Genomic DNA, 107,533 nt, shown 5'->3' with positions numbered 1-107,533 from the left:
GAGGGAGCTTGCCCGCGATCTGGCGCGACGCGGTAGCAGAGTTGTGAGCGGGACATGAAAGGGCTACCGGTACACCTCCCGACGATTGCCCAGTTCGATGACCAAAATGGTTAGCTCGCCGTTTTGGATATCGCAGATCACTCGTAGATCCCCAATTCGATAGCGCCACAGCCCGCCCTTGGGACTTGTTAGCGCTTTGCCCACGCTGCAAGGGTCGTCTCTGACAGCCACCCGTTCGTCCATGAAGTCAAGCACGCGCCGGGCGGTTTGCTTGTCGAGCTTCTTGAGCTGTTTCTTTGCCGTCTCGGTGTACTTAATCGTCCAGGCCAAGCTCTTTCCTTACATCGCTGGATGAATAAGTGGCTTCCTTGCCCTTTCGGACGCGTTCGAGTACGTCCGCTGCCAGGTAATACTCTTCAAGCTCAGGTAAACCTTGCTCGATAATTTCACGCAAATAAAAGGCTTTGGTCCGGCCGGTGCTAGCCGCGAGAACGTCGAGACGTGCTTCAGTCTCGGGGGTGAGGCGAATTGAGGTAGGCATGCGACTTCTCCGCAATACATGTATTCACTGTATCGCGCGGATGCTACTCGGGTCGCCGGAACCTTTCAATCGGCCTGTCACCGCTCCGTCGGCCGCTCAAAGTTCTTCGCCGCTTCTTTCGCCAGATCCGGCGGCAGGAAGTCTTTGTCGGGGTTGTAATCGGCTTTCAGGAAGCGCGACAGATCCTGCAAATCCCCCGGGCTCAGCGTCCCGGCAGCTTGTTTCAGGCGCAGGTTGTCGAGGATGTAGTCGTAGCGGGTGTTGTTGTAATCGCGCACCGATGCGTACAGCTGGCGCTGTGCATCGAGCACGTCGACGATGTTGCGCGTACCCACCTGATAGCCGATTTCCGTGGCCTCCAGCGCGCTCTGGTTGGAGATGATCGACTGTTTGCGCGCCTGCACCTGCTCGACATCGGTGTTCACCGCGCGGTGCAGGTTTCGGGTGTTTTCTACCACTTGCCGACGCAGGCCTTCACGCTGTTGTTCGCTCTGACCAAGACGGGCATACGCTTCGCGCACCTGGGAACTGGTCAGCCCGCCGCTGTAGATCGGGATGTTCACCTGCAGGCCGATGGTGCGTTGCTCGACGCTGCCGTGAAAACTCTGGCCGGTGTAGTTGGGGTTGGTGAAGCCCAGAGGGTCGTTGTCGCCTTTCTCGTACTGCGCCACCGCATCGACGGTGGGCGCGTGGCCCGCCTTGCGCTGCCGCAGGGTTTCTTCAGCGGCGCTGACGGCGTAGTTGCTGGCCAGCAGATTCAGGTTCTGCTGCGTCGCGGTGTCGACCCAGGCTTTCGCGTCGTTGGGCGTTGGCGCAAGCACCGGCAAGGTGTGCACGATACCTTCGATGGAATTGTAATCGCGGTTGGTCAGGGTGATCAGCGCCTGAAAGGCATCGTCCACCTGGCGCTTGGCGACGATCCGCGCAGCGCGGGCAGTGTCGTAACTGGCTTGCGCCTGGAGCACATCGGTCTTGTCCGACAGGCCGACATCGAAGCGTTCATTGGCCTGATCGAGCTGCCGCTTGAACGCTGCTTCCTCCGCCTTCGTCGAGGCGAGATTGTCCTGTGCGCGTAGCACCGCAAAGTAGTCTTCGGCGCTTTGCAGAATCAGGTTTTGCTCGGTGGCCGAGAGCTGCAGGATGGCCTGCTCGTTGACGTCCTTCGCCGCCTTAAGCTGGAACCAGCGGTCAGCGCGGAAGATCGGCTGACTCAAGGTCGCGCGATAGACCGTACCGCTGCGGCTGATGACTGCGGAGGGCTGGTCAATTGAGGTGCGGGTGTCATTGATGTCGGCGCCACCAGAGATGTTCGGCAGCAGGCCGGCGCGTGCCTGAGGCACGATTTCCTTCTGGGCGTCATAGCTGGCGCGTGCCGCCGCGAGATCGGCGTTGTTGTTGACCGCTTCCTGATACACGCTGACCAAACCGGTCCTGGTTGGCAGCGGCATGTCTGCTGCCCCGGCCATCGCACTCGAAGCACACGACACGGCAATGGCCAGTGAAAGTTTGCGCAGCATAGACATTCCCTAGTAATTCAAGCGGTATGAAGACGTTGACGTTGCGTCCGGTCCAGATGGCTTTGGCGACGCGTAGCGAGTGTAGTTCCAGAGGCTAGGGACAACAATCGGGCAAATCAGCCATTTAACGCGCGTTTGAATTCCGCGCTTGGCGTTTGGCCTGCGCCACGACTAGACTGACGCCGTTCTTGTCGGGGTGCCTTGATATGAGGCTGAGATCGGATAATCCGGATCCCGTTGAACCTGATCAGGTTAGCGCCTGCGTAGGGAACAAGATTTCTCGTCTCCCGGCGGGTCCTCTTGAGTGTCGTCCGGGGTCGTCTTTGTTCATTTTCTGAACAGTCCGCGCCTTTCGATTCTCAGCATCCATGCCGTCTCAGGGTGCATCCGTCCGTGTCCATCAGGCTCAAGCTCCGACAATTCATTCCGCTGCTGGATGATGTCTGGAGAGCCCGTGATGAGTACAACACTAAAAAACGCCAATCTGAGTGAATCCGCCCAAGTCGATTCGGGGTCGGTTCAACCGTTTACCCGCTCGCAGAAAATCTACGTTCAGGGCTCGCGTCCGGACATCCGTGTGCCCATGCGCGAGATCAGCCTGGACGTCACGCCGACTGGCTTCTCTGGAACAAACGGCGGGGGTGAGATCAACGCGCCGGTCTGCGTGTACGACACCTCCGGCCCCTACACCGACCCCAACGTCATCATCGACGTGCGCAAAGGCTTGGCCGACGTGCGTTCGCCGTGGATCGAGTCCCGTGCCGACACCGAGCGCCTTGCAGGTCTGACGTCGAATTTCGGCCAGCAACGCCTGGCCGATGCCGAACTGACCAGGCTGCGTTTCGCCCATGTGCGCAATCCGCGTCGGGCAAAGTCGGGGGCTAACGTCAGCCAGATGCACTACGCGCGTCAGGGCATCATCACCGCCGAGATGGAATACGTCGCCATCCGCGAGAACATGAAGCTGCAGGAGGCCCGCGCCGCCGGCCTGCTCACGCAGCAGCACGCCGGCCACAGCTTCGGCGCGAGCATTCCGAAAGAGATCACCCCAGAGTTTGTCCGCGAAGAAATCGCCCGCGGTCGCGCGATCATTCCCGCCAACATCAACCACGTTGAGCTCGAGCCGATGATCATCGGGCGCAACTTTCTGGTGAAGATCAACGGCAATATCGGCAACAGCGCGCTGGGCTCGTCCATCGAAGAAGAAGTGGCGAAACTGACCTGGGGCATTCGCTGGGGCTCGGACACGGTCATGGACCTGTCCACCGGCAAGCACATTCATGAAACCCGCGAGTGGATCATCCGCAATTCGCCGGTGCCCATCGGCACCGTGCCGATTTATCAGGCCCTGGAAAAAGTCGGGGGCGCCGCCGAAGACCTGACCTGGGAGCTGTTCCGCGACACGCTGATCGAACAGGCGGAGCAGGGCGTCGACTATTTCACGATTCACGCCGGTGTACTGCTGCGTTACGTGCCGCTGACCGCCAAGCGCGTGACCGGGATCGTCAGCCGTGGCGGTTCGATCATGGCCAAATGGTGCCTGGCCCATCACAAGGAAAACTTCCTCTACACCCACTTCGACGACATCTGCGAAATCATGAAGGCCTATGACGTCAGCTTCTCCCTGGGCGACGGCCTGCGTCCGGGGTCGATTGCCGACGCCAACGACGAAGCGCAGTTCGGTGAGCTGGAGACCCTCGGCGAGCTGACCAAGATCGCTTGGAAACACGACGTGCAATGCATGATCGAAGGCCCGGGCCACGTGCCGATGCAGTTGATCAAGGAGAACATGGACAAACAGCTGGAGTGCTGCGATGAGGCACCGTTCTACACTCTTGGCCCACTGACCACTGATATCGCACCGGGTTACGACCACATCACGTCGGGCATTGGCGCGGCCATGATCGGCTGGTTCGGCTGCGCGATGCTCTGCTATGTCACGCCCAAGGAACACTTGGGATTGCCGAACAAGGACGACGTGAAGACCGGGATCATTACGTACAAGATAGCCGCCCATGCAGCGGACCTCGCGAAAGGACATCCCGGTGCGCAGATTCGTGACAACGCGCTGAGCAAGGCGCGGTTTGAATTCCGCTGGGAAGACCAGTTCAACCTCGGGCTGGACCCTGACACCGCGCGCGCCTACCACGACGAGACGCTGCCGAAAGACTCGGCCAAGGTCGCGCATTTCTGCTCCATGTGCGGGCCGAAGTTCTGCTCGATGAAGATCACCCAGGAAGTGCGCGAGTACGCCGCCAACCAGAAGATCAACGCGGTGGACGTGTTGGTGGACGAAGGCATGCGCGAGCAGGCCGAGCGGTTCAGGAAGGAAGGCAGTCAGCTTTATACAAAGGTTTGATCTGCATGCGCTTATTTAGCGCCAAGTGATCGTGCCCACGCATAGCGTGGGAACGATCGACTATTAGTTTCTTCGGGACAACAAACGTGAACACACCCGGCACCTATTCACCCGACGCTCCCGTGCCCGCTGCCAAGCGGGTCTTTGGCGGGCGCGATCTGTTTTCTCTGTGGTTTTCCCTCGGCATCGGCCTCATGGTCCTGCAGACCGGCGCGTTGCTTGCGCCGGGGCTGGGCATGTCCGGTTCGATGCTGGCGATCCTGCTCGGCACACTGGTGGGCGTTTTGCTGCTCGCCGCTGTTGGCGTCATTGGCAGTGACACGGGCCTGTCGTCGATGGCTGCCCTCAAGCTCAGCCTCGGCAGCAAAGGCGCGGGCGTTCCGGCGATTCTCAATCTGCTGCAACTGGTGGGTTGGGGTTCGTTCGAAATCATCGTCATGCGCGACGCCGCCAGCCTGTTGGGCGCGGGCGCTTTTTCCGAAGCCAGCCTCTGGGCCAGTCCGATGCTCTGGACAATCGTCTTCGGCGCCCTCGCGACCTTGCTGGCGGTGAGTGGGCCGCTGGCGTTCGTCCGGCAAATCCTGCGCAAATGGGGCATCTGGCTGCTCTTGGCGGCGTGCGCCTGGCTGACGTTCAACCTGTTCAGCAAGGCCGATTTGACGGCCTTATGGTCACGAGCGGGAGATGGTTCGATGCCATTTGCCGTGGGCTTCGACATTGCCATCGCCATGCCGCTGTCGTGGCTGCCGCTGATCGCGGATTATTCCCGATTCGGCAAGCGCGCCACCGGGGTATTCGGCGGCACAGCGCTGGGCTTCTTTATTGGCAACTTCTGGCTGATGTCCCTTGGCGTGGCATACACCCTGGCCTTCGCGCCGAGTGGTGAAGCCAATGCGCTGCTGCTGGCGCTGGCTGGGGCGGGGATGGGTATTCCGCTGCTGCTGATCCTGCTGGACGAGTCGGAAAACGCGTTCGCTGACATTCACTCCGCTGCAGTGTCGAGCGGGATTTTGCTAAAGGCCAAAGTCGAACACCTGGCGCTGGCCATTGGCGTTATCTGCACGCTGATCGCCTGCTTCGCGCCGCTGGCGCAATACCAGAACTTCCTGCTGATGATCGCTTCCGTGTTCGCGCCGCTGTTCGGCGTGGTGCTGGTGGATCACTTCATCCTGCGTCGCCGCCGTCACGGCGTTGCGACAACGGGCTTGCGCTGGATGACGCTACTGGCGTGGATCGGCGGAATCTGCACCTACCATCTGCTGGCGAACCTGTATCCGGACATCGGCGCGACGCTGCCCTCGCTTATTGTGGCTGGCGTCTTGCAGCTGGTACTCAGTAAAACGATCAGCTCCGGCCGGGAAACAGCTCAGGCTTAATGATGCCGTTCAACTGCGGATACGGGATCTTCAGCTCGATGTGGCCCATCGCATAGGGGGCGATGGTTGTAACCGGGTACTTGAGGATCACTGCACCGTACGTCAGGGCGATGTTTGAAGTTTGCTTGAATGGCCACATGTTCTGGAACTCGGCATCCTTGTCCAGTTTGCTGCCGATCAGCCAGGCCTGATGAGCCAGCCGGGCCTTGTCCCAGAATGCAGCTTCCTGACCCGGGATCAGCATGTCGGCCAGTGTCAGCACGCGCTGCTGCTGGCGGGAATAGTTGATGAACGCGCGGCCCGGATTACCCTGGCCAGTGCCGGAATCAACGTAGCTGGACAGCTCGACGACCACGATTCCGTCATGCTGCTCACGTACTTTGGCCTGCAGGTAGCTGCTGTTGCGCGCTGGCGCGCGGCTCAGGTACTGCTCCTGATACGCCTTCAACGTCGGCGGCACCGGACCATCGCTGTCGCTGCGGGTCAGTTGCAGCAGTGTGCGCTGGACGATCTCGTCGAGTTTCGGCTCGTCGGGGAAATGCACGGTGTCGATGTTTACCAGCGGGCAATCATCGGTGGTGCAGCCGGGCTTGATCAGCTCGGAGGCGTCACGCTGAACGGTCAGCGGACTGCGCAGATTGGGTTGGAACAGGCTTTGGCAGGCGCCCAAAATCAGGGCCACGCAGGCCAGCGAAATGATCTTCAGGAAAGACATGTTGATCCTTGGCATCGGCATAAAAGGGGCGTCACGTCGCAGGTAACGGCAACGTCCTTCGACTGTGTGGGGCGCAATCAGTTCGCCATCGGGCGGATTAGAGTGCTTTCCCCGGCAGCCGTCTACCCCGGTGGCTATTTTTGCGAACTCAAAGGGCTGCATCCCGCACCACAGCGCGTTAGGATGGGCCCGGACACAGTGCTCAAGCAGTGAGAAATTTATGACGGATAGCAACAGATCGGCGCCGACGAATTACGAAATTACACACCGTGAGACCTGCTTCAAGGGGTTTTACCAGCTCGACCGTCTTCAGTTGCGCCATGAATTGTTCGCGGGCGGCATGGGCCCGGAAATCAAACGTGAGTTGTTCGTTCGCCACGATGCGGTTTGCGTGCTGCCCTACGATGCCAAACGCGATGAAGTCGTGCTCATCGAACAGTTCCGCGTCGGCGTCATCGGCAAGCATGAGAACCCTTGGCTGATTGAAATGGTCGCCGGCCTGATCGATAAAAAAGAGGAGCCCGAAGAGGTTGCTCACCGCGAGGGACAAGAGGAAGCTGGGCTGACGTTCAACGCCCTTTGGCCGATCACCAAATACTTTCCATCGCCGGGCGGCAGCAACGAGTTCGTGCATCTGTACTTGGGCAAGTGCGACAGCGAGGGGGCAGGTGGGCTGCACGGACTGGTAGAAGAGGCCGAGGACATTCGGGTTTCGGTCTGGTCATTCGACGACGCGATGCAAGCCGTCAAGGACGGGCGCATCGTCAACGCCGCAACTATTATTGCAATGCAATGGCTGGCGCTCAATCGCGCCGAAGTAAGGGGGCTATGGTCGTGAATCTTCTGCGCGAGCGCTATCGTGTCGACCTCGCCGGGCTGCAAGCCGCCTGCGAGGCGAACTACGCGCGCTTGATGCGTTTGCTGCCCGATATGCGCAATCAACAACGCTCACGCCGGGTCGCCGTGACTCAGGGCGACCAGATGCTGGGCGTGCTGGCGGTCGAGGTCATCCTCGATTGCCCGTACACCACCACGCTGCAGGTGCGTCAGGAGCACAGCCTGCCCTGGCTGCCGGTGCCCGTGCTCGAAGTGCAGGTCTACCACGACGCGCGAATGGCCGAGGTCATCGGCGCCGAACATGCACGTCGTTTCCAGGGTATCTATCCCTATCCCAACGCCGACATGCACCAGCCCGACGAAAAGGCTCAGCTCAACGTGTTTCTGGGTGAGTGGCTGAGCCATTGCCTGGCCTGCGGGCATGAGTTTGAGGCAGTCCGCTGATATTTGAAATACAGGTCACTGTTGCATAGGTCACGGTTATGTAGGACATGTCTGTAAGTGCTTTCTGAAAATTAACAGCCGCGGGAATTTCTGGTTTTATTGAGCGCATTCCGCCTATATGTTTCATCGCGTTTTTCTTCGGAAGCGCGTTATGAATTTTGTTGGGCATCATATGAATTCCTGCAAGGCCGTGTCTTTTAGCTGGCATTGCACATGGCTGGTAGTGGTAAGTGGGGATGGTCCTAATGTGTGTGGCCATGCACTACTCAAAGCGGGATTTTTCTATTTTCATGTTGATGGTTGGGCGAACCGTCCTTACTGCCTTACAGAGGACGACTATCAACGATACATGAGGGAAGCGGGTAAGTCGGAGCTGTTCAGGCGCCAAGTGTACATTCGTGATTCGGAGGGTGCCCAGCGCAAGCTGGAAGAGCTCAGTGTCAAACGGTGGCATTGGGGCGTCGTACCCAATAACTGCGTCAGTTATGTTGAAGAAGTTCTTGACGCTGGTGGGGCCGATGATTGGAGTCTTATGAATTGTCCTTCGTTATGGCGATGAATTGGATGAAGGCCATGCTAATCGGGCTCTTGTCAGGCGTAGGCGCGCCACCGCTAGTAAGGTTGTTTTTATATCAAGGCGAGCCATTGCAGTCGATTGCGTACGGGCTGCTGACGGCCATGGGATTTGGAGCAGGCGCATATGCAGCGCGCTACATTTCATGGGGGTGGGCGGTCGGCGGCTTCGCGGGTTTAGTATTGGGGCTATTTGGGCCGATGCCCCTTATGTTCGTTTTCCCTACTACGCGCTACGAGAAAGTGCTTCCCTGGCTTGTGTGCAGTGCGGTAGTCGGCATGCTCGTTGTAGGCTACTTCACTGACAAAGTGCTCAGCTCGCGGCGCCAGTAGAGCAGGATCGCAACGTAATCGTTGTAACCGCGAAACGGTGCGCATTTCTTGGTTTGATATGCCATCTCGCAACCACCATAATCCGGCCACATCCGCTCAAGGAGACGGCCATTGTCGAGCGCATCCTCTCAGTCCTCATCCGTGTTGGTCGTTCAACTGACCGACAGTCATCTGTTCGCCGAAGCGGACGGCGCGCTGCTGGGCATGCCCACGCGCGCCAGTCTGGATGCGGTGGTCGAGCGTGTGCTCATCGAACAGCCGGCGATCGATCTGGTGCTGGCAACGGGCGACTTGTCTCAGGACGGTTCGGTTGAGTCGTATCAGGCGTTCCGCGACGCGAGTAATCGCCTGAATGCGCCCGCGCGCTGGATTCCGGGGAATCACGACGAGCTGAGGGAGATGGCGATTGCCGCGCAGAACAGCGACTTTCTCGAGCCTGTCGTCGACGTCGGCAATTGGCGGATCACAATGCTTGATTCGGCTGTTTCCGGTTCCGTCCCCGGTTTTCTGCAAGACGGCCAGCTTCAGTTGCTCGCCCAGGCCTTGAGCGAAGCGCCGGAGCGCCATCATCTGGTGTGTCTGCATCATCATCCGGTGCCAATCGGGGCGGCGTGGATGGCGCCCATCGGTTTGCGCAATCCCGAAGCGCTGTTCGCCGTGCTGGAGCGTTTTCCCCAGGTGCGCGCGGTGCTCTGGGGCCATGTGCATCAGGAATTCGATCAGCTTCGCGACGGCGTGCGGCTAATGGCTTCGCCTTCAACCTGCATACAGTTCGCGCCAAACAGCGCTGATTTCGGTCTCGATGACCTTGCGCCCGGCTATCGCTGGCTGCGTCTGCACGATGACGGCCGGATCGACACCGGCGTTTCGCGCATCGACCCCGACCTGTTCGACGTCGACATCAACGGCGCGGGCTACTGAAAGACATTTCCTCAATTTGCCGCGATTTATCAACAGCCGAGTCTTCGCGCAGTTGACCCTGTAAACTGCGTGGCTTTGCCCTGATGAGCGCCAGCAGGCCAGCCCGTCCGGGATGTATCGATTGCCGTTTGGGAGGCAACTGCGTGAACCAGGATCAATCGACGCTTCTTTATATTCACGGCCTGAACAGCTCGGCCAAGTCGCAGAAAGCCACACAGCTGACGGCGCTGATGGCGCGTCTGGGTTTGAGCGAATACTTGCGCGTGCCTGAGCTGCATCATCATCCGCGTCAGGCGCTGGTTCAGTTGGAGGGCGCAATCGAGGAACTCGGTCGGCCGCTGCTGGCCGGCAGCTCGCTCGGCGGCTACTATGCGACTCACTTGGCTGAGCGCCACGGCCTCAAGGCTGTGCTGATCAACCCGGCGGTCAATCCGCATCAGCTCTTCGATGGTTTTCTCGGCACCCAACAAAACCTTTATACCGGCGAGAGCTGGGAGCTGACGCACGACCACGTGGCGGCGCTGGCCGGGCTGGAAGTGCCTGCCCCACAGGACCCGCAGCGTATTCAGGTGTGGCTGCAAACGGGCGACGAGACGCTGGATTACCGCCGTGCCCAGAGCTTCTATCGGGCCTGTGCATTGCGCATCGAAGCGGGCGGCGATCACGGGTTTCAGGGTTTCGCTGCAAAAATCCCAGCGCTGTTGAGCTTCGCCGGATTCGCTCCCGCATTGCTCCAGGGCGTCGATCTGACAGGGCTCTGACCTGAGCCATTGCTGCAATAAATATGTAGAACATTCTTCTACAACAGTAGCACTCCGAAATTTCATGAACGACTTGATGACGAGACCCCATGGCCAATCCCAGCGCTAGCTCTTATAACGCAGACGCCATCGAAGTCCTCTCGGGCCTCGACCCGGTCCGCAAACGGCCGGGCATGTACACCGACACCTCGCGCCCCAACCACCTGGCGCAGGAAGTTATCGACAACAGCGTCGACGAAGCGCTGGCAGGCCACGCCCGCTCCGTGCAAGTCATTCTGCACGCCGACAATACGCTGGAAGTCTCCGACGATGGTCGCGGCATGCCCGTGGACATCCACCCGGAAGAGGGCGTGTCGGGCGTCGAGCTGATCCTCACCAAGCTCCACGCCGGCGGCAAGTTTTCCAACAAGAACTACCAGTTCTCCGGCGGCCTGCACGGCGTCGGGATTTCCGTGGTCAACGCGCTCTCGACCCAGGTACGGGTACGAGTCAAGCGTGATGGCAACGAATACGAAATGACCTTTGCCGATGGCTACAAGGCCAGTGAGCTCGCGGTGATTGGCACCGTTGGCAAACGCAATACCGGCACCAGCGTGTATTTCGCGCCGGACCCCAAATACTTCGACACCCCGAAATTTTCTGTCAGCCGCCTCAAGCACGTACTTAAGGCCAAGGCGGTTCTGTGCCCGGGCCTGCTGGTCAGCTTCGAGGACAAAGGCACCGGCGAGAAGGTCGAGTGGCATTACGAGGACGGCCTGCGCTCGTACCTGCAGGATTCGGTGGCCGACTTTCTGCGCCTGCCGGACGAGCCGTTCTGCGGCGTTTTCGCAGGCAACAAAGAAGCCGTCGACTGGGCGCTGCTGTGGTTGCCCGAGGGCGGCGACAGCGTTCAGGAAAGCTACGTCAACCTGATTCCGACCGCCCAGGGCGGCACCCACGTCAACGGCCTGCGTCAGGGCCTGCTTGACGCGATGCGTGACTTCTGTGAGTTCCGTAATCTGCTGCCCCGCGGCGTTAAGCTGGCGCCCGAAGACGTCTGGGAGCGCATCGCTTTCGTGCTGTCGATGAAGATGCAGGAGCCACAATTCTCCGGCCAGACCAAAGAGCGACTGTCGTCCCGTGAGGCGGCAGCGTTTGTCTCCGGTGTGGTCAAGGATGCCTTCAGCCTGTGGCTCAATGCGCACCCGGAAATGGGCATGCAGCTGGCCGAGCTGGCGATCAGCAACGCCGGTCGTCGTCTCAAGGCGAGCAAGAAGGTCGAGCGCAAACGTATTACGTCAGGCCCGGCACTGCCGGGCAAGCTGGCGGATTGCGCGGGTCAGGACCCGATGCGCTCCGAGCTGTTTCTGGTCGAGGGTGACTCCGCTGGCGGCTCCGCCAAACAGGCCCGGGACAAGGAATTCCAGGCCATCCTGCCGTTGCGCGGGAAGATCCTGAACACGTGGGAAGTCGACGGCGGCGAAGTACTCGCCAGCCAGGAAGTGCACAACATCGCCGTGGCGATCGGGGTTGATCCGGGCGCTGCGGACATGAGCCAGCTGCGCTACGGCAAAATCTGCATCCTCGCCGACGCCGACTCCGACGGCCTGCACATCGCCACGCTGTTGTGCGCCTTGTTCGTCCAGCATTTCCGCCCGCTGGTGGATGCCGGTCACGTCTACGTCGCCATGCCGCCGCTGTACCGCATCGACCTGGGCAAAGACATTTATTACGCACTGGACGAAGCCGAGCGCGACGGCATTCTCGACCGACTCGTGGCCGAGAAGAAGCGCGGCAAGCCGCAGGTCACCCGATTCAAAGGCCTGGGTGAAATGAACCCGCCGCAACTGCGCGAAACTACCATGGACCCGAACACCCGTCGCCTGGTGCAGCTGACTCTGGACGACTTCGAAGCCACGTCGGAAATGATGGACATGCTGCTGGCCAAGAAACGCGCAGGCGACCGCAAGAGCTGGCTCGAATCCAAAGGCAATCTGGCCGAGGTGCTGGTCTGATGCGGGGCTGGTTTGCAGCGCTGTTATTGATCTCTACGCCCGTTTTCGCAGCGCCATTGCCAGAGCTCAAGCTGCTGTCGGAGCATCCGGTCGACGACATGATCGGCGGCAACCTGTCCGGGCTTGCGTCCTGCAACGGCGTACTGTGGACCGTTTCGGACCGCGACGACACCCTGCTTTACAGCCTCGACACGTCGGCAACGGTCTGGAAAGCCAAGGCGCAGACGCTGGAAATCCCGCCGATCCCGGACAGCGGCCTGTCCGCGACCCTGCGCAGCATGGCCAAGGCCTCGGCGATGATTCGGGGCGGCGATCTGGATTTTGAAGGCGTGAGTTGCGACGCGGCGGGCAACCGTTACCTCGTCAGCGAAGCCTATGCCGCTGTGCTCCAAGTGCCGGTTGAAGGCGCGCCAGTCTGGCTGGATCTGCCCAGAAAGGTCGTTGAGGAAGCGCAGTCGGCCGGGATGCTGCAGCATTTCAACGCCATCTTCGAAGGCATCGCGGTCAACCCGGCAGGCGATCAGCTATGGCTCGCCGCCGAACGTGACAAGCGCGGCCTGCTGACCGCGAAGCTTGGCAAGGACGGCTGGGCCTGTGATGCCAGTTGCATCCTGCGAGTCGACTCGGGCAATGACATTTTGCCGCCCGAGTTGGGTGGCAAGGCGGTCTCCAAGGACTTTTCCGACATCTCGCTGTACAAGGGCAAGCTGTTCACTCTGGAGCGCGCGGCTTACCGAATCTGCCGCCGGGCTCTGGCGACAGGTCAGCTGGAAACCTGCTGGTCGTTCGCCAAAGAGGCGCTTCAGCCCAACCGACTGTATGACCAGAAATACGGCCTGACCGAAGCGCTGATCGTCGATGACAAAGGCGCATGGGTCGGCACGGACAATAACTTCGGTGTCCGCGCCGATGGCGAAAAACGTCCCATCGTCTGGCGCTTCGCCGCGCCCGAGGGTGGCTGGAGCGGCAAGCCTTGACCCAGGCACCTCCCGGCAAGCGCGCCGGGCGGCTGATGCTGATCATCGCCTGGGCGGCGGCGCTGTTTCTGGCGACGCGGTTTTTTGGCGAGTGGGAGCAGCGTCAGGAAAATCCGAATACCATCGTCGCCTCCGAACATGGAGACGGCTATGTCGAGGTGAAACTGGCGAGCAATCGTGACGGGCATTTCGTCATGACCGGGCAGATAAATACCCGCCCCGTGCAGTTCATGCTCGACACCGGCGCGACGAATGTCGCCGTGCCGGAGAGCGTTGCGCAGACGCTGCGCCTTGAGCGCGGCGAGCGTGTTCAGGTGAGTACGGCCAACGGACGCACCGACGCGTTCCGGACCACGCTGCAACGGTTGCAGATTGGCGACATTGTCCTGAACAACGTGCGCGCCCTAGTGGTGCCCGGTCTGGACGGTGAGCAGGTGCTGCTGGGCATGAGCGCCGTGAAACAACTCGAATTCACACAGCGCGGCGGCACCTTGCTGCTGCGCCAGACGACAAAATGATGAGGCCCGCATGAGCGACTCCCTTGACCTCAGCCTGGATGGCGTAGAACGCCGATCGCTGGCTGACTTCACCGAACAGGCCTATCTCAACTATTCCATGTACGTAATCATGGACCGGGCGTTGCCGCACATCGGCGACGGCCTGAAGCCCGTGCAGCGCCGCATCGTCTACGCGATGAGCGAGCTGGGCCTGGACGCCGACGCCAAGCACAAGAAGTCGGCGCGCACCGTCGGTGACGTGCTCGGCAAGTTTCACCCCCACGGCGACTCGGCCTGCTACGAAGCCATGGTGCTGATGGCGCAGCCCTTCAGCTATCGCTACACGCTGGTCGACGGCCAGGGCAACTGGGGTGCGCCGGACGATCCCAAGTCATTCGCGGCCATGCGCTACACCGAAGCGCGTCTGTCGCGTTACTCCGAAGTGCTGCTCACCGAACTGGGTCAGGGCACGGCGGACTGGGTGCCGAACTTCGACGGCACGCTGGACGAGCCCGCTGTTTTGCCGGCGCGCCTGCCGAACATCCTGCTCAACGGCACCACCGGCATCGCTGTCGGCATGGCCACCGACGTGCCGCCGCACAACCTGCGTGAAGTCGCGACAGCCTGCGTGCGTTTGCTCGATGAGCCCAAAGCAACGGTCGAACAGCTCTGTGAGCATATCCAGGGCCCGGACTACCCGACCGAAGCGGAAATTATCACGCCCCGCGCCGACCTGCTGAAAATGTACGAAACCGGCAAGGGCTCGGTGCGTATGCGCGCCGTGTACCACATCGAAGACGGCGACATCATCGTCACAGCGCTGCCGCATCAGGTGTCCGGTGCCAAGGTGCTGGAGCAGATCGCGGCGATGATGCAGGCCAAGCCGTCCAAGGCTCCGCAGATCGCTGACCTGCGTGACGAATCCGACCACGAAAACCCGTGCCGGATCGTGATCATCCCGGGCGCCCGCAAGAATTTCGACCACGATGCGCTGATGCAGCACCTGTTCGCCAGCACTGAGCTGGAGTCGAGCTACAGGGTCAACATCAACATCATTGGCCTGGACGGCAAGCCGCAGCTGAAAAACCTGCGCGCATTGCTGGTCGAGTGGTTGGAGTTCCGGGTACAGACCGTGCGTCGTCGCCTGCAATTCCGCCTCGACAAGGTTGAGCGTCGCTTGCACCTGTTGGATGGTTTGTTGATCGCTTACCTCAACCTGGATGAAGTGATTCACATCATCCGCACCGAGGAGCACCCGAAAGCCGCGCTGATCGCGCGTTTCGCCCTGAGCGAAATCCAGGCTGATTACATTCTCGACACCCGTTTGCGTCAGTTGGCGCGACTGGAAGAAATGAAGTTGCGTGCCGAACAGGATGAATTGCTCAAGGAACAAGCCAAGCTGCAAGCCCTGTTGGGCAGCGAGGCCAAGCTGAAGAAACTGGTACGCACCGAGCTGATCAAGGATGCCGAAACTTATGGCGACGACCGTCGTTCGCCTATCGTCGAGCGTATCGAAGCCAAAGCCCTGACCGAACACGATCTGCTGCCGAACGAGAAAGTGACGGTCGTGCTGTCGGAAAAAGGCTGGGTTCGCTCCGCCAAAGGTCACGAAATCGACGCCACCGGGCTCTCTTATAAGGCCGGGGATGGCTTCAAGGCTTTGGCGCCGGGTCGTTCCAACCAGTTTGCGGTGTTTATCGACTCCACCGGTCGCAGTTATTCGGTGCCGTCGCACACCTTGCCATCGGCCCGTGGCCAAGGCGAACCGCTGACCGGTCGTCTGACGCCGCCGCCCGGTGCGACTTTCGAATGCGTGCTGTTGCCCGAAGATGACGCGCTGTACGTGGTTGCTTCCGACGCCGGCTACGGTTTCGTGGTCAAGGGTGAAGACTTGCAGGCCAAGAACAAGGCGGGCAAGGCGCTGTTGAGCTTACCGGCCGGGGCCAAGGTGATCCTGCCGCGTCCGGTACCGGATCGTGAACACAACTGGCTCGCCGCCGTGACCACCGAAGGCCGTTTGCTGGTGTTCAAAATCAGCGATCTGCCGCAGCTGGGCAAAGGCAAAGGCAACAAGATCATCGGCATTCCGGGCGAGCGCGTTGCCAGTCGGGAAGAGTACGTGACCGACCTGGCCGTGGTCCCTGACGGCGCCACACTGGTGCTGCAGGCGGGCAAGCGCAATCTGTCGCTCAAGCCCGACGATCTGGAGCACTACAAAGGTGAACGCGGACGACGGGGCAACAAACTGCCGCGTGGATTCCAGCGCGTGGATGCGCTGTTAGTGGAAACCGCTGGCTAAAGCGGTTGGTTCGGCGGTCGCTCTTCGTTTCGTCACGAGAGCGACGCAGAATCGCTGGAGTCAACGCGCATATTCACGGATGATATGACGTCCTCTGGCGCCGCCATGGCGGAATGCCTTCATGTTTTCAAAGTATTTAACAGCGTGGACGCAATACACGGCGTTCACTTGGACGGGATGATGAATTTTCTACGTGTTCCCTGTGTTCTGTTGTTGACCGGCGTTCTGGGTTTGGCCGGGTGCAGCGTTCATCAGCCCACGTCGCTCTATCAGCTGGACAGCGGCGACCCCGGGCAACCGAAACACACCGGCGGGGTCGCAGTTCTGCTGGGCCCTGTGGCGATTGCTGACTATCTGCAACGCGAAACATTATTGCAGCGTCAGCCGGACGGCAGTCTCAAGGCGTCCACCGACGGTCGCTGGGCCGGCAGTCTGTCCTCTGATATCGATCAGCTGCTTCTGCGCCAACTGGCCTGGAAGCTTGACAGTCAACGCGTGGTCATGGCCCCTGCCGCGGCCAACTTCACGCCGGATGTCCAAGTGGTGCTGTCCATCACCCGCCTGGATTCAGGCGAGAAGCAGCCGGCGGTACTGGATGCCCAGTGGCGCTTGCTCGACCGCCGCGGCAATGTGCGCGACAGCAAGCTGATTCACCTGGAAGAACCGCATGCAGGTTCTTCAGCTGCGCAGGTCAAGGCGCAGGGAATTCTGCTGCAACGCCTGGCTGACAAGCTGAGCGTCGCGGTCAAGCCCATCGCCAGTCAGCCGTATGTGGCGGACGTTCCCAAGAAGGCCGCGGCGCCGGCGAAAACCCGCACTGATCAAGACAAGCCGAAGATTCCGATGGCATCACCGATCCGCACTGATCTGGAAGTGTTCCGCTTCTAGGATGAGCGCCCACAAAAAAGCCCGCAGCGATGCGGGCTTTTTTGTGGGTGACGGCTAGACCCTGCGCGCCTCGTGCATACGCGCCAGTTGGCGCTCCAGCATCGACGGATACGGCTCCATCAGACGCTCCACACAGCTGGCACCTTCAGGGCTCGCAATCGGGCGAATGCGCGCACGCTGGCGGATGGTCGGGTCTTCGCTGATCTTGCGCTCTACCAGCAACAGATTACGGCTGTGTTGCGACAGGGCCAGGGCGTCCTGCGCGGTTTCGGTCAGCAGCAGATCGATCTGGTTCATGCCGTGCAAGCCTTCGCCCAGTGTCAGGCCCAACTGCAGTTGCAGGGTAATGCCGCTGTCGGCGACTTCGATCTGCAACGCATGGCTCAATGCACGCAGCAACTCGCCGCAGCAGATGGCGTTGGTGAGGTAGTCATCGCCGCTGTCCTGGGTGCTGAACACCATCAGCGAACTGCCGTCGTTCAGGGTATGCAGCTCGCTGTCGTAGAGCGAAGCGGCCTGATCGATGCAGTCACGGTAGCGCTCGAGCAGCTCGGTCAGGCGCGTGCGCGGAAGCCGACGCAGTTGCTCCTGAGAACCCAGCTGCACCGCCAGCACCGCGCTGTATTGCGGTTGCGTTGGCACGACCGGAAGGATCGGACGCGGCGCAGGTTTCGGCGCAGCGGGGGAGTGGTCGCGAAGGTCCGCAAACGGATCCTCTTCGTCTTCTTCATCTTCCTCGGCGGCAATGCGTCGTGCCGGGATCACCGTGGCGCGCGGTTTGGGCGCATCGTCGAAGTCAGGGTCGCTCAGGTCGCTGCTGTCGAACTCCGGCGAAGCGTCTTCCTCGTCCTCGACCTGTGCAGGCTCGGGAATGGGCGCCGGTTCCGGTTCTGGCGGCGCGTAGGAAGTCTTCAGCTGACGCGCCAGATCGCCGATCTCGTCCTGACGATCAGTGGCTGGCGTGTACGGGTCGATGTAGCGCAGCCACATGCGCAGTTGCAGCATCGGCGTGGAGATATGGCGCCCAAGGCGCAGGCTCAAGGCCAACGCCAGTGCCAGCAGGATACCGGCCAGAATCGCCATGCTCTGCAAGCTGATGGTCAGCGGTTGCTGGAACTGGGCCATGTCCAGGCTGATGCGCAGCGTGCCGGCGACCACGTCCTGGAAGGTGATCTTGATCTCGTACAGACCTTCCGCCTCACCCAGCAAGCCGTTTTTCGGACGCTGACCGGCTTCGGCAAGAATGCGGTTGTCGGGGCTATAGATAGCCGCGTGGGCCACCAGCGGATTTTTCACCAGATTGCCCAGCAGCACGTTGAGGCTGAGGATGTCGTTGGACACCAGCAGCTCGGTGGCGGACGTGGCGGTCTGGGTGGTCAGGGCTTGCCCCAATGCGTCGGCTTGTTCGTGCATGGCTTGCTTGAATTGCAAACCCATGACGCAGGCGTAGATCACCAGAGCCAGCGCGACGAGGATCACGTTATGGCTGGCGATGCGCAAAGCAATCGGTACACGTCGATGACGCAATGCCCGGAAGATCAGCAAGAAGAAATTATCGGTTTTTACGGGCGTGGGCCGGTTCACTGAGCACGGCTCTCTTGGTGAAGTTGGGGCGCAGTATAGCGAGCGACCCTGTGGCGGCAAAGCGCTGGCTGTGCCCGGCGGTCACTGAAAGTGCGTAGAATGCGGTTTTTTTCCACTGCGGGGGTGCGCCTTGCGCGAAATCGTCCTGATAAACATCACCGGTGAAGACCGTCCGGGTCTCACTGCGGCCATCACCGGTGTGCTGGCCCAAGGCGGCGTGAACATTCTCGACATCGGTCAGGCGGTGATTCACGACGCGCTGTCGTTCGGCCTTCTGGTCGAGATCCCCGACACCGAAGCAGGCGCGGCAGTGCGCCAGAACGTGCAGGGAACAGTCGAGGAATTGGGTCAGCAAGTGCGCTTCACCCACGTGTCCGAAGCCGACTATCAGCACTGGGTCGACGGTCAGGGCAAGGCGCGGCACATCGTGACGCTGCTGACGCGCAAGGTCACCGCCGAGCAACTGCAGACGGTCAGTGCGATCACAGCCAAATATGGCTTGAACATCGACCGCATCGATCGCCTTTCCGGGCGTATGCCGCTGGACATGCCCACCGAGAAGAGCAAGGGCTGCATCGAGTTTTCCGTGCGCGGCGAGCCGGTCGATCCTCAGCAGATGCAGGCCGAATTCCTCCACGTTGCCCACGAGCTGAACGTCGATATCGCGTTCCAGCAGGATTCACTGTTCCGCCGCAACCGTCGTCTGGCGGTGTTCGACATGGATTCGACACTGATCGAAGCCGAGGTTATCGACGAACTGGCCAAAGCCCACGGCGTCGGCGAGCGCGTGTCGGAGATCACCGAGCGCGCCATGCGTGGCGAACTGGACTTCCGCGCCAGTTTCAAAGAGCGACTGGCGCTGCTCAAAGGCCTGGATGTGAAGGTGCTGGATGAGATCGGCGCTTCGTTGCGTTTGACGGAAGGCGCTGAAACCCTGTTCGCCGAACTCAAGCGGCTGGGTTACAAGACCGCGATCCTGTCGGGCGGCTTCACCTACTTCGCTCGCCAGTTGCAGGCCAAACTGGGCATTGACTACATCTTCGCCAACGAGCTGGAAGTGGTGGACGGCAAGTGCACGGGCAACGCGATCGAGCCGATCGTCGACGCCCAGCGCAAGGCCGATCTGCTGCGCGAACTCGCCAGCAAGGAAGGGTTGAGTCTGGAACAGACCATCGCGGTGGGCGATGGCGCCAATGACTTGCCGATGCTCGCCATCGCCGGCCTGGGTGTGGCGTTCCGCGCCAAGCCGCTGGTCAGGCAGTCGGCGAAGCAGGCCATCTCGACACTGGGTCTGGATGGCGTGTTGTATTTGCTGGGGTTCCGCGACCGGGAAGGGCGCAGCGTTTAAAAGCGTGAGCGTTGAGGCATCTGCAACGGATGCCTCGATGGCTCAGAGCACCGTCCACAGCGAGTCGAATTCCTGCTCCGGGCCGCCGGCGTCTGGCGTCGCAACCTTTTTCGGCCCTTCAAGAATCTGATATTCAAACTGGTTGTAGCTTCCCGTCGTCGCACGACGGTTGCTCAGGCTCGCGCGTCGCTGTTCGCCACTGGTGTTGATCAGCACCTTGGAGCCGTCCTCGAACGGCAGGCGCGGGGCGATGACTGTCGCGGGCACATCAATGGCGCGAACTTCCGGCAACAGCAGCGCGCGCAAAAACTGACTGCTCTGCTCGGCGCGGGTCAGCTGCATGCCGCAGGCCTGGGCAAAGGGCGCAATCAGTTCAACGCCCATCTGCATGCCACCGCCGCGGACCTGCCGCACCCAGCGCACCACCGCGATGCTCCAGCCGTGGCCATGGTCCTGAATGCCGATCATCTCACCGGCCTGCAACTGGTCCGGTACCTCTTTCGGCCAGGCCAGGCAGTAGCCGCCCGGGCTGTGATTGACGATATGCAGGGCGTACGTCGGGAAACTCTTTTGCCCGTCGGACGCCGCGCTGGCTTCGGCATCGTCACGTTTGTATTCGATTTCCTCGAACGGCAGCATGCTGTTCGATTTGCCATTGCGTTGCGCTTCTGCCGTCTGCGCCCATGGATCATGCTTGGCCGGCTGCAAAGGCTGCAGTGTGTATTCGGCCACTCTGGACAGGGTCGACATTTGCAGCAGGTCGCTGAAGGACTGCTGGCCGCCGACGTAATAATGCAGGGCGCTCATGCCCACGCAGACGGTCAGTGTGCCTTGTCCCGGGGTGCGCTGAAACGCACGTTCCGACACATCGCCCCAAGCGGCGGCAAGGTGCTGCAGGACGTCGATTGACAACCCCGGCGGCACTTTCAGCGCGGACTTCGAGCGTTCTTCAACGGGCGTTTCGGTGTAACGCTCCAGTGCAGCCGACAGAGGGCGCGAGTTGATACCGAGCAAATTCGGCCGCTGATCATCGTCGTACAGTGCGGCATAGCGCGGCGCTGTGTCCGTGCCTGGCGACACCGCGTACAGGCTGTTGGTGTCCATCGGCTGCTGCAGCGTGACCATCGCACTCCACGCATCCAGCGCCTCGGCCAGCTTGCCGATGTTGTGCTGGCGCATCTGATTGCAGCGCGAACAGCCCATCAGCAGCGCAACGATGTAAGTCTGTTCGACGCTCATCGCCTGGGTGTTGTGGGCGAGGCTGTCGGCAACCGGCACGTTCTGCAATTGATGCTGGCGGGCGATCTGATAAATCTGGTGCATCTCCAGCCACAAGCCGTCCTGCACCGGGCAGTAAAGCTGGTTGGCGCGGATCAGCGGACCGTTCAGGCAGCTGAGCGCGCGCTGAAGGGCGGTGGTCAGCAGGCCGATGCGGTCTTTGCCGAGCTTGACCGCGACCCGCGCAATGATCTGTTTGTAGCCGATGGCAAGGTGGTTTTGCAGGGCCTGGCACAGGTTGGCGACCTTGCGCGGACGCTCTTCGAGAACGACTGACTGGTTCAGGAAGTGACGCTCCAGGTGCTTGCACACGAAAAATACTTCCGGGCGAAGCAGTTCGAGGAGCTGCATGCGGTTGTCGCTGGGGGTGAGCAACTGGTTCAGTTCGCCGAGCCCTTGATAGAGCTGGCGGGCCATTTCACCGAGATTGGCCTTGGGCAGGGTAGCGATCCAGCGCTTCATGTCTTTGGGCGTCGCGTCACAGAACGACAGGCTCGACTGCGTCGGCACAGGTGCGCGCAACAACAGCGGGAGGCTTAAATTACTCATGTGACAGGCAAACTCCAACGACTACAGGCCTGAACGGCGGCGTCCAACTCCGGGGGCAAGCACCCTCGCCGAGCGAAAAGAGCACGTTTACGTCCACTGAAAGCGAAGTTTCCTACAGCGCTGACAACTGGACTCTAGCAGCATCCTGCAACCGTCGCAGCCTGTGCCCATTGTCCTGCAGCCAGACCCCGCATCCCTGGTCAAGCGTGATGCTGCGCGACGGCTTAAAGCAGTTCGCGCCAGAAAAACAGCATCACGCCTCACAGATATGAGTTAAGGCAAGAATCAGGCCTGTAATGGCAGCGCGAGGCCCTGACCCATCTGAACGGCCGAACCGGCCGCCAGCAGCTCGGACCACTTCACCTGATTTGGCCCGAACAGCACGATGGCCGTAGAGCCCAGTTTGAAGCGACCCAACTCGGCACCTTTTTCCAGATGGATGGGCGCGCGCGCTGCTTCGTCGTAACGGAAAGTCTTGAGCTCGCGCTTGGGCGGCGTGACCAGGCCCGCCCATACGGTTTCGATCGAGGCGACGATCATCGCGCCGACCAGCACGACGGCCATCGGACCGCGCTCGGTATCGAACAGGCACACCACGCGTTCGTTACGGGCGAACAGCTCCGGCACGTTTTCCGCCGTGATCTGGTTCACCGAGAACAGCCGGCCCGGTACGTAGACCATCTCGCGCAGGGTGCCGGCGAGCGGCATGTGCACGCGGTGATAGTCCTTCGGTGACAGGTAAACGGTCGCAAATTCGCCACCCATGAACGGCGCGGACAGGCGCGCATCGCCGCCTAGCAGTTCCAGTACGCTGTAGCTGTGTCCTTTGGCCTGGAAAATCCGACCGTGTTCGATTGGGCCCAGTTGGCTGACCGCGCCGTCTGCAGGGCAAAGGATCGCGCCTGGCGTTGGGTCCAACGGGCGCGCTCCCGGTTTGAGGGCGCGGGTGAAGAAGTCATTGAAGTGCTGGTACCCGGTGATGTCCTCGACCTGAGCCTGGGACATGTCGACCTGATAGCGGCGCGCAAACCACTGGGTGAAAGCGTTCTTGAACCAGCGCACGCGGCATTCGGCCACGCAGCCCGCCAGTTGCGACAGCAGATGATGGGGAAGCAGATACTGGAAAAGGATAAACAGACGCTGTTTCATCAAGATTCCTAAAACGTTTGAAGAAGGGAATACGGATCTACGCCACGTCGGGCGCCGATTTATTTCTCGACCGGGGTGTCCGGATGGTTGCCCCACTCGCCCCAGGAGCCGGCGTAGCCCTTGATCCTCGGGTAACCCAGCGCCTTGGCCACCAGATAGGTGAAGCCCGAACGATGATGGGTCTGGCAGTGGGTAATGATTTCTTTCTCCGGGGTAATGCCCAGGCTTTCGAGGATCTGCGGCATGTCCTTGCGGATGCGCAGGTTGCGCGCCTGATCCATGCCGGCCGTCCATTCAAAATTCACGGCGCCGGGAATGTGACCTCCCTTGGCAGCGACGACTTTTTCGCCGGAGTACTCGGTCGGCGCGCGCGCGTCCCAGATTGCCAGGTCAGCGGCGCCGAGGCGGCTTTGCAGGTATTCGCGGGTGGCTGTGGGCTCGTCGTGCAAGGTCAGTGAAACCGGGCCACCGACTGTTTTTGGCACTTCCGTCGAGAGTGGCAGGCCTTCGGCTTGCCAGGCGAGAAGCCCACCGTCGATATAGTGATACTTTTTGTGTCCGATGACGTCGAGCAGCCAGATGAACCGGCCGGCCCAGCCACCGCCTTCGTCGTCGTAGACCACGTACACCGCGTCGGGGTTGTGGCCCAGTTCGCCGAACAGCCCTTCCAGATGCGTGTGCGAGGGCAGCAGCCCCGGCGCAGGTGGCAGGCCCAGTTGCGTGCGTTTCGGATCGACGAATCGCGCGCCCGGGATGTGGCCGGCCTCGTAGCGGGCCGGGCTGGTCAGGTCGACCAGAATAAGCTCTGGCGCGCTGAGGCGTGCTTGCAGGTCTGCGGGCTCGATGACCAGCGGCAAGCTTGAAAAGGCAGACATGTAGCGTCTCCGGATCGCGAAAAGGTTGCGAATTGTAGCTCAGCCGTCAGCCATTGCGATGGCTAAAGGTGGTGAGGGCTTTCTCGATGCACTGACCGGTTTTTCCGAAAGCCTGGACGGAGACTTCGGAAAACAGCCCGCCGCCCTGATCGGCCACCACCACCATCACCACACGGCCATTGCTGGCGAGCGAGCGAATCAGCAGGTTTTCGCCGCTGAACAGGTTGCGCAGTTGCGGCGGCAGCAACGCGGAAAACTGGGCGTTGTTGGCCGGTGTCAGGCGCAATTGCGTGGGTTGGGCGAGCAGGCGTTGCAGCACGGTGCTGTCTTTGTAGGGCACCAGCAACGCAGCGGCCGACTTGTCCACGCCCGCGATCTGATGCACGCGCAGACTGTCGGTCTTGCGATCGGTCATCAGCAGCACCACCCGCTGCATGCCCGCTGCCACCAGTGCATCCCTGGCGCAGGTGGTCAGGTGTATCGCGTTGATGAAAATGCCAGGCTCTTTCAACAGATCGGCGCAGTGCTTGCGCCACAGCTGCAAGGCGTCGGGCGATGGTGGCGGGGCAGGCAGCAAGCCTTTGTGTACCCGACGGGCATTCCACGGCCAGAGCAAAGCCTGCGCGGGGTGCCAGATGTCCGGGCCGGAATGCTGACGCGCGCTGGCCGCTGCGTTCTGGTGAACCTGCTGTTGGAGATCATCCAGTGACTGTTGCAGATACAGGCTGGTCAGCAGCTGCCAGCGCAGGTTATGCGGTGTGTCCCATGCCTGATGCGCCGACAGCGCGAGGCCGTTGGCCAGCAGAATCGTATTGGCGGGCTGGTTGAGCCAGCGCCGCAGCGGCAGGTCGGCGTCGAGTTGCTGTTGCTGTTTGAGTGGGTCACCGTTGCTGTGGGCGATGCGCAACACTTTCACCAGATTGCGTTGCTGGGAGGTCAGCAATTCGTAGCCCTGGGTCACCCAGATCGGCAGGCGCCAGTGCTGCGCCAGCGCCTGACACAAATGCACCAGCCGCACGCCAAACAGTGCCTGCTCTACAGCCTTAGCGCACTCGCCCTTGTGGATAACCCGCAGTTCCCATTCTTCCAGCAGTTTGGGGTGCGCCAGCGCCATCGGCCAAAGCGGCGAGAGAAACAGAAGGCTGCCCAGATGGATGTCCTGCCACAGCCGGGCCAGTTGATTGGCGAACAAGCCGTAAGCCTGTTGCATGGCGTGCTGACTGATCATCTGGATTTGACGCAACGCCAGCGGGATGTCCCGCGCATCGACACTGGGCAGCCGCGCCAATAGCGCTTCGGTACGCGCCAGTCCCAATCGGTTGATGGCGACTTCAAGACTCTCCGCAGGCTGGGCCGTGGCGGGGCTGTTCAGGTTGGCTTCGCGCAAAACGTTGAGCACCAGCGCCGGGCTGTCCTGCATGAGGTCGGCAATATCGCGCAGCGAGCGGCGACTGTCGGTCAATGCCGCCTGCACGCGCTGATACGCCACCGCAGGCACCGGCAAGGCGATGCCGTCGAGCTGTTTTATCCAGTTATCCAGGGTGCGCGGGACAGGTAGCGAAGAAGCTTTATCTGATTGCATTCACAACACCCGTACGGCTGGGAGGTTTAGATCGATGTCGGATACTGGCATCATGCTGGCCCTCGCGGCGCAACGTCCGGCGCCACACATCGGTCAGCATTTTCCTGTGATCTGACTATAGTCTGGCGCATTCATGCCGATAAGCAGGACAAGAGTTTCAAGCGCTTCTCGCACAATGACCATGAACCCGACTCAGTAAGTATTTCCTACCTATGGCAAAAATTATCGGCATCATCGTCGTTTTCGCGAGCGTTCTCGGCGGATACGTACTGTCCCACGGTCAGATCGCTGCGTTGATCCAGCCTTACGAGGTCTTGATCATTGGCGGTGCGGCGCTGGGTGCATTCCTGCAAGCCAACCCGGGCTATATGACCATGCTGGTCTTCAAGAAGTCCTTGAAGATGTTCGGCTCCCGGTTCACCCACGGCTACTACCTCGAAGTGCTGGGCCTGGTCTACGAGATCCTCAACAAGAGCCGTCGCGAAGGCATGATGGCGATCGAAGGCGACATCGAAGAGCCCGAGAACAGCCCGATTTTCGCCAAATACCCTGGCGTGCTCAAAGACACCCGCATGATCGCCTTCATCTGCGATTACCTGCGCATCATGTCCTCAGGCAACATGGCGCCCCACGAGCTGGAAGGCTTGTTCGACATGGAATTGCTGAGCATGAAAGAAGAGCTCGAGCATCCTTCCCACGCAGTGACCGGCGTCGCCGACGCCCTGCCGGGTTTCGGTATCGTTGCCGCGGTACTGGGTATTGTTGTGACCATGGCCTCCCTGGGCTCCGGCGACAAGGCAGCGATCGGGATGCACGTCGGTGCGGCGCTGGTCGGTACGTTCTTCGGTATCCTCGCGGCGTACGGTTTCTTCGGCCCGTTGGCCACTTGCCTGGCCCACGATGCCAAGGAAGAAATGAACGTCTATGAATCGATCAAGGCTTCGCTCGTGGCGTCAGCGTCCGGCGTGCCGCCTTCGCTGGCCGTGGAGTTCGGTCGCAAGGTTCTGTATCCGGCCCATCGCCCCAGCTTCAGCGAGCTGGAACAAGCTGTCCGCGGTCGTTGATCTATGGAAAATAATCAGCCGATCATCATAAAGCGCGTCAAGCGCTACGGCGGAGGGCATCACGGCGGCGCCTGGAAAATCGCATTTGCCGACTTCGCGACGGCGATGATGGCGTTCTTCCTGGTGCTGTGGCTGATGTCATCGGCCACGCCCGAGCAACTGCTCGCCATCGCCGGTTACTTCAAGGACCCGGTCGGTTTTTCCGACAGCGGCTCGCCTTACGTGATTGACCTGGGCGGTTCGCCCGAAATGTCCCCTAACCAGACGCTCAACCCGGAGGTGCAATCCACGCCTGCGCCGGATCGCGTGCCGGTCGACGCGGATCAGCAGGATTCTGCCGCCGAGCAAGTCGAGCAGGACCGTCTGGAAATGTTGCTGCAAGAGTTGCAGACCAAGATCAACGAGAATCCGCAACTGGCGAAGTTCAAGGACCAGATTCTGTTCGAGATCACCCAGGACGGCTTGCGCATCCAGATCACGGATGCCGAAAACCGCCCGATGTTCGACATCGGCAGCGCGAAGCTCAAACCGTACTTCGAAGACATCTTGCTGGCCATGGCCGACACCATCAAAGCGGTGCCGAACAAGGTCAGCATCAGCGGTCACACCGACGCGACGCCTTTTATCGGCAATAACGGCTTCGGCAACTGGGAGCTGTCGTCCGGTCGAGCGAACGCCGCTCGCCGGGCGCTCCTCGCGGGAGGGTATCCGGATCAGCAGGTGGCGCGCGTAGTGGGCTATGCGTCTTCGGCACTGTATGACAAGGAGCACCCGCAAAATCCGATCAACCGTCGCATCGACATTGTGGTGATGACCAAGAAAGCCCAGCAGCGGATCGAAGGCGCGCAGAATTCAGGTGAAGCACCGCAAACGCCGGATGCGCCTGGAGCCGCTGCGCCATCGCCTTTACCTGGCGCTACCGGGTCGGCCAATCAGCCGGGGGCGTCGATTTCCACACCTGCCGTCGATCCGCAGGCTTACGCCCAGCCCCACGAGATTCGGCAGAAGCTGAACATCTTCGATCAGGGCCAGCTGAAGATCGACGAAACCAAGAACTGATACCTGTGTAGACGACGCAAAAACGCCGCGATGATCGCGGCGTTTTTCGTTTGTGCCTCTCGACAGCCGAGTCCTTATTCAAGTTGCGTGCGCCGCAGAGGCTGTGTGGCGCAATTCAATTGTAGGAGCGCGCTTGCCCGCGAAAGCGATCTTCCTGTGACGAGTCGATTGCCTGACACGCCGCCTTCGCGGGCAAGCGCGCTCCTACAAATCTTCGTCGAATGCGTTGGATTTCGGACAGGTGCGCCGCACTGGGCGGCGCCCGTCAGTAACTGCTTTCCGGCAAGCTCGCGATGATCGAGCGATAGCTGTTCATTCGCTGCTGCTGCACGCGCCCGTCTGCCAGGCCCTGCAACAAGGCACAGCCGGGTTCGCGGTCATGCTTGCAGTCACGGAAGCGGCATCGGCCGAGCAGGTCGTTGAATTCGATGAAGCCCGCCTCGACGTCGGCACGGCTGACGTGACCGAGGCCGAATTCACGGATGCCCGGTGAGTCGATCAGGTCGCCGCCGCGCGGGAAGTGGAACAGCCGCGCGGTGGTCGTGGTGTGGGTGCCTTGGCCCGAGTACTCCGACAAAGGCCCGACGCGCGTGCCGACTTCCGGCAGCAGGCTGTTGACCAGCGAGGATTTGCCGACGCCGGACTGGCCGACGAACACACTGATATGGCCATCCAGCTGGTCCTGCAACTGCTGCATGCCATCGCCGTGGTGGGCCGAGACTTCCAGCACCGGATAACCCAGCGTGCGGTACACCGCCAGCAGCGCATTGAGCGCAGGAGCATTCTGATCGTCGATCAGGTCAAACTTGTTCAACAGCAACAACGGGCGAATCCCTGCGTGCTCAGCGGCCACCAGGTAACGGTCGATCAGATTGGCGTGGGGTTCGGGCATCGGTGCGAAAACAATGACGATCAGGTCAACGTTGGCGGCGACCGGCTTGAGCTGGCCCCGGCTGTCCGGGCGGCTCAGTTCTGTATCGCGGGGCAACTGTGCAACGATGACGCCGATGCCCTGATTGCCAGCGCGCCACACGACTCGGTCGCCGGTCACCAGCGCCGGCAGGTTGGCGCGCAAGTGGCATCGAAAAACCTGACCCTGCAGCTCGCCGTCCTGCGCTTCGACTTCTACCTGCACGCCAAAATGCGCGATGACCAGACCCGTTTGCTCGGGACCGAGATCGCCGCCTTCCAGCGTTTCGAGAGCGGTTGATTCACGTTTGGCGGCACGCGCTGCGCGCTCGCCCTGAATCTTTTCGATGCGCCAGTTCTGGCGGCGGTTGAGTTGGCGTTTGGCCATGGGTGTTCAGTGTTCCGTTTGAAGACGCATAAAGGTGCTGATTTGATAAAGCGCGAGCGAGTCTAGCACGCCCGGGTGGGCTAAACTGCGCGCCAACGCTGAGGAGCCGACATATGCAGAACAAACAGAATCTTATCTGGATCGACCTGGAAATGACCGGTCTGGACCCTGATAACGACGTCATCATTGAGATGGCAACTATCATCACCGACAGCGAACTCAACACCCTGGCCGAAGGCCCGGTCATCGCGGTTCATCAGAGCGATGAGCTTCTGAACGGCATGGACGAATGGAACACCCGCCAGCACGGCGGTTCCGGCCTGACCCAGCGTGTGCGCGAAAGCAAAATCTCCAACGACGAAGCCGAGGCCATGACGCTTGAGTTCATCAAGCAGTGGGTCCCCGAGCGCAGCTCGCCCATTTGCGGCAACAGCATCTGCCAGGACCGTCGCTTCCTGTACAAGCGCATGCCGACGCTGGAAAACTATTTCCACTATCGCAACCTCGACGTCTCGACCCTCAAGGAACTGGCCGCACGCTGGTCACCTGATCTCAAGTTCAAGAAGGGCAGCACGCACCTGGCGCTGGATGATATCCGTGAGTCGATCGCCGAGCTGCGTTTCTACCGTGAGCACTTCATCAAGTCTTGATAGCAGGGCGCCGGCGGCCAATCGCGGTCTTCCAGAGAGAGCACAACGCTAAACGCTCTCTTTTGGTGCCTCGGTCGAGTGGTTAGACTGCGCCCCTTTCTCGCAGGGACTGCCGCCATGTTGTTGATGCTCTACCTGATCGCTATTACGGCCGAAGCCATGACCGGCGCGCTGTCCGCAGGCCGTCGCGGCATGGACTGGTTCGGTGTGGTGCTGATCGCGTGCATCACGGCGTTGGGCGGTGGTTCGGTCCGCGACGTGCTGCTGGGGCATTACCCGCTGACGTGGGTCAAGCACCCTGAGTACCTGATCCTGACCAGTGTTGCAGCGCTGGTGACCATTTTCATCGCGCCGCTCATGCGGCATCTGCGCTCACTGTTTTTGGTGCTCGATGCGTTGGGATTGGTGGCGTTCACGCTGATCGGCTGTATGACCGCGCTGGACATGGGCTTGAGCATGACCGTCGCCGCCGTGAGCGGGGTGATTACGGGCGTGTTTGGCGGGATCCTGCGGGACATTTTCTGCAACGACATCCCCCTCATCTTCCGCCGCGAGCTGTATGCCAGCGTGTCGTTTGCCGCCGCGTGGTGCTTTTTGCTGTGTCAGTACGCCGGGTTGCCGGTGGAGCAGGGCACGCTGATCACCCTGTTTGGCGGGCTGTTGCTGCGGCTGCTGGCGATCAGGTTTCGCTGGGAAATGCCGAAGTTTGTTTACAAGGACGGGCATTGAGCCGCGCCGCTATTTGTAGGAGCGCGCTTGCCCGCGATTGCGATTCGTCAGGCATCAACGCATTCACTGGCCGATTGCGTTCGCGGGCAAGCGCGCTCCTACAGCAGGTGGTTTGCGGCCCTGGCTTCATGCTGCCGCAACGCCCACTCCACATGCTCGCGCACCATCTCTGACGGATGCTCCCGCCGCGCTTTGAGCGCTTCGATCACAGGGATGGTAGACGGCGCATTGCCCAGTCCCACGGCCAGATTTCTCAACCAGCGCTCATACCCGGCGCGCCGCAACGGTGAGCCTTCGGTGTTGCTCAGGAATGTCGTCTCATCCCACAAAAACAGCGTCGTCAATTCGGCGTTATCAAGGCCGTGGCGGGGTTTGAAATCCGTTTGATCGGTCGGCCGGGCGAAGCGATTCCACGGGCAGACGATCTGACAGTCATCACAGCCGAACACCCGATTGCCGATCAACGCACGCAAGTCTTCGGGGATCGACGTCTTCAGCTCGATGGTCAGGTAGGAAATGCACTTGCGCGCATCCAGCACGTAGGGCCCGACGAACGCATTGGTCGGGCATACGTCCAGGCACGCCGTGCAGCGCCCGCAATGCTCGGTGGCGTGTGGCGCGTCTACCGGCAGCGGCAGGTCAACGAACAGCTCGCTGAGGAAGAAATAACTGCCGGCCTTGCGATTGAGCACCAAGGTATTCTTGCCGATCCAGCCCAGCCCGGCCTGTTCGGCAATGGCCTTCTCCAGCACCGGTGCGCTGTCGACGAACGCGCGAAAACCGAATGGCCCGATCGCCTGTTGAATACGCTCCGCCAGTTGCTGCACGCGCTTGCGGATAAGCTTGTGGTAATCACGGCCCAGTGCGTAACGGGAAACGTAGGCTTTCTCGGGCTGCCCCAGCAACTGAGCCATCTGCGTGTCGCCGGGCAGATAGTCCATGCGCAACGACACCACACGCAGTGTTCCCGGCACCAGCTCGTCCGGATGCGAACGTTTGCTGCCATGCGCTGCCATATAGTCCATCTCGCCGTGGTACCCGGCATCGAGCCAGCGCTCAAGGTGCTGCTCGTGCTCAGCCAGGTCCAGTCCCGAGATCCCGACTTGCTGAAAGCCAAGCTCGCGCCCCCACTCCTTGATCGATTGGGCAAGGTCTGTAAGCCCGGCCGCCGTGAGGGGCGTTGAGGCTGTTGATGGATCTACAGTTATCGCGGACATGCAAGGAGGACACCGGGGCGCAGGTGCGTATAATTCTGCCAGACATCGGAGCCCAAAGACGCATGTTGCACAGCAAACCCCCATTTCCCGACGCGCTGTACAGCGCTGCCCAGGTGCGCGACCTCGACGCGCGCCTGATTGCTGCCGGCACGCCCGGCTTCGAGCTGATGCAGCGTGCCGCCCATGCCGCGTGGCGGGCAATACGCCGCCGCTGGCCTGAGGACAAACAGCTGACGGTGATGGCCGGTCGCGGTAATAACGCCGGGGACGGTTATCTCATCGCTGCGCTGGCCCGGCGTGCCGGCTGGCAAGTTAACGTGCTGGCCGTGGGTGATTGCGCCGCGCTGGTCGGCGATGCCCGAACGGCCTATGAAGAGGCCGTCGCCGCCAATGTCGATATTCAGCCATGGCAACAGCAGGCGCTGGCCGGCATCGTGGTCGACGCGCTGCTGGGCACTGGACTGACGGGCGACGTGCGCGCGCCTTATGCTGCGGCCATTGAGGCCATCAACGACAGTGGATTGCCCGTCGTGGCCGTCGATCTCCCTTCGGGACTGTGCGCAGATACGGGGCGAACCCTCGGCTGTGCAGTCCGCGCCGATCTGACCGTCACCTTCATCGGCCTCAAGGTCGGGCTGTTCACCGGCGATGCGCCCGAGCTGGTGGGTGAGCTGGTGTTCGATGACTTGCAGGCGGACGCCGAGATCATTCGGCAAACCCCCATCAGCGTCAGACGGCTGGACACCTTCAATCTACCAGCCCTGGCCCCTCGCTCACGCACTGCGCACAAGGGCATGTTCGGCCGCGTGCTGGTGGTGGGTGGCGATCAGGGCTTCGGCGGTGCTGCATTGCTCGCCACAGAAAGCACGCTGCGAGCCGGTGCCGGCATGGTCACGCTGGCAACACGGCCGGAACACGTCAGCGCCGCGCTGACGCGATTCCCCGAAGTCATGAGCGCCGGCATCAGCTCGGCCAACCAGCTTCGCGCCTTGATTGAGCCCGCGTCAGTGCTGGTGGTCGGTCCGGGCCTCGGCCAGCACAGCTGGGGGAAAAGTCTGCTGTCCGCGGCCGCCAACGCGATATTGCCGCAGGTCTGGGATGCCGACGCACTGAATGAGCTGGCGACCGGCGCGGTGCAACTGCCCGAGGGCTGCGTGATCACCCCGCATCCTGGCGAAGCTGCGCGGCTGTTGGGCACCGACACCAAGCACATCCAGGCCGATCGCCCGGCTGCGGCGCGGGCGCTGGCTAAAAAATTCAATGCCGTGTGCGTTTTAAAAGGCAGCGGCAGCCTGATTGCCAACCCGGCAGGTGACCTCGCATTGGCCGATCACGGCCATCCGGCCATGGCGACCGGTGGGCTGGGCGATGTGCTGTCCGGTGTCATCGGCGCGTTGATGGCGCAAAAGATGAGCGCTTACGATGCTGCTTGTCTGGGCGTCTGGCTGCACGCCCTCGCCGGTGAACAATGCGGCGCCAGCGGGCGAGGGCTGGCTGCCGCTGATCTGATTCCTGTTATTCGCCAGCTTCTGGAGGAGCACCAACCGTGTCTGAGCTAACCCTGGACCTCATGGGTGAAGAGGCCATGACCAACTTCGGCGCACGTATTGCCCAAGTGACTGAAAGCAATGGGATTATTTTTCTGGAGGGTGACCTGGGGGCGGGCAAGACCACGCTGTCCCGAGGAATCATTCGCGGCCTCGGCCATACCGGCGCGGTAAAAAGTCCGACGTTTACGCTGGTAGAACCTTACGAAATTGGGAGAAACCGCGCGTATCACTTTGATCTCTACCGACTTGTTGATCCAGAAGAGCTAGAATTCCTCGGCATCCGGGACTATTTCGAAGGCGATGCCCTTTGTCTCATCGAATGGCCCAATCTGGGTGCAGGCTTTTTGCCAAAGCCTGACCTGATCATTACCATAAGGCCGCTCGATGAAGGTCGCGCGCTGACGCTGAGCCCGAAAAGCTCGCGTGGCGAGATGTGGTGTGCCGCTTTGGCGCCGTCGTTTAAATAGACATTCAATAGATATGGGGTTTGGTATGCGCATGCGCGCGCTGGTTACTGTGATTGGACTGCTGCTGGCGACACTGGCTGTCGACGCGTTGGCCGCTTCACAGGTACGAAGTGTCCGCTTATGGCGTGCTCCGGATAACACTCGACTGGTTTTCGACCTGTCTGGCCCCGTTCAGCACAGCGTCTTTACGCTGCAGTCCCCTGATCGTCTGGTCATCGACATCAACGGCGCCACGCTGGGTGGGCCGCTGAACGTGCCGACAGCCAACACACCGATCACCAGCATGCGCTCGGCGCAGCGCACGCCTGACGACCTGCGCGTGGTCATCGACCTGAAAAAGGCGGTGACGCCGAAGAGCTTCACCCTCGCGCCGAACCAGCAATACGGCAACCGTCTGGTGGTCGACCTGTACGACAACGCCGCCGATGCCAATCCGCCGCCGTCGGTTGCCGATACCCCGGCCACCGCTGCTCCGGCGACGCCTGCGGTGCCGGTCAGTCCGTCCAAGCCTGAAATCAAACTCACCCCTGTGCCGAATGGCAAACGTGACATCGTCGTGGTCATTGATGCGGGCCACGGCGGTGAAGACCCGGGCGCATCCGGCGGCCGCGGTGAGAAAGAAAAGAACGTCGTGCTCGCGATCGCCAAGGAGCTTCAGCGCCAGATCAACGGCGAAAAGGGCTACCGCGCAGAGCTGACCCGCACCGGCGACTACTTCATCCCGCTGCGTAAGCGCACGGAAATTGCCCGCGCCAAAGGGGCTGACCTGTTCGTGTCCATTCACGCCGACGCGGCGCCTTCTTCCGCTGCCTTCGGCGCTTCGGTGTTTGCCTTGTCCGAACGCGGTGCGACCTCGGAGACAGCACGCTGGCTGGCGGACAGTGAAAACCGTTCCGACTTGATCGGTGGCGCCGGGGCCGTGAGCCTCGATGACAAAGACCGCATGCTCGCTGGCGTACTGCTTGATCTGTCGATGACCGCATCGCTGACTTCAAGCCTGAACGTCGGCCAGAAGGTTCTGACCAACATCGGCCGCGTGACCTCGTTGCACAAGTCCCGCGTCGAGCAGGCCGGCTTCATGGTGTTGAAGTCGCCGGACATTCCGTCGATTCTGGTCGAGACCGGCTTTATCTCCAACGCGGCGGAAGCCAACAAGCTCGAAGGCGCAAGCCACCAGCAAGCGTTGGCGCGGTCCATCACGGCGGGCGTGAAGCAGTTCTTCCAGCAGAATCCGCCGCAAGGCACGTACATCGCCTGGCTGCGGGATAACGGCAAGCTCGCCATGGGGGCGCGCGAGCACACGGTCCGTCACGGTGAATCGCTGAGCATGATCGCGGCGCGCTACGACATGACCATGCCGATGCTCCGTACCACCAATCATCTGAGCTCGGATGAGTTGAAAGTCGGCCAGCAACTGAGAATCCCCAGCGCAGAACTGGCAGGTGAGCCGTGACTGACCTGTTGCTCGGTGACCAGGAACTGGATGTCAGCGTGAGCCCCGATTTACCTGCGGCAGAAGCCGCGCGTATCCAGCTGCTCAGCCCTCGGCTTGCCAACCAGATTGCTGCAGGCGAGGTCGTCGAGCGACCGGCGTCGGTGATCAAGGAGCTGCTCGAAAACAGCCTCGATTCCGGCGCGCGCCGTATCGATGTCGACGTTGAGCAGGCTGGCATCAAGCTGTTGCGTGTTCGCGACGACGGCGGCGGCATCTCTTCGGATGACCTGCCCCTGGCACTGGCCCGACATGCCACCAGCAAGATCCGCGACCTGGAAGACCTTGAGCGAGTGATGAGCCTTGGTTTCCGGGGCGAGGCGCTGGCGTCGATCAGTTCCGTGGCGCGCTTGACGTTGACGTCACGTACGCGCGATGCCGATCAGGCCTGGCAGGTCGAGACCGAAGGCCGCGACATGGCTTCGCGCGTTCAGCCTGCTGCGCACCCCGTCGGCACCTCCGTGGAAGTGCGCGACCTGTTCTTCAACACCCCTGCGCGGCGCAAGTTTCTTAAAGCCGAGAAAACCGAGTTCGATCATCTCCAGGAAGTGATCAAGCGCATGGCGCTGGCGCGGTTCGACGTGGCCTTTCATTTGCGCCACAACGGCAAGACCGTCCTGAGCCTGCACGAAGCCCGCGATGACGTATCGCGCGCGCGGCGGGTTTCGGCCATTTGCGGCCCCGGGTTTCTGGAGCAGGCGCTGCCGATCGAGGTCGAGCGCAACGGGTTGAGGTTGTGGGGCTGGGTTGGGCTGCCGACGTTTTCACGCAGTCAGGCCGATCTGCAGTATTTCTTCGTCAATGGCCGTGCGGTGCGCGACAAACTGGTTGCCCACGCAGTGCGTCAGGCTTATCGCGACGTGTTGTTCAACGGCCGGCATCCGACCTTCGTGCTGTTTTTCGAGGTGGATCCGGCGGTCGTCGACGTTAACGTCCATCCGACCAAGCACGAAGTGCGGTTCCGCGACGGGCGCATGGTTCACGATTTCCTGTACGGCACGCTGCATCGGGCGCTTGGCGATGTACGGCCTGAAGATCAGCTTGCTGGCACCACCTCGGTCACCGCACTGGTGCGACCAAGCGGGCCGGATGCCGGCGAGTTTGGGCCGCAGGGCGAAATGCGCTTGGCCAATAACGTGCTCGAGACCCCGCAAGGTCAGGCCTGGAATACGCCGGCCGGATCCGCACCCGGCTCTGGCAGTGGCGCGGGCTACCAATATCAATACACGCCGCGGCCGTCGTCGGTGCTTCCGGCTGAAGAGGCGCGTGCCGCTTACAGCGAATTCTTTGCCCCGCTGCCCGGTGCGCAGGCTCCGGCGGGCGCAGGCAGCGTCTCGTTGCCCGACTCTCAGGGCGATGTGCCGCCGCTGGGTTATGCCCTCGCTCAGCTCAAAGGCATTTATATCCTCGCGGAAAACGCCCACGGCCTGGTGCTGGTGGACATGCACGCCGCCCATGAGCGAATCATGTACGAGCGCTTGAAGATCGCCATGGCCAGCGAAGGCCTGAGCGGTCAGCCGCTGCTGGTGCCGGAGTCCATCGCGGTCAGCCAGCGAGAGGCCGACTGCGCCGAGGAACACATGGCGACCTTCCAGCAACTGGGCTTTGAGTTGCAGCGCCTTGGCCCCGAGACTCTCGCGATCCGGCAGATTCCTGCACTGCTCAAGCAGGCTGAGGCGAATCGACTGGTGCACGACGTGCTGGGCGATCTGATGGAGTACGGCACAAGCGATCGCGTTCAGGCCCACATGAATGAACTGCTCGGCACCATGGCGTGCCACGGTGCGATTCGCGCCAATCGGCGGCTGGCCATTCCGGAAATGAACGGCCTGCTGCGTGACATGGAAAACACCGAGCGCAGCGGTCAATGCAATCATGGACGGCCCACCTGGACCCAGCTGGGTCTGGATGATCTGGACAAACTATTCCTGCGCGGTCGCTGATGAGTGCTCTTCCTCCGGCCATCTTTATGATGGGGCCGACCGCCGCCGGGAAAACCGATCTCGCCATCGAACTGACCAAAGTGCTGCCGTGCGAACTGATCAGCGTGGATTCAGCGCTGGTCTATCGCGGCATGGACATCGGCACGGCCAAGCCATCAAAAGCGCTTCTGGACAAGTATCCGCACAGGCTCATCGATATCCTCGACCCCAGCCAGAGCTACTCTGCGGCGGATTTTCGAACCGATGCCTTGCAGGCCATGGCGGAAATTACCGCCCGGGGCAAAATTCCCCTGCTGGTGGGCGGCACGATGTTGTATTTCAAAGCTCTACTGGAAGGCCTTGCCGATATGCCTGCGGCTGACGCCGAGATTCGGGCGCAGATCGAGGCGCAAGCGGCCAGTCAGGGTTGGCAGGCGTTGCATGATGAGCTGGCGAGCATCGATCCGGTCTCGGCGGCGAGAATTCACCCCAACGATCCTCAGCGGCTGATTCGCGCGCTGGAAGTCTTTCGGGTTAGCGGCATGAGCATGACCGCGCACCGTGAACAACAAAGTGCGCAAAGTGCTCAAGCGAGCGCTTCGGGGCGTCATCAATTGCCCTATACTGTCGCAAATCTGGCGATCGGACCGACGGATCGCAAGGTGCTCCACGACCGAATTGCTGTGCGTTTCAGGCAAATGCTTGATGAAGGATTCGTTGAAGAAGTCATAGCGCTACGTTCGAGGGGTGATCTGCACTCGAATTTACCGTCTATAAGAGCTGTAGGGTATCGCCAGGTCTGGGATCATCTGGACGGCAAGCTGACTCGGGACGAGATGCAGGAGCGCGGCATCATTGCCACGCGCCAGTTGGCCAAGAGGCAGTTCACCTGGCTACGCAGCTGGCAGGATTTGCACTGGTTGGACAGCCTGGCTTGCGACAATCTGCCACGCGCCTTGAAATACCTGGGGTCGGTCTCCATATTGAGCTGAGTCCTTGCAATAGCCGTCTATCCTTGGGGGATAGCCTTCGGGAGGTAGCGGCCCAAGCCAATGTTTTCGAATTTATTCTATTGATCCTTAAAGGAGTGCGGCACATGTCAAAAGGGCATTCGCTACAAGACCCTTACCTGAACACTTTGCGTAAAGAAAAGGTTGGGGTTTCGATCTACCTGGTAAACGGTATCAAGCTGCAAGGCACTATCGAATCCTTTGACCAGTTCGTTATTTTGCTGAAGAACACTGTCAGCCAAATGGTCTACAAACACGCCATCTCGACTGTCGTTCCCGTCCGCCCGATTCGTCTGCCAAGCGCTACCGAATCCGAGCAGGCTGACGCCGAGCCAGGTAACGCCTGATAGGAGTCTGCTTTGTTCTTTGAGCGCCACAGTGGTGGTGAGCGGGCGATCCTCGTTCACTTGGATGGTCAGGACCCTGAGGCGCGCGAAGATCCGCAGGAGTTCAGGGAACTGGCGCTGTCGGCCGGCGCCGATATTGTCTCGTTCGTCAACGTGCCAAGGCATCGGCCAACGGCCAAGTATCTGGTAGGCAGCGGCAAGGTCGAGGAGTTACGCGACCTGGTCAAAACCGAAAAGTCAGATATCGTCATCTTCAATCATGTCCTTACACCCAGTCAGGAACGTAACCTCGAACGTGTCTTCGAGTGTCGCGTGCTTGACCGTACGGGCCTGATTCTCGACATCTTCGCCCAGCGGGCGCGTACCCATGAAGGCAAGCTGCAGGTCGAACTGGCCCAGCTTGAGCACATGAGTACGCGGCTGGTCCGTGGCTGGACTCACCTTGAGCGTCAGGGCGGCGGTATCGGTCTGCGCGGTCCGGGTGAAACCCAGCTTGAAACGGACCGACGGCTGTTGCGTGTGCGCTTGCGTCAGATCAAGGGTCGGCTTGAAAAAGTCCGCAGTCAGCGCGATCAGGCCCGTCGTGGCCGCACCCGCGCCGACATCCCTACGGTTTCGATCGTCGGCTACACCAACGCAGGCAAGTCAACGCTGTTCAATGCGGTGACCGACTCCGACGTCTACGCGGCCGATCAACTGTTTGCGACCCTCGACCCGACCCTGCGCCGCCTTGAAGTCAAAGACCTCGGGCCGATTGTGCTGGCCGATACGGTGGGTTTCATCCGCCATTTGCCGCACAAGCTGGTCGAGGCCTTTCGGGCTACGCTCGAAGAGTCGAGCAACTCCGATCTGCTGTTGCATGTGATCGACGCTCACGAGCCCGATCGCCTTGAGCAGATCGAGCAGGTCATGGCGGTGCTGGGCGAGATTGGCGCCCAGGACTTGCCGATGCTTGAGGTCTATAACAAACTCGATCTGCTCGAAGGGGTCGAGCCGCAGATTCAACGCGATGCCGATGGCAAGCCGCAGCGGGTCTGGGTCTCTGCCCGTGACGGGCGTGGTCTGGATTTGCTCAAGCAAGCCATCGCCGAAGTGTTGGGCAATGACCTCTTTGTGGGGACGCTGCGCCTGACGCAGGAGTTCGCCCGGTTGCGTGCCCAGTTTTTCAACCTGGGTGCGGTGCAGAGCGAAGAACACGACGAAGAAGGCCAGAGTCTTTTGGCTGTTCGGTTACCCCGAGTTGAATTCAATCGCCTGGTGAGTCGCGAAGGACTGCAGCCGCTGGAATTCATCGAGCAACACACTTTGCAATAAAAGCCTGACAAAGCGGTTGTACCGCTTTGACGGGCATTCTGTAGCATTGGTCGGCGCGCCGCGGGCGCGTCTTTGCTTTATCAGATGGAGAGCGCTATGGCTTGGAATGAGCCGGGTGGCAACTCGAATAATCAGGATCCTTGGGGTGGTAAGCGCAAGGGCGGCGACCGCAAGGGGCCACCGGATCTCGACGAGGCCTTCCGTAAGCTGCAGGAAAGCCTGAATGGGTTGTTCGGTGGTGGCAAGAAACGCAGTGGCGATGGCGGCGGCAGCGGCGGTGGATCGAGCAAGGGCGGTGGCCTCGGCCTGCTCGGCATCGGTCTGGTCGTGCTGCTCGCAATCTGGCTGTACAACGCAATCTACGTGGTCGACGAGCAGGAGCAGGCCGTTGTGCTGCGCTTCGGCAAGTACTACGAAACCGTCGGGCCGGGTCTGAACATCTATTTCCCGCCATTCGATCGCAAGTACCTTGAAAACGTGACGCGCGAACGTGCGTACAGCAAGCAAGGCCAGATGCTCACCGAAGACGAGAACATCGTCGAAGTGCCACTGACCGTGCAATACAAGATCACCAATCTGCAGGACTTCGTACTGAACGTTGATCAGCCTGAAGTCAGCCTGCAGCATGCGACCGAAAGTGCCTTGCGTCATGTGGTCGGTTCGACCGCCATGGATCAGGTGCTGACTGAAGGTCGTGAGTTGATGGCCAGCGAAATCAAGGAGCGGTTGCAGCGCTTCCTCGATACCTATCGCACCGGCATCACGGTGACTCAGGTCAACGTGCAGAGCGCTGCGGCGCCGCGCGAAGTCCAGGAAGCGTTCGATGACGTGATCCGCGCCCGTGAAGACGAGCAGCGCTCACGTAACCAGGCTGAAACCTACGCCAACGGTGTGATCCCGGAAGCGCGGGGTCAGGCTCAGCGTATCGTCGAAGACGCTAACGGCTATCGCGATGAAGTGGTTTCTCGGGCCAAGGGTGAGGCAGATCGCTTTACCAAGCTGGTCGCCGAATACCGCAAGGCACCGGAAGTCACGCGTGAGCGTCTGTATCTGGACACCATGCAGGAAGTCTTCAGCAACACCAGCAAGGTACTCGTGACCGGCGACAAAGGTCAGAACAACCTGCTTTATCTGCCGTTGGACAAAATGATCGATAGCAGCCGTAACGGTTCCAATTCGTCTACCGGCGGCGCTGCTGCGGCACCGGCAGACCCGGGCTCACGGGCAGCGGATATGCAACAGCAGCGTGACACGCGCACTAGGGAGACTCGCTGATGAGCAATAAATCTCTGGTTGCCCTGATTGTCTGCGTCGTGTTGGCCGTGGTCGCATGGAACAGCTTCTACATCGTCGCTCAGACCGAGCGAGCGGTGCTGCTGCAATTCGGCCGTGTGGTTCAGGCAGATGTTTCGCCAGGCCTGCACGTGAAGATTCCTTACGTGAATCAGGTCCGCAAGTTCGATGGTCGCTTGATGACCCTTGATGCGCCGACTCAGCGTTTCCTGACGCTGGAAAAGAAAGCCGTAATGGTTGATGCCTATGCCAAATGGCGCGTGAAGGACGCTGAGCGTTTCTACACCGCCACATCCGGCCTGAAGCAGATTGCCGATGAGCGTCTCTCTCGTCGTCTTGAGTCCGGTCTGCGTGACCAGTTCGGTAAGCGCACCCTGCACGAGGTGGTTTCGGGTGAGCGTGACGCGCTGATGGCTGACATCACTGCGTCGCTCAACACCATGGCCGGCAAAGAGCTGGGCATCGAAGTTGTCGATGTTCGGGTCAAGGCTATCGATCTGCCGAAGGAAGTGAACCGCAGCGTGTTCGAGCGTATGAGCACCGAGCGTGAGCGTGAAGCCCGCGAGCATCGCGCCAAGGGTAACGAGCTGGCTGAAGGCATCCGTGCCGATGCCGATCGTCAGCGCCGCGTTCTGTTGGCTGAAGCGTATCGCGAGTCTGAAGAGGCACGCGGTGATGGTGATGCTCAAGCGTCCGCGATCTACTCCAAGGCCTACGGTCAGGATCAGGAGTTCTACGCGTTCTACCGTAGCCTTCGCGCCTACCGTGAAAGCTTCGCCAACAAAAGCGACGTAATGGTGCTGGACCCAAGCAGCGAGTTTTTCCGCTACCTGCAAAAATCCAAGCCGTAATCGCATCAGCACTTGATCACTCCGCCGGGCGGCAAAACTGCCCGTCGGGGTGATCGCGCGACAAAACGTGTGTATGATGCGGCAGCCGGGAAATTCCCGGCTTTTTTGCGTCTGCACGATTGATTGGCCGTGACGTATTCCGTGAGCGGCAGTTTTTTCGAGGACGGTGTTCACGCAATTGCGGCGCATTAGGCAGGCGAGCTTTCCTTGCCCTGCGTCCGCAGAATGCTGTCTGCTTCACTCAAGGCTTGCCCAAGGGCCGGCCGCCCGGATCATAGGGGAAAGGCGTAATGGCAACGGTTGACCGCTGGCTGCTGCCGGATGGCATCGAAGAAGTACTGCCGCCGGAAGCTGCGCGCATTGAAGTCGCGCGTCGTCAGGTGCTGGATCTGTTTCAGAGCTGGGGCTACGAGTTTGTCGTGACCCCGCACATCGAATACCTCGAATCGCTGCTCACCGGTGCGGGCCAGGATCTGGATTTGCGCACCTTCAAAGTGGTCGACCCGCAATCAGGTCGGCAGATGGGTTTTCGCGCGGATATCACGCCGCAGGTCGCCCGCATCGATGCCCACACCCTGCGTCGCGAAGGCCCAAGCCGTCTCTGCTACGCTGGCAGCGTGCTGCATGCCCAGCCACGTGCATTGTCGTCCTCGCGCAGCCCGATCCAGCTGGGCGCCGAGCTGTACGGCGATGCGAGCCCGAGCAGTGACGTCGAAGTCATCAGCCTCATGCTGGCGATGCTGCAACTGGCTGATGTGCCGGACGTCCATATGGACCTGGGACACGTCGGGATTTACCGCGGTCTTGCCCGTGCCGCCGGGTTATCCGGCGAAGTCGAGCAACAGCTGTTTGATGCACTCCAGCGCAAAGCCATCGACGAGGTCATTGCGTTGACCGAAGGGCTGCCGGCCGATGTGTCCAGCATGCTGCGCGCGCTGGTGGATCTGTGTGGTGACCGTAGCGTGTTGGCACAGGCGCGCGACCGTCTGGCGAATGCGCCGGCGCCGGTCATTGAAGCGCTGGATGATCTGCAGGAGATCGCCGAACGTCTGTCGGCGCGGTTTCCTGAGCTACCGTTGTACTTTGACCTCGGCGAATTGCGCGGCTACCACTACCACACCGGTGTGGTGTTTGCGGTGTTCGTCCCCGGTGTTGGCCAATCGATCGCCCAGGGCGGTCGGTACGATGACATTGGTGCCGACTTCGGTCGTGCCCGCCCGGCAACGGGATTTTCCACCGATTTGAAAACCCTGGTGACACGCGGTCAGGCGCAGATCGAGCTACCGTCTGGCGGTATCTGGATGCCGGACAGCACTGATGCGGCGCTGTGGCAAAAGGTCTGTCAGCTGCGCGCTGAAGGTCAGCGCGTGGTTCAGGCGTTGCCAGGCCAACCGGTTTCAGCGGCGCAAGACGCCGACTGCGATCGGCAATTGATTCAGCAGGGCGAGCGTTGGCAGGTAATGCCGCTGGCCTCTTGAGTTTCCCCGCCGGCCGCTGCCGGCACCAAGTTTGCGCGAATGAGGACAAGTGTTATGGGTAAGAATGTCGTAGTCCTGGGCACCCAATGGGGTGATGAGGGCAAAGGCAAGATCGTTGATCTGCTGACCGAACATGCAACCGCGGTAGTGCGCTACCAAGGCGGCCACAACGCTGGCCACACACTGGTGATCGACGGCGAAAAAACCGTCCTGCACCTGATTCCGTCCGGCGTCCTGCGCGAAGGCGTGCAGTGCCTGATCGGCAACGGTGTGGTCGTCGCGCCTGATGCACTCATGCGCGAAATCACCAAGCTGGAAGAGAAAGGCATTCCGGTGCGCGAGCGTCTGCGCATCAGCCCGTCCTGCCCGCTGATCCTGTCCTACCACGTGGCCCTTGATCAGGCCCGTGAAAAGGCCCGTGGCGAGCACAAGATAGGCACGACCGGTCGTGGCATCGGCCCGGCCTACGAAGACAAGGTTGCGCGTCGTGGTTTGCGCATCGGTGATCTGTTCCACCGCGAGCGCTTCGCCGCCAAGCTGGGCGAGCTACTGGATTACCACAACTTCGTTCTGGTCAATTACTACAAAGAGCCGGCGATCGACTTCCAGAAGACACTCGACGAGTGCATGGAATACGCCGAGCTGCTCAAGCCGATGATGCTCGACGTGACCGCAACGCTGCACGAAATGCGTCGCGCCGGCAAAGACATCATGTTCGAAGGTGCCCAGGGTTCGTTGCTGGACATCGACCACGGTACCTACCCGTACGTCACCAGTTCGAACACCACTGCGGGCGGCATCGCCACCGGTTCGGGCATGGGTCCGATGTACCTGGACTACATCCTGGGCATCACCAAGGCCTACACCACTCGCGTGGGTTCGGGTCCGTTCCCGACTGAGCTGTTCGACGACGTCGGCGCGTTCCTGGCCAAGCGTGGCCACGAGTTCGGTGCAACCACTGGCCGTGCGCGTCGCTGTGGCTGGTTCGACGCCGTTATCCTGCGCCGCGCCATCGACGTCAACAGCATCTCGGGCATCTGCCTGACCAAGCTGGACGTGCTTGACGGTCTTGAGACCATCAACATCTGCGTGGGCTACAAGAACGAGAACGGTGCAGTAATCGATGCACCGACCGACGCTGACAGCTACATCGGCCTGGAGCCGGTATACGAAGAAGTGCCGGGCTGGTCGGAATCGACCCTGGGCGCCAAGACCCTCGAAGAGCTGCCTGCCAACGCTCGTGCTTACATCAAGCGCCTTGAAGAGCTGGTCGGCGCACCGATCGACATTATTTCGACGGGCCCTGATCGCAACGAGACGATCGTTCTGCGTCATCCGTTCGATTGATAAGTCGTTGAAACCAAAACAAAGGGTCGCCTCGGCGGCCCTTTGTTTTGCCTGTTGGCTCTCACCTCCAATCAAACCCACCACTGCGGCACGACCCTTGCTGTGATTCCACGTATTACGCGATGCCATCATTTTAATGGCGTGTGTTGTGGGGGATCTCCTGTGTCGGCCGTTACTTCTCTTTTGCGCAGCCGCTTGCTGCGGCCTGTATTCATTGCTCTTGGTATCGCCCTTCTGGTGCAGGTGCTGGTTGCCGTCGCCCTCACTCGGAGCACCGTCACTGCGCTCGAAGCTGAGCTGGCGGCGCGCCTGAGTGTAGATTCGCAACACTTGACCGGCGAACTGGAACAGGCGAGCCGTGATGTAACGTCCAGCTTGGACAGTCTTTCGCAAAATACACGTCAGCGCCTGAGCGCCGGCCTGTCGACGCGTCTGAAAGATGAACAGAAGCAACTGCGTGCGACGCTGGAGAAAGACCTTCAGGATTCAGCGACGGACATGGCCGAGCTGTTGGCTGCTGTCGCACCGCGGGCGATGTGGGATGGCGATACGCCGACGCTGTCGGAGTTCGCGCGCCGTGCGCAACGCAATCCGAACGTGCTGTTCGTGGTCTACGACGATGCTCAGGGCGAGCACCTGACGCGTTACCTCAACCGCGAGAACGAATCGATCAAGGCCCTGCTGGCGAAAGGTGAGGGCGAGCGCGCCATGGACAAGGTCCTGAACGCGGCGCAGAAAGACCCTTCGGTGTATTACGTCGAAGCATCGATCAGCCCCAACGGCGTCGAGATCGGCAAAGTCCGCATGGGCGTCTCGACCACTTCGGTAGAAGAGAATCTGGTGGCGCTGGACAAGCGCTTCATTGCGTTAATCGGCAGCAGCGATCAGTTGGTCTCGGAAAGTCTTGGCGGCGCTGCGGCCGAGAGCTCTGCCGCGTTGCGCTCGCGTCTGCAAACGGCGCAATCGTCGGCCACCGCGATGGCAACCAATACCAGCTCCGCTGTGCAGGAGGCTGCGACCACGCTGCGCTGGAGAATCGGCGTAGGGCTGTCTCTGGTGGGGCTCGGGGTGCTGGTGGTGTTGGCCATTGTGCTGGGGCGCCGTGTCGTGCTTCGCTTGCAACTGCTCAATCGTGCGCTGGATGATCTGGCGGCAGGCGAAGGCGATCTGACCAAGCGCGTCAAACTCAACAGCAACGATGAAATAGGCGACATGGCTGCGGCCGTGAACCGCTTTGTCGACAAGTTGCAGCCGATCGTTCGAGAGGCCGGCGATGTGGCGCAGCAGACTGGCGTCGAGATTGGCGCCATGAGCAAGCGCAATGCGGGTGCCGGCGCTGCGGCCGAGTTGCAGCGCGATGAGGTGGCTGCCAGCCTTCAAGCGCTGGCGCAGATGGCGGACGAGGCGCAGGCCGAGAGCCAAGCGATGCAGGCAGCATTGCGGCAGGTGGTGGACATTCGCCAGGCAACCGATGAAAACACACGCACGTCCAATCAGGTGGGCAGCTTGATCGAGGCGCTCGCCGGGCAGGTGGAGACCGGTGCCCAGGTCATCGAGCGGCTGGCGCAGCAAAGCCAGCAGATTGAAGTGGTGCTGGAAGTGATCCATGGCATCGCCGAGCAAACCAACCTGCTTGCCCTCAACGCTGCCATTGAAGCAGCGCGCGCGGGCGAGACCGGTCGAGGTTTCGCCGTTGTCGCCGATGAGGTGCGCGCGTTGGCAAGCAAGACGCAAAGCTCGACGGGCGACATTCAGGAACATATCGCCAAGCTGCAGTCCGGGGCGCGCGAAGCAGTGGCAACGATTGGTGTTGCCGGGCGTCAGGCTAAGGAAGGGCTTGCGGTGTTGAAGGACAGCGCGCGGCTGCAGCAGTCGGTGCAGGTATCTGTCGAGCAGGTTCATGCGGCGATCGGTCTGGCGACTCGGGCGGCAGAGCATCAGGCTCAGGGCGCGCAAGCGGTGCGGGGGCGGGTAGAGGTTATTCATGCCCAAGCCGAGAAGGCTGCGCAAGCCGTGGTGGAAACGACCGCCAGCGGCAAAACACTGGACAGGCTTGCTGCGCAACTCAAGGCCAGTCTGGGGCAGTTCCGGGCGTAGCTGTGCGCGCGACTGGGGGGAATGGCAGACCCCCAGAAAGCACAAAACCGAGCACTTGGCTCGGTTTTGTTTGTTTGGTGCCCAGAAGAAGACTCGAACTTCCACGACCTTGCGGTCACCAGCACCTGAAGCTGGCGTGTCTACCAATTTCACCATCTGGGCATGGCGCTGATTTAATTAGATTTTTCGCGGGAGTGCAACTGAATTTTTGAATTTGTTGGAGAGGCGGCGGGATGATTCATTTGCAGCGAGGGACAGGGCAGGTGAAGTGATCTACGCTGAGGGCTGTTTTGCCAGGCTTGACTTTTCAAACCGCAAAATGCACAAAACCGAGCCTAAGCTCGGTTTCGTTGAATTGGTGCCCAGAAGAAGACTCGAACTTCCACGACCTTGCGGTCACCAGCACCTGAAGCTGGCGTGTCTACCAATTTCACCATCTGGGCAGTTCGTTGATTTCATTCGATATTTCGTTCGATTTCAACTACAACTAGGCAGTGCCGTCGTTGTGGGGCGCATCTTACGGAGGAGATTGAAGGCTGTAAAGCCCCCGTGCAAAAATAATTTGAAATAGCGAAAAGTCCCAGCAAACGCTGTCTTCGCGTTTCAATCTGGTATATGCCAAACTAATTACATACAGATAAGGTGAATTCATTCTAATGGCCGATTGGCAGTCCCTCGATCCCGAGGCCGCTCGTGAAGCGGAAAAATACGAAAACCCCATCCCTAGCCGTGAGCTGATTCTGGCGCACCTCTCCGAGCGCGGTTCGCCCGCTGCCCGTGAGCAGTTGGTGGAAGAGTTTGGCCTGACGACTGAAGATCAGATCGAGGCCTTGCGACGTCGGCTCCGTGCCATGGAGCGCGACGCCCAACTGATTTACACCCGCCGCGGCACGTACGCGCCAGTCGACAAGCTGGACCTCATCCTGGGTCGCATCAGCGGTCATCGTGACGGCTTCGGCTTCCTGGTCCCGGATGACGGCTCTGACGACCTGTTCATGAGCCCTGCGCAAATGCGTCTGGTGTTCGACGGTGACCGTGCCCTGGCGCGCGTCTCGGGCCTGGACCGTCGCGGTCGCCGCGAAGGCGTGATCGTCGAAGTTATCTCCCGCGCGCACGAAACCGTGGTGGGTCGCTATTTCGAAGAAAGCGGCATCGGTTTCGTCCAGCCGGACAACCCAAAAATCCAGCAAGAAGTGCTGATCACCCCGGGCCGTAACAACGGCGCCAAGGTCGGTCAGTTCGTCGAGGTGAAAATCACCCACTGGCCAACCCCGCGTTTCCAGCCGCAAGGCGACGTAGTTGAAGTGGTGGGTAATTACATGGCGCCCGGCATGGAGATCGATGTCGCGCTGCGTACCTACGACATTCCTCACGTCTGGCCCGAGGCGGTGCTTAAAGAAGCCGCCAAGCTGAAGCCGGAAGTCGAAGAGAAGGACAAGGAAAATCGCGTCGATCTGCGTCATCTTCCATTCGTCACCATCGACGGTGAAGATGCCCGCGACTTTGACGATGCTGTTTTCTGCGAAGCCAAGCCGGGCAAGCTGCGCTTGTTCTCCGGCGGCTGGAAGCTCTACGTGGCGATCGCCGACGTATCAAGCTATGTGAAGCTCGGTTCGGCGCTCGACGCTGAGTCTCAGGTGCGCGGCAACTCGGTGTATTTCCCCGAGCGCGTGATCCCGATGCTGCCTGAGCAGCTGTCCAACGGCCTGTGCTCCCTGAATCCGCTGGTTGATCGTCTGGCGATGGTCTGCGAGATGACCATCTCCAAAACCGGCGAGATGACCGACTACGTTTTCTACGAAGCCGTCATCCACTCCCATGCCCGTCTGACCTACAACAAGGTCAGCTCGATGCTGGAGCATCCGAAAGCCGCCGAAGCCAAGCAGCTGCGCGAGCAGTATGGCGACGTCGTGCCGCACCTGAAACAGCTTTATGCGCTGTACAAAGTGCTGCTGGGCGCCCGGCATGTTCGTGGTGCCATTGATTTTGAAACGCAGGAAACCCGGATCATTTTCGGTACCGAGCGCAAGATCGCCGAGATCCGTCCGACCACTCGCAACGATGCGCACAAGCTGATTGAAGAGTGCATGCTTGCGGCGAACGTGGCGACTGCAGCGTTTCTCAAGAAGCACGAGATCCCTGCGCTGTACCGCGTCCACGACGGTCCGCCGCCTGAGCGACTGGAAAAGCTGCGTGCCTTCCTCGGCGAGTTGGGTCTTTCCCTGCACAAGGGCAAAGACGGCCCGACGCCGAAGGACTATCAGGCGCTGCTCGAAACCATCAAGGACCGCCCGGATTACCACCTGATCCAGACCGTCATGCTGCGGTCGTTGAGCCAGGCGGTTTACAGCTCCGATAACCATGGCCACTTCGGCTTGAATTACGAGGCGTACACCCACTTCACCTCGCCGATTCGTCGCTACCCGGACTTGCTGACTCACCGTGCGATCCGAAGTGTGATCCGCTCCAAGCAGGAAACCCCGCACGTTCGCCGCGCCGGTGCTCCGGTTATTCCGAAGGCCCGCATTTACCCGTACGACGAAGCGATGCTTGAGCAGTTGGGCGAGCAGTGTTCGATGAGCGAGCGCCGTGCCGATGAGGCGACCCGCGACGTCACGAACTGGCTGAAATGCGAGTTCATGAAAGACCGCGTTGGCGAGTCGTTCCCGGGCGTGATCACAGCTGTTACCGGCTTTGGTCTGTTCGTCGAGCTGACCGATATCTACGTCGAAGGCCTGGTTCACGTCACCGCATTGCCGGGTGACTACTACCACTTCGATCCGGTCCACCATCGTCTGGCCGGCGAGCGCACAGGCCGCAGCTTCCGCCTGGGCGACACCGTTGAAGTGCGCGTCATGCGCGTTGATCTTGACGAGCGCAAGATCGACTTCGAAATGTCCGAGAAGACCACCAGCGCGCCGATCGGCCGCAAGCGTCGAACGTCCGAACCTGCTGCGGCAGAGAAGGGCAAGGATTCCAAGGAATCGTCGTCTGCTTCCAAGCCAGGTCGCCGAACCGCGAAAGAGCCTGTTGCCGAGGCCTATCGGCCCGGTGACGCGGCTGCCAAGAACGCAGAAGTGCGCAAAAGTCGTGAAATGAAGAAAGCGCTGCTGACCGAAGCCAAGGGTGGTAGCAAGGCATCGTCGGGAAGGTCGGGGAGTGATCTCGCTGGCGCTTCCGGTAAAGCCAGCAAGCATCGCAAGGGTTCGTCGAAATCGGGCTCCGCCCCTGCTGCAAGCAGTGGCAGTGTGCGCAAACCTAAGGCCAAGACATGAGTCAGCTGGAAAAAATCTACGGTGTTCATGCCGTAGAGGCGCTGTTGCGTCATCACCCGAAGCGGGTCAAGCAGATCTGGCTGGCTGAAGGCCGCAGCGATCCACGGGTTCAGGTATTGATCGAGCTCGCCGCGCAGAACCGTGTTTCGGTGGGGCAAGCCGAGCGCCGCGAAATGGATGCCTGGGTAGAAGGTGTTCACCAGGGCGTGGTGGCGGACGTAAGTCCGAGCCAGGTCTGGGGCGAGGCTATGCTTGACGAGCTGCTCGACCGCACCGAAGGCCCGCCGCTGATCCTGGTTCTGGATGGCGTGACCGACCCGCATAACCTCGGCGCCTGCCTGCGTACTGCCGATGCGGCCGGTGCTCTGGCGGTGATCGTGCCCAAGGACAAGTCCGCGACCTTGACGCCGACCGTGCGGAAAGTGGCATGCGGTGCGGCGGAGGTCATTCCTCTCGTAGCCGTGACCAACCTGGCGCGAACGCTGGAAAAACTCCAGCAACGTGGCCTTTGGGTCGTCGGCACTGCGGGTGAGGCGGAGCAGGAGTTGTACCAGCAGGACCTGACTGGCCCGACCATCCTGATCATGGGTGCCGAAGGTAAGGGCATGCGCCGCCTGACCCGCGAGCACTGCGACTATCTGGTACGCCTGCCAATGGCGGGTAGCGTTAGCAGCCTCAACGTTTCGGTTGCGACAGGCGTCTGCCTGTTCGAAGCCCTGCGCCAGCGCGCCGCGGCCAAGAAGTAGTCAGTCAAGAGCCGCAAGCTCCAAGCCTCAAGCTGCAAGCCGGCCACGCTCCAGCTTGTAGCTTGTAGCTCATCACCATTGTTCAAATATTCACCAATCTCCTTGCGCCTCTCCGACCCCTTCTCTACAATCGCGTCCCTTGCTGTAATGGCAGGTGCTCATGTGCCTGTCCCTGTGCAAGATAAACCAGTGTTATTCACTCCTTGTCTGACCGCTTTGGCGGCAGGCTACAACCCGTAAGGAGCATTCATGCGTCATTACGAAATCATCTTTCTGGTTCACCCGGACCAGAGCGAGCAAGTCGGCGGCATGGTAGAGCGTTACACCAAGCTGATCGAAGAAGACGGCGGCAAGATCCACCGTCTGGAAGATTGGGGCCGTCGTCAACTGGCCTATGCAATCAACAATGTTCACAAGGCTCACTACGTGATGCTGAACGTTGAGTGCACTGGCAAGGCTCTGGCCGAGCTGGAAGACAACTTCCGTTACAACGATGCCGTGATCCGTAACCTTGTCATCCGTCGCGACGAAGCTGTTACTGGCCAGTCCGAAATGCTCAAGGCTGAAGAAAACCGCAGTGAGCGCCGTGAGCGTCGCGACCGTCCTGAGCACTCCGACGCCGATGGCGCCGATGGTGATGACAGCGACAACAGCGATAACGCTGACGAGTAATCCACGGACCTTTTGAGGAGCCCATTACATGGCACGTTTCTTCCGTCGTCGTAAATTCTGCCGCTTCACAGCTGAAAATGTGAAGGAGATCGATTACAAAGATCTCAACACCCTGAAAGCCTACGTATCTGAAACCGGCAAGATCGTTCCTAGCCGCATTACTGGTACCAAAGCTCGTTATCAGCGTCAGCTGGCTACCGCTATCAAGCGCGCCCGCTTCCTGGCCCTGTTGGCCTACACCGACAGCCACGGCCGCTGAGACCAGGTAGTCGACAAACGCAGTAAGGGATAGATCGCATGCGCGCCATGGCTGAATTCATCATGCGCGGCCGCATGCAGGCCACTCTCGTAGTGGTTGGATGTGCGGCATTGCCGCTGTTGTTCTGGTTGAGTGCTGCCGCAGGTTGCCTTGTGCTCCTGCGGCGCGGGATGAGTGGCGCCCTGGGCGTCCTTGCCTGGGCTCTACTGCCGGCTTTGGTCTGGTGGTATTTCGGTGAACCTCGCACCCTGATGGTGTTGCTGGGTTCTTGGGGGTTGGCCGCCGTGTTGCGTGCCAGCGAGTCCTGGGTCCGCGTGCTGCTGGTCAGCGTGGCGGTTGGATTGTTGTATGCAGTGGTTCTGGGCGCGGTGTTTCGCGAGCCCATCGAAGCCATGGCGGGAGAGCTGCAAAAGCTCTTGCCCCACGTCTTCGGTGATGTCTACCAGCAGATGTCGGTAGAAGAGCGAGCGCGTCTGGGGGCACTGATTACTCCCGTCCTTAATGGCCTGATTGCAGCGTTGTTGCAGATCGTCAGCGTGGTATGCCTGCTCCTTGGGCGTTACTGGCAGGCGTTGTTGTATAACCCGGGCGGTTTCGGACGCGAATTTCGCAGCCTGAAACTCCCGCGGGCACCGATGCTGGTGCTGCTGGTGTGCATGTTGGTGGGGCCGAACTTCGGTCCTCAACTGGCGATGCTGACACCGTTGTGCAGCGTTCCGCTCATGTTCGCGGGCCTGGCCCTGATTCACGGTCTGGTGGCTGCAAAGCGCCTGACACGGTTCTGGCTGGTGGGGTTGTACGTCACGCTGTTGCTGTTCATGCAGCTGATCTATCCGTTGCTGGTGGTGTTTGCCATTGTCGACAGCCTGATTGATTTTCGCGGCCGTCTGGCGTCGAAAGATGCCGATAACGGTTCTGCGAACGGTGAAGGTTAAAGTTAAGAGGTTTTACCAAATGGAACTCATCCTGCTGGAAAAAGTCGCCAACCTGGGCAACCTGGGCGATAAAGTAAACGTTAAGGCTGGCTACGGTCGTAACTTCCTGCTGCCTTTCGGCAAAGCAACCGCTGCAACCGCTGCCAACGTGGCCGCGTTTGAAGAGCGTCGTGCAGAGCTGGAAAAAGCTGCCGCCGAGAAGAAAGCTTCTGCTGAAACTCGTGCTGCTCAACTGGCTGAGCTGGAAGTGACTATCACTGCCACCGCTGGTGACGAAGGCAAGCTGTTCGGTTCGATCGGTACTCACGACATCGCTGACGCACTGACCGCCTCTGGCGTTGAAGTGGCTAAGGCTGAAGTTCGTCTGCCGAACGGCACCATCCGTAACGTTGGCGAATACGACGTAGCCGTGCACCTGCACAGCGACGTTGAAGCTACCGTTCGCGTTGTTGTTGTAGCTGCTTAAGCAGTATGGTTTCTGCGCTTCGGTGCAGAAGTCTGACCGGCTGATGACTCGCTCCTCGGTCGGTTAGCATTGGGCACGTTCCTGTTCGCAGGTCGTGCCCTTTGTCATTTCTGAGTATCCTGATTCAACCCCCTGATTTCCGTGTGGCCATGAACGACATCTCCGCTCCCGAGCAATATGATCTGCAAACCGCTGCCCTGAAGGTTCCGCCGCATTCCATCGAGGCCGAACAGGCCGTGCTCGGTGGTTTGATGCTGGACAACAACGCCTGGGAACGCGTGCTTGATCAGGTGTCGGATGGCGACTTCTATCGTCATGACCACCGTCTGATATTCCGCGCCATTGCCAAGCTGGCGGATCAGAACCAGCCGATCGACGTCGTGACCCTGGCCGAGCAGCTCGACAAGGAAGGCCAGACCTCGCAAGTCGGTGGCCTGGGTTACCTGTCGGAGCTGGCGAAGAACATTCCGTCTGTCGCGAACATCAAGGCCTATGCCCAGATCGTTCGTCAGCGCGCGACGCTGCGCCAGTTGATCGGCATCAGTACCGAAATCGCTGACAGTGCGTTCAACCCGGAAGGGCGTACCGCCGAAGAGATTCTCGACGAAGCCGAACGGCAGATCTTTCAGATCGCCGAGGCGCGGCCCAAAACGGGCGGCCCGGTCAGCGTCAACGACCTGCTGACCCGCGCGATTGACCGTATCGATACGCTGTTCAACATCGGCGACGGCATCACCGGCCTCTCCACGGGCTACGCCGACCTTGATGAGAAAACCAGCGGTCTGCAGCAGTCTGACCTGATCATCGTCGCGGGCCGTCCGTCGATGGGTAAGACCACATTCGCGATGAACCTCGTGGAAAACGCGGTGCTACGCAGTGACAAGGTGGTGCTGGTCTACTCGCTCGAGATGCCAGGCGAATCGCTGATCATGCGTATGCTTTCGTCGCTGGGTCGTATCGACCAGACCAAGGTCCGTTCCGGTCAGCTCGATGACGATGACTGGCCGCGCCTGACGTCGGCGGTCAACCTGCTCAACGATCGCAAGCTGTTCATCGACGACACGGCCGGCATTAGCCCGTCGGAGATGCGTGCGCGCACGCGGCGTCTGGTCCGTGAGCACGGCGATATCGGCATGATCATGATCGACTACCTGCAGCTGATGCAGATCCCTGGTTCGAGCGGCGATAACCGGACGAACGAGATTTCCGAAATCTCCCGTTCCCTGAAGGCGCTCGCCAAGGAATTCAATTGCCCGGTGGTCGCGCTCTCCCAGCTCAACCGCTCCCTCGAACAACGTCCCAACAAGCGCCCGGTGAACTCCGACTTGCGTGAATCCGGAGCGATCGAGCAGGACGCCGACGTCATTATGTTCGTGTACCGCGATGAGGTGTATCACCCCGAGACCGAACACAAGGGCATCGCTGAAATCATCATCGGCAAGCAGCGGAACGGCCCGATCGGGTTCATCCGGCTGGCGTTCATCGGCAAGTACACCCGCTTCGAGAACCTCGCGCCGGGTAGTTATAATTTTGATGATGATGAGTAGGTAGTCGGTAGACTGCGACTTTGATGCCCTGCGGGCCTATCGCGGGCAAGCGCGCTCCTACATTGTTTGCAACGTGCCACGGCCTGATTAACCGAGTTGATAGCCCTTGAGCAATCGCTCGATTGAGTGTGGCTAAGCGAGGCTGGCAAAGAGGTCTATCGGAATGCGGCACGTTTAAACAAATGTAGGAGCGCGCTTGCCCGGGAAAGGCCCGAAGGGCTTCAGCGTCGCGATTCATGCCGTTCACTAATCCGACTACTGTCGTCGGATTTGATCAAAATTTGTGCTATTCTCCGCGCCCGCGAATTTCTACGCGAAAATCGCCCCCTGACACGAACACTGGTCATCGATATGCAAGCAGCCAAGCCGTTATTTGACTATCCGAAGTACTGGGCCGAATGTTTCGGACCAGCGCCTTTCCTGCCGATGAGCCGGGAAGAAATGGATCAGCTTGGCTGGGATTCGTGCGACATCATCATCGTCACGGGTGATGCCTACGTCGATCACCCCTCATTTGGCATGGCAATCATCGGCCGGCTGCTGGAGTCCCAAGGCTTCCGCGTCGGGATCATTGCGCAGCCTGACTGGAAGTCAAAAGACGACTTCATGAAGCTCGGTGAGCCGAACCTGTTTTTCGGTGTCGCGGCCGGCAACATGGATTCGATGATCAACCGTTACACCGCCGACAAAAAGATTCGCTCCGACGATGCGTACACGCCGGGCGGCATGGCGGGCAAGCGTCCGGACCGTGCGAGTCTGGTCTACAGCCAGCGTTGCAAGGAAGCCTACAAGAACGTGCCGATCGTTCTGGGTGGCATCGAAGCATCGCTGCGCCGTATCGCTCACTACGACTACTGGCAGGACAAGGTTCGCAACTCGATCCTGATCGACGCCTGCGCCGACATCCTGTTGTACGGCAACGCCGAGCGGGCCATCGTCGAAGTGGCTACTCGCCTGTCCTATGGCGAGACGATCGAAAGCATCACTGACGTGCGCGGCACGGCATTCATTCGTCGTGATACGCCGGAAGGCTGGTACGAAGTCGACTCCACGCGTATCGACCGTCCAGGCAAGATCGACAAGATCATCAATCCGTACGTGAATACTCAAGATACCCAGGCCTGTGCCATCGAGCAGGAAAAGGGTGACGTCGAGGATCCGAACGAAGCGAAGGTTGTGCAGATTCTGGCGAGCCCGCGCATGACCCGCGACAAAACGGTCATCCGTCTGCCGTCGATGGAGAAGGTGCGCGCCGACGCGGTGCTGTATGCCCACGCCAACCGTGTACTGCACCTGGAAACCAATCCCGGCAACGCCCGCGCGCTGGTTCAGAAGCACGGCGAAGTGGATGTCTGGTTCAACCCGCCGCCCATTCCGATGACTACCGAAGAAATGGACTACGTGTTCGGCATGCCTTACGCGCGCATTCCGCACCCGGTCTACGGCAAGGAGAAGATCCCGGCCTACGACATGATCCGTTTCTCGGTGAACATCATGCGCGGCTGCTTCGGCGGCTGTACGTTCTGCTCGATCACCGAGCACGAAGGCCGGATCATTCAGAACCGTTCCCACGACTCGATCATTCGCGAGATCGAAGAAATCCGTGACAAGGTCCCTGGTTTTACCGGCGTGATTTCCGACCTCGGCGGGCCGACGGCGAACATGTATCGCATCGCTTGCAAGAGCCCGGAAATCGAATCGGCGTGCCGCAAGCCGTCGTGCGTGTTCCCTGGTATCTGCCCAAACCTGAACACTGATCACTCGGCATTGATTCAGCTGTACCGTAGCGCCCGCGAACTGCCCGGCGTGAAGAAGATTCTGATCGCCTCCGGTCTGCGTTACGACCTGGCCGTGGAATCGCCCGAGTACGTCAAGGAACTGGTGACCCACCACGTCGGCGGTTACCTGAAGATTGCGCCTGAGCACACCGAAGAAGGTCCGCTCAACCAGATGATGAAGCCGGGCATTGGCAGCTATGACAAGTTCAAGCGCATGTTCGAGAAGTACTCCAAGGAAGCGGGCAAAGAGCAGTACCTGATTCCTTACTTCATCGCGGCCCACCCGGGCACGACCGACGAGGACATGATGAACCTCGCGCTGTGGCTCAAGGGCAACGGCTTCCGTGCAGATCAGGTGCAGGCGTTCTATCCGTCGCCGATGGCCAGTGCAACGGCCATGTACCACTCTGGCAAGAACCCGCTGCGCAAGGTCACGTACAAGAGCGATTCGGTCACCATCGTCAAGAGCGAAGAGCAGCGCCGTCTGCACAAGGCGTTCCTGCGCTACCACGATCCGAAGGGCTGGCCGATGCTGCGTGAAGCGCTGGAGCGTATGGGCCGTGCCGATCTGATCGGGCCGGGCAAGCATCAGTTGATTCCGCTGCACCAGCCGGAAACCGACACCTATCAGAGCGCGCGCCGCAAGAACTCGACGCCGGCTGGTAGCCACAAGGTTGCCAAGACCACCAAGATCCTGACGCAGCACACGGGCTTGCCTCAGCGTGCAAGCGACGGCAGCAAGCCTTGGGACAAGCGCGAAGAGGCCAAGGCCGCTGCGGCTGCTCGTAACAGGGACGCCGCCAAGGAACGCGCTGATGCCGCCAAGGGTGGCAAAGGCGGCAAAAGCAAGAAGCCTTCGCGCCAGCCGGTGTTTCCACGCTGACGCATTCGCGCCAATGCCCTCTCGCCAAATCTTCTTCGCTCCAACAAAACGCCAGCTTTCGAGCTGGCGTTTTGCATTCCGGTGCAAATAATCCCACCCGCCTCATTTCCGTGCGACCCTTGCACCATTCGTTGAAGCTGGCGCGATTTTGGTGCTGTGCTTGGCTGAACAAGCTACCTCAATGCCGGGGGCGCCTGATTTGCCGGGGTGGCATAAGTCTTGCGCAGCTCCGTTACCGTCCAGGCTCGCAGGAGGCACGCCGTGTCGATTCACATTGCCTTGCACCACGTTACGCATTACCGCTACGAACGCGCGGTAGAGCTGGGTCCGCAGATCGTCCGCTTGCGCCCGGCGGCCCACAGCCGTACGCGCGTGTTGTCGTATTCGCTGAAAGTCCTTCCTGAAAACCACTTCATCAACTGGCAGCAGGACCCGCAGGGGAATTACCTGGCGAGATTGGTTTTTCCGGACAAAACCGACGAACTACGTATCGAAGTGGACCTGGTCGCCGAGATGGCGGTGTTCAACCCCTTCGATTTCTTCCTTGAGCCTTACGCCGAGAAGATCCCGTTCACCTATGCCCGCGAAGAGCATCACGAGCTGCAGCCCTATCTGGAAAAGCTGCCGCTGACCCCGAGATTTCAGGCGTATCTGGACAGCATCGACCGCACGCCGATTCCGGCGATCGACTTTCTGGTGGGTCTTAACCAGCGTCTGGCCAATGACATCGGTTACCTGATTCGCATGGAGCCGGGCATTCAGACGCCGGAATACACCCTCGAAAACGCCTCCGGCTCGTGCCGTGACTCGGCCTGGCTGCTGGTGCAATTGCTGCGTCACCTGGGCCTGGCCGCGCGGTTTGTGTCCGGCTATTTGATTCAGCTCAAGGCCGATGTCAAAGCGCTGGACGGACCGTCCGGCACCGACGTTGATTTCACTGACTTGCACGCCTGGTGCGAGGTGTATCTGCCGGGCGCTGGCTGGGTGGGCCTTGACGCGACCTCCGGCTTGTTTGCCGGTGAGGGTCACATTCCGTTGGCGTGCAGTCCCGAGCCTTCTTCGGCGGCGCCAATCAGCGGGCTGGTCGAACCCTGCAAAACCGAGTTCAGCCACGAGATGTCGGTGGAGCGTATCTGGGAAGCGCCGCGCGTCACCAAGCCCTACACCGAAGAGCAGTGGCAGGACATTCAGGCGCTGGGACGCCAGATCGACAGCGATCTGGTCGCCCATGACGTGCGCCTCACCATGGGCGGCGAGCCGACCTTTGTGTCCATCGACGACCGTGACGGCGATGAATGGAACACCGCCGCGCTGGGTCCGAAGAAGCGTCTGCTGTCGGCCGAGTTGTACCAGCGCATGCGCAACCATTACGCGCCTCAGGGCATCGTTCATTTCGGTCAGGGCAAGTGGTACCCCGGTGAGCAGTTGCCGCGCTGGTCGCTGAACTGCTTCTGGCGTAAGGACGGGCAATCCGTGTGGCGCAACAACGCGCTGGTTGCCGACGAAACCCGGGACTATGGCGCCGACAGCGAGATGGCAGGCAGTTTCCTGCGCAGCATTGCCGAGCGGCTGAAGCTGCCGACGCGCTTCGTTTTCCCCGCGTACGAAGACAACTTCTATTACCTGTGGCGTGAGGGCGCGCTGCCCAAAAACGTCAGCGCCGAAGCTTCGCGTCTTGAGGACCCCCTCGAGCGTGCCCGCCTGCGCAAAGTATTCTCTCAAGGGCTCGACACAATCATCGGCCACGTTCTGCCGCTGGCGCGAACCGCGGCCGACGATCACTGGCAGAGCGGCCGCTGGTACCTGCGCGACGAGCATTGCCGTCTGGTTCCGGGGGATTCCGCCCTTGGCTATCGCTTGCCCCTGGCTTCGCAGCCGTGGGTCAAGGCGGCGGAATACCCCTACATCCATCCGACCGATCACAACCAGGCATTTGCCGAGCTGCCCGACCGCGACGAGGTTCAGTCGCGACTGGACGGCTTGGCAGAGCAGGGCGATCCCAGTGTCGACCGCGAACCCGAGATCGACGAGTCGGCCGATTGGTTGACCCGCACCGCACTGAGCGCCGAGGCGCGCGGCGGGCGGTTATATCTATTCATGCCGCCGCTGCAATCCCTTGAGGCCTATCTGGAATTGGTCGCCGCCATCGAAGCGACGGCTGAAGACATGCGCTGCCCGGTGTTACTGGAAGGTTACGAGCCACCGAGCGATCCGCGTCTGGCGAACTTTCGTATCACCCCGGATCCTGGCGTGATTGAAGTGAACGTGCAGCCGTCGTCGACGTGGGACGAGTTGGTCGAACGCACCGAATTTCTTTACGAACAGGCGCGCCTGACCCGGCTGACCACTGAAAAATTCATGATCGACGGGCGCCATACAGGCACCGGCGGCGGCAACCATTTTGTCCTCGGTGGCGCGACGCCGGGCGACTCGCCCTTCTTGCGTCGGCCGGATCTGCTACGCAGCCTGTTGAGCTACTGGCATAACCACCCGTCGCTGTCCTACTTGTTCTCCGGGTTGTTCATCGGCCCGACCTCGCAGGCACCGCGGGTCGACGAAGCGCGCAACGACTCGTTGTACGAGTTGGAAATCGCCTTTTCGCAGATGCCCGAGCCGGGCGAAGAATGCGCGCCGTGGCTGGTGGACCGGCTGCTGCGCAACCTGCTGATCGACGTGACCGGCAACACCCACCGCGCGGAATTCTGCATCGACAAGCTGTACTCGCCCGATGGCGCCACCGGCCGTTTGGGTCTGCTGGAACTGCGCGCGTTCGAGATGCCGCCGCACGCGCGCATGAGCCTTGCGCAGCAGTTGTTGCTGCGGGCACTGGTCGCGCGTTTCTGGCGCGAGCCTTATGCACCGACGAAGCTGGCGCGCTGGGGCACCGAGCTGCATGACCGGTTCATGCTGCCTCACTTCATCGAGCAGGATTTCGCCGACGTCATCGCCGAGCTCAACAATGCGGGTTATCCCGTGCGCGCCGAGTGGTTTGCGGCGCATCTGGAGTTTCGCTTTCCGAAGGTCGGCGACTACGCCGTCAGCGGTATCGAGCTGGAGCTGCGTCAGGCGCTGGAGCCGTGGCACGTCTTGGGCGAGGAGGGTGCAGCGGGTGGCGCGGTTCGCTATGTGGACTCGTCACTTGAGCGCTTGCAGCTGAAAGTCACGGGTCTGCCGCCGCAGCGTTACATGCTCACCTGCAATGGCGTGCCGGTGCCTTTGCGACCGACTGGGCGCGTGGGCGAGTTCGTTGCGGGGGTGCGCTACCGCGCCTGGCAGCCGACCAACGCCTTGCAGCCGACGATCCCGGTGCATGCGCCGCTGGTCTTCGACATCCTCGACACCTGGATGCAGCGCTCGCTGGGGGGCTGCGAGTATCATGTCGCCCATCCCGGCGGGCGCAATTACGAAACCCTGCCGGTGAACGCCAATGAAGCGGAAAGCCGACGTCTGGCGCGGTTCTTCCGGGTCGGCCACAGCCCCGGCAAACTGGAGGTTCCTGCGCTGACCCTCAACGATGAATTGCCGATGACCCTGGACCTGCGCCTGCATCGGTAGCCGCGCCGGCGACCTGACGTGGGGTCAGGTCGCCATGCCGCCCGTTTAAAACATGGAGAGCGCCCCTGCGTGTCATGTTGTCTGCGCTAGTCTAAGCGCTGTTGATTCGAGTCCTTTTGTTGTCTGCCGAGCCTTCCATGCCTGACCTGCTTGACCACTATCCGCTCACCCCGGGTACCTATCACGAGATGCTGGATGCCAGCGGCGCCGTTCGGTCGCATTGGCAGCGTCTGCACGAGCATCTCCAGCGCAGCACACCTGCGCAGCTCATCCAGCGTCAGGCGCTGCTCGCCCGGCAGATTCAGGAAAACGGCGTCACCTATAACGTCTACGCCGACCCCAAGGGTGCCGATCGGCCCTGGGAACTGGACATGCTGCCCCACGTGATTCCACTGGAAGAGTGGCAGCCACTGGCGGCCGGCATCGCCCAGCGCGCGCGTCTGCTCAATGCCGTGCTGGCTGATCTCTACGGCCCGCAGGAACTGATCGCCGAAGGTCTGCTGCCGGCGGAACTGGTGTTCGGCCACAACAATTTTCTCTGGCCATGCCAGGGCGTGACGCCGCCCGAAGGGACCTTTCTGCATGTGTACGCGGTGGACCTGGCGCGCACGCCCGACGGTCGCTGGTGGGTCACCGCCGACCGGACTCAGGCGCCGTCGGGTGCGGGTTACGCGCTGGAAAACCGCCTGATCGTGTCGCGGGCGTTTCCCGAGTTGTACCGGGATCTGCAAGTCCAGCACCTCTCGAATTTCTTTCGGTCGCTGCAGGAAACACTCGCGCGCCAGGCACCGACCAGCCACGAAGCACCGCTGGTGGTGTTGCTGACGCCCGGACGTTTCAACGAGAGCTATTTCGAGCATCTTTATCTGGCCGGTCAGCTGGGCTATCCGCTCGTGGAAGGCAGCGACCTGACCGTGCGCGATGCCACGGTGTACCTGAAAACCCTCAGCGGCCTGCGTCGAGTTCACGCGATCATGCGCCGTCTGGACGACGACTTCTGCGATCCGCTGGAATTGCGCACGGATTCGGCGCTGGGCGTGCCGGGCCTGCTGCAAGCCGTGCGACAGGGTCGCGTGCTGGTTGCCAACGCCTTGGGCAGCGGCGTGCTGGAGTCGCCCGGGCTACTGGGTTTTCTGCCCAAAATCAATGAACACCTGTTTGGCGAAGAGCTGCTGTTGCCATCGATCGCCACGTGGTGGTGCGGCGAGCCGCCGGTGCTGGCGCAGGCGCTGGAGAAGATGCCTGAGCTGCTCATCAAACCCGCGTTTCCGTCCCAGAGTTTCGCCCCGGTGTTCGGCCGCGATCTCAGCGAGGAAGAGCGTCAGGCCCTGGCCGCGCGCATGCAGGCCCGTCCCTATGCCTACGTCGCGCAGGAACTGGCGCAGTTGTCCCACGCGCCGGTCTGGCAGGGCGAGGACAGTCAGCTGCAGCCCCGGGCCATCGGCATGCGCGTGTACGCAGTGGCGACGGCCGATGGCTATCGTGTGCTGCCGGGCGGATTGACCCGCGTGGCCGCCGATGCCGACGCCGACGTGGTGTCGATGCAGCGCGGCGGCGCAAGCAAGGACACCTGGATCCTCGGTGAGCGTCCGCTGGGTAGCGAGCCGTGGAAGAATCGCCATTCGCTGGGCGTACACGACCTGATTCGTCGCGACCCGTATCTGCCGTCTCGGGTCGTGGAAAACCTGTTCTGGTTCGGTCGTTATTGCGAGCGATGCGACAACAGCGCGCGCCTGCTGCGGATCATGCTGACGCGCTATGTCGATGGCGATGATCCGGTCGCCCTGCAAGCGGCGGTCGAGCTGGCGGAACGGTTGAATCTGCTTCCGCTCGAGGATGAAGATGAGCCGAGCAAGCTGCATGAGCGTTTGCTCGAAGCGTTGTTGGGCGACGACTGGCCGTTCAGCCTGCGCTCGAACTTGCAGCGCTTGCAGTGGGCGGCGTCCCAGGTGCGCGGTAAGTTGTCCCGCGAGAACTGGCAGGCGCTGGTGGAATTGCAGCGTGAAGCCATGAGCCTGGAGACCGAGACCCCTGATTTCGGCGAGCTGCTGGATTTTCTCAACCGACTGGTGATGTCGCTGGCGGCGCTGTCAGGTTTCGCCCTGGACGACATGACCCGCGACGAGGGCTGGCGCTTCCTGATGATCGGGCGGCGCATCGAGCGCTTGCAGTTTCTGTGCACGACGCTGGCGGCCTTCCTGCGCAGCGAGGCAGTGTTTCATCAGGACGCCCTGGACGGGCTGCTTGAACTGGGCAACAGCGGGATCACCTACCGCTCGCGCTATCTGGCCCTGCCGCAGCTGATCCCGGTGCTTGATTTGCTGGTGCTGGACGATCAAAACCCCCATGCGGTGCTGTTCCAGCTCAAGCTGGTGGCCCGCTCGGTGAAACGCATGAACGAGGATTTCGGCGTGCCCCAGGACAACAGCCTCGCGGCGCTGATTCAGCGGCTGTCGGTCTTTGATCTGGGCTGCCTGGAGGAAGGGTTGTTCGGCGAGAGCAGCGTCAAGGCGGCGCTGGATGGGCTGGCGGATTTGCTGCAGACCATAGGCGATACCAGCGGCCATGTTTCTGACCGGCTTGCGCTGCGTCATTTCGCCCACGTAGACGACGTCAGTCAGCGCACGGTGTCGGTCTGATGAACAGCGCCCAGTATCAGATCATCCACGACACTCACTACAAATACGACAGCCCGGTTTCCCTGGCGCAGCAGCTCGCGCATCTGTGGCCGCGGCGCAGTCCCTGGCAGCGTTGCCTTGAAAAGCATCTGGTCATCAGCCCGACGCCGACCACGCGCCGCGATGAGCTGGACGTGTTCGGCAATCCGCTGACGCGCCTGGCATTCGAACGTCCCCACGATGAGCTGCAGGTCAACGCGCGCCTGCGCATTGAAGTGCTGGAACGGCCGCTGCTGGATTTCAATGGGTCCGCTTCATGGGACGAGACGCAGCACCGGCTGACCTACAGCGCGTCGAGGATGGCACCGGACATCCTCGATGCCTGCCGCTATCGCTTCGAATCGCCTTACGTACACCTGAAGCAGACATTCGTCGAGTTCTCTGCCAGCTGCTTTCCTGCGGGGCGGCCTATGCTGCTGTGCGCGCAGGCGCTGATGGAGAAGATATTCGAAGAATTCACCTTTGATGGCGAGGCGACTCAAGTTGCGACGCCGCTGGTGGAAGTCCTGGAAACCCGCCGGGGTGTCTGTCAGGACTTCGCTCACTTGATGCTGGCGTGCGTGCGTTCGCGCGGTCTGGCGGCGCGGTATGTCAGCGGCTATCTGCTGACCCAGCCGCCGCCCGGTCAGCCACGGCTGATCGGCGCCGATGCGTCCCACGCGTGGGTGTCGGTGTTCTGTCCGGCGCTGGGTTGGGTGGATTTCGATCCGACCAACAACGTTCAGCCTGCGCTTGAGCACATCAGTCTGGCGTGGGGGAGGGACTTTTCTGACGTGTCGCCGTTGCGGGGGGTGATTCTGGGAGGCGGGAGTCATGATCCGGAAGTGCGTGTGACCGTGATGCCGATTGCGATGTGAGAAGGGAGACGCATTGCAGGAGCGCGCTTGCCCGCGAAAATGTTACTGCCAACGTAGATGCGTGGGATTCAGTAAATGCATCGCGGGCAAGCGCGCTCCTACAATGTTCAGCGTTCATCCATGCCAGGCATGGTTCAGCAATCTGAGGTTCTAATCACTCAGCAGGCTTTTCTTCGGCGGAGCCTTTTACTTCGGTGGAGTCTTCAGCTTCGGTGGAGCCTTCGGTGTTTTCACCGTCTACGACTTCACCTTCTCCAGCCTCTGCTTCAGCCTTCTCGGCCTGCTTGCGCTGTGCTTTTTCCTCTTTCTTTTGCTCTTTTGCCAGATCACGTTGGCGTTTGGCGAAGGAATAGTTGGGTTTGGCCATGGGCAGTCCTCGAGGCAGGCGATAAGTCAGCACATTCTGCCTGAGAATGGTGCAAAACCGGCGTGGTATTTTTCCTCACCGGGTCATCGATGCCGGTCAGTTGCCCGCCATTACAGGTCTTGACCGTTGGAAGCCGCGCGTTGATAGACGCCGTAATCCTGGCTGGCGCGGTCGTAATTACCCGATGCGCCACAGGCGTAAGCGGCGAGCAGGCTGCGCAAAATGCTGGAGAGTTGCATGAGATCGTCCTGAAGGTGGGTGACAGGGCGATCTTATGCAGCCATCGTAGTGCTGACTGTTTGATTGTCTCGATGGCCCTGATAGAGGCCGCCCAGAGGTGCTCAGTAATAACGGTTGATAAATTGTTCTAATTTAGGGCAGTCTTTGTATACAAAGTAAAGGGCTGCCCCACCAGGAGACGCACCATGATTCGCAAGCTTGTCGCTGCATCCGTTCTGACTTTGGCCAGTGGGCACCTGCTGGCGGCCGAATGCTCGGCCGAAGTCGATTCCACCGACCAGATGTCGTTCACGACCAAAGCCATCGAAATCGACAAGAGCTGCGAGCAGTTCACCGTCACGCTTAAACACACGGGCAGCCTGCCGAAGGCCGTCATGGGCCATAACCTGGTCATCAGCAAAGAAGCCGATATGCAGCCGATCGCGACCGATGGCTTGAGCGTCGGCATCGATAAGGATTATCTGAAGGAGGGTGACGCGCGCGTAATTGCCCACACCAAAGTGATCGGCGGAGGCGAGAAGGATTCGGTCACGTTCGACGTATCCAAGCTGGACCCGGCCGAGACATACGGCTTCTTCTGCTCGTTCCCTGGCCACATCGCCATGATGAAAGGCACTGTCACGCTGAAGTGACCGCTAGACCTGCTTCGAGTCGGTCATCTTGAAGATGCCCTGGGCGTTGCTGCTGTCGAAGTTGAGATCGATCTTGCCGTTGTCAGGGTCGATCTTGCGCTGGATGAATTCAACGAATGAGCCCGGCACCTTGTGCGTCACCACGACGCCCTCGGCATTCAACAGCGCTCGGCTCACCGTGCAGGCCTTGTACGCGGTCTGCATGACCCTTCCCGAACCAGACACCTCGATGCTGTCCTTCATCGGCCGCTCGCGCCGATTCTGTTCGGCCACCGTCGCTTCCAGATCCGCAACCCGGTCCGTCAGGTGATTGAAGCTGTTGCCTTCGGTCGCGATCCACGCCATCTCCGCGCTTTCGCCAAGCAGTTGGCGATAGTCATCTTCCCGAACGACGCCGTGCTGGCGGCCAAACGCGCGATACAGCGCCGGTAGCAGGCGCGTGGCTTCGGCTACGCTGCAATGGCGGGTGGTGCGCAGGCGATTCAGAACGCTCAGGTCTTCAGGGCTCAACGGGTCGCGGCTCGAACCGACGACACGGCTGACCGCGTCTTGAAAGCCCTGGCTGAGACGCCCGGGATGGAGTTCGGAAACGAAGAACTGCGCGATGTCTTCGGGCAGGTCCATTTGGCGATAGCCCCAACCGGTCATGTTCAGCCTGGTCAGCGGATAGGTGCGCACATCGGTGAAGCCCAGCGGCTCCAGCAAGCGCGAGAAGGCCTGACGACCGCGCGGCAATTCGCCGTTGTCCGCCCAATCGACGGTGCGGATGGCGCCGTGGTCAAACACCACCTTGCGGCCGCCCTCGAATTGCTCGTCCACATAGCGAAGCCCGTCGGGCACGGCCTCTACCAGCTTGTGGAACAGGCACAGGTTCAACGCTTCGGCGAGCCAGACCCGATGGACCGCCTCGTCAGACCAGGAAAACCCGCCCAGCGCCTGCGGCACCTCGACGCGGTGTTCGAGCCATGCCGCAGCGGGCTGACCGACGGTGGACGCAACGAGGGTGAAGAGGCCTTGGAAAGCGTTCATGGATAGCGGCTCTGGGCGGGAAAGTCAGAGCGCTATGTAAGCCGTGATGGCGAACGCCATCAAGCGAAAAGAAATAACGGGTTCATTCCGTTTTTGAATGCAGCGCCATTTGGCCTGTGTCGCGGATCGCGTGAATCACTGTAGGAGCGCGCTTGCCCGCGAATGAGTTGGGTCAGTTACGCAGATGGCAACTGACGAAACGCTTTCGCGGGCAAGCGCGCTCCTACAGGACTTGCATGCGTCCGATGGACTGGATTCCCAGCCCACAGGCGCGCACGTTTCCGTTCCCGAAAGGGTTACGGCGCGTAAGGCAGATCCCGCTTGTGCTGGGTCTTGCGGTAGGTGCTGACAATGAGCTCGGCGGTTTCCGGCTTCACCGGCTCGCCGTGCAGGAAGGCGTCGATCTCTGCGTAGCTAATGCCGTGTGCCGCTTCGTCCGGTTTGCCGGGAACCAGCTCTTCGAGGTCGGCGGTGGGGACTTTCTCGACGAGGTTTTGCGGTGCGCCGAAGCTGCGGGCGATCGCGCGGACCTGGTTCTTCACCAGACCGCTCAACGGCGCCAGGTCGCAAGCGCCGTCGCCGAACTTGGTGTAGAAGCCCATGACCGCTTCAGCCGCATGGTCGGTGCCGATGACCAGACCGCCTTTGACGCCGGCAATGGCGTACTGCGCGACCATCCGCGCCCGGGCCTTGATGTTGCCTTTGACGAAATCCACGGCACTGGCGGCCTGGCCCTCGAAGGCCTTGATCTGCTCAACCAACGCTTTCACCGAGGGTGCGATGTCCACTGTGTGGCGCTCGTCGGGATTGATGAAATCCACCGATGCCGTGGCTTCATGTTCGTCGTGCTGGATGTGGTACGGCAGGCGTACGGCAACGAAGGTGTAGGCATTGTCGCCAGTGCTTTCACGCAGCTCGCGAATGGCGCGTTGCGCCATCAAGCCGGCCGTCAGGGAGTCCACGCCACCACTGATACCCAGCACAAGTACCTTCAGGCGAGCGTTATGCAGGCAGTCCTTGATAAATTGCACGCGGCGGCTGACTTCCGCCTGCAGCGCCTGGTCATTGGCAAAAGGCGGCTGGACGTTGAGCTGCCGGGCGATCTCGCGCTGTACGTCTTGCATGATTGACTCCTTGAGCAAAAAAGGAATGGCATAGAAAAGGGGCGGCGGTCGGTGCTCGACTCAGGCTGGCACCTTGAATACGTGGCGCAGATAGGACACGAATTCCGGGTCCTTGCACTGCGTTTTTCCGGGCTCGTCGGAAATCTTGGCGACGGGCTGGCCGGCGCAGGCGGTCATTTTCAGCACGATGCTCATCGGCTGGATCCCCGGGATGTCGGCGGTCAGGTTGGTGCCGATCCCGAAACTGACGTTGATGCGACCACGCAGCGCGCGGAATATTTCCAGCGCCTTGGGCAGATTCAACCCGTCGGAGAACACCAGCGTCTTGCTCATCGGCTCGATGCCCAGCTTTTGATAATGACGGATGCATTTTTCGGCCCACTGCACAGGATCGCCCGAGTCGTGGCGCAGGCCGTCGAAGAGCTTGGCGAAGAACAGGTCGAAATCACCGAGGAAGGCATCGGTGGTAATGCAGTCTGTCAGCGCGATACCCAGCAGGCCGCGGTACTCGCGCACCCAGCAATCGAGCGCGGCAATCTGGCTGTCGATCAGGCGCGGACCGAGTTGCTGATGAGCCATGATCCATTCGTGGGCCATGGTGCCGAGCGGTTTGAGGTCGAATTTGCGCGCCAGGTGCACGTTGCTGGTGCCGACGAACTGGCCGGGGAAATCCTTTTTCAGCACCGAAACGACGTCTTCCTGCACCGCGTAGGAGAAGCGCCGGCGCGTGCCGAAGTCAGCCACTTTTAACTCCGCCAACTCATCGGCGGTAGCGGTTGCGTTCAGCCAGTCGAGTTTGCGATACAGCTGATCGCGGGCCTGGCTGAGCAGGGTTTCCGGGTTGCGATGGCGATTGCGGACTTCGCTGACGATGGCCAGGACGGGCACTTCGAAGAGGATCACGTGCAGCCAGGGGCCTGACAGGCGGATGCACAGTTCGTCGTTTTCGATGGTGGTCTGGACGTAGCGCAAGTTGAAACGAAACAGCCCGAGGAAACGCAGGAAGTCGGGCTTCATGAAGTTGATGCGTTCGAGGAAACCGGTCTCCTCGACACTCAGCGACAGGTCGCAGAGCTGCTCGATCTGATGGCGGATCTCGGCCAGATACGGCCTGAGGTCCTCACCGTTGCGGCAGCGAAACTCCCACTCCACTTCGACGTTGGGGTAGTTGTGCAGCACGGCCTGCATCATGCTCAGCTTATAGAGGTCGGTATCGAGCAGGTTCTGCACGATGCGATCCGCGAAAGCGCTCTCACTCATTGTGTCGCTCCAGCCAGCAGCGGGCCGCCAAGGTGCGGCCCGGGATTCAATTGGGTGTCGCATACAACCTTGCGGTAGCGCTGTGGCGGTACGTCCGGTTTGTGATTGACGATGGCCCACATAATGCCAGTCGTCGTGGAAGAGGGGCAGAAATGTTTCAGCGACTGACCGAGTGCCTCCCGTTGGACCGGCTGGACTCCGATTGTAGGGGCTGGCCTGAACTCCAATTCTGGGACCGGCTGAACGTTAACTGTGGGACTGGCTTTAGCCGGGAATGCGTCAGTCGTCACACCGCAGGTTTGAGAGTGCGTACACGGGCCTCTTCCCGGCTGAAGCCGGTCCCACAAATTTACCGCGTCCATCTAATGGGACTGTCTGGAACCCAATTGTGGGATCCCGTGCACTTCTAGGACTGGCTTTAGCCGGGAATGCATCAGTCGTCACACCGCAGGCTTGAGAGTGCGTACACGGGCCTCTTCCCGGCTGAAGCCGGTCCCACAAATTTACCGCGTCCGTCCAATGGGACTGTCTGGAACCCAATTGTGGGATCCCGTGCACTTGTAGGACTGGCTTTAGCCGGGAAGGCGTTGGTGGTCACACCGCAGATTTCATGGTGCGCAAACTGGCCTCTTCCCGGCTGAAGCCGGTCCCACTAAAAGCATCGCGTGCACCCAATGGGACTGGCTGGACCCCAACTTGTGGGACCGGCTTTAGCCGGGAATGCTGTCACTGCGGCGTTGGCTCGTTGAGCTGTTCGAGCATCCATTCCACAAACACGCGAATCTTCGGCACTTCGGCCGCATGCTCCGGGTACGCCAGGTAGTAAGCATCCTGACTCGGCAGGGCGTGTTGCCATGGGATCATCAGCTTGCCGTCCGCCAGTTCTTCTTCCACCAGAAACCGAGGCAGCAGCGCGACGCCGCAGCCCACTTGCGCCGCGCGAATGCACATGTAGATCGTTTCGAAACGCGGGCCGTGGTAGCTGTGCTCGGTCTGGTAGCCCTGACTCTCGAACCAGTCATGCCAGGCCTGGGGGCGGTGCGCGTTTTGCAGCAGGACCAGATCGGTCAGTTGCGTAGGATCGGTGAAGGGTTCGTCGGGCACGCTGCCGGGGGCGCAGACCGGGATCAGCTCTTCGCTGAACAGCTTCACACTTTCGGCACCGGGTCGGGCGCCACCGCCGAAATAGAACGACAGGTCGCAGCGGCTCTGGGCCAGGTCATCGCTTTCCTGCTCGTTGACCAAATCCAGATGAATATGCGGATGACGCAAACGCCAGCCCTTGAGTCGCGGCACCAGCCAGCGGGCGCCGAAGGTCGACGGCGTTGACACGCGCAGGACTTCGGTCTCACCGCCGTAGGAACGGAGGAAGTGCGTCGACATTTCCATCTGCATGAGCACTTTGCGCACTTCCCCCAGGTACAGCGCACCGGCTGGCGTCAGTTGCAGGCGCCGACGAACCCTTCGGAACAACAGGTGCTGCACCAATTCTTCCAGCTGGGCGACCTGCTTGCTGACGGCGCTCTGTGTGAGGTTCAGCTCCTCGGCTGCGCGGGTGAAACTCAGGTGACGGGTCACCGCTTCAAAGCATTGCAGCGCGGTGACCGACGGGAGATGGCGTTTGCTCAGCATATTCGGCTCGTTCAGCGTCAGCATGAAAAAACGGAATGATATCTCGCTTAATCGTCGTTTGTTGCAGTGTCGCCTGCCAGCTATTACTAGAGGCTGACGAAATAACCAACATTTGGCATTCCGCTTTTGCGCTTACGATCAGTTTCAGGAGAAACCATGCTCAACGATCTGCTTACCCGACTCGGTGTCGATGCCGCGCTTTATCAACAGGGCGACAAGCCTGTTCACACGCCGATCGATGGCAGCCAGGTTGCGTCGGTGAGCTGGGAAAGCGCCGCTGAAGTCGAGCAGCGCATCACCCGCGCCGACCACGCATTCGAAGCGTGGCGCAAAGTACCTGCGCCCCGTCGCGGCGAGCTGATTCGTCTGTTTGGCGAAGCGCTGCGCAGACACAAAACCGACCTCGGTGAGCTGGTGTCGTGGGAAGCCGGCAAGATCACTCAGGAAGGGCTGGGTGAAGTGCAGGAAATGATCGACATCTGCGACTTCGCCGTCGGCCTGTCGCGTCAGATGTACGGCCTGACCATCGCTTCCGAGCGCCCGGGCCACCACATGCGTGAAACCTGGCATCCGCTGGGCGTCGTCGGCGTCATCAGCGCGTTCAACTTTCCTGTCGCTGTCTGGTCGTGGAACACCGCCCTGGCGCTGGTCTGCGGCAACTCGGTGATCTGGAAACCGTCGGAAAAAACGCCCCTCACTGCGCTGGCCTGCCAGGCGCTGTTCGATAAAGTCGCGGCTGAATTTTCGGATGCTCCGCAGTACCTCACCCAATGCATCGTCGGCGGCCGCGAAGCCGGTGAGGCGTTGGTGGATGACGCCCGCGTCGCGCTGATCAGCGCCACCGGCAGCACGCGCATGGGCCGCGAAGTGGCGCCGAAACTCGCTGCACGTTTCGCCCGCAGTATTCTGGAGCTGGGCGGCAACAACGCGATGATTCTGACCCCGAGTGCCGATCTGGATCTGGCCGTGCGCGCGGTGCTGTTCAGTGCCGTCGGCACAGCGGGTCAACGGTGCACCACCCTGCGCCGTTTGATCGCGCACTCGTCAGTGAAGGCGGAGTTCGTCGAGCGCCTGAAAGCGGCGTACGCCAAAGTGCGCATCGGGCACCCGCTGGAAGGCAATCTGGTCGGTCCGCTGATCGACAAGCAAAGCTATGAAAACATGCAGGAAGCGCTGGAGCAGGCGTTGAGCGAAGGCGGTAGGGTGTTCGGCGGCAAGCGCCAGTTGGAGGAAAAATTTCCGAACGCGTATTACATCTCGCCGGCCATCGTCGAGATGCCGGAGCAGAGCGATGTCGTACGCAGCGAAACTTTTGCGCCGATTCTGTACGTGGTCGGGTACGAAGAGTTCAGCGAGGCTGTACGCCTGAACAACGACGTACCGCAAGGTTTGTCCTCCTGCATCTTCACCACCGATGTGCGCGAGGCGGAGCAGTTCATTTCGGCGCTGGGCAGCGATTGCGGCATCGCCAACGTCAACATTGGCCCGAGTGGTGCAGAGATTGGTGGCGCGTTCGGTGGGGAAAAAGAAACCGGCGGTGGCCGCGAATCCGGCTCGGACTCGTGGAAAGGCTACATGCGTCGCCAGACCGCCACGGTGAACTACTCCCGCGAACTGCCGCTGGCCCAGGGCATTACGTTTGATTGATGCTTTGTGTAGGAGCGTGGCTTGTCCCGCGATCTGGCGCGCAGCGGCAGTAAGTTTGATCGTGCCCACGCTCTGCGTGGGTACGCATCCCCAGGCGCTCCGCGCCCGATTTTTGTGACGCGGAGCGTCACCGGCTGCATTACCACGCGGAGCGTGGGAACGATCAGGTCTGGCTGTCTCTCTCCGAGGTTTTGCGATGCCGTTACGCGAAGAATGTCTGTGGGAAACGCTGACGCCACAAAGGCCCGAAGCGCCCGCGTTGAGCGGGGAAGTGACTGTCGATGTGTGCGTCATTGGCGCAGGCATCACGGGTTTGTCGGCGGCCATTCATCTGCTTGAGCAAGGCAAGACGGTCGCTGTCGTCGAAGCCCATCGCACCGGGCAAGGCGGGTCCGGCCGGAACGTAGGACTGGTCAACGCCGGCCTGTGGATTCCGCCTGACGAAATTGAAGGCGGGTTCGGCGAGAAAGTCGGCAGCCAGCTCAACACCATGCTCGGCAATGCGCCGTCGCTGGTCTTCAGCCTGTTAGAAAAATACGGCATCGACTGCCAGGCGACGCGCAAAGGCACGCTGCACATGGCGCACAACGCCAAGGGCGAGCTGGACCTGCGCAGCCGTGAGGAACAATGGAAACGTCGCGGCGCGCCTGTGGAATTGCTCACCGGCAAGGCCTGTCAGGAAGCGACCGGCACCACCGAGATTACCTCCGCATTACTCGATCACCGCGCTGGCACCATTAACCCAATGGCCTACACCAGCGGGCTGGCGGCGGCCGTCACGCAATTGGGCGGTCAGCGTTTCGATCACTCGCCGGTCAAACGCCTTGAGCGACAAGGCTCGCGCTGGTGCGTGATCACCGAAAGCGGCGCGGTGCTTGCCGAGCAAGTTGTTATCGCATCCAACGCCTATACCGAGGGCGAGTGGACGGAGCTTCGGCGCAACTTCTTCCCCGGCTATTACTATCAAGTGGCCTCGGCGCCACTGACCGAAGACGCGGCGCAGCAGATTTTGCCGGGCGGGCAGGGCTCCTGGGACACGCGGCAGGTGCTCAGCAGCATTCGTCGCGATGCCGAGGGCCGGCTGTTGTTGGGCAGTCTGGGTAATGGCAATCAGAAGCCCGGCTGGTTTCTGAAGGCATGGGCCGATCGCGTGCAGCAGCATTATTTCCCGTATCTCAAACCAGTTGATTGGGAATGCACGTGGACCGGCTGCATCGCGTTTACGCCCGATCACTTGCTGCGAATGTTCGAACCTGCACCCGGACTGGTCGCGGTCACCGGTTACAACGGACGCGGCAACACCACAGGGACGGTGGTCGGTAAAGCATTCGCCGATTATCTGTGCAGCGGCAACGCCAGTGTTCTACCCATCCCCTTTGCGCAGATGCAGCCGCTGGCGGCCGTTGGACTGCGCAGTTCTTTGTACGAGGCTGGCTTTTCGCTATACCATGCGGGCCAATGCCTCAGAATCGTGATCTGAGAAGAAATCTCTCTCCAAAACTACACTTTTTCCTACATCCACTACCCTCAAATGGTGCGTCCCGTAGCGGGTCCGCACCGGCGGTGTGCAGTTCGGTGACGCAGGCTGTAACAACAGGGTTGTACAGGTGGGGACGGCGCGGTTGCGCGCCTGCTTCCCAAAGGTTGCTCTTTTGAAGTCGCGAGGTTGCACCTTGCGCGGTTTAGACGGTTGCACGCCCTGTGAAAATGGGCAGAAATCAGTCGGATAGCGACAAAACGACGAGTTTCTCAAGAATAAAAAACCGATGGCACGCCACTTGCTCGCAGCAGCTCTGTGGTCGCAGTGCTAATTAAAAAACCCAGGAGCACCAACTCATGTCGCAGACGTTCTACAGGAAAGGCTTTCTTGCACTCGCAGTGGCTACTGCCATGGGTGCGGCTTCATTTGCGCAGGCAGCCGACATCAAGATCGGCGTTGCAGGCCCGATGACCGGCGCCAACGCCTCATTCGGCGAGCAGTACATGAAGGGCGCTCAAGCAGCTGCCGATGCCATCAACGCTGCGGGCGGCGTCAACGGCGATAAAATCGTCCTGACCGCCTACGACGACGCTTGCGAACCGAAACAGGCCGTTGCCGTTGCCAACAAGGCCGCGTCTGACAAAGTCGCCGGCGTTGTCGGTCACTTCTGCTCCTCCTCGACCATCCCGGCGTCGGAAGTCTATGACGAAGCCGGCATCATCGCGATCACCCCTGGCTCCACCAACCCGACCGTGACCGAGCGCGGCCTGAGCGCCATGTTCCGTATGTGCGGCCGTGACGATCAGCAAGGCATCGTTGCCGGCGACTACATCGTCGATGTGCTCAAGGGCAAAAAGATCGCCGTCATCAACGACAAGGACACCTACGGCAAAGGCCTGGCAGATGCCACCGCCAAGCAGCTGACCAAGCGTGGCGTAAAGCCTGTGCTGGAAGAAGGTCTGACCCGCGGCGAGAAAGACTTCAGCGCCCTGGTCACCAAGATCCGTTCCGTTGGCGCTGACGTGGTTTACTTCGGCGGTCTGCACCCGGAAGCCGGTCCACTGGTTCGCCAGCTGCGTGAACAAGGCCTGAAAGACGTGAAATTCATGTCCGACGACGGCGTTGTCACCGACGAACTGGTCACCACCGCTGGCGGCGCGCAATACGTCGATGGCGTGTACATGACCTTCGGCGCCGACCCGCGCATGCTGCCAGACAGCAAGGCCGTGGTTGAGCAGTTCCGCAAATCCGGCTACGAGCCAGAAGGCTACACCCTCTACGCTTACGCGTCGGTTCAGGCCCTGGCCGCCGGTTTCAACGGCGCCAAGTCGAACAAAGGCGAAGACGCTGCCAAGTTCCTGAAAGCCCATCCTGTCAAAACCGTCATGGGCGAGAAAGCCTGGGACACCAAGGGCGACCTGAAAGTCTCTGACTACGTTGTTTACCAGTGGGACAAGGACGGCAAATACCACCAGCTCGAAAAGCAGAAGTGAGTTGAGCGCTTAGTCGGATCGGTTGTTTCCCGGGGGTGAGCCGGGAAACAACCTGATCCGGTAATCGGCGCTGTCAGACAGCGGCGCCGGATTTCTTCTGTTGCCACTGTGTGCGCCGCTCTATTCCTCACGAGGGACTGGTCGCCGCGCGCCAGGTTGGCCTTTCAAGTTCGTGAGCGTGCGTGATGGACGGTATTTTCCTGCAGCAAATGGTCAACGGCCTGACACTGGGCTCGGTCTATGGCCTGATCGCCATCGGTTACACGATGGTCTACGGCATCATCGGCATGATCAACTTCGCCCACGGCGATGTGTACATGATCTCCGCCTACCTCGCAGCCATCGGCCTCGCCGTGCTGTCGTTCTTCGGCGTTGAGTCATTCCCCTTTCTGATTCTCGGCACACTGATCTTCACCATTGTGGTGACCGGTGTGTACGGTTTCGTCATCGAGCGAGTGGCGTACAAACCGCTGCGTAACTCGACCCGTCTGGCGCCGCTGATCAGTGCGATCGGCATTTCCCTGATTCTGCAGAACTACGCGCAGATCGCTCAGGGCCCACGCCAGCAAGGCGTACCGACCCTGCTCGAAGGCGCCATGCGCTTCGATGTGGGCAGCGGTTTCGTACAGATTACCTACACCAAAATCTTCATCCTGATCGCTGCCTTCGTCGGCATGGGCGTACTGACTTACATCATCAAGTACACCAAGCTGGGCCGGATGTGCCGCGCCACGCAGCAGGATCGCAAGATGGCCTCGATTCTGGGCATCAACACCGACCGGGTCATTTCCTACGTGTTCGTCATCGGTGCGGCCATGGCGGCACTGGCCGGCGTGCTGATCACCATGAACTACGGCACGTTCGACTTCTTCGCCGGCTTCGTCATCGGCATCAAGGCGTTTACCGCAGCGGTACTCGGCGGCATTGGTTCGTTGCCGGGCGCCATGCTTGGCGGCCTGATCCTGGGGGTTGCCGAGTCGCAGTTCTCCGGCCTAATCAACTCCGACTACAAAGATGTGTTCAGTTTCGGCCTGCTGGTAGTGATTCTGATCTTCCGTCCCCAAGGCCTGCTGGGTCGCCCACTCGTGGCGAAGGTATAACCATGTCTGCACCTACTAAACCCATTGATATCAAACAAAGCCTGGTCGACGCGGTGATCGCCGGGCTGCTGGCGCTGATCGTGTTCGGCCCGATCGTCGGCATTGTGCTGGACGGCTACGGCTTCAACCTGCAACCGGGCCGCGTCGCCGTGCTGGTGGGCGTGGTCGTTGTCGGTCGTTTCTTCATGAGCCTGTTCCTGCAGACGCCGAAGGGCGTGGCCATCGCGCAGAGCTTTGAAAGTTCGGGCTCTGGCGTGCACGTGCTGCCGCCGGGTTACAAGACGCGCCTGCGCTTTATCATCCCGCTGATGATCCTGATCGCGGTGATCTTCCCGATCTTCGCTGACAAGTACGTGCTGACCGTGGTTATCCTCGGCCTGATCTACGTGCTGCTGGGCCTGGGCCTTAATATCGTGGTGGGCCTCGCCGGTCTGCTCGATCTGGGTTACGTGGCCTTCTATGCGATTGGCGCGTACGGCCTGGCGCTGGGTTATCAGTATCTGGGTCTGGGGTTCTGGTCGGCGTTGCCGCTGGCAGCAATTGCAGCGGCACTTGCCGGTTGCATCCTCGGCTTTCCGGTGCTGCGCATGCACGGGGACTACTTGGCGATCGTGACCCTGGGTTTCGGCGAGATCATTCGTCTGGTGCTCAATAACTGGCTGTCTTTCACCGGCGGACCGAACGGCGTGGCAGTCCCGGCGCCGACCTTCTTCGGCCTGGAATTCGGACGTCGCGCCAAAGACGGCGGCATCCCGATCCACGAGTATTTCGGCTTCGAATACAACCCGGACCTGAAATTCATCTTCATCTACACCGTGCTGTTCCTGGTGGTGCTGGCTGTGCTGTACGTCAAGCACCGCCTGACGCGCATGCCGGTCGGCCGCGCGTGGGAAGCACTGCGTGAGGACGAGATCGCCTGCCGCTCCATGGGCCTGAACCACGTGCTGGTCAAGCTTTCGGCCTTCACCATCGGCGCCTCGACGGCGGGTCTGGCCGGTGTGTTCTTTGCCAGCTATCAAGGCTTCGTCAACCCGACCTCGTTCACCTTTTTCGAGTCAGCGCTGATTCTGGCCATCGTCGTGCTCGGCGGCATGGGCTCGACCGTCGGCGTGGTCATCGCGGCATTCGTGCTGACCGTCGCACCGGAACTCTTGCGCAGCTTCGCGGAATACCGCGTCTTGCTGTTCGGCATCCTCATGGTGCTGATGATGATCTGGCGTCCGCGTGGCCTGATTCGCATCAGCCGTACCGGCGTGCAGCCACGCAAAGGCGTGTTGGCCAACGTGGAGGGCGCGTGATGAGCGACGAAATCGTTCTGTCCGTCGAAAACCTGATGATGCACTTCGGCGGCATCAAGGCCCTCAGCGACGTCAGCCTGCAAGTGCGGCGCAACTCGATCTTCGCCCTCATCGGCCCGAACGGCGCCGGCAAGACCACGGTGTTCAACTGCCTGACCGGCTTCTACAAGGCCACCGGCGGGCGCATCGAGCTCAATGCGCGGGGCAAGAAGACCAACGTGATTCAGCTGCTCGGCGAGCAGTTTCGCGCCGCCGACTTCGCTTCGCCCAAGCGCTTCGGCAGCCGGCTGTACTACAAGATGTTCGGCGGCACGCACCTGGTAAACCGTGCAGGGCTTGCGCGTACTTTCCAGAACATTCGCCTGTTCAAGGAAATGTCCGTGGTCGAGAACCTGCTGGTCGCACAGCACATGTGGGTTAACCGCAACATGCTGGCCGGCATCCTCAACACCAAGGCCTATCGCAAGGCCGAAGACGACGCCATGAACACCGCGTTCTACTGGCTCGAAGTGGTGGATCTGGTGGACTGCGCCAACCGTCTGGCCGGCGAGCTTTCCTACGGCCAGCAACGCCGTCTTGAGATCGCGCGAGCGATGTGCACGCGTCCGCAGGTCATCTGCCTGGACGAGCCGGCGGCCGGCTTGAACCCCCAGGAAACCGAGGCGTTGAGCGGCATGATTCGCCACTTGCGCGACGATCACGACATGACCATCGTGCTGATCGAGCACGACATGGGCATGGTCATGGGCATTTCCGACGACATCGTCGTGCTCGACCACGGCAACGTGATCGCCAAGGGCAAACCGGAGCAGATCCGCAACGATCCGAAAGTGATCGCGGCGTATCTGGGCGCTGATGAAGAGGAGTTGGTATGAGTAAGCCGATCCTCGAACTGAAAGAGATCGACGTGTATTACGGGCCGATTCAGGCCCTGAAGAAAGTCTCGATGCACATTGATGAGGGCGAAACGGTCAGCCTGATCGGCTCCAACGGCGCGGGTAAATCCACGCTGCTGATGTCGATCTTCGGCCAGCCACGCGCGGCCAGCGGCCAGATCATCTATCAGGGCACCGACATCACCCACAAATCGTCGCACTACATCGCGTCCAACGGCATCGCGCAATCGCCGGAAGGCCGCCGCGTGTTCCCGGACATGTCGGTGGAAGAGAACTTGATGATGGGCACCATCCCCATCGGCGACAAACACGCCAGTGAAGACATGCAGCGCATGTTCGAGATGTTCCCGCGGCTCAAGGAGCGTCGCAACCAGCGGGCGATGACCATGTCCGGCGGCGAACAGCAAATGCTCGCCATCGCCCGTGCGTTGATGAGCCGTCCTAAGTTGCTGCTGCTGGACGAGCCGAGCCTGGGGCTGGCGCCGATCATCGTTAAGCAGATTTTCGCGACGCTGCGTGAGCTGGCGCAGACCGGCATGACCATCTTCCTGGTCGAGCAGAACGCCAACCACGCGCTGAAGCTGTCGGACCGCGCTTACGTGATGGTCAACGGCGAGATTCGCCTGACAGGTACGGGTAAGGAATTGCTTACTAATGAGGAAGTCAGGAACGCCTATCTCGGCGGTCACTGATTACAGGTCACAGTTGTAAAAACAAGCCCCGGGTGGATAACTTCCGGGGCTTTTTTATAGCGCAGCCGAATTGTGGAAAACAATTTTGGGCCTATGCGAAAACGCGACATATAGCCGCTGCAAATCGCTGTTTTGTCACGCTTTTGACTTGTTCAGTTTTACTGTGGAGGTGACTGTGAATAACTTGGGAGCAGCTGGCTGGAGCCCTTTGTTTACGTGGCTTACAGCGATCTGGTTAATATTTGACCAGTTGTTTCGGCCGGTATTTCGGTGGGGTTTGTCAACGTTGTTCTCGCTGGTTTTTTATACAGTCTTTATACGGTGCCGGCCTGTGGATAAGTCTGTGTGCAACCGTTGGAAAGACTGCCGCAGATAGCGCAATCTCTCTCGACGGGACATTCCTGTCCGAGCACCCAAGTCCTCGGAAAATTCGACGGCAGATGGCCCATGGCCGGTCAAGTAAAAAGGTCGTTCAAGTTACCCACACGCGCCGTATGCCGGGACTCTCGGCGTTTCGAGTTGCCCCCAGAAAAGGTAGGCCTGACTGTGGATAAGGTGGGCAAAAGTGTCTGTAGGCCACACGGCATAAGGCCTTGGAGCAATTGGTTGTTTTTTATACAGCAGAGCAGTTGTATGACGATGTTGCTGAAGGTGCTTGATCCCGCCCTGTCTGCGCGGGCATTCTCCAGAACCTTCCTACACGCAACGCTGCTTGCGTGACATTCCCGCTTGGCTTGATAAGCCCGCATCGTTAGTCAGGAGAAAGAAATGACCTCTACCGTATTCATTACCGGGGCCACTTCCGGGTTTGGCGAAGCCTGCGCCCGTCGTTTTGCCGAGGCGGGCTGGTCGCTGGTACTGACCGGTCGCCGTGAAGACCGCTTGCAGGCGCTGAGCGCTGAATTGTCGAAACAGACCAAGGTACACACGCTGACGCTGGACGTGCGCGATCGCGCGGGCGTGGAGCGCGCTGTGGAAAGCCTGCCGGCTGAATTCGCGAAGATTCGCGGCCTGATCAACAACGCAGGCCTGGCGCTGGGGATTGATCCGGCACCCAAGTGCGATCTGGATGACTGGGACACCATGATCGACACCAATATCAAAGGTCTGGTGTACACGACGCGCTTGCTGCTCTCGCGTCTGATCGCCTACGGCCGCGGCGCCAGCATCGTTAACCTTGGCTCGGTGGCGGGGAATTATCCGTACCCGGGCGGCAACGTTTATGGCGGCACCAAAGCGTTCGTCGGACAGTTCTCGCTCAACCTGCGCAACGACCTGGTCGGCACCGGCGTACGGGTGACCAACCTTGAGCCGGGGTTGTGTGAAAGCGAGTTCTCGCTGGTGCGCTTCGGCGGCGATCAGGCCAAGTACGACGCAACCTACGCAGGCGCAGAGCCGATCCAGCCCCAGGACATCGCCGACACCATCTTCTGGATCATGAACACGCCTGCACACGTCAACGTCAACAGCCTGGAACTGATGCCCGTGAGCCAGACCTGGGCCGGGTTCGCGATTGATCGCAGTCGTGGGGAGAAGTAAGTAGTTTTACTGATGTTGATCGTTCCCACGCTCGGCGTGGGAATGCGCTAACCGACGCTCCGCGTCGCCAACCGCTGGACGCGGAGCTTCCTGGGCGGCATCCCCACGCAGAGCGTGGGGACGATCAGAGGCAGATTTAAATAATCAGCTCAGCCGCTGAAAAACTCGGCAAGCCCGATGTAGCACGTCGCCAGGTGATACGGGGTCGTGGACGGCATGTCGCTGCGGCTGATCTGCCCCTGGCTGTCGAGGCACTCGTTCCAGCCGGAGGGGTGCAGGAACTGCGCTTGCAGCGCTTTTAACTGGCGGGCCAGCAATCGCTCGCTCTCAGGCCGTAACGTCAACGCGCGCAGGTATTCAGCCTGGGCCCAGATGCGCTGCGTGCCGTCTTTCACCGAACCGTCCACTTCCAGCATCGCCGCAACCGCGCCAGTCGTTTGATCGACGCCCTGCGCCTCGGCGTGGGCGAACGCAGTCTCCAGCGACCGATACAGCGGCGTGCCCCGCAGATGCGCGGAAGACGCCAGCAAGTAGAACCATTCGAACTGATGACCCGGCTCGGACCAGTTATCCACAGCGTCCAGCGGTTTCTCCAGCATCACACCGTGCTCAACATCGACAAAGCGTCGCTGCATGGCTTCCACCAAGGCATCCAGCGCCGCCTGCGTGTCAGCGTCATCGCGCACGGCCAGTGTGCCGAGAAACGCTTCGGCCAGATGCATCAGCGGGTTTTGCAGCGGGCCGGCGTTTAGCGAAGACCAGTCTTCGGCCAGCACGGATTCATACAAGCCGTCGCCATCGGCAAAGCGTTCGGCGACAACATTCAACGCGGCATTGAGCACCGACTCCACCAGCGGCTCACGGACTTTGCCCCAGTAATGGGCGCAGGCGAAGACGATGAAGGCGTGGGTGTAGAGGTCCTTGCGGCGATCCAGCGGCGCGCCCTGTGGATCAATGCTGTAGAACCAGCCGCCGTGCTCGGCATCGTGAAAGTGCTGCTGCAACGAACGAAACAGCGCGGCTGCGCGGGTCGCGGCGTCTGGCACGTCGGGGTGATCGATCAGGCTTGAAAACAGAAACAGCTGACGCGCACAGGCCATGGCCCTATAGCGCTGCGGCGGCAAAGGCCGATGCCGGGCGTCGACCGCCTCAAACGGCAGCGCCATCTCGGCATTCCACCCCGGGCCCTGCCACAACGGCACGACTACGCGCATGAAGTGCTGCTGCAGCTCAGTGAACAGGGCGGACAGTTCAGACTTGGCGGTGGGAAGAGAAGCGTCAGGCATTGGATGGCGTCACGGCAGGGGCAAATTGCGCGATATGGTAGCAGGCGGTGGGGATCTTGCGTCAGATGCGGGGCCTGGCAGCCCCTGGATCCGTATTGAACACCGGTCCAGTGTAGGAGCGCTTGCTCGCGATATCGGTGTGTCAGACAACATATTTGTCGCTGACAGGTCGCAATCGCGGGCAAGCGCGCTCCTACATTTCGGATGTCATTCAGCCCGCGAACAACCAGACGCCGGTCGCGGCCGACAATGCGCCAGCGATCCGTACCACCGGCGCCGCCGCTGCCGGCAGCAAGCGCACCACGGCATAACCTGTCGCGTGCAACGCAGCGGTCACGCCGACAAAGCCAAGCGCATAACCCCACGGGCTCGACATCTCGGGCAGTTCCAGACCGTGGGCCACGCCGTGGAGCATCGCAAACAGCGCCGTCGCCGCCACTGCCACCAACAGCGGCGGACGTACGGCCAGCGCCACCGCCAGGCCCAACGCAAACACTGACGCCGCAATGCCGCTCTCCAGCGCTGGCAATGCCAGGCCTTCAAACCCGAGCAAGCCGCCAATCAGCATGGTGCCGACAAACGTGCACGGCAGCGCCCAGCGTGCCGCGCCTTTCTGTTGCGCCGCCCAAAGCCCTACAGCAATCATCGCCAGCAGGTGATCGATACCGCCCAGTGGATGGCTGATACCGGCCACCAGACCGCTTTCATCGTGGCCGGGGTGGGCGAAGGCCAGTGCCGGAACAAGGAGCAGCGCCAACGCGCCGAATACTTTTTTGCAGTTCATGAATGAATTCCTTGCTTCACTTGGGTGTGAGCCACTTTGGTGTACGAAATCAGGCTGCGGTCAGCAGGCCCTGGCGCTCGATGAACGCGATGATCTGCTCCAGGCCGTGGCCAGTTTTCTGGTTGCTGAACACGAACGGCTTGTCGCCGCGCATCTTCTTCGTGTCGCGGTCCATCATCTCCAGCGAGGCACCCACCAGCGGCGCGAGGTCGATCTTGTTGATCACCAGCAGATCGGATTTGCAGATACCGGGGCCACCCTTGCGCGGCAGCTTGTCGCCTGCCGACACGTCGATCACATAAATGGTGAGGTCCGACAGCTCCGGGCTGAACGTTGCGGACAGGTTATCGCCGCCCGACTCGACGATGATCAGGTCCAGTCCCTCGAAGCGCCGATTGAGCTGGTCGACGGCTTCCAGATTGATCGAAGCGTCTTCGCGGATCGCCGTGTGCGGGCAGCCGCCGGTTTCCACGCCGATGATGCGCTCGGGTGCCAGTGCTTCGTTGCGCACCAGAAAGTCAGCGTCTTCACGGGTGTAGATATCATTGGTGACCACCGCCAGGTTGTAGCGATCGCGCAGGGCCAGGCACAGCGCGAGCGTCAGTGCGGTCTTGCCGGAACCGACCGGACCGCCGATGCCGACGCGCAAAGGTTGGCTGTTCATTCGTTCTCTCCGTTAAGCGTGTTGTGCGGTTCGAGGCGCTGCGGCGATGGCGGCCACCTCATGATCGGAACAGGCGGCTGTACTGCCGCTCATGGTTCATACTCGCCAGGGCCAGACCGAATGGCGCGCTGCCGATGTGTTCAGGGTTCAGTGCGGCCGCGTGTTGCTGGGCGTTTTGCAACAGCGGCAATAACTCGCTGGTGAGGCGCTGCGCGGCTTGCTGCCCCATTGGCAGGGTTTTCATCAGCACCGCCAGCTGGTTTTCCAGCCAGCTCCAGAGCCAGGCAGCGAGTGCGTCCTGAGGACTGATCTGCCAGGCGCGCGCAGCCAGCGCCCAACCCAGCGCCAGATGCGGCTCGCCCATGCGCTGTAGAAAATCCCGCGCGGGCTGATCCATTTCCGGCAGGCCGTTGAGCAATTGCTGCAGTGAATAGCCCATTTGTCGGCTTTCCAGGTGCAGCTCGCGGGTTTCTCGGCTGGCGCGGTGTGCTTCGCTCAATTGCAGCAGCGTCGCCCAGTCTTCTTCGGCAGCCGCTGTGCAGTGCGCCAGTAAAAGCGGCGCTTCGAATCGCGCAAGGTTGAGCAGCAACTGGTCGCCAATCCAGCGGGCAGCGCTGGCCGAATCGTGAACGGTCGATTGCTCGACCGCCATTTCCAGGCCTTGGGAATAGCTGTAGCCGCCGATCGGCAGCTGCGGGCTCGCTAGACGCAGCAGCGCCCAGGCGGCGTTCACGTGCGCACGCCGAATTGATGAATGCGCGGCGCGTAGTTGAAATCTTCCTCACCGGCGCGCGAGTGGTGATGGCCGCCACCGTAGGCGCCGTGCTCCGGCTGGAAGGGCGCGTCGAGGGATTCGGTCGTGGCGCCCAGTTGGTCGAGCATGGCCTTGAGCACGTAATCGTCGAGCAGACGCAGCCAGCCGTCGCCCACTTGCAGCGCCACATGGCGGTTGCCCAAGTGATACGCCGCGCGGGTCAGCTCGAAAGCGTTACTGCAGGTCACGTGCATCAGCTGCTCGGGGCGCGCGCAGACGCGCACGATCCGGCCGTCTTCGGCCTTGAGGAAGTCGCCGTCACGCAGCGGCGGCTGACCCCGTTCGAGGAACAGCCCTACGTCCTCACCCTCGGCACTGAAACAGCGCAGCCGGCTTTTACTCCGCGCCTCGAATAGCAAGTGCAGCTCTGCGGCCCATTCAGCCTGAGGTTCGATCCGTTGATGAATCACCAGCATCAGAAAGCTTCCAGCAATGTGCGATGCAAGGTCTAGAGCAAGTGGCTTGCCAACAGGCGGGCAGAACAGAAATTGCCTGAATACGGTGCAGGAAGCCAGGATCCCAAAGGCTCGATGCTCTATGGTGGGGCGCTGCGAAAGGTTGCGCACCTGCATGGTGCGCCTAGGTGGCGTCGCGACTCATCGGTAAGGTGCTGGAATCTTCAGCCGTTGACACCAGGTCTTCGCGGGCAAGCGCGCTCCTACAAGGGATCGCTTTCCACACTCAGGTTTCCATCGCCTGCGACGACCCTTCAACACCATCACTGTGATCCCCGATTGATACCGCGGCCAACTGTAGGAGCGCGCTTGCCCGCGAATGGGCTTCGCAGGCGCCGAATCACTCAGTACTGCCCAATCCCTGCCAGCGCTTGGCGCCGATGAAGATGAAGCGCAGTTGCTGGGTGATTTTCGCGCGCGGGGTCAAGTGTGCGGCCAACGCCGGGGGCGGCGGGTCGATCAACTCAGGGAGCATGGCGAACACGCTCTTCACCACCAAGTCGGCCATGACCGAGAGATCGTCGGTGTTCAGGTGCTGGAATTTGGGCATCGACGCCAAATCGGTCGCGAGGTCGGCGATGATGCCTTCGCGCAGCGCGCCGAGCGCCTGACGAACTTTCAGCGAGCCGCCGTATTGCTCGCGCGCCAGGAACAGAAACTGCGAGCGGTTGGCGGCCACGACATCCAGAAAGATGCGGATGGATGCGTCGATGATGCCGCTGTCGATGTTGTCGTTGTGGCGCACGCGGCGGATGGTTTCACGGAAGGTCTGGCCGACTTCGCTGACCAGCGCCAGGCCCAGGTGATCCATGTCATCAAAATGCCGATAGAAACCGGTGGGCACGATGCCGGCGGTTTTCGCCACTTCACGCAGGCTCAGGCTGCCGAAACCACGCCCACTCTCCATCAGGCCCCGGGCTGCATCGAGCAGGGCATGGCGGGTCTGCTGTTTCTGTTCGGCGCGGGGCAGCATGGGGCGTGTATCTGATGGAGGCATGGGCCGCAACTCTAGCAAATGCGTTTGCGTTGCGTCGAACCCGGTTTTACGTCGGGCAATAAAAAGCCCGGCGATGGAGGCCGGGCTGTTCCCGTGCTTAGGCTGGCAGATTGAGGGTGCTCAAACCGGCCTCTCCCGGCTAAAGCCGGCCCTACCAGGACATGCGCGTGTCTTCTGTGGGACTGGCTTTAGCCGGGAAGCTGTTAAATGCATCGGGTATCGATCAGGAAACGCGCTGATACTGCTGGATCAACCGATCCGGGCCATTGTCGGCGACGCGCTGGTATTGATTGATCAATCGATCCGGGCCGTCCTGTGCAACGGTCGGCAAACCGGAATGCTGCGTCGCCTTCGCTTCGCCGAGGCTCGCTTGTTCGCTGGCAGGCATCGCGAACGCGGTCGAGGCAAGTAGGGAAAGGGTCAGGGCAATCAATTGGCGTTTCATGGAGGGATGCTCGGGTGTAAAGGGTTGTGTGAACGTGCTGGGGATTCTACCGCTGCCCGCTCGATAATGAAGTTCAGCGGGCTGATGGTGACCATCGACAGAAATGATGCGAATCCCGCCCCCTTGCCCGGCGGGCCTTTCAACGTGTTACAGGTCAACTTCCGGGCCCGTCTGGACGTACGGTATCGGCGGTTGGCGGAACTTTTCACGTCGCGAATACAGATTCGATCAAACCGACGCGGGTTTTCTCAGTCGAACCGTTACGACGTACGAGACGCGCCCTGGACGGCGCGTCTGTTTTTGGGGAGACAACGCAATGACGCGAGGCCGTAAAATCTTTGCCTGGACAGCCGCAATCCTGCTGCTGTTGCTGGTGATTCTGATCATTGTGATCGCCACGTTCGACTGGAATCGGCTCAAGCCGACCATCAACGAGAAGGTGTCTGCAGAACTGCATCGCCCCTTCGCCATCAACGGCAATCTGGCCGTGAGCTGGCACCGTGAGCCCGACGAAGGCGGCTGGCGCGCCTGGGTGCCGTGGCCGCACCTGTCGGCGGAAGACATCGCACTGGGCAATCCGGAATGGTCGAAGACGCCGCAGATGGTCACGCTCAAGCGCGTCGACCTGCGCTTGTCCCCCTTGCCGTTGCTGGCCCAGCGCGTGGTCATCCCGCGCATCAACCTGACCGAGCCCAATGCGAAAATCGAGCGTCTGGCCGATGGCCGCGCCAACTGGGTGTTTGACCTGCCCAAGAGCGACCCGAACGCTAAACCTTCGAGCTGGGTGGTCGACATCGGCTCGATTGGCTTCGACAAAGGCTTCGTGAGCTACAACGACCAGAAGATCAACACGGCCATTGACGTCGTTATCGACCCGCTGGGCAAGCCGATTCCCTACAGCGACATCGTTGGCAGCAGCGAAGCGAAGAAGGTCCAGGACAAGGGCGCTTCGGCTCAGGATTACGCATTCGGCTTTACCGCCAAAGGCCAGTATCACGGCCAGAAACTCAACGGTAGCGGCAAAGTAGGTGGACTGCTGGCGCTGAAAGACGCGGCGTTGCCATTCCCGGTGCAGGCCGACGTCAGCGCTGGCGCCCTGCGTGTTGCTATCGCAGGCACGGTCACCGATCCGCAGAACCTCGGTGAACTGGACCTGCGCCTGAAACTGTCCGGCGACAGCCTCAGCAATCTGTTCCCGCTGACCGGCGTGACGCTGCCGGATTCTCCGCCGTACTCCACCGATGGCCGTCTGATTGCCAAATTGCATGACCCGGCGGGTGCGTCGTTCCAGTACAAGGGCTTCAACGGCAAGATCGGCGACAGCGATATTCACGGCGATCTCGGTTTCGTAGCAAGCGCGCCACGTCCCAAACTGACCGGCGCGCTGGTGTCCAACCAATTGCTGATGGCGGACCTCAAGCCGCTGATTGGTGCCGACTCCAATGCCGAGCAGAAAACCCGCGGCGGCGAGAGCAAGCAGCCAACGGACAAAGTGCTGCCGGTCGAGGAATTCAAGACCGACCGCTGGGCTGCCATGGACGCCGACGTTGAGTTCACGGGCAAGCGCATCGTGCAGAGCGCCGACCTGCCGTTCACCGATCTGTACACCCATGTGGTGCTCAATGATGGCGTGCTGAGCCTGCAGCCTTTGCGCTTCGGCGTGGCGGGCGGCAAGCTCGACGCCGACATCAAGCTCAACGGTCACACGCAGCCGCTGGAGGGTCGCGCCAGACTGTCGGCTCGGGGCTTCAAGCTCAAGCAGCTGTTCCCGACCTTCGAACCGATGAAAACCAGCTTTGGTGAGCTCAACGGTGACGCGGACCTCAGTGGCCGTGGCAACTCGGTGGCGGCGTTGTTGGGAACGTCCAACGGTGAGCTGAAAATGCTGATTAACGACGGCGCCGTCAGCCGTGGCCTGATGGAGATCGCCGGCCTGAACGTGGGCAATTTCGTGGTTGGCAAGCTGTTTGGCGACAAGGACGTGAAGATCAACTGCGCGGCCTCTGACGTGAGCTTCAAGGACGGACTGGCGAGCACCAAGGTGTTCGTGTTCGATACCGAGAACGCGATCATTTACGTCGATGGCACGGCGAACCTGAAGACCGAGCAACTGGATATGAAGATCACGCCGGAATCGAAAGGCTTCCGGGTCTTCTCCTTGCGTTCGCCGCTGTATGTGCGCGGGCCGTTCAGCAAGCCCAATGCGGGTGTTGAATCAGGTCCATTGCTGCTGCGTGGAGCAGGCATGGTGCTGTTGGGCGCGGCAGTCGGGCCGGCGGCGGGATTGCTGGCGCTGGTGGCACCGAGCAGTGGAGACGCGCCTAACCAGTGCACCCCGTTGCTGGAACAGATGCGCTCGGGCAAGGCGCCGAAGACGGTGAAGTAGGTTCGGCACAGGATTCTGTGCCGTATCCACTCCCCCCAAAAAAAAGCCAGGGCATGTGCCCTGGCTTTTTGCATTGCGTGCTTTGTATCAGAGGCCGTCGAGCAGGTCCGCCATGTCGTCGGCGTGCTCTTCTTCCTGCGCCAGGATCTCTTCAAAGATGCGGCGGGTGGTCGGGTCCTGATCACCAATGTACTGAATGATTTCGCGGTAGCTGTCGATCGCGATGCGCTCGGCCACCAGATCTTCAGTGATCATCTCTTTCAGGGTATTGCCGGCCACGTACTGCGCGTGGGAATTCTTGCTCAGCAGGTCCGGGTTGAATTCCGGCTCGCCGCCCAGCTGCACGATACGTTCGGCCAGCTTGTCTGCGTGTTCGAGTTCTTGCTTGGCGTGTTCCAGAAACTCATCAGCGGCGGCGTGGGACTTGATGCCCTTGGCCATGAAGTAGTGACGCTTGTAACGCAGGGTGCAGACCAGTTCAGTGGCCAGCGAAGCGTTCAGCAGACGCAGAACCTCTTCACGGTCAGCGCTGTAGCTTTCAGTGACGGCGCCGTCTTCAACGTTTTTGCGCGCGCGCTCTCGCAACGTGGCGACATCGGTCATAGGGTGCAGGTTAATCATCAGATTTCTCCAGGGCTGTTCCGGTTTTTTCCGTCGCACTCTGTTGCGCCATGGCTAAAGCAGGCGCCCGGCAGGATCGGGGTCTTAAGGTGTGAGTGGTGGGCGCTGGCAAAAGTTTGATTTTTGTTCGGGGACTTTTTGACGCGGGGTCAGATGGTCGCGGGGCAAGACTGATGCTGAGTTACGACAGGGTGCGCGTGCTTCAGGATGAATCGCCCGTGATCACGGCCGGGCGGGGCATCCTTGCGATGCCCCGGCGTTCGTGATGGCGGGCGGACTCACCCATTCATAAGAAGGGCGTCAGGTCACATGGCGCGTTCGTTGGCGTCACGCTGTTCGCACGTCATGAAGCCCTTGCTGTTGACGCGGCCATTGTTGTCGAAGGTGACGTAGTAAGCCTGCTGGTGGCCTTCGCGGTTCAGCACGTAGTTGTTGCAAGTGCCTGGGTGGGCGCGACGCTGAATAGCCGTTGATGGCGTGCCGCCGATGGTCAGGACTTGTTCCTTGGTCATGCCTTCTTCGACTTGCTTGACCAGCGGCTCATTGCGATAGGTCGCGTAATCAACCGGGTTCGGCAGGGTGGTCGATGCGCAACCAGCCAATGCGGCCATGGAAATCACTACTGCCAGGGATTGCTTGAACATTCGAATCGCTCCGCGAAAAAGGCCATTGTTGGCCCGTTCCTGTTAGGAGCACTGAAGAGGCAAAAGAGTTCGATCAAATTGATGGCGATGGGGCATTACCCGCTCCTTTCGTGTTCATGAGCAATTCCCGGCCACCTTGGCCTGATTATCGTCAATCTTGCCTGGCGAAAATTGCTCGCACGTTCGCGAAACAGCGAGGTCAATCTGATGGCATGGTCGGGAGATGCAGTTCTCACCTGGGTAAAGTCATCGGTGATGACCACCCGCTCGACCATTTCGACATCGTCAACCAGCACTTCGGTCTGGTGGACAGGGGAGCCGATCCCGTGGGGTTGCTCCTTGAACATGCCGCGCGTCTCAAAGCCGCCGGTCTTTGACTTTTTTGGCCGTAGTTCGTGATCAGTCGACCCGTGAGGTCGCGTAGGAAGTGATGCGATGAGCGATAAAGAGCTTTACGAAATCGAGTACACCCTGGCCGGTGAGCACCATGTCGATCTGATTGAAAACCTCGACGTGCCGATCATCGAGGTTGTGCACGAGCTGGCACTCAAGCACAACGTGGCCGTTGAAGATGACCCTTTGGATACCGGTGAAGACACCATCGGTCTGCCCCATGTGCTGGGCATTACCGACGTGTCGATTCATGCTGCGGAGGATCACGACAAAGCCTGATTGCCGGGTTTATCCGACGGACAGGTTTAACGGATTGCGGCCTTGCGCAGCGGTGTGGTCCAGCGTTCTGCCAGGATCACCCCGCCCAGCGTCAGGGCACCGCCGATGAAGTGATAGGACGCCAGTTGCTCGCCGAGCGCGAGCGCGGCAACCAGCGCCGTCAGGATCGGCACCAGGTTGAAAAACAACGTGGTACGGCTTGGCCCCAGGATGGAAATCGCTTTCATCCAAAGCAGTGGCGCGAGCATGGAAGTCGGGATGCACGCGTAGAGCACCAACGGAATGTTGCTCGGGTTCAGGCCGGTTTTCGGTGAAATAACGAACAGCGGAAACAGCGCAATGATCGCCACCAGAATCTGCAGATAGAGCAGCTGCAACGGCGGCATGCGCAACTGCCATTTCTTCAGCAGCGTGCTGTAGGTCGCATACGCCAGTGTCGCGACCAGCATCATGACGTCGCCGAGGTTAATGCCATGGGCAACCAGCAAGCTCCAGCTCCCCTGCGACACCACCCACAACACGCCCGCGAACGACACGAATGCGCCAACCAGCGCCCCAGCGGTCAGCCGGGTACCGAGGCTGGCGATCGACATGCCCAGGGTCATCACCGGCACCAGCGACAGAATGATGCCCATGTTGGTGGCCGTCGTGATGTTTGCCGCGTAGTACGCCAGGCTCTGATAAATCGCCATGCCCAACACGCCCAGCACCACAACCTTGCCGATGATTGGCTTGATCTGCGCCCGATTGCGCAGCACGGGGCCGAGCAGAAACGGCGTGAACAGCACGCCCGCCAGCAACCAGCGATAGAAACCGATTTCGGCCGGAAAAATACGCCCGGCGGCTGCTTTGGTGATGACGTTGTTGCCCGCCCAGATCATGACGGTGAGCAGAGGATAAAGGTATTGCATGACCGAACCGGCGGCTGAATGAGGCGCCATTATCGGCCTGTCAGTCCGCACGTCCAGCGCACGCTGCGCATTTGCAGAAATATGCAGCAACATTCTTTGGCTACACTGCTCCGAAAGCCATGCGGGTGCGTGGCGCTTCCGGAGAAAAGCGATGACGATGCTGCGTATTCCTCTGCTGGTGATGGGCCTGCTGTTGAGCGCCCAGGGTTTTGCCGCCACCGCACAACAAAACAAGATGACCACCTGCAACGCCGATGCCTCAGCCAAATCCCTGAAGGGCGACGAGCGCAAGGCGTTCATGAGCACCTGCCTGAAGGCCGCGCCTGCGCCTGCCGCCACCCAGCAAGAGAAAATGAAAACCTGCAACGCCACGGCCAGCACCCAGGCGCTCAAGGGTGATGCGCGCAAGGCTTTTATGAGCGATTGTCTTAAAAAGAAATAATTTTCCGAGCCAATGGCGGGCATCGAAATGCGGCGCTACCGCCTGTAGTTTCTGCGATTGCGGCCAATGATCTGGCCTGCAATCGCAGCCTCCCCACGCTCGAGTCCTCAAGGGCTTTCGCGTCGCTGGTTCTCCACTCAGAACGCTGGCAGACTGCCCATCCTTCACGCCGCTCGTTTTGAGGCTGTATGCCAACGTTTACGCCCCGTCAAGTCTATCTGGCCAGTTGCATTCTCGTGTTCGGCGGGTTGCTGCTGGTCCTGCCGCTCAACCTTCTGCCCAGTCTGCTGGCGGGTTTGCTGGTGTATGAACTGGTCGACATGCTCACCCCGCAGTTGCAACGGCTGATTGCCGGCGAGCGAGCGCGTTGGCTGGCGGTGGCGTTGCTGGGGACTCTGGTGGTGACCGTGTTGGCGTTGCTGTTTGCCGGCGCGATCAGTTTCCTGCTGCACGAGGCGGAAAACCCCGGCGCGTCGCTGGATAAATTCATGATTCTGGTGGACCGCGCCCGCGGTCAGCTGCCGCCCTTCATCGACAACTACCTGCCGGCCAGCGCCACCGAGTTTCAGGTGTCGCTCAGCGCCTGGCTGACCAAGCACCTCGGCGAGCTGCAATTGCTCGGCAAGGGCGCGGCGCACATGTTCGTGACGTTGCTGATCGGCATGGTGCTGGGCGCGATCATCGCCTTGCAGCGCATCCCCGATGTCACCAAGCGAAAGCCATTGGCGGCGGCGCTGTTCGAGCGTCTGCACCTGCTGAGTCAGGCCTTCCGCAATATCGTTTTCGCGCAGATCAAGATCTCGCTGCTGAACACGGCGTTCACCTCGATCTTCCTGGCGGTGATCCTGCCGCTGTGTGGCGTGCACCTGCCGCTGACCAAAACCCTGATCGTGCTGACCTTCCTGCTGGGCCTGCTTCCGGTGGTCGGCAACCTGATGTCCAACACGCTGATCTTTATCGTCGGCATGTCGTTGTCGATCTGGGTGGCGATGGCGGCGTTGGGTTATCTGATCGTGATCCACAAGGTCGAGTATTTCCTCAACGCGCGCATCGTCGGCGGGCAGATCAGCGCCAAGTCGTGGGAATTGCTGCTGGCGATGCTGATCTTCGAAGCCGCCTTCGGCCTGCCGGGGGTGGTGGCAGGGCCGATTTATTACGCGTACCTGAAGAGCGAACTGCGCAGGGCGGAGTTGGTTTAGCCGCAGGTTTTAACCATTTCCACAGCTGCACGCGATGTGTAGGACCGGCTTCAGCCCGGAACAGGCCGGTTTGAGCGCCATCAGATTCGCAGCATGACGCTCGATCCCTTCCCGGCTAAAGCCAGTCCTACAGGTGCATGCGGTCAGTAGGACCGGCTTCAGCCGGGAAGAGGCCGGTTTGAGCGCCCTCGAATTTGCGGCGTGACACCTGATACCTTCCTGGCTAAAGCCAGTCCTACTATGTGCCCGCGGTCAGTCAGTGGGACCGGCTTTAGCCGGGAAGAGGCCTGCGCGAACAACCTCAATTTCGCGGCGTGACACCTGACGCCTTCCCGGCTAAAGCCAGTCCCACTAAGAGCACGCGGTCAGTCAGTAGGACCGGCTTCAGCCGGGAAGAGGCCGGTTTGAGCGCCACAAGATTTGCGGCGTGACACCTGACGCCTTCCCGGCTAAAGCCAGTCCCACTAAGAGCACGCGGTCAGTCAGTAGGACCGGCTTCAGCCGGGAAGAGGCCGGTCTGAGCGCCCTCGAATTTGCGGCGTGACGCCTGACGCCTTCCTGGCTAAAGCCAGTCCCACCAAGAGCACGCGGTCAGTCAGTAGGACCGGCTTTAGCCGGGAAGAGGCCGGTTTGAGCACCCTCAGATTTGCGGCGTGACGCCTGACGCCTTCCTGGCTAAAGCCAGTCCTACATGGGCACGCGGTCAGTCCCACTGAGGGCGAGACAGCGGGGACTCAGCCGTAGCGCTTTTTCGCTTCGATCGCCAGGCCGCTGCCGATGCTGCCGAAGATGTTGCCTTCGACGTGCCGGGCCTTGGGGAGCATGGCGGCGACGCTGTTGCGCAGGGCCGGGATGCCGCTGGAGCCGCCGGTAAAGAACACGGTGTCGACATCGGTCACGCCAACGCCCGCGTCATTCAACAGGTTGGTCACGCTGGCGCGCACGCGTCCGAGCAGCGCATCGATGGATGATTCGAACAGCTGGCGCGTCAGGTCGACGCTCAGGCCGGGCTCGACGCGGTCCATCGGCACCAGGCGGCTGTCGGCCTGAGTCAGCTGGATTTTCGTCTCTTCGACTTCCATCGCCAGCCAGTGGCCGGCGCGTTGATCAATCAGCTTGAACAGCCGATCAATGCCCTGAGTATCTTCGATGTCGTAGCGCATGCTGCCCAGCGCCAGTTGCGACTTTTGCGAATACACCGAGTTGATCGTGTGCCAGGTCGCCAGGTTCATGTGCGTGCTGGTAGGCATGTAGGCGCCGCTTTTCATTCGGCTGCCGTACCCAAACAGCGGCATCACGCCCTGCAGGCTCAGTTGCTTGTCGAAGTCGGTACCGCCGATGTGCACGCCGCCGGTGGCGAGGATGTCGCTGTGGCGGTCATCGATCAGACGGCGCTCCGGCGACAGACGCACCAGCGAGAAATCCGACGTACCACCGCCGATGTCGACGATCAGCACCAGCTCTTCACGGTCCAGCGTTGACTCATAGTCGAACGCCGCCGCGATAGGCTCGAACTGGAAAGAAACGTCCTTGAAGCCGATCTTGCGCGCTACGTCGGCCAGCGTGTCTTCGGCCTCTTGGTCGGCGGCAGCGTCGTCATCGACGAAATGCACGGGACGGCCCAGCACCACTTGCTCGAAGGAATGACCGGCAGCGGCTTCGGCGCGCTTTTTAAGTTCGCCAATGAACAGCCCGAGCAGGTCCTTGAACGGCATTGCCGTACCCAGCACGCTGGTGTCGTGCTTGATCAGTTTGGAACCCAGCAGGCTCTTGAGCGAGCGCATCAGGCGGCCTTCGTAGCCCTCGAGGTATTCGTGAAGGGCGAGGCGACCGTAGACCGGGCGGCGCTCTTCGATGTTGAAAAACACCACCGAGGGCAGCGTGATCTTGCCGTCCTCCAGCGCGATCAGCGTTTCCACTCCGGGACGCAGCCAGCCGACCGTGGAGTTGGACGTGCCAAAATCGATGCCAAGGGCACGGGCCGGGGATGGGGTGCTCATCTGCTTTGCATACCAGTCGAAAAACGGCCGCGCAGTGTATGCGAGTGCGCACCGGATGCGTAGCGCGAAACGTCGGTTTATCGCCCGCCCGGCATCTATTTCGCGCGTCTGGCTTGAACTGCAGCCCCGAGCCCCAATCTAGCAGGCAACTCTTAATACATTTGGCCGGTCTGGACAGCGTTTCATTTCGCGAGACTGCGTGCCGATAACATTGCAACGTTCAACGCGGCCAGCGTTCACATGTGAAACGCGCTGCGGACTGGGCTGGATATTCCAGAATTGGGTGACCGTCAGATGGACTTCAAAGACTATTACAAGATCCTTGGCGTAGAGCCGACGGCGGACGAGAAGACGATCAAGACCGCCTATCGCAAGCTCGCGCGCAAGTATCACCCCGACGTCAGCAAAGAGCCTGGCGCGGAAGACAAATTCAAAGAAGCCTCCGAAGCGTATGAAGCGCTCAGCGATCCTGAAAAACGCGCCGAATACGACGAGATTCGCAAGTACGGCAGTCAGGGCCGGTTCCAGCCGCCGCCTGGCTGGCAGGGCCGTGGCGGTGCTGGCGCGGGTCCGGGCTTTGGTGGCGGCGGCTTCGAGGACGGAGATTTCTCCGACTTCTTCAGCTCCATCTTCGGCAATCGTGGTGGTCAGCAAGGCGGTCGGGCGCAGAGCCCGGGGCGTCGAGGGCAGGATGTGGAGATGGAACTGGCGGTGTTTCTGGAGGAGACGCTCTCCACCGAGTCCAAGCAGATCAGCTTCAAGGTGCCGCAACACAGCGCCAACGGTCAGCGCATGGCGGACATCACCAAGACGCTGAATGTGAAAATCCCGGCGGGCGTCACCGATGGCGAGCGCATTCGCCTCAAGGGGCAGGGCGCTCCGGGCGTGGCCGGTGGAGAGAAGGGCGATCTGTACCTGATCATCCGTCTGGCGCCGCATCCGATGTTCGACGTCGAGGGCCACGACCTGATCATCACGGTGCCGATCGCGCCGTGGGAAGCGGCGCTCGGCACCAAGGTGGCGGTACCGACGCTGACCGGCAAGATCAACCTGACCCTCCGTCCGGACAGTCAGAACGGACAGCGGCTGCGGGTCAAAGGCAATGGTCTGTTGAACAAGCAGGGCCAGCGCGGCGATCTGTACGCGCAACTGAAAATCGTCATGCCCAAATCCACCGATGAGGCTACCAAAGCGCTGTGGGAGAAGCTGGCCGAGCAGGCCGCGTTCGATCCGAGGGCTCAATGGAGTAACTGATCATGAGCAACACCCTGGTCATAGACATGCAGGAGTTCTGTCAGGTGGTCGACATGCCGGCCGCCTTCGTCATCGAGATTGTCGAGCACGGCATTCTCGAACCCCAGGGAAGGCAGCCGGACGACTGGCTGTTCGACAGTGCAGCGCTGTCGATCGCCAGGCGTGCGGTCAAATTGCATCACGAACTGCAGCTGGAATGGGACGGCGTCGCCCTGGCGCTCAACCTGCTCGAAGAGCTTGAACGCGTGAGAGCGGAAAACCGCATGCTCAGGCAGCGGTTGGGGCGGTTTCTGGACTGAGGAGCTGTTGAATGTGCCGACGCCATCGCGAGCAAGCTCACTCCTGCAGTGTCCTGATCTCGTCCACATCATGCGTGATCGACGCAAATCTGTAGGAGCCGGCTTGCTGGCGAGTGCGGTGGGTCAGTCGAGCACGAAGTCGACTGTGCCGACGTCATCGCAGGCAAGTGCGCTTCTACAGAGGATCATGTTGTTTGCTGTATGTGATCGACGCAGCAGGGGATAACCGTCCATCACCCTTTCTTGGGCAGTTCCACGGTAAACGTCGTGCCGTCTCCGACGTTGGACACGACCGTGATGCCGCCGCCATGGGCATTCACCACCTCTTTCACAATGAACAGCCCCAGGCCCAGGCTGGTGGACGGGGTGTGGATGCCGGCCTTTTCGTTGGCCGAACGAACCAGCGGGTCGAAGATGCTGCCGATGGCTTCCTCCGCAATCGGCTCGCCGTCGTTATGCACAGAGAGGCTCACATGGTTTTCGCTGCCGGTGAGCGTCACGGTGACCCGACGCGTCGCCGCGCCATGCTGCAAGGCGTTGCCAATCAAGTTTTGCAGCAATTGCGCGATGCGTGCCGGATCCCACTCGCCCCGTGTCTCCCCGGTGCTGGTGAACACCGCATTGCAATCGGGCTGTCCTGCCGTGGCGGCGTCGATGGCTTCGCGGCAGGCCAGGGTCATCTCCATTGGCTTGCGCTCGACCGGCAGCGTCACGCCCAGACGACTGCGGACGAATTCCAGCAAATCGCTGATCATTGTCCCCATCGACAGGCTGCTGCTTTTGATGCGCTTGATGTACGCAATATCGGCGTCCGCCAGCGTGGTCTTGCGCATGAGCACTTCGGACGACATGCCGATGGCCTGCAAGGGTGCGCGCAAGTCGTGGCCGAGAATGGCGAGAAATATGTCACGCGACCGTGTCACGCGATCGGCGTAGGCGGAGGTCGACTCGGCCAGGGCTTCGTCGATGGCTTCGTTGAAGCGAATCATGTCAGTGAGGTGACTGGCTTGAGGCGCCGCCTGGCTGTCTGCCCAAAAGCGCACGACCGTGGCGCGCAGGTGACGGAATTCGGAGGTCATCTGTACCAGATCAAACCCGACGATATGCCGCAACGCCCCGTGACTGGAGGCGGCCTGATCGAGTGTCGGGGTTTTGCCGATGTCTTCGCCCTGAGCCTTGGAGATGCGCTCGGCTTTGGTCTGGGCGGTGTTCATGTCACGCGCCGCCGCGAGAAGGATCGCCTCGGCGTGGTCGCGCAGCTCGACTGAGCTCATCTGGGCGGCTGCGGGCGTCAGCGTGGCCGCAAACCGTTCCCACTCATCGACGATGCGATCGACATTCTGAACGATGAAGTCCGAAAGACGCATGTGGAACTACCTTGCTGGTGGGGCGCTGAATGAGAGCGCGCATAGTACCGCCATGTTGTTGCAGGAAGCATCACGGATTTTCAGGAGGGGCAATGTGGCACTGTCATTTCTGACAGTAGACGCTGTGCCGGGGTCAAGCATAGGGTTGAGACAGGCCGCTATCGGGGATAGGACGAATCGGGATTCTGCGATTTCAAGCTCAAGCCGCTAACTGCGCCCTCACTAGACTCCCAATCAAGAGCAAGGAGCTGACCATGGAAGTGATGACACTAACAGACGAGAATTTTGACAACGACGTGTGGTTATCGCCCTCGGTGGATAAGGGCGGTGCTTTGTCTGTCGTGCTGTTCACCAATGGAGTAAAGGCCACTGGCGAGCAGCCCAAGAAAGCAAGCGAGAAGGCAAGCGACCTCCTTGCGGAGTTGGCAACCGATTACAACGACAAGGTGGGGCTGAGTTTTTTTGAGGTCGATTATCGGAGCAATCCGCAAATCGCCACGCGTTTTGATATTCAGTCCGCGCCCACGTTCCTCTTTCTCCAGATTGAGGAGGTCGTCGGTGGCAACACCAAGGAGTGGCTGAAGGCCAAAATCGACAAGAAGATTGGGTAGGGAGTTACAAGCCCCCGTTGGGCTTCAAAACAGGAAATACCGCTGCGCCATCGGCAACTGTCTTGCCGACAGCTTCAAGGACAAGGTCGATGCAGCATTGAAGGCCTGAGGTTGGTGAGTTGGCATGTCCAACTTCCCGACAGCCAGTGCATAACCTCCGGCTCCCAGCTATGGAAGCCACGTGCGGTAACACCGAAAGGAGATCGGTCATGACGATCATTGAAGCGAATGATGAAAATTTTACGAAAGAAGTCCTGCAAGCATCCATCCCGGTCGTGGTGGAGTTCAGTAAACCGGGTGTGAATCGGTACACGGACCCCAAGACCGGCCAGGTGACGGAGCAGCCCAATAACAGCAGCCGCACCAAGGAGATTCTTGACGGACTTTCGGCGGACTATGGCGACCGGGTGAAATTTGTGCGTGTCGATCTGGATGGCAATCCTAAGTCGGCCAGGCTGTGTGGGGTCACAGAAGCCCCTGCATTGCTGTTCATTCAACGAGCCCCTGAGTTCCATCTGAAGTTTTGGATAAAGAAAAGAATCGACGCAATGTTGGAGTAGGCAACTCGCTATCGCCCGCTATCACGTAAGCCGCCAGCTCAGGAGAGCAATCATGTCGACACAGGAACTCAACGCATACCTGGATGAGCAAATCAGGCTTGTCACCGAAAAAATCCAAGATGACAAGCATGCGCCCGGCGACCCTGACGATGATGTGTCCAAAGGCAAGCTGCTGGTCTATTCATCGATAAAAAACAGCGTGAGAAAAGAGAAGCTCTCCAATCAGGAGTTAGGCGTTTTAGGGGCAGTCAACGACGTGCTTCAGACGTTGGGTTTGCTTGATCACAAAACCACATTGCCTGCGTTCATCCGGCAGTCTTCGTGATCTAAGGCGTGGCCTGTAGCCGCGCGGCTTGTCGGCGGTGGTGTCGGTTAAACACCGCCGGCGAGCGCGGCTGCTACAGGTATGTGTCGCAGGCGCTGGTAGCGGTCAGAACAGAAAATACCGCTGCGCCATCGGCAGCACGTCGGCCGGCTCGCACCACAACAGCACGCCGTCGGCCTTGACCTGATAGGTCTGCGGATCGACGTCGATGTTCGGCAGGTAGTCGTTGTGGATGAGGTCCGCCTTGGTCACACGGCGGCAGCCCTTGACCACGCCGATTTGTTTTTTCAGGCCCAACCGCTCCGGCACGCCGGCATCGAACGCCGCCTGGCTGATAAAGGTCAGGCTGCTGGCGTGCAATGAGCTGCCGTAGCTGGCGAACATCGGGCGGTAGTGAACCGGTTGCGGCGTCGGGATCGAGGCGTTGGCGTCGCCCATCAGGCTCGCGGCAATCGAGCCGCCCTTGAGGATCAGCGTCGGTTTCACGCCGAAAAAGGCCGGGCGCCACAGCACCAGGTCCGCCCATTTACCCACTTCCACCGAGCCCACTTCATGACTGATGCCGTGGGTGATCGCCGGGTTGATGGTGTATTTGGCGATGTAGCGTTTGGCGCGGAAGTTGTCGTTGCCTTCACCGTCACCGGGCAATGGCCCGCGCTGGCGTTTCATTTTGTCGGCGGTCTGCCAGGTGCGCATGATCACCTCACCAACGCGGCCCATGGCCTGGCTGTCGGAGCTGAGCATCGAGAACGCGCCGAGATCGTGAAGGATGTCCTCGGCGGCGATGGTTTCGCGGCGGATGCGACTCTCGGCAAACGCGACGTCTTCGGCGATGCTCGGGTCCAGGTGATGGCAAACCATCAGCATGTCCAGGTGCTCGTCGATGGTGTTGCGGGTGAACGGCCGGGTCGGGTTGGTTGAGCTCGGCAGCACGTTGGCGAAGCCGCAGGCCTTGATGATGTCCGGTGCATGGCCGCCGCCGGCGCCTTCGGTGTGGTAGGTGTGAATGGTGCGGTTCTTGAATGCGGCCAGGGTGGTTTCGACGAAGCCGGATTCGTTCAGCGTGTCGGTGTGGATCGCCACTTGAACGTCGTACTGATCGGCGACGCTCAGGCAGTTGTCGATGGCCGCGGGCGTGGTGCCCCAGTCTTCGTGCAGCTTGAGGCCGATGGCACCGGCCTTGACCTGTTCAATCAGCGGCTCGGGCAGGCTGACGTTGCCCTTGCCGGTGAAACCAATGTTCATGGGGAACGCTTCGGCGGCTTGCAGCATGCGCATCATGTGCCACTTTCCGGGCGTGACCGTGGTCGCATTGGTGCCTGTCGCCGGGCCGGTGCCGCCGCCGATCATGGTGGTGACGCCACTCATCAACGCCTCTTCGATCTGCTGCGGGCAGATGAAGTGGATGTGCGTGTCGACGCCGCCGGCGGTGAGGATCATGCCTTCGCCGGCGATGACTTCGGTCGCGGCACCGATGGCGATGGTGACCCCGGGCTGGATGTCCGGGTTGCCGGCCTTGCCGATGGCCGCGATGCGCCCGTCTTTGAGTCCGACATCGGCTTTGACGATGCCCCAGTGATCGATGATCAGCGCGTTGGTGATCAGCGTGTCGACAACTTCGGCGGCAACGCCCTGGCCCTGGCCCATGCCGTCACGAATGACCTTGCCGCCTCCGAACTTCACTTCCTCGCCATAGACAGTGAAATCCTGCTCGACCTCGATCCACAGCTCGGTGTCGGCCAGACGCACACGGTCGCCGACAGTGGGGCCGAACATGTCGGCGTAGGCTTGTCTGGAAATTTTCATGGCGATTCCTTGAATTCATGGATCGTTCCCACGCTCTGCGTGGTAACGCCTCGCTGGACGCTCTGCGTCCGATGTATGACGCGGAGCGTCAGGGGCTGCATTCCCACGCAGAGCGTGGGAACGATCAACAGCGCTCTACCTGTAGGAGCGCGCTTGCCCGCGAATGCGTCGTGTCATACGACATTGATTTCGGCTACAGAAACCGATTCGCGGGCAAGCGCGCTCCTACACAGAAACAGCGCTACAAATCCCCCATCACCCGCCCGGCAAACCCGAAAACCCGCCTTGACCCGGCCAGGTCCACCAGCTCCACTTCCCGCGCCTGCCCCGGCTCGAAGCGCACGGCGGTGCCGGCGGGGATGTTCAGGCGCATGCCTCGGCTGGCGGCGCGGTCGAAGGTCAGGGCGTCGTTGGTTTCAAAAAAGTGGAAATGCGAGCCGACCTGAATCGGCCGGTCGCCGCTGTTGGCGACGCTGAGGGTGATGGTGCGGCGACCGGCGTTGAGCTCGATGTCGCCCGGCTGGATCTGGTATTCACCAGGAATCATGCGCTCTTCCTCGACAGTAACTTGTAGTAAATGGCCGTGGCCTTGTATTCGCCGTCGGGGTTGCAGGCGTAGTCCGGCAGCAAGCCGGACAGCTCGTAACCCAGCGCGCGATAAAAATTCTCAGCATCGGAGCCTGCCAGCGTGTCCAGAAACAACAGCCCGCGCTGATGCTGCTGCGCTGTCTGTTCCACGGCAGTCATCAACTGTGTCGCCAGCCCGCGCCGGCGCGCCTGACTGAGTACCAGCAATTTCTGCACCTCCGCGCGGTTCAGGCCATTGGCCTTCTGGCACAGCGCCAGTTGCACCGTCGCCAGCACCTGGTCTTCCTCTGCCACCACCCACAGCAGCAGATTGCCCTGCTCGACCTCGGCCTTGACGCCGTCCCACCAGTGGGCGGCCTCTTCGCTGTCGAGATCGGCCATGAACCCGACCGACGCCCCGTGGTGGACGGCGTCCAGCAACAGCGCCACCAGACCTGGGCGGTAGTGGGCGAAACTTTCCGGCGTGACGCGGCGTAAGTGGGCGGCATTCATGGGGCGGAATCCTTTCAGAATGAACATTCAGGCGACAGGCGTGATGCCGGGCGCTTGCGAGGGTGGAGCAGAGGCGCCTGGCGACAGGTCCAGCTGCATGAAGGTCAGGTCCAGCCAGCGACCGAACTTGGTGCCGACCTGGGGCATTTGCCCGGTGGTAATGAAACCCTCGCGCTCGTGCAGGTGAATCGACGCCGCGTTTCCGCTTTCGATGGCCGCGACCATCATGTGCTTTTCGCAGGCGCGGGCACATTCGATCAGCGCTTTCATCAGCAGCGGACCCAGGCCGTTGCCGCGTTGATCGGCGCGCACGTAAACCGAGTGCTCAACGGTGTGGCGAAACCCTTCGAATGGCCGCCAGTCGCCGAACGACGAATAGCCGAGCACCTGATCGTGGTCGTCGACGGCGACCAGTATCGGGTACGCCTGGGCCTGGCGCGCGGCGAACCAGCTTTGGCGGTTGGCAAGGTCCACCGGCTGCTCGTTCCAGATCGCCGTGGTGTTGAGCACGGCGTCGTTGTAGATGGCCAGCACGGCCGGCATGTCAGTCAGCAATGCGTCACGAATCGTATACGTCATGTTCGTTTCCACGTGTTCCTGTGTGGCTGTTTCAAAGGGCGGCTCAGGCAATCGGCTGATGCACGGTGACCAGCTTGGTGCCATCCGGAAAAGTGGCCTCGACCTGGATTTCCGGGATCATTTCCGGGATGCCTTCCATCACCTGTTCACGGGTCAGCAGGGTGGTGCCGTAGTGCATGAGATCGGCGACGGTCTGGCCGTCGCGCGCACCTTCCAGCAGGGCGGCGGAGATAAAGGCCATCGCTTCCGGGTAGTTGAGCTTTAGACCGCGTGCCAGCCGCCGCTCGGCGACCAGGCCTGCGGTGAAGATCAGCATTTTGTCTTTTTCGCGTGGAGTCAGATCCATGGGTTTTGTCCGTTTCAAATAACTGAATGAGTCAGCGCTGAAATAGCCTTTGTAGGAGCGCGCTTGGTCTGGGCCGCATCCGGACGATTGCGGTGTGTCTGTGACATAAATGGCGACGGACCCACCGCAATCGCGGGCAAGCGCGCTCCTACAGATATCCGCAGCTCCTAGGTGCTCCAAATCCTCGGCGCCACCGCTTCGCGGCCCAGCAGGGCAGGGCGCAGCAGTTTCCATAATTCAATCAGCCAGGCCCGCGCGTGCAGCGCTTCATCGGCCAGGCAGCGGGCGATGATCAAACCGGGCAACTGACTCAAATCGCCGCGCACGGTTGAGTGCTCGGCCAGGTCACGGCAACGCTCCATCAATGCTGCATCGATTTCCCCGGTCACGATCAGCGTCGCGAACACCGGTTTGCCACAAAGGCCGATCGGCGAATCCAGCAAACCGTCACCGCCGACGATGCGCTGGCGCTCGTGCCACAACAGCTTGCCGTCACGCCGGATATCCAGATGCGCCTGAAAGTGGCCCTGATCGAAACGCTCGCCGCTGGCCGGCCGGCCCAGCGCAACCACGTCCCAATAAAACAGCCGGGCGTCACCCTCAAGGTCGATCCGCGTGGTCAGTTCAGCCTTGGCCTCGCTGAAGACGATGCTCTCCTGCGGCAGCCATTCCAGCGTGCCGCCTGCAGCGACGTTGATGTCCAGCTGTTGATAAGCGGGACCCGCCGCGCGGTACCACTTCGCCGCGCCGGGGCTGGTCAATTGCGCCCAGGCGTTGGCGCCGACGCTGGCGCTGATGTCCAGCCGATCGCCGCCGGCAATGCCGCCCGGCGGGTGAACGATGATGTGTTGGCAGACCTGCGGGCCTTCGGCATATAGATGCTTTTGCACCCGCAATGGACCTTTGTGACGCCGCTGGGTCGGGCGCGTGCTGTCGCCGAAACGCCCATACGCCAGCTCCAGCTCGGCATGCCAGCTGGGGGTGAACAGGGCGGTGTGGGCAGGAAGATTCATAAGTCGATTATCGTGTTATCGAAGGACCGTACCTTAGCTGATCGGCGCATTAAATAGTGACCAGACCCCGAACGCCTTCGGCTTCCATGTTTTCGCCACGGCCCTGCTGGACGATCTCGCCGCGGGACATGACGATGTACTGATCCGCCAGCTCGGCGGCGAAGTCGTAGAACTGCTCGACCAGCAGGATCGCCATGTCACCGCGCTCGGCGAGCTTCTTGATCACGGCGCCAATCTCCTTGATCACCGAGGGCTGAATGCCTTCTGTGGGCTCGTCGAGAATCAGCAGGCGAGGACGACTGGCCAGGGCGCGACCGATCGCCAGTTGCTGTTGCTGACCGCCGGACAGGTCGCCACCGCGCCGGTGCTTCATCTGCAGCAACACCGGGAACAGCTCGTAAATGAACGGCGGGACTTCCTTGGCCTCCGAGCCCGGGAAGCGCGACAGGCCCATCAACAGGTTTTCCTCAACGGTCAGCCGCCCGAAAATCTCCCGGCCCTGGGGCACGTAGGCGATCCCGGAATGCACACGCTGGTGGGGCTTGAAGCCGGTGATCGGCTTGCCTTCCCACTGCACCACGCCTTCTTTGGCGGGCAGCAGCCCCATCAGCACTTTCAACAGCGTGGTCTTGCCCACGCCGTTACGACCGAGCAGGCACGTGACCTCGCCGATGTTCACGTCAAACGACAGACCCCGGAGGATGTGGCTGCCGCCGTAGTATTGGTGGAGCTTTTCGACTTGGAGCATGGCCAGTTTCTCAAGAAATCCTATGATCGTTCCCACGCTCTGCGTGGTAACGCCGCATCAGACGCTCTGCGTCTGCTGGGTGACGCGGAGCGTCACCGGATGCATTCCCACGCGGAGCGAGGGAACGATCAGCAGTCGGCGGTTCACCGCCCCAGATAAACCTCAATCACCCGCTCATCCGCCTGCACATCTTCCAGCGATCCTTCCGCCAGCACGCTGCCCTGGTGCAGGACGGTGACGTGGTCAGCGATGGTGCCGACGAACCCCATGTCGTGCTCGACCACCATCAACGAGTGCTTGCCGGCCAGGCTTTTGAACAGCTCGGCGGTGAATTCGGTTTCGGCGTCGGTCATGCCAGCGACGGGCTCATCGAGCAGCAGCAGTTGCGGGTCCTGGACCAGCAGCATGCCGATCTCCAGAAACTGCTTCTGGCCGTGGGACAACAGCCCGGCGGGGCGTGACATCGATGACGTGAGGCGAATGGTCTCCAGCACCTCATCAATGCGGTCGCGCTGTTCGCCGTTGAGCCTGGCCCGCAGGCTGGCCCAGACCGATTTGTCTGTCTTCTGCGCCAGCTCCAGGTTTTCGAACACGCTCAGCGCTTCGAACACCGTGGGCTTCTGAAACTTGCGGCCGATCCCTGCCTGGGCGATCTGCACTTCGCTCATCTTGGTCAGGTCCAGGGTTTCGCCGAACCAGGCCTTGCCGTGACTGGGGCGGGTTTTGCCGGTGATCACGTCCATCAGCGTGGTCTTGCCCGCGCCATTGGGGCCGATGATGCAGCGCAGCTCGCCGACGCGGATGTACAGATTCAGATCGTTGAGGGCCTTGAAACCGTCGAAACTGACGCTGATGTCTTCGAGCGTCAGGATCGTGCCGTGCAAGGTATTCAGTCCCTTGCCGGCGACCTGCCCGAGACCGATGGCGTCGCGGCTGGTGCCGGCGTCGCTGTTCGGGTCGAGCACTGGATCAAACGCAGGAGTCGGAGTGCTCTTCATGGCTCGCTCCTTTTCTTGATCAGGCCGATCACGCCTTTGGGCAGGTACAACGTCACCACGATGAACAGCGCGCCAAGGAAGAACAGCCAGTATTCAGGGAAGGCCACGGTGAACCAGCTCTTCATGCCATTGACCAGACCGGCGCCGAGCAGCGGGCCAATCAACGTGCCGCGACCGCCCAGGGCTACCCAGACGGCTGCTTCAATGGAGTTGGTCGGCGACATCTCGCTCGGGTTGATGATGCCGACCTGCGGCACATACAACGCCCCGGCCAGGCCGCACAGCACGGCGCTCAACACCCACACGAACAGCTTGAACCCGCGCGGATCGTAGCCGCAGAACATCAGGCGGTTCTCTGCATCGCGCACGGCGGTCAACACACGACCGAACTTGCTGTGCGCCAGACGCCAGCCGACAAACAGGCTGCCCGCGAGCAACACCACCGTGAGCAGAAACAACACCGCGCGGGTGCCTTGGGAGGTGATGCTGAACCCCAGAATGCTGCGAAAGTTGGTGAAGCCGTTATTGCCGCCAAAGCCGGTTTCGTTGCGGAAGAACAGCAGCATGCCGGCAAAGGTCAGGGCCTGAGTCATGATCGAGAAGTACACGCCCTTGATCCGCGAGCGGAAGGCGAAGAAGCCGAACACCAGCGCCAGCAACCCCGGCGCCAGCACCACCAGGCACATCGCCCAGAGGAAATGCTGCGTGCCCACCCAGTACCACGGCAGTTCGGTCCACGACAGAAAGGTCATGAACGCCGGCAGGCTGTCACCCGACGCTTCTCGCATCAGGTACATGCCCATCGCGTAACCGCCCAGGGCGAAGAACAGCCCGTGGCCGAGGGACAACAGGCCTGCGTAGCCCCAGACCAGATCCAGCGCCAGCGCGACGATCGCGTAGCAGAGGATCTTGCCCACCAGCGTCAGCGTATAAGCCGACACCTGCAGGCTGTTGCTTTCAGGCAGCAGGGATAACAACGGCAGGGCGATCAGCAGGGCAAGAATCACCACGCCGACCGCGACCGTGACTTGGGTGCCGGCACGTTGCGCGGCAGTGACCATCAATGGCTGATTCATCAGTCGATCACCCGTCCTTTGAGTGCGAAGAGGCCTTGCGGACGTTTCTGAATGAACAGAATGATCAGCGCCAGGATCAGGATCTTGCCCAGTACGGCGCCGATCTGCGGTTCGAGGATCTTGTTGGCGATGCCCAATCCGAAGGCCGCCGTGACGCTGCCAGCCAGTTGACCGACGCCGCCGAGCACGACCACGAGGAAGGAGTCGATGATGTAGCTCTGGCCCAGGTCGGGGCCGACGTTGCCAATCTGACTCAGTGCCACGCCACCCAGCCCGGCGATACCGGAGCCGAGCCCGAAAGCCATCATGTCGATGCGCCCGGTGGGCACGCCGCAGCAGGCGGCCATGTTGCGGTTCTGGGTGACGGCACGCACGTTCAGGCCCAGGCGGGTTTTATTCAGCAGCAACCAGGTCAGCACGACGACGAACAGCGCGAAGGCGATGATGACGATGCGGTTCCAGGGCAGCACGAGGTTGGGCAGCACCTGAA

General features: G+C 60.8%; 95 protein-coding genes, 2 tRNA genes, 3 pseudogenes and 1 riboswitch (1 of these 101 cut by a window edge). Of the genes and pseudogenes, 58 read left to right on the top strand and 42 right to left on the bottom strand.

Annotated elements, in window-relative coordinates; genetic code table 11:
• Positions 1–63 precede the first annotated feature (63 nt).
• The 3 genes from L4G42_RS15145 to L4G42_RS15135 all read right to left on the bottom strand — a co-directional run bounded on the left by L4G42_RS15145 (position 64) and on the right by L4G42_RS15135 (position 2,058).
• Positions 64–330 (bottom strand): type II toxin-antitoxin system RelE family toxin, encoded by a 267-nt coding sequence (locus L4G42_RS15145; protein ID WP_237259263.1) that lies wholly within the window; start codon positions 328–330, stop codon positions 64–66.
• Complete coding sequence (gene relB / locus L4G42_RS15140; protein ID WP_074892231.1) at positions 314–541, bottom strand: type II toxin-antitoxin system RelB family antitoxin; 228 nt, start codon at positions 539–541, stop codon at positions 314–316. The genes L4G42_RS15145 and relB overlap by 17 nt, the downstream gene beginning before the upstream one ends.
• A 77-nt stretch (positions 542–618) precedes the next feature.
• A complete protein-coding gene (locus tag L4G42_RS15135) occupies positions 619–2,058 on the bottom strand; it encodes a TolC family outer membrane protein (protein ID WP_122625610.1) in 1,440 nt (479 codons plus the stop codon).
• 182 nt (positions 2,059–2,240) lie between these two features.
• A riboswitch (TPP riboswitch) is annotated at positions 2,241–2,345 on the top strand.
• Between the two features lie 170 nt (positions 2,346–2,515).
• Here L4G42_RS15135 and thiC point away from each other — a divergent pair.
• A complete protein-coding gene (gene thiC, locus L4G42_RS15130; protein WP_237251851.1) occupies positions 2,516–4,417 on the top strand; it encodes a phosphomethylpyrimidine synthase ThiC in 1,902 nt (633 codons plus the stop codon).
• Between the two features lie 86 nt (positions 4,418–4,503).
• Positions 4,504–5,793, top strand: coding sequence for a putative hydroxymethylpyrimidine transporter CytX (gene cytX, locus L4G42_RS15125; RefSeq protein ID WP_237251852.1), 1,290 nt, complete (start codon positions 4,504–4,506; stop codon positions 5,791–5,793).
• Here the strand turns inward: cytX and L4G42_RS15120 are convergent.
• Positions 5,762–6,508, bottom strand: coding sequence for an RsiV family protein (locus L4G42_RS15120; RefSeq protein ID WP_237251853.1), 747 nt, complete (start codon positions 6,506–6,508; stop codon positions 5,762–5,764). The genes cytX and L4G42_RS15120 overlap by 32 nt on opposite strands.
• Before the next feature lie 220 nt (positions 6,509–6,728).
• On the opposite strand from L4G42_RS15120, the gene L4G42_RS15115 reads away from it, so the two are divergent.
• The 9 genes from L4G42_RS15115 (at position 6,729) to L4G42_RS15075 (ending at position 17,032) form a co-directional block, all read left to right on the top strand.
• Positions 6,729–7,346 (top strand): NUDIX domain-containing protein, encoded by a 618-nt coding sequence (locus L4G42_RS15115; RefSeq protein WP_237251854.1) that lies wholly within the window; start codon positions 6,729–6,731, stop codon positions 7,344–7,346.
• Positions 7,337–7,789: a DUF1249 domain-containing protein gene (locus tag L4G42_RS15110; RefSeq protein WP_065987826.1), complete on the top strand. Its 453-nt coding sequence runs from the start codon at positions 7,337–7,339 to the stop codon at positions 7,787–7,789. Before L4G42_RS15115 ends, L4G42_RS15110 begins: the two co-directional genes overlap by 10 nt.
• Before the next feature lie 1,017 nt (positions 7,790–8,806).
• Positions 8,807–9,616, top strand: a complete 810-nt coding sequence (cpdA, locus tag L4G42_RS15105) for a 3',5'-cyclic-AMP phosphodiesterase (protein WP_237251855.1) — start codon at positions 8,807–8,809, stop codon at positions 9,614–9,616.
• Positions 9,617–9,759: 143 nt separating this feature from the next.
• Entirely contained in the window at positions 9,760–10,377 is a 618-nt protein-coding gene (locus tag L4G42_RS15100) for a YqiA/YcfP family alpha/beta fold hydrolase (RefSeq protein ID WP_237251856.1), read from the top strand.
• Positions 10,378–10,466: 89 nt separating this feature from the next.
• On the top strand, positions 10,467–12,371 hold the full coding sequence (gene parE / locus L4G42_RS15095; RefSeq protein WP_237251857.1) for a DNA topoisomerase IV subunit B: 1,905 nt from the start codon (positions 10,467–10,469) through the stop codon (positions 12,369–12,371).
• A complete protein-coding gene (locus L4G42_RS15090; protein WP_237251858.1) occupies positions 12,371–13,348 on the top strand; it encodes an esterase-like activity of phytase family protein in 978 nt (325 codons plus the stop codon). The genes parE and L4G42_RS15090 overlap by 1 nt, the downstream gene beginning before the upstream one ends.
• A gap of 35 nt (positions 13,349–13,383) precedes the next feature.
• Positions 13,384–13,866, top strand: coding sequence for a retropepsin-like aspartic protease family protein (locus tag L4G42_RS15085; RefSeq protein ID WP_237251992.1), 483 nt, complete (start codon positions 13,384–13,386; stop codon positions 13,864–13,866).
• Between the two features lie 10 nt (positions 13,867–13,876).
• Positions 13,877–16,144, top strand: a complete 2,268-nt coding sequence (parC, locus tag L4G42_RS15080) for a DNA topoisomerase IV subunit A (protein ID WP_237251859.1) — start codon at positions 13,877–13,879, stop codon at positions 16,142–16,144.
• 180 nt (positions 16,145–16,324) lie between these two features.
• The gene (locus tag L4G42_RS15075; protein WP_237251860.1) at positions 16,325–17,032 is read left to right on the top strand and encodes a PqiC family protein; all 708 of its coding nucleotides are present in this window, start codon (positions 16,325–16,327) and stop codon (positions 17,030–17,032) included.
• A gap of 54 nt (positions 17,033–17,086) precedes the next feature.
• Here the strand turns inward: L4G42_RS15075 and L4G42_RS26360 are convergent.
• Together L4G42_RS26360 and L4G42_RS26355 are read right to left on the bottom strand one after the other, a co-directional pair.
• Positions 17,087–17,791: pseudogene (locus tag L4G42_RS26360) on the bottom strand (histidine kinase); the annotation flags it as partial.
• A gap of 102 nt (positions 17,792–17,893) precedes the next feature.
• Positions 17,894–18,616 (bottom strand): annotated as a pseudogene (locus L4G42_RS26355) (AhpA/YtjB family protein); the annotation flags it as partial.
• Between the two features lie 130 nt (positions 18,617–18,746).
• Here L4G42_RS26355 and serB point away from each other — a divergent pair.
• Positions 18,747–19,964 (top strand): phosphoserine phosphatase SerB, encoded by a 1,218-nt coding sequence (serB, locus tag L4G42_RS15065; RefSeq protein ID WP_237251862.1) that lies wholly within the window; start codon positions 18,747–18,749, stop codon positions 19,962–19,964.
• Between the two features lie 42 nt (positions 19,965–20,006).
• On the opposite strand, the gene L4G42_RS15060 is transcribed toward serB, so the two are convergent.
• The 4 genes from L4G42_RS15060 to L4G42_RS15045 all read right to left on the bottom strand — a co-directional run bounded on the left by L4G42_RS15060 (position 20,007) and on the right by L4G42_RS15045 (position 25,397).
• A complete protein-coding gene (locus L4G42_RS15060) occupies positions 20,007–21,791 on the bottom strand; it encodes a molecular chaperone (protein WP_237259266.1) in 1,785 nt (594 codons plus the stop codon).
• 285 nt (positions 21,792–22,076) lie between these two features.
• Complete coding sequence (asd, locus tag L4G42_RS15055; RefSeq protein WP_237251993.1) at positions 22,077–22,946, bottom strand: archaetidylserine decarboxylase; 870 nt, start codon at positions 22,944–22,946, stop codon at positions 22,077–22,079.
• Positions 22,947–22,999: 53 nt separating this feature from the next.
• Positions 23,000–23,815, bottom strand: a complete 816-nt coding sequence (locus tag L4G42_RS15050) for a rhodanese-like domain-containing protein (RefSeq protein WP_237251864.1) — start codon at positions 23,813–23,815, stop codon at positions 23,000–23,002.
• A 46-nt stretch (positions 23,816–23,861) separates the two neighbouring features.
• Positions 23,862–25,397 (bottom strand): HDOD domain-containing protein, encoded by a 1,536-nt coding sequence (locus L4G42_RS15045; protein ID WP_237251865.1) that lies wholly within the window; start codon positions 25,395–25,397, stop codon positions 23,862–23,864.
• Positions 25,398–25,609: 212 nt separating this feature from the next.
• Here L4G42_RS15045 and motA point away from each other — a divergent pair, with 212 nt between their 5' ends.
• Together motA and motB are read left to right on the top strand one after the other, a co-directional pair.
• Positions 25,610–26,461 (top strand): flagellar motor stator protein MotA, encoded by an 852-nt coding sequence (gene motA / locus L4G42_RS15040; RefSeq protein WP_237251866.1) that lies wholly within the window; start codon positions 25,610–25,612, stop codon positions 26,459–26,461.
• Positions 26,462–26,464: 3 nt separating this feature from the next.
• Positions 26,465–27,520 carry a flagellar motor protein MotB gene (gene motB / locus L4G42_RS15035; protein ID WP_237251867.1) on the top strand — a complete coding sequence of 352 codons (1,056 nt, stop codon included), beginning with the start codon at positions 26,465–26,467 and terminating at the stop codon, positions 27,518–27,520.
• A gap of 265 nt (positions 27,521–27,785) precedes the next feature.
• Here the strand turns inward: motB and rsgA are convergent, their stop codons facing one another.
• Entirely contained in the window at positions 27,786–28,817 is a 1,032-nt protein-coding gene (rsgA, locus tag L4G42_RS15030) for a small ribosomal subunit biogenesis GTPase RsgA (RefSeq protein ID WP_065987812.1), read from the bottom strand.
• Positions 28,818–28,930: 113 nt separating this feature from the next.
• Here rsgA and orn point away from each other — a divergent pair, with 113 nt between their 5' ends.
• A complete protein-coding gene (gene orn, locus L4G42_RS15025; protein ID WP_065987811.1) occupies positions 28,931–29,467 on the top strand; it encodes an oligoribonuclease in 537 nt (178 codons plus the stop codon).
• Positions 29,468–29,584: 117 nt separating this feature from the next.
• Positions 29,585–30,196: a trimeric intracellular cation channel family protein gene (locus tag L4G42_RS15020; RefSeq protein WP_122533826.1), complete on the top strand. Its 612-nt coding sequence runs from the start codon at positions 29,585–29,587 to the stop codon at positions 30,194–30,196.
• Between the two features lie 98 nt (positions 30,197–30,294).
• Here L4G42_RS15020 and queG read toward each other — a convergent pair whose 3' ends face one another.
• Positions 30,295–31,413 carry a tRNA epoxyqueuosine(34) reductase QueG gene (gene queG / locus L4G42_RS15015; RefSeq protein WP_237251868.1) on the bottom strand — a complete coding sequence of 373 codons (1,119 nt, stop codon included), beginning with the start codon at positions 31,411–31,413 and terminating at the stop codon, positions 30,295–30,297.
• Positions 31,414–31,475: 62 nt separating this feature from the next.
• Between queG and L4G42_RS15010 the strand changes: the two genes are divergently transcribed.
• The 12 genes from L4G42_RS15010 (at position 31,476) to L4G42_RS14955 (ending at position 46,581) form a co-directional block, all read left to right on the top strand.
• Positions 31,476–32,972, top strand: coding sequence for an NAD(P)H-hydrate dehydratase (locus tag L4G42_RS15010; RefSeq protein ID WP_237251869.1), 1,497 nt, complete (start codon positions 31,476–31,478; stop codon positions 32,970–32,972).
• On the top strand, positions 32,960–33,430 hold the full coding sequence (gene tsaE / locus L4G42_RS15005; RefSeq protein ID WP_237251870.1) for a tRNA (adenosine(37)-N6)-threonylcarbamoyltransferase complex ATPase subunit type 1 TsaE: 471 nt from the start codon (positions 32,960–32,962) through the stop codon (positions 33,428–33,430). Before L4G42_RS15010 ends, tsaE begins: the two co-directional genes overlap by 13 nt.
• A gap of 13 nt (positions 33,431–33,443) precedes the next feature.
• Positions 33,444–34,883 (top strand): N-acetylmuramoyl-L-alanine amidase, encoded by a 1,440-nt coding sequence (locus L4G42_RS15000; protein WP_237251871.1) that lies wholly within the window; start codon positions 33,444–33,446, stop codon positions 34,881–34,883.
• A gap of 38 nt (positions 34,884–34,921) precedes the next feature.
• Positions 34,922–36,865, top strand: a complete 1,944-nt coding sequence (gene mutL / locus L4G42_RS14995) for a DNA mismatch repair endonuclease MutL (RefSeq protein ID WP_237251994.1) — start codon at positions 34,922–34,924, stop codon at positions 36,863–36,865.
• Complete coding sequence (gene miaA, locus L4G42_RS14990) at positions 36,865–37,836, top strand: tRNA (adenosine(37)-N6)-dimethylallyltransferase MiaA (RefSeq protein WP_237259267.1); 972 nt, start codon at positions 36,865–36,867, stop codon at positions 37,834–37,836. The genes mutL and miaA overlap by 1 nt, the downstream gene beginning before the upstream one ends.
• A gap of 104 nt (positions 37,837–37,940) precedes the next feature.
• Entirely contained in the window at positions 37,941–38,201 is a 261-nt protein-coding gene (gene hfq, locus L4G42_RS14985; RefSeq protein WP_019691505.1) for an RNA chaperone Hfq, read from the top strand.
• A 12-nt stretch (positions 38,202–38,213) separates the two neighbouring features.
• The gene (gene hflX / locus L4G42_RS14980; protein ID WP_237251873.1) at positions 38,214–39,515 is read left to right on the top strand and encodes a ribosome rescue GTPase HflX; all 1,302 of its coding nucleotides are present in this window, start codon (positions 38,214–38,216) and stop codon (positions 39,513–39,515) included.
• A gap of 96 nt (positions 39,516–39,611) precedes the next feature.
• Positions 39,612–40,790, top strand: coding sequence for an FtsH protease activity modulator HflK (gene hflK, locus L4G42_RS14975; protein WP_237251874.1), 1,179 nt, complete (start codon positions 39,612–39,614; stop codon positions 40,788–40,790).
• A complete protein-coding gene (hflC, locus tag L4G42_RS14970; protein WP_237251875.1) occupies positions 40,790–41,659 on the top strand; it encodes a protease modulator HflC in 870 nt (289 codons plus the stop codon). Before hflK ends, hflC begins: the two co-directional genes overlap by 1 nt.
• Before the next feature lie 290 nt (positions 41,660–41,949).
• Positions 41,950–43,137: an ATP phosphoribosyltransferase regulatory subunit gene (locus L4G42_RS14965; RefSeq protein WP_237251876.1), complete on the top strand. Its 1,188-nt coding sequence runs from the start codon at positions 41,950–41,952 to the stop codon at positions 43,135–43,137.
• A gap of 54 nt (positions 43,138–43,191) precedes the next feature.
• Entirely contained in the window at positions 43,192–44,484 is a 1,293-nt protein-coding gene (locus tag L4G42_RS14960) for an adenylosuccinate synthase (RefSeq protein ID WP_122533816.1), read from the top strand.
• A 162-nt stretch (positions 44,485–44,646) separates the two neighbouring features.
• Positions 44,647–46,581, top strand: a complete 1,935-nt coding sequence (locus tag L4G42_RS14955) for a methyl-accepting chemotaxis protein (RefSeq protein WP_237251877.1) — start codon at positions 44,647–44,649, stop codon at positions 46,579–46,581.
• Between the two features lie 75 nt (positions 46,582–46,656).
• Here the strand turns inward: L4G42_RS14955 and L4G42_RS14950 are convergent.
• A tRNA-Leu gene (locus tag L4G42_RS14950) sits at positions 46,657–46,743 on the bottom strand.
• A gap of 194 nt (positions 46,744–46,937) precedes the next feature.
• A tRNA-Leu gene (locus L4G42_RS14945) sits at positions 46,938–47,024 on the bottom strand.
• Positions 47,025–47,237: 213 nt separating this feature from the next.
• Between L4G42_RS14945 and rnr the strand changes: the two genes are divergently transcribed.
• From rnr to L4G42_RS14890, 11 genes are all read left to right on the top strand, one after another.
• Positions 47,238–49,856 (top strand): ribonuclease R, encoded by a 2,619-nt coding sequence (gene rnr, locus L4G42_RS14940; RefSeq protein WP_237260906.1) that lies wholly within the window; start codon positions 47,238–47,240, stop codon positions 49,854–49,856.
• Positions 49,853–50,602, top strand: a complete 750-nt coding sequence (gene rlmB, locus L4G42_RS14935) for a 23S rRNA (guanosine(2251)-2'-O)-methyltransferase RlmB (protein WP_037015712.1) — start codon at positions 49,853–49,855, stop codon at positions 50,600–50,602. Before rnr ends, rlmB begins: the two co-directional genes overlap by 4 nt.
• A 249-nt stretch (positions 50,603–50,851) precedes the next feature.
• Positions 50,852–51,274: a 30S ribosomal protein S6 gene (rpsF, locus tag L4G42_RS14930; protein WP_065987796.1), complete on the top strand. Its 423-nt coding sequence runs from the start codon at positions 50,852–50,854 to the stop codon at positions 51,272–51,274.
• Positions 51,275–51,302: 28 nt separating this feature from the next.
• Positions 51,303–51,533 (top strand): 30S ribosomal protein S18, encoded by a 231-nt coding sequence (gene rpsR / locus L4G42_RS14925; protein WP_037015707.1) that lies wholly within the window; start codon positions 51,303–51,305, stop codon positions 51,531–51,533.
• Positions 51,534–51,571: 38 nt separating this feature from the next.
• Complete coding sequence (locus tag L4G42_RS14920) at positions 51,572–52,468, top strand: YybS family protein (protein WP_237251879.1); 897 nt, start codon at positions 51,572–51,574, stop codon at positions 52,466–52,468.
• 19 nt (positions 52,469–52,487) lie between these two features.
• Positions 52,488–52,934: a 50S ribosomal protein L9 gene (gene rplI, locus L4G42_RS14915; RefSeq protein WP_065987794.1), complete on the top strand. Its 447-nt coding sequence runs from the start codon at positions 52,488–52,490 to the stop codon at positions 52,932–52,934.
• 149 nt (positions 52,935–53,083) lie between these two features.
• Complete coding sequence (gene dnaB / locus L4G42_RS14910; protein WP_237251995.1) at positions 53,084–54,481, top strand: replicative DNA helicase; 1,398 nt, start codon at positions 53,084–53,086, stop codon at positions 54,479–54,481.
• 351 nt (positions 54,482–54,832) lie between these two features.
• Positions 54,833–57,142: a YgiQ family radical SAM protein gene (locus tag L4G42_RS14905; protein ID WP_237259269.1), complete on the top strand. Its 2,310-nt coding sequence runs from the start codon at positions 54,833–54,835 to the stop codon at positions 57,140–57,142.
• Positions 57,143–57,403: 261 nt separating this feature from the next.
• The gene (locus L4G42_RS14900) at positions 57,404–60,697 is read left to right on the top strand and encodes a transglutaminase family protein (protein WP_237251881.1); all 3,294 of its coding nucleotides are present in this window, start codon (positions 57,404–57,406) and stop codon (positions 60,695–60,697) included.
• Between the two features lie 137 nt (positions 60,698–60,834).
• On the top strand, positions 60,835–63,336 hold the full coding sequence (locus L4G42_RS14895) for a circularly permuted type 2 ATP-grasp protein (protein WP_237251882.1): 2,502 nt from the start codon (positions 60,835–60,837) through the stop codon (positions 63,334–63,336).
• Positions 63,336–64,232, top strand: a complete 897-nt coding sequence (locus L4G42_RS14890) for a transglutaminase family protein (protein WP_237251883.1) — start codon at positions 63,336–63,338, stop codon at positions 64,230–64,232. The genes L4G42_RS14895 and L4G42_RS14890 overlap by 1 nt, the downstream gene beginning before the upstream one ends.
• A gap of 154 nt (positions 64,233–64,386) precedes the next feature.
• Here L4G42_RS14890 and L4G42_RS14885 read toward each other — a convergent pair whose 3' ends face one another.
• Complete coding sequence (locus tag L4G42_RS14885; protein ID WP_237251884.1) at positions 64,387–64,599, bottom strand: hypothetical protein; 213 nt, start codon at positions 64,597–64,599, stop codon at positions 64,387–64,389.
• A 110-nt stretch (positions 64,600–64,709) separates the two neighbouring features.
• Positions 64,710–64,838 carry a hypothetical protein gene (locus L4G42_RS26055; RefSeq protein WP_272903857.1) on the bottom strand — a complete coding sequence of 43 codons (129 nt, stop codon included), beginning with the start codon at positions 64,836–64,838 and terminating at the stop codon, positions 64,710–64,712.
• A 186-nt stretch (positions 64,839–65,024) separates the two neighbouring features.
• Between L4G42_RS26055 and azu the strand changes: the two genes are divergently transcribed.
• Positions 65,025–65,471, top strand: coding sequence for an azurin (gene azu / locus L4G42_RS14880; protein ID WP_237251885.1), 447 nt, complete (start codon positions 65,025–65,027; stop codon positions 65,469–65,471).
• A gap of 3 nt (positions 65,472–65,474) precedes the next feature.
• On the opposite strand, the gene L4G42_RS14875 is transcribed toward azu, so the two are convergent.
• From L4G42_RS14875 to L4G42_RS14860, 4 genes are all read right to left on the bottom strand, one after another.
• A complete protein-coding gene (locus L4G42_RS14875; RefSeq protein WP_237259270.1) occupies positions 65,475–66,500 on the bottom strand; it encodes a DUF1338 domain-containing protein in 1,026 nt (341 codons plus the stop codon).
• Between the two features lie 296 nt (positions 66,501–66,796).
• The gene (gene nadE, locus L4G42_RS14870; protein ID WP_237251887.1) at positions 66,797–67,624 is read right to left on the bottom strand and encodes an ammonia-dependent NAD(+) synthetase; all 828 of its coding nucleotides are present in this window, start codon (positions 67,622–67,624) and stop codon (positions 66,797–66,799) included.
• A 60-nt stretch (positions 67,625–67,684) separates the two neighbouring features.
• On the bottom strand, positions 67,685–68,884 hold the full coding sequence (gene pncB / locus L4G42_RS14865) for a nicotinate phosphoribosyltransferase (RefSeq protein WP_237251888.1): 1,200 nt from the start codon (positions 68,882–68,884) through the stop codon (positions 67,685–67,687).
• A 726-nt stretch (positions 68,885–69,610) separates the two neighbouring features.
• A complete protein-coding gene (locus L4G42_RS14860) occupies positions 69,611–70,516 on the bottom strand; it encodes a LysR family transcriptional regulator (RefSeq protein ID WP_237251889.1) in 906 nt (301 codons plus the stop codon).
• 156 nt (positions 70,517–70,672) lie between these two features.
• Between L4G42_RS14860 and amaB the strand changes: the two genes are divergently transcribed.
• From amaB to L4G42_RS14820, 8 genes are all read left to right on the top strand, one after another.
• Positions 70,673–72,163, top strand: coding sequence for an L-piperidine-6-carboxylate dehydrogenase (amaB, locus tag L4G42_RS14855; RefSeq protein ID WP_237251890.1), 1,491 nt, complete (start codon positions 70,673–70,675; stop codon positions 72,161–72,163).
• A gap of 196 nt (positions 72,164–72,359) precedes the next feature.
• On the top strand, positions 72,360–73,643 hold the full coding sequence (gene amaA, locus L4G42_RS14850) for an L-pipecolate oxidase (RefSeq protein ID WP_237251891.1): 1,284 nt from the start codon (positions 72,360–72,362) through the stop codon (positions 73,641–73,643).
• Between the two features lie 356 nt (positions 73,644–73,999).
• Positions 74,000–75,136, top strand: coding sequence for an ABC transporter substrate-binding protein (locus L4G42_RS14845; protein WP_074891393.1), 1,137 nt, complete (start codon positions 74,000–74,002; stop codon positions 75,134–75,136).
• 185 nt (positions 75,137–75,321) lie between these two features.
• Positions 75,322–76,236 carry an ABC transporter permease subunit gene (locus L4G42_RS14840; protein WP_037015668.1) on the top strand — a complete coding sequence of 305 codons (915 nt, stop codon included), beginning with the start codon at positions 75,322–75,324 and terminating at the stop codon, positions 76,234–76,236.
• A gap of 2 nt (positions 76,237–76,238) precedes the next feature.
• Entirely contained in the window at positions 76,239–77,534 is a 1,296-nt protein-coding gene (gene livM / locus L4G42_RS14835) for a high-affinity branched-chain amino acid ABC transporter permease LivM (RefSeq protein ID WP_237251892.1), read from the top strand.
• A complete protein-coding gene (locus L4G42_RS14830) occupies positions 77,534–78,409 on the top strand; it encodes an ABC transporter ATP-binding protein (RefSeq protein ID WP_192171073.1) in 876 nt (291 codons plus the stop codon). The genes livM and L4G42_RS14830 overlap by 1 nt, the downstream gene beginning before the upstream one ends.
• Positions 78,406–79,122 carry an ABC transporter ATP-binding protein gene (locus tag L4G42_RS14825; protein ID WP_065987777.1) on the top strand — a complete coding sequence of 239 codons (717 nt, stop codon included), beginning with the start codon at positions 78,406–78,408 and terminating at the stop codon, positions 79,120–79,122. The genes L4G42_RS14830 and L4G42_RS14825 overlap by 4 nt, the downstream gene beginning before the upstream one ends.
• Before the next feature lie 768 nt (positions 79,123–79,890).
• The gene (locus L4G42_RS14820; protein ID WP_237251893.1) at positions 79,891–80,661 is read left to right on the top strand and encodes an SDR family oxidoreductase; all 771 of its coding nucleotides are present in this window, start codon (positions 79,891–79,893) and stop codon (positions 80,659–80,661) included.
• 149 nt (positions 80,662–80,810) lie between these two features.
• Here L4G42_RS14820 and L4G42_RS14815 read toward each other — a convergent pair whose 3' ends face one another.
• The 7 genes from L4G42_RS14815 to L4G42_RS14785 form a co-directional block, all read right to left on the bottom strand.
• Positions 80,811–81,947 (bottom strand): AGE family epimerase/isomerase, encoded by a 1,137-nt coding sequence (locus L4G42_RS14815; protein ID WP_237251894.1) that lies wholly within the window; start codon positions 81,945–81,947, stop codon positions 80,811–80,813.
• A 211-nt stretch (positions 81,948–82,158) separates the two neighbouring features.
• Complete coding sequence (locus L4G42_RS14810) at positions 82,159–82,731, bottom strand: HupE/UreJ family protein (protein ID WP_237251895.1); 573 nt, start codon at positions 82,729–82,731, stop codon at positions 82,159–82,161.
• A gap of 49 nt (positions 82,732–82,780) precedes the next feature.
• Complete coding sequence (gene ureG / locus L4G42_RS14805) at positions 82,781–83,395, bottom strand: urease accessory protein UreG (protein ID WP_074891382.1); 615 nt, start codon at positions 83,393–83,395, stop codon at positions 82,781–82,783.
• Between the two features lie 58 nt (positions 83,396–83,453).
• Positions 83,454–84,128 (bottom strand): urease accessory protein UreF, encoded by a 675-nt coding sequence (locus L4G42_RS14800; protein ID WP_237251896.1) that lies wholly within the window; start codon positions 84,126–84,128, stop codon positions 83,454–83,456.
• Entirely contained in the window at positions 84,125–84,625 is a 501-nt protein-coding gene (ureE, locus tag L4G42_RS14795; RefSeq protein ID WP_237251897.1) for an urease accessory protein UreE, read from the bottom strand. The genes L4G42_RS14800 and ureE overlap by 4 nt, the downstream gene beginning before the upstream one ends.
• A gap of 379 nt (positions 84,626–85,004) precedes the next feature.
• Positions 85,005–85,637: a TetR family transcriptional regulator gene (locus tag L4G42_RS14790; RefSeq protein ID WP_237251996.1), complete on the bottom strand. Its 633-nt coding sequence runs from the start codon at positions 85,635–85,637 to the stop codon at positions 85,005–85,007.
• Positions 85,638–85,884: 247 nt separating this feature from the next.
• The gene (locus L4G42_RS14785; RefSeq protein ID WP_237251898.1) at positions 85,885–86,106 is read right to left on the bottom strand and encodes a hypothetical protein; all 222 of its coding nucleotides are present in this window, start codon (positions 86,104–86,106) and stop codon (positions 85,885–85,887) included.
• Positions 86,107–86,422: 316 nt separating this feature from the next.
• On the opposite strand from L4G42_RS14785, the gene L4G42_RS14780 reads away from it, so the two are divergent.
• Entirely contained in the window at positions 86,423–88,492 is a 2,070-nt protein-coding gene (locus L4G42_RS14780) for an AsmA family protein (RefSeq protein WP_237251899.1), read from the top strand.
• Between the two features lie 87 nt (positions 88,493–88,579).
• Here the strand turns inward: L4G42_RS14780 and L4G42_RS14775 are convergent, their stop codons facing one another.
• The gene (locus L4G42_RS14775; protein ID WP_237251900.1) at positions 88,580–89,113 is read right to left on the bottom strand and encodes a ferritin-like domain-containing protein; all 534 of its coding nucleotides are present in this window, start codon (positions 89,111–89,113) and stop codon (positions 88,580–88,582) included.
• A 305-nt stretch (positions 89,114–89,418) separates the two neighbouring features.
• Entirely contained in the window at positions 89,419–89,757 is a 339-nt protein-coding gene (osmE, locus tag L4G42_RS14770; RefSeq protein WP_237251901.1) for an osmotically-inducible lipoprotein OsmE, read from the bottom strand.
• A 173-nt stretch (positions 89,758–89,930) separates the two neighbouring features.
• On the opposite strand from osmE, the pseudogene L4G42_RS14765 reads away from it, so the two are divergent.
• Positions 89,931–90,134 (top strand): annotated as a pseudogene (locus L4G42_RS14765) (triacylglycerol lipase); the annotation flags it as partial.
• A 58-nt stretch (positions 90,135–90,192) separates the two neighbouring features.
• The gene (locus L4G42_RS14760; protein ID WP_237259272.1) at positions 90,193–90,429 is read left to right on the top strand and encodes a hypothetical protein; all 237 of its coding nucleotides are present in this window, start codon (positions 90,193–90,195) and stop codon (positions 90,427–90,429) included.
• Positions 90,430–90,455: 26 nt separating this feature from the next.
• Here L4G42_RS14760 and L4G42_RS14755 read toward each other — a convergent pair whose 3' ends face one another.
• Complete coding sequence (locus L4G42_RS14755; RefSeq protein WP_237251903.1) at positions 90,456–91,340, bottom strand: DMT family transporter; 885 nt, start codon at positions 91,338–91,340, stop codon at positions 90,456–90,458.
• A gap of 151 nt (positions 91,341–91,491) precedes the next feature.
• Between L4G42_RS14755 and L4G42_RS14750 the strand changes: the two genes are divergently transcribed.
• Together L4G42_RS14750 and L4G42_RS14745 are read left to right on the top strand one after the other, a co-directional pair.
• A complete protein-coding gene (locus L4G42_RS14750) occupies positions 91,492–91,782 on the top strand; it encodes a PsiF family protein (protein ID WP_122533784.1) in 291 nt (96 codons plus the stop codon).
• Positions 91,783–91,970: 188 nt separating this feature from the next.
• Positions 91,971–92,981 carry an AI-2E family transporter gene (locus L4G42_RS14745; protein ID WP_122625647.1) on the top strand — a complete coding sequence of 337 codons (1,011 nt, stop codon included), beginning with the start codon at positions 91,971–91,973 and terminating at the stop codon, positions 92,979–92,981.
• A gap of 734 nt (positions 92,982–93,715) precedes the next feature.
• Here L4G42_RS14745 and L4G42_RS14740 read toward each other — a convergent pair.
• Positions 93,716–94,981, bottom strand: coding sequence for an Hsp70 family protein (locus L4G42_RS14740; RefSeq protein WP_237251904.1), 1,266 nt, complete (start codon positions 94,979–94,981; stop codon positions 93,716–93,718).
• A 294-nt stretch (positions 94,982–95,275) separates the two neighbouring features.
• Here L4G42_RS14740 and cbpA point away from each other — a divergent pair, with 294 nt between their 5' ends.
• Both cbpA and L4G42_RS14730 read left to right on the top strand, forming a co-directional pair.
• The gene (gene cbpA / locus L4G42_RS14735; protein ID WP_237251905.1) at positions 95,276–96,235 is read left to right on the top strand and encodes a curved DNA-binding protein; all 960 of its coding nucleotides are present in this window, start codon (positions 95,276–95,278) and stop codon (positions 96,233–96,235) included.
• Between the two features lie 2 nt (positions 96,236–96,237).
• Positions 96,238–96,534 (top strand): chaperone modulator CbpM, encoded by a 297-nt coding sequence (locus L4G42_RS14730; protein WP_237251906.1) that lies wholly within the window; start codon positions 96,238–96,240, stop codon positions 96,532–96,534.
• 233 nt (positions 96,535–96,767) lie between these two features.
• Here L4G42_RS14730 and L4G42_RS14725 read toward each other — a convergent pair whose 3' ends face one another.
• Positions 96,768–97,901, bottom strand: a complete 1,134-nt coding sequence (locus L4G42_RS14725) for a sensor histidine kinase (RefSeq protein WP_237251907.1) — start codon at positions 97,899–97,901, stop codon at positions 96,768–96,770.
• Between the two features lie 254 nt (positions 97,902–98,155).
• On the opposite strand from L4G42_RS14725, the gene L4G42_RS14720 reads away from it, so the two are divergent.
• From L4G42_RS14720 to L4G42_RS14710, 3 genes are all read left to right on the top strand, one after another.
• Positions 98,156–98,512, top strand: a complete 357-nt coding sequence (locus tag L4G42_RS14720) for a thioredoxin family protein (protein WP_237251908.1) — start codon at positions 98,156–98,158, stop codon at positions 98,510–98,512.
• A gap of 209 nt (positions 98,513–98,721) precedes the next feature.
• A complete protein-coding gene (locus L4G42_RS14715) occupies positions 98,722–99,072 on the top strand; it encodes a thioredoxin family protein (RefSeq protein ID WP_237251909.1) in 351 nt (116 codons plus the stop codon).
• A gap of 52 nt (positions 99,073–99,124) precedes the next feature.
• On the top strand, positions 99,125–99,397 hold the full coding sequence (locus tag L4G42_RS14710) for a hypothetical protein (protein WP_237251910.1): 273 nt from the start codon (positions 99,125–99,127) through the stop codon (positions 99,395–99,397).
• Between the two features lie 105 nt (positions 99,398–99,502).
• Here L4G42_RS14710 and ureC read toward each other — a convergent pair whose 3' ends face one another.
• The 10 genes from ureC to urtB all read right to left on the bottom strand — a co-directional run.
• Positions 99,503–101,203: an urease subunit alpha gene (ureC, locus tag L4G42_RS14705; RefSeq protein ID WP_237251911.1), complete on the bottom strand. Its 1,701-nt coding sequence runs from the start codon at positions 101,201–101,203 to the stop codon at positions 99,503–99,505.
• Between the two features lie 241 nt (positions 101,204–101,444).
• Positions 101,445–101,750, bottom strand: coding sequence for an urease subunit beta (locus tag L4G42_RS14700; RefSeq protein WP_237251912.1), 306 nt, complete (start codon positions 101,748–101,750; stop codon positions 101,445–101,447).
• Entirely contained in the window at positions 101,747–102,283 is a 537-nt protein-coding gene (locus tag L4G42_RS14695; protein ID WP_237251913.1) for a GNAT family N-acetyltransferase, read from the bottom strand. The genes L4G42_RS14700 and L4G42_RS14695 overlap by 4 nt, the downstream gene beginning before the upstream one ends.
• Before the next feature lie 27 nt (positions 102,284–102,310).
• Positions 102,311–102,862: a GNAT family N-acetyltransferase gene (locus tag L4G42_RS14690; RefSeq protein WP_237251914.1), complete on the bottom strand. Its 552-nt coding sequence runs from the start codon at positions 102,860–102,862 to the stop codon at positions 102,311–102,313.
• Positions 102,863–102,905: 43 nt separating this feature from the next.
• A complete protein-coding gene (locus tag L4G42_RS14685; protein ID WP_237251915.1) occupies positions 102,906–103,208 on the bottom strand; it encodes an urease subunit gamma in 303 nt (100 codons plus the stop codon).
• Positions 103,209–103,375: 167 nt separating this feature from the next.
• Positions 103,376–104,221 (bottom strand): urease accessory protein UreD, encoded by an 846-nt coding sequence (locus tag L4G42_RS14680; protein WP_237251916.1) that lies wholly within the window; start codon positions 104,219–104,221, stop codon positions 103,376–103,378.
• 49 nt (positions 104,222–104,270) lie between these two features.
• The gene (gene urtE / locus L4G42_RS14675) at positions 104,271–104,969 is read right to left on the bottom strand and encodes an urea ABC transporter ATP-binding subunit UrtE (RefSeq protein WP_237251917.1); all 699 of its coding nucleotides are present in this window, start codon (positions 104,967–104,969) and stop codon (positions 104,271–104,273) included.
• Between the two features lie 143 nt (positions 104,970–105,112).
• Positions 105,113–105,967, bottom strand: a complete 855-nt coding sequence (urtD, locus tag L4G42_RS14670) for an urea ABC transporter ATP-binding protein UrtD (protein ID WP_237251918.1) — start codon at positions 105,965–105,967, stop codon at positions 105,113–105,115.
• Positions 105,964–107,043 (bottom strand): urea ABC transporter permease subunit UrtC, encoded by a 1,080-nt coding sequence (gene urtC, locus L4G42_RS14665; RefSeq protein WP_237251919.1) that lies wholly within the window; start codon positions 107,041–107,043, stop codon positions 105,964–105,966. Before urtC ends, urtD begins: the two co-directional genes overlap by 4 nt.
• Positions 107,043–107,533, bottom strand: the end of a protein-coding gene (urtB, locus tag L4G42_RS14660) for an urea ABC transporter permease subunit UrtB (RefSeq protein WP_237251920.1). The gene runs 1,099 nt beyond the window's last position; only the last 491 of its 1,590 coding nucleotides appear in the window; its start codon lies off the right edge, out of view; its stop codon occupies positions 107,043–107,045. The genes urtC and urtB overlap by 1 nt, the downstream gene beginning before the upstream one ends.

The sequence above is a fragment of the Pseudomonas petrae genome, assembly GCF_021728295.1.
GTDB lineage: Bacteria > Pseudomonadota > Gammaproteobacteria > Pseudomonadales > Pseudomonadaceae > Aquipseudomonas > Aquipseudomonas petrae.
Note: the sequence above shows the minus strand (reverse complement) of the source record. Positions and strands in the feature narration are given on the sequence as shown.

Coding starts and splice junctions, on each gene's coding strand:
- relB (WP_074892231.1), bottom strand. CDS start 541: ATGCCTACCTCAATTCGCCTCACCCCCGAGACTGAAGCACGTCTCGAC.
- L4G42_RS15135 (WP_122625610.1), bottom strand. CDS start 2,058: ATGCTGCGCAAACTTTCACTGGCCATTGCCGTGTCGTGTGCTTCGAGT.
- thiC (WP_237251851.1), top strand. CDS start 2,516: ATGAGTACAACACTAAAAAACGCCAATCTGAGTGAATCCGCCCAAGTC.
- L4G42_RS15120 (WP_237251853.1), bottom strand. CDS start 6,508: ATGTCTTTCCTGAAGATCATTTCGCTGGCCTGCGTGGCCCTGATTTTG.
- L4G42_RS15115 (WP_237251854.1), top strand. CDS start 6,729: ATGACGGATAGCAACAGATCGGCGCCGACGAATTACGAAATTACACAC.
- L4G42_RS15110 (WP_065987826.1), top strand. CDS start 7,337: ATGGTCGTGAATCTTCTGCGCGAGCGCTATCGTGTCGACCTCGCCGGG.
- parE (WP_237251857.1), top strand. CDS start 10,467: ATGGCCAATCCCAGCGCTAGCTCTTATAACGCAGACGCCATCGAAGTC.
- L4G42_RS15090 (WP_237251858.1), top strand. CDS start 12,371: ATGCGGGGCTGGTTTGCAGCGCTGTTATTGATCTCTACGCCCGTTTTC.
- L4G42_RS15085 (WP_237251992.1), top strand. CDS start 13,384: ATGCTGATCATCGCCTGGGCGGCGGCGCTGTTTCTGGCGACGCGGTTT.
- parC (WP_237251859.1), top strand. CDS start 13,877: ATGAGCGACTCCCTTGACCTCAGCCTGGATGGCGTAGAACGCCGATCG.
- L4G42_RS15075 (WP_237251860.1), top strand. CDS start 16,325: ATGAATTTTCTACGTGTTCCCTGTGTTCTGTTGTTGACCGGCGTTCTG.
- L4G42_RS15060 (WP_237259266.1), bottom strand. CDS start 21,791: ATGAGTAATTTAAGCCTCCCGCTGTTGTTGCGCGCACCTGTGCCGACG.
- L4G42_RS15050 (WP_237251864.1), bottom strand. CDS start 23,815: ATGTCTGCCTTTTCAAGCTTGCCGCTGGTCATCGAGCCCGCAGACCTG.
- L4G42_RS15045 (WP_237251865.1), bottom strand. CDS start 25,397: ATGCAATCAGATAAAGCTTCTTCGCTACCTGTCCCGCGCACCCTGGAT.
- motA (WP_237251866.1), top strand. CDS start 25,610: ATGGCAAAAATTATCGGCATCATCGTCGTTTTCGCGAGCGTTCTCGGC.
- motB (WP_237251867.1), top strand. CDS start 26,465: ATGGAAAATAATCAGCCGATCATCATAAAGCGCGTCAAGCGCTACGGC.
- rsgA (WP_065987812.1), bottom strand. CDS start 28,817: ATGGCCAAACGCCAACTCAACCGCCGCCAGAACTGGCGCATCGAAAAG.
- orn (WP_065987811.1), top strand. CDS start 28,931: ATGCAGAACAAACAGAATCTTATCTGGATCGACCTGGAAATGACCGGT.
- L4G42_RS15020 (WP_122533826.1), top strand. CDS start 29,585: ATGTTGTTGATGCTCTACCTGATCGCTATTACGGCCGAAGCCATGACC.
- queG (WP_237251868.1), bottom strand. CDS start 31,413: ATGTCCGCGATAACTGTAGATCCATCAACAGCCTCAACGCCCCTCACG.
- L4G42_RS15010 (WP_237251869.1), top strand. CDS start 31,476: ATGTTGCACAGCAAACCCCCATTTCCCGACGCGCTGTACAGCGCTGCC.
- L4G42_RS15000 (WP_237251871.1), top strand. CDS start 33,444: ATGGGGTTTGGTATGCGCATGCGCGCGCTGGTTACTGTGATTGGACTG.
- miaA (WP_237259267.1), top strand. CDS start 36,865: ATGAGTGCTCTTCCTCCGGCCATCTTTATGATGGGGCCGACCGCCGCC.
- hfq (WP_019691505.1), top strand. CDS start 37,941: ATGTCAAAAGGGCATTCGCTACAAGACCCTTACCTGAACACTTTGCGT.
- hflK (WP_237251874.1), top strand. CDS start 39,612: ATGGCTTGGAATGAGCCGGGTGGCAACTCGAATAATCAGGATCCTTGG.
- hflC (WP_237251875.1), top strand. CDS start 40,790: ATGAGCAATAAATCTCTGGTTGCCCTGATTGTCTGCGTCGTGTTGGCC.
- L4G42_RS14965 (WP_237251876.1), top strand. CDS start 41,950: ATGGCAACGGTTGACCGCTGGCTGCTGCCGGATGGCATCGAAGAAGTA.
- L4G42_RS14960 (WP_122533816.1), top strand. CDS start 43,192: ATGGGTAAGAATGTCGTAGTCCTGGGCACCCAATGGGGTGATGAGGGC.
- rnr (WP_237260906.1), top strand. CDS start 47,238: ATGGCCGATTGGCAGTCCCTCGATCCCGAGGCCGCTCGTGAAGCGGAA.
- rlmB (WP_037015712.1), top strand. CDS start 49,853: ATGAGTCAGCTGGAAAAAATCTACGGTGTTCATGCCGTAGAGGCGCTG.
- rpsF (WP_065987796.1), top strand. CDS start 50,852: ATGCGTCATTACGAAATCATCTTTCTGGTTCACCCGGACCAGAGCGAG.
- rpsR (WP_037015707.1), top strand. CDS start 51,303: ATGGCACGTTTCTTCCGTCGTCGTAAATTCTGCCGCTTCACAGCTGAA.
- L4G42_RS14920 (WP_237251879.1), top strand. CDS start 51,572: ATGCGCGCCATGGCTGAATTCATCATGCGCGGCCGCATGCAGGCCACT.
- rplI (WP_065987794.1), top strand. CDS start 52,488: ATGGAACTCATCCTGCTGGAAAAAGTCGCCAACCTGGGCAACCTGGGC.
- dnaB (WP_237251995.1), top strand. CDS start 53,084: ATGAACGACATCTCCGCTCCCGAGCAATATGATCTGCAAACCGCTGCC.
- L4G42_RS14905 (WP_237259269.1), top strand. CDS start 54,833: ATGCAAGCAGCCAAGCCGTTATTTGACTATCCGAAGTACTGGGCCGAA.
- L4G42_RS14895 (WP_237251882.1), top strand. CDS start 60,835: ATGCCTGACCTGCTTGACCACTATCCGCTCACCCCGGGTACCTATCAC.
- L4G42_RS14890 (WP_237251883.1), top strand. CDS start 63,336: ATGAACAGCGCCCAGTATCAGATCATCCACGACACTCACTACAAATAC.
- L4G42_RS14885 (WP_237251884.1), bottom strand. CDS start 64,599: ATGGCCAAACCCAACTATTCCTTCGCCAAACGCCAACGTGATCTGGCA.
- L4G42_RS26055 (WP_272903857.1), bottom strand. CDS start 64,838: ATGCAACTCTCCAGCATTTTGCGCAGCCTGCTCGCCGCTTACGCCTGT.
- azu (WP_237251885.1), top strand. CDS start 65,025: ATGATTCGCAAGCTTGTCGCTGCATCCGTTCTGACTTTGGCCAGTGGG.
- L4G42_RS14875 (WP_237259270.1), bottom strand. CDS start 66,500: ATGAACGCTTTCCAAGGCCTCTTCACCCTCGTTGCGTCCACCGTCGGT.
- nadE (WP_237251887.1), bottom strand. CDS start 67,624: ATGCAAGACGTACAGCGCGAGATCGCCCGGCAGCTCAACGTCCAGCCG.
- pncB (WP_237251888.1), bottom strand. CDS start 68,884: ATGAGTGAGAGCGCTTTCGCGGATCGCATCGTGCAGAACCTGCTCGAT.
- L4G42_RS14860 (WP_237251889.1), bottom strand. CDS start 70,516: ATGCTGAGCAAACGCCATCTCCCGTCGGTCACCGCGCTGCAATGCTTT.
- amaB (WP_237251890.1), top strand. CDS start 70,673: ATGCTCAACGATCTGCTTACCCGACTCGGTGTCGATGCCGCGCTTTAT.
- amaA (WP_237251891.1), top strand. CDS start 72,360: ATGCCGTTACGCGAAGAATGTCTGTGGGAAACGCTGACGCCACAAAGG.
- L4G42_RS14845 (WP_074891393.1), top strand. CDS start 74,000: ATGTCGCAGACGTTCTACAGGAAAGGCTTTCTTGCACTCGCAGTGGCT.
- L4G42_RS14840 (WP_037015668.1), top strand. CDS start 75,322: ATGGACGGTATTTTCCTGCAGCAAATGGTCAACGGCCTGACACTGGGC.
- livM (WP_237251892.1), top strand. CDS start 76,239: ATGTCTGCACCTACTAAACCCATTGATATCAAACAAAGCCTGGTCGAC.
- L4G42_RS14830 (WP_192171073.1), top strand. CDS start 77,534: ATGAGCGACGAAATCGTTCTGTCCGTCGAAAACCTGATGATGCACTTC.
- L4G42_RS14825 (WP_065987777.1), top strand. CDS start 78,406: ATGAGTAAGCCGATCCTCGAACTGAAAGAGATCGACGTGTATTACGGG.
- L4G42_RS14820 (WP_237251893.1), top strand. CDS start 79,891: ATGACCTCTACCGTATTCATTACCGGGGCCACTTCCGGGTTTGGCGAA.
- L4G42_RS14815 (WP_237251894.1), bottom strand. CDS start 81,947: ATGCCTGACGCTTCTCTTCCCACCGCCAAGTCTGAACTGTCCGCCCTG.
- L4G42_RS14810 (WP_237251895.1), bottom strand. CDS start 82,731: ATGAACTGCAAAAAAGTATTCGGCGCGTTGGCGCTGCTCCTTGTTCCG.
- ureG (WP_074891382.1), bottom strand. CDS start 83,395: ATGAACAGCCAACCTTTGCGCGTCGGCATCGGCGGTCCGGTCGGTTCC.
- ureE (WP_237251897.1), bottom strand. CDS start 84,625: ATGCTGGTGATTCATCAACGGATCGAACCTCAGGCTGAATGGGCCGCA.
- L4G42_RS14790 (WP_237251996.1), bottom strand. CDS start 85,637: ATGCTGCCCCGCGCCGAACAGAAACAGCAGACCCGCCATGCCCTGCTC.
- L4G42_RS14785 (WP_237251898.1), bottom strand. CDS start 86,106: ATGAAACGCCAATTGATTGCCCTGACCCTTTCCCTACTTGCCTCGACC.
- L4G42_RS14780 (WP_237251899.1), top strand. CDS start 86,423: ATGACGCGAGGCCGTAAAATCTTTGCCTGGACAGCCGCAATCCTGCTG.
- L4G42_RS14775 (WP_237251900.1), bottom strand. CDS start 89,113: ATGATTAACCTGCACCCTATGACCGATGTCGCCACGTTGCGAGAGCGC.
- osmE (WP_237251901.1), bottom strand. CDS start 89,757: ATGTTCAAGCAATCCCTGGCAGTAGTGATTTCCATGGCCGCATTGGCT.
- L4G42_RS14760 (WP_237259272.1), top strand. CDS start 90,193: ATGAGCGATAAAGAGCTTTACGAAATCGAGTACACCCTGGCCGGTGAG.
- L4G42_RS14755 (WP_237251903.1), bottom strand. CDS start 91,340: ATGCAATACCTTTATCCTCTGCTCACCGTCATGATCTGGGCGGGCAAC.
- L4G42_RS14750 (WP_122533784.1), top strand. CDS start 91,492: ATGACGATGCTGCGTATTCCTCTGCTGGTGATGGGCCTGCTGTTGAGC.
- L4G42_RS14745 (WP_122625647.1), top strand. CDS start 91,971: ATGCCAACGTTTACGCCCCGTCAAGTCTATCTGGCCAGTTGCATTCTC.
- L4G42_RS14740 (WP_237251904.1), bottom strand. CDS start 94,981: ATGAGCACCCCATCCCCGGCCCGTGCCCTTGGCATCGATTTTGGCACG.
- cbpA (WP_237251905.1), top strand. CDS start 95,276: ATGGACTTCAAAGACTATTACAAGATCCTTGGCGTAGAGCCGACGGCG.
- L4G42_RS14730 (WP_237251906.1), top strand. CDS start 96,238: ATGAGCAACACCCTGGTCATAGACATGCAGGAGTTCTGTCAGGTGGTC.
- L4G42_RS14725 (WP_237251907.1), bottom strand. CDS start 97,901: ATGCGTCTTTCGGACTTCATCGTTCAGAATGTCGATCGCATCGTCGAT.
- L4G42_RS14720 (WP_237251908.1), top strand. CDS start 98,156: ATGGAAGTGATGACACTAACAGACGAGAATTTTGACAACGACGTGTGG.
- L4G42_RS14715 (WP_237251909.1), top strand. CDS start 98,722: ATGACGATCATTGAAGCGAATGATGAAAATTTTACGAAAGAAGTCCTG.
- L4G42_RS14710 (WP_237251910.1), top strand. CDS start 99,125: ATGTCGACACAGGAACTCAACGCATACCTGGATGAGCAAATCAGGCTT.
- ureC (WP_237251911.1), bottom strand. CDS start 101,203: ATGAAAATTTCCAGACAAGCCTACGCCGACATGTTCGGCCCCACTGTC.
- L4G42_RS14700 (WP_237251912.1), bottom strand. CDS start 101,750: ATGATTCCTGGTGAATACCAGATCCAGCCGGGCGACATCGAGCTCAAC.
- L4G42_RS14695 (WP_237251913.1), bottom strand. CDS start 102,283: ATGAATGCCGCCCACTTACGCCGCGTCACGCCGGAAAGTTTCGCCCAC.
- L4G42_RS14690 (WP_237251914.1), bottom strand. CDS start 102,862: ATGACGTATACGATTCGTGACGCATTGCTGACTGACATGCCGGCCGTG.
- L4G42_RS14685 (WP_237251915.1), bottom strand. CDS start 103,208: ATGGATCTGACTCCACGCGAAAAAGACAAAATGCTGATCTTCACCGCA.
- L4G42_RS14680 (WP_237251916.1), bottom strand. CDS start 104,221: ATGAATCTTCCTGCCCACACCGCCCTGTTCACCCCCAGCTGGCATGCC.
- urtE (WP_237251917.1), bottom strand. CDS start 104,969: ATGCTCCAAGTCGAAAAGCTCCACCAATACTACGGCGGCAGCCACATC.
- urtD (WP_237251918.1), bottom strand. CDS start 105,967: ATGAAGAGCACTCCGACTCCTGCGTTTGATCCAGTGCTCGACCCGAAC.
- urtC (WP_237251919.1), bottom strand. CDS start 107,043: ATGAATCAGCCATTGATGGTCACTGCCGCGCAACGTGCCGGCACCCAA.